General features: G+C 72.9%; 110 protein-coding genes and 2 tRNA genes (2 of these 112 running past the window's edge). 39 read left to right on the forward strand and 73 right to left on the reverse strand.

The features are described from left to right. From aroA to RV983_RS13350, 3 genes are all read left to right on the forward strand, one after another. A protein-coding gene (gene aroA, locus RV983_RS13340; protein WP_475986004.1) for a 3-phosphoshikimate 1-carboxyvinyltransferase crosses the window boundary here: on the forward strand, positions 1–758 show its 3' portion. It extends 589 nt beyond the left edge of the window; 758 of the gene's 1,347 nt are visible here — the last part of the coding sequence; its start codon lies off the left edge, out of view; the stop codon is at positions 756–758. A 4-nt stretch (positions 759–762) separates the two neighbouring features. Beyond that, positions 763–1,764, forward strand: a complete 1,002-nt coding sequence (gene rsgA, locus RV983_RS13345) for a ribosome small subunit-dependent GTPase A (RefSeq protein ID WP_475986005.1) — start codon at positions 763–765, stop codon at positions 1,762–1,764. A 65-nt stretch (positions 1,765–1,829) separates the two neighbouring features. Beyond that, entirely contained in the window at positions 1,830–2,153 is a 324-nt protein-coding gene (locus RV983_RS13350) for a DMT family transporter (RefSeq protein ID WP_475986006.1), read from the forward strand. Positions 2,154–2,184: 31 nt separating this feature from the next. Here RV983_RS13350 and RV983_RS13355 read toward each other — a convergent pair whose 3' ends face one another. Then, positions 2,185–2,823: a TetR/AcrR family transcriptional regulator gene (locus RV983_RS13355; protein WP_475986007.1), complete on the reverse strand. Its 639-nt coding sequence runs from the start codon at positions 2,821–2,823 to the stop codon at positions 2,185–2,187. Positions 2,824–2,945: 122 nt separating this feature from the next. Here RV983_RS13355 and hisN point away from each other — a divergent pair, with 122 nt between their 5' ends. Together hisN and RV983_RS13365 are read left to right on the forward strand one after the other, a co-directional pair. After that, positions 2,946–3,743 (forward strand): histidinol-phosphatase, encoded by a 798-nt coding sequence (gene hisN / locus RV983_RS13360; protein ID WP_475986008.1) that lies wholly within the window; start codon positions 2,946–2,948, stop codon positions 3,741–3,743. Positions 3,744–3,906: 163 nt separating this feature from the next. Beyond that, positions 3,907–4,305 carry a CBS domain-containing protein gene (locus tag RV983_RS13365; RefSeq protein WP_384278024.1) on the forward strand — a complete coding sequence of 133 codons (399 nt, stop codon included), beginning with the start codon at positions 3,907–3,909 and terminating at the stop codon, positions 4,303–4,305. Positions 4,306–4,386: 81 nt separating this feature from the next. On the opposite strand, the gene RV983_RS13370 is transcribed toward RV983_RS13365, so the two are convergent. Next, a complete protein-coding gene (locus tag RV983_RS13370; protein ID WP_475986009.1) occupies positions 4,387–5,847 on the reverse strand; it encodes a catalase in 1,461 nt (486 codons plus the stop codon). Between the two features lie 155 nt (positions 5,848–6,002). On the opposite strand from RV983_RS13370, the gene RV983_RS13375 reads away from it, so the two are divergent. Then, positions 6,003–6,413, forward strand: a complete 411-nt coding sequence (locus RV983_RS13375; protein ID WP_475986010.1) for a Fur family transcriptional regulator — start codon at positions 6,003–6,005, stop codon at positions 6,411–6,413. Here RV983_RS13375 and RV983_RS13380 read toward each other — a convergent pair. From RV983_RS13380 to RV983_RS13400, 5 genes are all read right to left on the reverse strand, one after another. Further along, entirely contained in the window at positions 6,383–7,648 is a 1,266-nt protein-coding gene (locus RV983_RS13380) for a HEAT repeat domain-containing protein (RefSeq protein ID WP_475986011.1), read from the reverse strand. The genes RV983_RS13375 and RV983_RS13380 overlap by 31 nt on opposite strands. 208 nt (positions 7,649–7,856) lie before the next feature. Further along, positions 7,857–7,930, reverse strand: a tRNA-Met gene (locus RV983_RS13385). A gap of 620 nt (positions 7,931–8,550) precedes the next feature. Then, a complete protein-coding gene (locus tag RV983_RS13390; protein WP_475986012.1) occupies positions 8,551–10,347 on the reverse strand; it encodes a tetratricopeptide repeat protein in 1,797 nt (598 codons plus the stop codon). 266 nt (positions 10,348–10,613) lie between these two features. Then, a tRNA-Met gene (locus RV983_RS13395) sits at positions 10,614–10,687 on the reverse strand. A gap of 41 nt (positions 10,688–10,728) precedes the next feature. Beyond that, positions 10,729–13,620, reverse strand: coding sequence for a UPF0182 family membrane protein (locus RV983_RS13400; RefSeq protein WP_475990314.1), 2,892 nt, complete (start codon positions 13,618–13,620; stop codon positions 10,729–10,731). A gap of 145 nt (positions 13,621–13,765) precedes the next feature. On the opposite strand from RV983_RS13400, the gene RV983_RS13405 reads away from it, so the two are divergent. Continuing rightward, positions 13,766–14,320, forward strand: coding sequence for a PPA1309 family protein (locus tag RV983_RS13405; protein ID WP_475986013.1), 555 nt, complete (start codon positions 13,766–13,768; stop codon positions 14,318–14,320). A gap of 52 nt (positions 14,321–14,372) precedes the next feature. Here RV983_RS13405 and RV983_RS13410 read toward each other — a convergent pair whose 3' ends face one another. From RV983_RS13410 to RV983_RS13425, 4 genes are all read right to left on the reverse strand, one after another. Beyond that, positions 14,373–15,440: a YlbL family protein gene (locus RV983_RS13410; protein WP_475986014.1), complete on the reverse strand. Its 1,068-nt coding sequence runs from the start codon at positions 15,438–15,440 to the stop codon at positions 14,373–14,375. 44 nt (positions 15,441–15,484) lie between these two features. Then, positions 15,485–15,619, reverse strand: coding sequence for a hypothetical protein (locus tag RV983_RS13415; RefSeq protein WP_475990582.1), 135 nt, complete (start codon positions 15,617–15,619; stop codon positions 15,485–15,487). A gap of 224 nt (positions 15,620–15,843) precedes the next feature. Next, the gene (locus tag RV983_RS13420) at positions 15,844–16,293 is read right to left on the reverse strand and encodes a molybdenum cofactor biosynthesis protein MoaE (RefSeq protein ID WP_475986015.1); all 450 of its coding nucleotides are present in this window, start codon (positions 16,291–16,293) and stop codon (positions 15,844–15,846) included. A gap of 95 nt (positions 16,294–16,388) precedes the next feature. Next, entirely contained in the window at positions 16,389–17,492 is a 1,104-nt protein-coding gene (locus RV983_RS13425) for an SDR family oxidoreductase (protein ID WP_475986016.1), read from the reverse strand. Between the two features lie 128 nt (positions 17,493–17,620). Here RV983_RS13425 and RV983_RS13430 point away from each other — a divergent pair, with 128 nt between their 5' ends. Beyond that, on the forward strand, positions 17,621–19,063 hold the full coding sequence (locus RV983_RS13430; RefSeq protein WP_475986017.1) for a zinc-dependent metalloprotease: 1,443 nt from the start codon (positions 17,621–17,623) through the stop codon (positions 19,061–19,063). Next, the gene (locus RV983_RS13435) at positions 19,060–19,587 is read left to right on the forward strand and encodes an NUDIX hydrolase (protein ID WP_475986018.1); all 528 of its coding nucleotides are present in this window, start codon (positions 19,060–19,062) and stop codon (positions 19,585–19,587) included. Before RV983_RS13430 ends, RV983_RS13435 begins: the two co-directional genes overlap by 4 nt. 30 nt (positions 19,588–19,617) lie before the next feature. On the opposite strand, the gene RV983_RS13440 is transcribed toward RV983_RS13435, so the two are convergent. The 4 genes from RV983_RS13440 to RV983_RS13455 all read right to left on the reverse strand — a co-directional run bounded on the left by RV983_RS13440 (position 19,618) and on the right by RV983_RS13455 (position 23,396). Continuing rightward, complete coding sequence (locus RV983_RS13440; RefSeq protein ID WP_475986019.1) at positions 19,618–20,379, reverse strand: AIM24 family protein; 762 nt, start codon at positions 20,377–20,379, stop codon at positions 19,618–19,620. A 16-nt stretch (positions 20,380–20,395) separates the two neighbouring features. Next, complete coding sequence (locus RV983_RS13445) at positions 20,396–21,079, reverse strand: AIM24 family protein (RefSeq protein WP_475986020.1); 684 nt, start codon at positions 21,077–21,079, stop codon at positions 20,396–20,398. 11 nt (positions 21,080–21,090) lie between these two features. Next, a complete protein-coding gene (locus RV983_RS13450; RefSeq protein ID WP_475986021.1) occupies positions 21,091–22,734 on the reverse strand; it encodes a TerD family protein in 1,644 nt (547 codons plus the stop codon). 86 nt (positions 22,735–22,820) lie between these two features. Next, positions 22,821–23,396, reverse strand: a complete 576-nt coding sequence (locus RV983_RS13455; RefSeq protein WP_475986022.1) for a M48 metallopeptidase family protein — start codon at positions 23,394–23,396, stop codon at positions 22,821–22,823. 242 nt (positions 23,397–23,638) lie between these two features. On the opposite strand from RV983_RS13455, the gene RV983_RS13460 reads away from it, so the two are divergent. Both RV983_RS13460 and RV983_RS13465 read left to right on the forward strand, forming a co-directional pair. Then, a complete protein-coding gene (locus RV983_RS13460; RefSeq protein WP_475986023.1) occupies positions 23,639–24,769 on the forward strand; it encodes a TOMM precursor leader peptide-binding protein in 1,131 nt (376 codons plus the stop codon). Between the two features lie 21 nt (positions 24,770–24,790). Continuing rightward, positions 24,791–26,161 carry an ABC1 kinase family protein gene (locus RV983_RS13465; protein WP_475986024.1) on the forward strand — a complete coding sequence of 457 codons (1,371 nt, stop codon included), beginning with the start codon at positions 24,791–24,793 and terminating at the stop codon, positions 26,159–26,161. Positions 26,162–26,178: 17 nt separating this feature from the next. Here the strand turns inward: RV983_RS13465 and RV983_RS13470 are convergent, their stop codons facing one another. From RV983_RS13470 to RV983_RS13490, 5 genes are all read right to left on the reverse strand, one after another. Beyond that, positions 26,179–26,376, reverse strand: a complete 198-nt coding sequence (locus tag RV983_RS13470) for a hypothetical protein (protein WP_475986025.1) — start codon at positions 26,374–26,376, stop codon at positions 26,179–26,181. Between the two features lie 83 nt (positions 26,377–26,459). Further along, the gene (locus tag RV983_RS13475; protein WP_475986026.1) at positions 26,460–26,771 is read right to left on the reverse strand and encodes a hypothetical protein; all 312 of its coding nucleotides are present in this window, start codon (positions 26,769–26,771) and stop codon (positions 26,460–26,462) included. After that, positions 26,768–27,115, reverse strand: a complete 348-nt coding sequence (locus RV983_RS13480) for a WhiB family transcriptional regulator (protein ID WP_319665065.1) — start codon at positions 27,113–27,115, stop codon at positions 26,768–26,770. Before RV983_RS13480 ends, RV983_RS13475 begins: the two co-directional genes overlap by 4 nt. A 104-nt stretch (positions 27,116–27,219) precedes the next feature. Next, positions 27,220–27,528 carry a hypothetical protein gene (locus RV983_RS13485; RefSeq protein ID WP_475986027.1) on the reverse strand — a complete coding sequence of 103 codons (309 nt, stop codon included), beginning with the start codon at positions 27,526–27,528 and terminating at the stop codon, positions 27,220–27,222. Between the two features lie 152 nt (positions 27,529–27,680). Further along, positions 27,681–29,864, reverse strand: coding sequence for an ATP-dependent DNA helicase UvrD2 (locus tag RV983_RS13490; RefSeq protein ID WP_475986028.1), 2,184 nt, complete (start codon positions 29,862–29,864; stop codon positions 27,681–27,683). Positions 29,865–30,026: 162 nt separating this feature from the next. On the opposite strand from RV983_RS13490, the gene RV983_RS13495 reads away from it, so the two are divergent. Continuing rightward, positions 30,027–30,284, forward strand: a complete 258-nt coding sequence (locus RV983_RS13495; RefSeq protein ID WP_475986029.1) for a glutaredoxin domain-containing protein — start codon at positions 30,027–30,029, stop codon at positions 30,282–30,284. Positions 30,285–30,359: 75 nt separating this feature from the next. Here the strand turns inward: RV983_RS13495 and nudC are convergent, their stop codons facing one another. The 3 genes from nudC to RV983_RS13510 are packed head-to-tail and all read right to left on the reverse strand — an operon-like array spanning position 30,360 to position 36,265. Continuing rightward, entirely contained in the window at positions 30,360–31,343 is a 984-nt protein-coding gene (gene nudC, locus RV983_RS13500) for an NAD(+) diphosphatase (RefSeq protein WP_475986030.1), read from the reverse strand. Positions 31,344–31,395: 52 nt separating this feature from the next. Then, positions 31,396–32,784 carry a M20/M25/M40 family metallo-hydrolase gene (locus RV983_RS13505; RefSeq protein ID WP_475986031.1) on the reverse strand — a complete coding sequence of 463 codons (1,389 nt, stop codon included), beginning with the start codon at positions 32,782–32,784 and terminating at the stop codon, positions 31,396–31,398. A 10-nt stretch (positions 32,785–32,794) separates the two neighbouring features. Then, entirely contained in the window at positions 32,795–36,265 is a 3,471-nt protein-coding gene (locus RV983_RS13510) for an ATP-dependent helicase (protein WP_475986032.1), read from the reverse strand. Between the two features lie 118 nt (positions 36,266–36,383). Here RV983_RS13510 and RV983_RS13515 point away from each other — a divergent pair, with 118 nt between their 5' ends. Next, positions 36,384–36,662, forward strand: a complete 279-nt coding sequence (locus RV983_RS13515; protein WP_475986033.1) for a type II toxin-antitoxin system Phd/YefM family antitoxin — start codon at positions 36,384–36,386, stop codon at positions 36,660–36,662. Further along, positions 36,659–37,069 carry a type II toxin-antitoxin system VapC family toxin gene (locus RV983_RS13520; RefSeq protein WP_475986034.1) on the forward strand — a complete coding sequence of 137 codons (411 nt, stop codon included), beginning with the start codon at positions 36,659–36,661 and terminating at the stop codon, positions 37,067–37,069. Before RV983_RS13515 ends, RV983_RS13520 begins: the two co-directional genes overlap by 4 nt. Before the next feature lie 11 nt (positions 37,070–37,080). On the opposite strand, the gene RV983_RS13525 is transcribed toward RV983_RS13520, so the two are convergent. Continuing rightward, the gene (locus RV983_RS13525) at positions 37,081–40,371 is read right to left on the reverse strand and encodes an ATP-dependent helicase (RefSeq protein ID WP_475986035.1); all 3,291 of its coding nucleotides are present in this window, start codon (positions 40,369–40,371) and stop codon (positions 37,081–37,083) included. A 222-nt stretch (positions 40,372–40,593) separates the two neighbouring features. Further along, a complete protein-coding gene (locus tag RV983_RS13530) occupies positions 40,594–40,974 on the reverse strand; it encodes an MGMT family protein (protein WP_475986036.1) in 381 nt (126 codons plus the stop codon). Positions 40,975–41,222: 248 nt separating this feature from the next. Between RV983_RS13530 and RV983_RS13535 the strand changes: the two genes are divergently transcribed. Then, the gene (locus RV983_RS13535) at positions 41,223–44,180 is read left to right on the forward strand and encodes a lysylphosphatidylglycerol synthase transmembrane domain-containing protein (RefSeq protein WP_475986037.1); all 2,958 of its coding nucleotides are present in this window, start codon (positions 41,223–41,225) and stop codon (positions 44,178–44,180) included. Positions 44,181–44,230: 50 nt separating this feature from the next. Beyond that, positions 44,231–44,830 carry an NIPSNAP family protein gene (locus RV983_RS13540; protein ID WP_475986038.1) on the forward strand — a complete coding sequence of 200 codons (600 nt, stop codon included), beginning with the start codon at positions 44,231–44,233 and terminating at the stop codon, positions 44,828–44,830. A 35-nt stretch (positions 44,831–44,865) separates the two neighbouring features. Here RV983_RS13540 and RV983_RS13545 read toward each other — a convergent pair whose 3' ends face one another. Beyond that, a complete protein-coding gene (locus tag RV983_RS13545) occupies positions 44,866–45,918 on the reverse strand; it encodes an ATP-dependent DNA ligase (RefSeq protein WP_475986039.1) in 1,053 nt (350 codons plus the stop codon). A gap of 75 nt (positions 45,919–45,993) precedes the next feature. On the opposite strand from RV983_RS13545, the gene ligD reads away from it, so the two are divergent. From ligD to RV983_RS13560, 3 genes are all read left to right on the forward strand, one after another. Further along, positions 45,994–47,034 carry a non-homologous end-joining DNA ligase gene (ligD, locus tag RV983_RS13550; RefSeq protein WP_475986040.1) on the forward strand — a complete coding sequence of 347 codons (1,041 nt, stop codon included), beginning with the start codon at positions 45,994–45,996 and terminating at the stop codon, positions 47,032–47,034. A 225-nt stretch (positions 47,035–47,259) separates the two neighbouring features. Next, a complete protein-coding gene (locus tag RV983_RS13555; protein ID WP_475986041.1) occupies positions 47,260–48,324 on the forward strand; it encodes a phosphotransferase family protein in 1,065 nt (354 codons plus the stop codon). 119 nt (positions 48,325–48,443) lie between these two features. Next, a complete protein-coding gene (locus tag RV983_RS13560) occupies positions 48,444–49,331 on the forward strand; it encodes a glycerophosphodiester phosphodiesterase (protein ID WP_475986042.1) in 888 nt (295 codons plus the stop codon). Between the two features lie 30 nt (positions 49,332–49,361). Here RV983_RS13560 and RV983_RS13565 read toward each other — a convergent pair whose 3' ends face one another. The 15 genes from RV983_RS13565 to RV983_RS13635 all read right to left on the reverse strand — a co-directional run bounded on the left by RV983_RS13565 (position 49,362) and on the right by RV983_RS13635 (position 65,550). Then, positions 49,362–49,739 (reverse strand): GntR family transcriptional regulator, encoded by a 378-nt coding sequence (locus RV983_RS13565; protein WP_475986043.1) that lies wholly within the window; start codon positions 49,737–49,739, stop codon positions 49,362–49,364. After that, positions 49,736–50,473 (reverse strand): hypothetical protein, encoded by a 738-nt coding sequence (locus RV983_RS13570; RefSeq protein WP_475986044.1) that lies wholly within the window; start codon positions 50,471–50,473, stop codon positions 49,736–49,738. The genes RV983_RS13565 and RV983_RS13570 overlap by 4 nt, the downstream gene beginning before the upstream one ends. Positions 50,474–50,685: 212 nt before the next feature. Further along, positions 50,686–51,864 (reverse strand): adenylyltransferase/sulfurtransferase MoeZ, encoded by a 1,179-nt coding sequence (gene moeZ, locus RV983_RS13575; protein ID WP_475986045.1) that lies wholly within the window; start codon positions 51,862–51,864, stop codon positions 50,686–50,688. Between the two features lie 106 nt (positions 51,865–51,970). Then, positions 51,971–52,732: a spherulation-specific family 4 protein gene (locus RV983_RS13580; protein ID WP_475986046.1), complete on the reverse strand. Its 762-nt coding sequence runs from the start codon at positions 52,730–52,732 to the stop codon at positions 51,971–51,973. Further along, positions 52,720–53,634, reverse strand: a complete 915-nt coding sequence (locus RV983_RS13585) for an NAD-dependent epimerase/dehydratase family protein (protein WP_475986047.1) — start codon at positions 53,632–53,634, stop codon at positions 52,720–52,722. The genes RV983_RS13580 and RV983_RS13585 overlap by 13 nt, the downstream gene beginning before the upstream one ends. Before the next feature lie 52 nt (positions 53,635–53,686). After that, a complete protein-coding gene (locus RV983_RS13590; RefSeq protein ID WP_475986048.1) occupies positions 53,687–54,880 on the reverse strand; it encodes a hypothetical protein in 1,194 nt (397 codons plus the stop codon). After that, positions 54,877–56,535, reverse strand: a complete 1,659-nt coding sequence (pelF, locus tag RV983_RS13595) for a GT4 family glycosyltransferase PelF (RefSeq protein WP_475986049.1) — start codon at positions 56,533–56,535, stop codon at positions 54,877–54,879. The genes RV983_RS13590 and pelF overlap by 4 nt, the downstream gene beginning before the upstream one ends. A 125-nt stretch (positions 56,536–56,660) precedes the next feature. After that, entirely contained in the window at positions 56,661–57,518 is an 858-nt protein-coding gene (locus tag RV983_RS13600; protein ID WP_475986050.1) for an alpha/beta hydrolase, read from the reverse strand. Positions 57,519–57,609: 91 nt separating this feature from the next. After that, positions 57,610–59,208 carry a dipeptide ABC transporter ATP-binding protein gene (locus tag RV983_RS13605; protein ID WP_475986051.1) on the reverse strand — a complete coding sequence of 533 codons (1,599 nt, stop codon included), beginning with the start codon at positions 59,206–59,208 and terminating at the stop codon, positions 57,610–57,612. Then, positions 59,205–60,194 (reverse strand): ABC transporter permease, encoded by a 990-nt coding sequence (locus RV983_RS13610; protein WP_475990315.1) that lies wholly within the window; start codon positions 60,192–60,194, stop codon positions 59,205–59,207. Before RV983_RS13610 ends, RV983_RS13605 begins: the two co-directional genes overlap by 4 nt. Before the next feature lie 5 nt (positions 60,195–60,199). Continuing rightward, positions 60,200–61,186, reverse strand: coding sequence for an ABC transporter permease (locus RV983_RS13615; protein WP_475986052.1), 987 nt, complete (start codon positions 61,184–61,186; stop codon positions 60,200–60,202). Further along, positions 61,152–62,867, reverse strand: coding sequence for an ABC transporter substrate-binding protein (locus RV983_RS13620; RefSeq protein WP_475986053.1), 1,716 nt, complete (start codon positions 62,865–62,867; stop codon positions 61,152–61,154). The genes RV983_RS13615 and RV983_RS13620 overlap by 35 nt, the downstream gene beginning before the upstream one ends. Before the next feature lie 158 nt (positions 62,868–63,025). After that, on the reverse strand, positions 63,026–63,211 hold the full coding sequence (locus RV983_RS13625) for an Ms4533A family Cys-rich leader peptide (RefSeq protein ID WP_475986054.1): 186 nt from the start codon (positions 63,209–63,211) through the stop codon (positions 63,026–63,028). Beyond that, positions 63,186–64,571, reverse strand: coding sequence for a DUF3152 domain-containing protein (locus RV983_RS13630; protein WP_475986055.1), 1,386 nt, complete (start codon positions 64,569–64,571; stop codon positions 63,186–63,188). The genes RV983_RS13625 and RV983_RS13630 overlap by 26 nt, the downstream gene beginning before the upstream one ends. Before the next feature lie 4 nt (positions 64,572–64,575). Beyond that, positions 64,576–65,550, reverse strand: coding sequence for an alpha/beta fold hydrolase (locus RV983_RS13635; protein ID WP_475986056.1), 975 nt, complete (start codon positions 65,548–65,550; stop codon positions 64,576–64,578). 242 nt (positions 65,551–65,792) lie between these two features. On the opposite strand from RV983_RS13635, the gene RV983_RS13640 reads away from it, so the two are divergent. The 4 genes from RV983_RS13640 to RV983_RS13655 all read left to right on the forward strand — a co-directional run bounded on the left by RV983_RS13640 (position 65,793) and on the right by RV983_RS13655 (position 67,514). Next, positions 65,793–66,029: a hypothetical protein gene (locus RV983_RS13640; protein ID WP_475986057.1), complete on the forward strand. Its 237-nt coding sequence runs from the start codon at positions 65,793–65,795 to the stop codon at positions 66,027–66,029. A gap of 100 nt (positions 66,030–66,129) precedes the next feature. Continuing rightward, a complete protein-coding gene (locus RV983_RS13645; RefSeq protein WP_475986058.1) occupies positions 66,130–66,765 on the forward strand; it encodes a TetR/AcrR family transcriptional regulator in 636 nt (211 codons plus the stop codon). A 116-nt stretch (positions 66,766–66,881) separates the two neighbouring features. Then, positions 66,882–67,112: a DUF3107 domain-containing protein gene (locus RV983_RS13650; protein WP_401580632.1), complete on the forward strand. Its 231-nt coding sequence runs from the start codon at positions 66,882–66,884 to the stop codon at positions 67,110–67,112. 123 nt (positions 67,113–67,235) lie between these two features. Further along, positions 67,236–67,514 carry a hypothetical protein gene (locus tag RV983_RS13655; protein ID WP_475986059.1) on the forward strand — a complete coding sequence of 93 codons (279 nt, stop codon included), beginning with the start codon at positions 67,236–67,238 and terminating at the stop codon, positions 67,512–67,514. A 215-nt stretch (positions 67,515–67,729) separates the two neighbouring features. Here the strand turns inward: RV983_RS13655 and RV983_RS13660 are convergent, their stop codons facing one another. After that, positions 67,730–68,464 (reverse strand): ferritin-like fold-containing protein, encoded by a 735-nt coding sequence (locus RV983_RS13660; RefSeq protein ID WP_475986060.1) that lies wholly within the window; start codon positions 68,462–68,464, stop codon positions 67,730–67,732. A gap of 407 nt (positions 68,465–68,871) precedes the next feature. Here RV983_RS13660 and RV983_RS13665 point away from each other — a divergent pair, with 407 nt between their 5' ends. Together RV983_RS13665 and RV983_RS13670 are read left to right on the forward strand one after the other, a co-directional pair. After that, positions 68,872–70,656, forward strand: a complete 1,785-nt coding sequence (locus RV983_RS13665) for a DEAD/DEAH box helicase (RefSeq protein WP_475986061.1) — start codon at positions 68,872–68,874, stop codon at positions 70,654–70,656. A 144-nt stretch (positions 70,657–70,800) separates the two neighbouring features. Then, on the forward strand, positions 70,801–71,724 hold the full coding sequence (locus RV983_RS13670) for an alpha/beta fold hydrolase (RefSeq protein WP_475986062.1): 924 nt from the start codon (positions 70,801–70,803) through the stop codon (positions 71,722–71,724). On the opposite strand, the gene RV983_RS13675 is transcribed toward RV983_RS13670, so the two are convergent. Then, on the reverse strand, positions 71,721–72,629 hold the full coding sequence (locus tag RV983_RS13675) for an NYN domain-containing protein (RefSeq protein WP_360907340.1): 909 nt from the start codon (positions 72,627–72,629) through the stop codon (positions 71,721–71,723). The two genes, RV983_RS13670 and RV983_RS13675, sit on opposite strands and share 4 nt — an antisense overlap. Before the next feature lie 223 nt (positions 72,630–72,852). Between RV983_RS13675 and RV983_RS13680 the strand changes: the two genes are divergently transcribed. Continuing rightward, positions 72,853–73,008, forward strand: a complete 156-nt coding sequence (locus tag RV983_RS13680) for a hypothetical protein (RefSeq protein ID WP_475990583.1) — start codon at positions 72,853–72,855, stop codon at positions 73,006–73,008. Positions 73,009–73,082: 74 nt separating this feature from the next. Here the strand turns inward: RV983_RS13680 and RV983_RS13685 are convergent, their stop codons facing one another. The 4 genes from RV983_RS13685 to RV983_RS13700 all read right to left on the reverse strand — a co-directional run bounded on the left by RV983_RS13685 (position 73,083) and on the right by RV983_RS13700 (position 76,066). Continuing rightward, complete coding sequence (locus RV983_RS13685) at positions 73,083–73,697, reverse strand: MarC family protein (protein ID WP_475986063.1); 615 nt, start codon at positions 73,695–73,697, stop codon at positions 73,083–73,085. Positions 73,698–73,701: 4 nt separating this feature from the next. Then, complete coding sequence (locus RV983_RS13690) at positions 73,702–74,580, reverse strand: PHP domain-containing protein (protein WP_475986064.1); 879 nt, start codon at positions 74,578–74,580, stop codon at positions 73,702–73,704. A 91-nt stretch (positions 74,581–74,671) separates the two neighbouring features. Beyond that, positions 74,672–75,310, reverse strand: coding sequence for a DUF6758 family protein (locus tag RV983_RS13695; protein WP_475986065.1), 639 nt, complete (start codon positions 75,308–75,310; stop codon positions 74,672–74,674). Between the two features lie 117 nt (positions 75,311–75,427). Further along, positions 75,428–76,066, reverse strand: coding sequence for a suppressor of fused domain protein (locus RV983_RS13700; RefSeq protein WP_475986066.1), 639 nt, complete (start codon positions 76,064–76,066; stop codon positions 75,428–75,430). Positions 76,067–76,503: 437 nt separating this feature from the next. On the opposite strand from RV983_RS13700, the gene RV983_RS13705 reads away from it, so the two are divergent. After that, the gene (locus tag RV983_RS13705) at positions 76,504–77,619 is read left to right on the forward strand and encodes a magnesium and cobalt transport protein CorA (RefSeq protein WP_475986067.1); all 1,116 of its coding nucleotides are present in this window, start codon (positions 76,504–76,506) and stop codon (positions 77,617–77,619) included. Positions 77,620–77,626: 7 nt separating this feature from the next. Here the strand turns inward: RV983_RS13705 and RV983_RS13710 are convergent, their stop codons facing one another. Further along, the gene (locus tag RV983_RS13710) at positions 77,627–78,538 is read right to left on the reverse strand and encodes a DMT family transporter (RefSeq protein WP_475990316.1); all 912 of its coding nucleotides are present in this window, start codon (positions 78,536–78,538) and stop codon (positions 77,627–77,629) included. A gap of 163 nt (positions 78,539–78,701) precedes the next feature. Between RV983_RS13710 and RV983_RS13715 the strand changes: the two genes are divergently transcribed. After that, positions 78,702–79,223: a hypothetical protein gene (locus RV983_RS13715; protein WP_475986068.1), complete on the forward strand. Its 522-nt coding sequence runs from the start codon at positions 78,702–78,704 to the stop codon at positions 79,221–79,223. Positions 79,224–79,230: 7 nt separating this feature from the next. On the opposite strand, the gene RV983_RS13720 is transcribed toward RV983_RS13715, so the two are convergent. Then, positions 79,231–79,932 carry a hypothetical protein gene (locus RV983_RS13720; RefSeq protein WP_475986069.1) on the reverse strand — a complete coding sequence of 234 codons (702 nt, stop codon included), beginning with the start codon at positions 79,930–79,932 and terminating at the stop codon, positions 79,231–79,233. A 165-nt stretch (positions 79,933–80,097) separates the two neighbouring features. Here RV983_RS13720 and RV983_RS13725 point away from each other — a divergent pair, with 165 nt between their 5' ends. The 3 genes from RV983_RS13725 to RV983_RS13735 all read left to right on the forward strand — a co-directional run bounded on the left by RV983_RS13725 (position 80,098) and on the right by RV983_RS13735 (position 83,102). Continuing rightward, positions 80,098–81,387, forward strand: a complete 1,290-nt coding sequence (locus RV983_RS13725; RefSeq protein ID WP_475986070.1) for a magnesium transporter MgtE N-terminal domain-containing protein — start codon at positions 80,098–80,100, stop codon at positions 81,385–81,387. Then, positions 81,380–81,874, forward strand: coding sequence for a DUF1003 domain-containing protein (locus RV983_RS13730; protein ID WP_475986071.1), 495 nt, complete (start codon positions 81,380–81,382; stop codon positions 81,872–81,874). The genes RV983_RS13725 and RV983_RS13730 overlap by 8 nt, the downstream gene beginning before the upstream one ends. A 70-nt stretch (positions 81,875–81,944) precedes the next feature. Beyond that, complete coding sequence (locus RV983_RS13735; protein WP_475986072.1) at positions 81,945–83,102, forward strand: Mrp/NBP35 family ATP-binding protein; 1,158 nt, start codon at positions 81,945–81,947, stop codon at positions 83,100–83,102. A gap of 65 nt (positions 83,103–83,167) precedes the next feature. On the opposite strand, the gene RV983_RS13740 is transcribed toward RV983_RS13735, so the two are convergent. The 5 genes from RV983_RS13740 to sigE all read right to left on the reverse strand — a co-directional run bounded on the left by RV983_RS13740 (position 83,168) and on the right by sigE (position 87,699). Continuing rightward, positions 83,168–83,779, reverse strand: coding sequence for a hypothetical protein (locus RV983_RS13740; RefSeq protein WP_475986073.1), 612 nt, complete (start codon positions 83,777–83,779; stop codon positions 83,168–83,170). Positions 83,780–83,858: 79 nt separating this feature from the next. Further along, complete coding sequence (locus tag RV983_RS13745) at positions 83,859–84,305, reverse strand: sec-independent translocase (RefSeq protein WP_475986074.1); 447 nt, start codon at positions 84,303–84,305, stop codon at positions 83,859–83,861. 143 nt (positions 84,306–84,448) lie between these two features. Continuing rightward, positions 84,449–85,684 (reverse strand): S1C family serine protease, encoded by a 1,236-nt coding sequence (locus RV983_RS13750; RefSeq protein WP_475986075.1) that lies wholly within the window; start codon positions 85,682–85,684, stop codon positions 84,449–84,451. 306 nt (positions 85,685–85,990) lie between these two features. Next, complete coding sequence (locus RV983_RS13755) at positions 85,991–86,923, reverse strand: anti-sigma factor family protein (RefSeq protein ID WP_475986076.1); 933 nt, start codon at positions 86,921–86,923, stop codon at positions 85,991–85,993. Beyond that, positions 86,920–87,699 (reverse strand): RNA polymerase sigma factor SigE, encoded by a 780-nt coding sequence (gene sigE, locus RV983_RS13760; RefSeq protein ID WP_475986077.1) that lies wholly within the window; start codon positions 87,697–87,699, stop codon positions 86,920–86,922. Before sigE ends, RV983_RS13755 begins: the two co-directional genes overlap by 4 nt. Positions 87,700–87,835: 136 nt before the next feature. Between sigE and RV983_RS13765 the strand changes: the two genes are divergently transcribed. Beyond that, complete coding sequence (locus RV983_RS13765) at positions 87,836–88,501, forward strand: O-methyltransferase (protein WP_475990317.1); 666 nt, start codon at positions 87,836–87,838, stop codon at positions 88,499–88,501. A gap of 144 nt (positions 88,502–88,645) precedes the next feature. Here RV983_RS13765 and RV983_RS13770 read toward each other — a convergent pair whose 3' ends face one another. Next, positions 88,646–88,813 (reverse strand): DUF3117 domain-containing protein, encoded by a 168-nt coding sequence (locus RV983_RS13770; RefSeq protein WP_018561471.1) that lies wholly within the window; start codon positions 88,811–88,813, stop codon positions 88,646–88,648. A gap of 262 nt (positions 88,814–89,075) precedes the next feature. On the opposite strand from RV983_RS13770, the gene chcB reads away from it, so the two are divergent. Beyond that, the gene (gene chcB / locus RV983_RS13775; protein WP_475986078.1) at positions 89,076–89,867 is read left to right on the forward strand and encodes a 2-cyclohexenylcarbonyl CoA isomerase; all 792 of its coding nucleotides are present in this window, start codon (positions 89,076–89,078) and stop codon (positions 89,865–89,867) included. 31 nt (positions 89,868–89,898) lie between these two features. Here chcB and RV983_RS13780 read toward each other — a convergent pair whose 3' ends face one another. Beyond that, positions 89,899–90,501, reverse strand: a complete 603-nt coding sequence (locus tag RV983_RS13780; RefSeq protein ID WP_475986079.1) for a DNA-3-methyladenine glycosylase I — start codon at positions 90,499–90,501, stop codon at positions 89,899–89,901. After that, positions 90,498–90,881, reverse strand: a complete 384-nt coding sequence (locus RV983_RS13785) for a DivIVA domain-containing protein (RefSeq protein WP_319665556.1) — start codon at positions 90,879–90,881, stop codon at positions 90,498–90,500. The genes RV983_RS13780 and RV983_RS13785 overlap by 4 nt, the downstream gene beginning before the upstream one ends. A gap of 122 nt (positions 90,882–91,003) precedes the next feature. Here RV983_RS13785 and folP point away from each other — a divergent pair, with 122 nt between their 5' ends. Beyond that, positions 91,004–91,864, forward strand: a complete 861-nt coding sequence (gene folP / locus RV983_RS13790; RefSeq protein WP_475986080.1) for a dihydropteroate synthase — start codon at positions 91,004–91,006, stop codon at positions 91,862–91,864. Between the two features lie 48 nt (positions 91,865–91,912). On the opposite strand, the gene RV983_RS13795 is transcribed toward folP, so the two are convergent. Together RV983_RS13795 and dapE are read right to left on the reverse strand one after the other, a co-directional pair. Continuing rightward, positions 91,913–92,707: an LOG family protein gene (locus RV983_RS13795; RefSeq protein ID WP_475986081.1), complete on the reverse strand. Its 795-nt coding sequence runs from the start codon at positions 92,705–92,707 to the stop codon at positions 91,913–91,915. An 89-nt stretch (positions 92,708–92,796) separates the two neighbouring features. Beyond that, on the reverse strand, positions 92,797–93,864 hold the full coding sequence (gene dapE / locus RV983_RS13800; RefSeq protein WP_475986082.1) for a succinyl-diaminopimelate desuccinylase: 1,068 nt from the start codon (positions 93,862–93,864) through the stop codon (positions 92,797–92,799). 64 nt (positions 93,865–93,928) lie between these two features. Between dapE and RV983_RS13805 the strand changes: the two genes are divergently transcribed. Both RV983_RS13805 and RV983_RS13810 read left to right on the forward strand, forming a co-directional pair. Then, a complete protein-coding gene (locus RV983_RS13805; RefSeq protein WP_475986083.1) occupies positions 93,929–94,957 on the forward strand; it encodes a VldE C-terminal domain-containing protein in 1,029 nt (342 codons plus the stop codon). 284 nt (positions 94,958–95,241) lie between these two features. Further along, entirely contained in the window at positions 95,242–95,658 is a 417-nt protein-coding gene (locus RV983_RS13810) for an ATP-binding protein (RefSeq protein ID WP_475986084.1), read from the forward strand. Between the two features lie 71 nt (positions 95,659–95,729). On the opposite strand, the gene dapC is transcribed toward RV983_RS13810, so the two are convergent. Both dapC and fdxA read right to left on the reverse strand, forming a co-directional pair. After that, positions 95,730–96,842, reverse strand: coding sequence for a succinyldiaminopimelate transaminase (gene dapC / locus RV983_RS13815; protein WP_475986085.1), 1,113 nt, complete (start codon positions 96,840–96,842; stop codon positions 95,730–95,732). 87 nt (positions 96,843–96,929) lie between these two features. Then, a complete protein-coding gene (fdxA, locus tag RV983_RS13820; RefSeq protein WP_475986086.1) occupies positions 96,930–97,250 on the reverse strand; it encodes a ferredoxin in 321 nt (106 codons plus the stop codon). 113 nt (positions 97,251–97,363) lie between these two features. On the opposite strand from fdxA, the gene RV983_RS13825 reads away from it, so the two are divergent. After that, positions 97,364–98,380: a GNAT family N-acetyltransferase gene (locus RV983_RS13825; protein WP_475990318.1), complete on the forward strand. Its 1,017-nt coding sequence runs from the start codon at positions 97,364–97,366 to the stop codon at positions 98,378–98,380. 10 nt (positions 98,381–98,390) lie between these two features. Next, complete coding sequence (locus RV983_RS13830) at positions 98,391–99,215, forward strand: transglutaminase-like and tetratricopeptide repeat-containing protein (protein ID WP_475986087.1); 825 nt, start codon at positions 98,391–98,393, stop codon at positions 99,213–99,215. A gap of 52 nt (positions 99,216–99,267) precedes the next feature. Here the strand turns inward: RV983_RS13830 and RV983_RS13835 are convergent, their stop codons facing one another. The 8 genes from RV983_RS13835 to RV983_RS13870 form a co-directional block, all read right to left on the reverse strand. After that, positions 99,268–99,876 (reverse strand): response regulator, encoded by a 609-nt coding sequence (locus tag RV983_RS13835; protein ID WP_475986088.1) that lies wholly within the window; start codon positions 99,874–99,876, stop codon positions 99,268–99,270. Beyond that, the gene (locus RV983_RS13840; RefSeq protein ID WP_475986089.1) at positions 99,800–101,047 is read right to left on the reverse strand and encodes a sensor histidine kinase; all 1,248 of its coding nucleotides are present in this window, start codon (positions 101,045–101,047) and stop codon (positions 99,800–99,802) included. Before RV983_RS13840 ends, RV983_RS13835 begins: the two co-directional genes overlap by 77 nt. Before the next feature lie 35 nt (positions 101,048–101,082). Beyond that, entirely contained in the window at positions 101,083–101,796 is a 714-nt protein-coding gene (locus tag RV983_RS13845) for an ABC transporter permease (RefSeq protein ID WP_475986090.1), read from the reverse strand. Beyond that, the gene (locus RV983_RS13850; RefSeq protein WP_475986091.1) at positions 101,793–102,728 is read right to left on the reverse strand and encodes an ABC transporter ATP-binding protein; all 936 of its coding nucleotides are present in this window, start codon (positions 102,726–102,728) and stop codon (positions 101,793–101,795) included. Before RV983_RS13850 ends, RV983_RS13845 begins: the two co-directional genes overlap by 4 nt. Before the next feature lie 139 nt (positions 102,729–102,867). Continuing rightward, a complete protein-coding gene (locus tag RV983_RS13855; RefSeq protein ID WP_475986092.1) occupies positions 102,868–104,850 on the reverse strand; it encodes a VanW family protein in 1,983 nt (660 codons plus the stop codon). Between the two features lie 214 nt (positions 104,851–105,064). Next, a complete protein-coding gene (locus RV983_RS13860; protein WP_475986093.1) occupies positions 105,065–105,421 on the reverse strand; it encodes a DUF6113 family protein in 357 nt (118 codons plus the stop codon). Then, complete coding sequence (mshB, locus tag RV983_RS13865) at positions 105,418–106,311, reverse strand: N-acetyl-1-D-myo-inositol-2-amino-2-deoxy-alpha-D-glucopyranoside deacetylase (RefSeq protein WP_475986094.1); 894 nt, start codon at positions 106,309–106,311, stop codon at positions 105,418–105,420. Before mshB ends, RV983_RS13860 begins: the two co-directional genes overlap by 4 nt. Before the next feature lie 16 nt (positions 106,312–106,327). Further along, positions 106,328–106,522: a hypothetical protein gene (locus RV983_RS13870; RefSeq protein WP_475986095.1), complete on the reverse strand. Its 195-nt coding sequence runs from the start codon at positions 106,520–106,522 to the stop codon at positions 106,328–106,330. 191 nt (positions 106,523–106,713) lie between these two features. Between RV983_RS13870 and RV983_RS13875 the strand changes: the two genes are divergently transcribed. Next, the gene (locus RV983_RS13875; protein WP_475986096.1) at positions 106,714–108,861 is read left to right on the forward strand and encodes a S9 family peptidase; all 2,148 of its coding nucleotides are present in this window, start codon (positions 106,714–106,716) and stop codon (positions 108,859–108,861) included. On the opposite strand, the gene RV983_RS13880 is transcribed toward RV983_RS13875, so the two are convergent. From RV983_RS13880 to RV983_RS13895, 4 genes are all read right to left on the reverse strand, one after another. Further along, entirely contained in the window at positions 108,858–109,883 is a 1,026-nt protein-coding gene (locus tag RV983_RS13880) for a hypothetical protein (protein ID WP_475986097.1), read from the reverse strand. The genes RV983_RS13875 and RV983_RS13880 overlap by 4 nt on opposite strands. Positions 109,884–110,148: 265 nt before the next feature. Beyond that, on the reverse strand, positions 110,149–111,198 hold the full coding sequence (locus RV983_RS13885) for an ABC transporter ATP-binding protein (protein ID WP_475986098.1): 1,050 nt from the start codon (positions 111,196–111,198) through the stop codon (positions 110,149–110,151). Continuing rightward, positions 111,182–112,210 (reverse strand): ABC transporter ATP-binding protein, encoded by a 1,029-nt coding sequence (locus tag RV983_RS13890; RefSeq protein WP_475990319.1) that lies wholly within the window; start codon positions 112,208–112,210, stop codon positions 111,182–111,184. Before RV983_RS13890 ends, RV983_RS13885 begins: the two co-directional genes overlap by 17 nt. A gap of 14 nt (positions 112,211–112,224) precedes the next feature. After that, positions 112,225–112,527: the 3' end of an ABC transporter permease gene (locus tag RV983_RS13895; RefSeq protein WP_475986099.1), read on the reverse strand. 690 nt of this gene lie beyond the right edge of the window; the window shows 303 of its 993 coding nt (coding positions 691–993); the start codon falls outside the window, past its right edge — the gene reads right to left on this strand; its stop codon occupies positions 112,225–112,227.

Consider the following 112,527-nt stretch of genomic DNA (forward strand, 5'->3'; position numbering starts at 1 on the left):
TCCGCCACACCGGTCCCACCCTGCCGTCCATGCCGCACATCCGGATGACGGTGGAGATGCTGCGGCACGCGGGCGCCAAGGTCGACACCCCCGAGAACGGCGGAGAGCCCAACGTGTGGCGGGTCGACCCGAGCGCGCTGCTCGGCGTGGACCTCACCATCGAGCCGGACCTGTCCAACGCCCAGCCGTTCCTGGCGGCCGCCTTGGTCACCGGCGGACGGGTCGTCATCCCCGACTGGCCGGCGCGCACCACACAACCGGGCGACGCGCTGCGCGAGCTGTTCACCCGGATGGGCGGTTCCTGCGAGCTGACCGACGCCGGCCTGGTCATGACCGGCTCCGGCCGCGTGCACGGCATCGACGCCGACCTGTCGGAGGTCGGCGAGCTCACCCCGGGCATCGCCGCGGTCGCCGCGCTGGCGGACTCCGAGTCGGTGCTGCGCGGGGTCGGCCACCTCCGGCTGCACGAGACCGACCGGCTGGCCGCGCTGACCAAGGAGATCAACGGGCTCGGCGGCGACGTCACCGAGACCGAGGACGGTCTGCGCATCCGCCCGCGCCCGCTGCGCGGCGGGGTCTTCCACACCTACGACGACCACCGCCTGGCCACCGCCGGCGCGGTCCTGGGCCTGGCCGTGGACGGCGTGCAGGTGGAGAACGTCGCCACCACCGGCAAGACGCTCCCCGACTTCCCCCACATGTGGACGGCCATGCTGGGCACCACGCCCGCCGCCCCCGCGTCCCCGGTGCGGGTCTGAGGTCATGCGGCGCTACGGCAAGCACCCCGACGAGGACGACGTCCGGTCCCGCCCGAACCCCAAGGGCAACCGGCCCCGCTCGACCCTCCGCCCGAAGCACGAGGACGCCGAGGAGGGCTTCGTCCTCACCGTCGACCGCGGCCGGATCACCTGCCTCGTCGGCGACCGCACCATCACCGCCATGAAGGCCCGCGAACTCGGCCGCAAGGGCATCGTGGTCGGCGACCGGGTGGGCATCGTCGGCGATCTGTCGGGCGACAAGGACACCCTGGCGCGGATCGTGCGGGTCGAGGCGCGCTCCTCCGTGCTGCGCCGCACCGCCGACGACACCGACCCCTTCGAGCGGGTGGTCGTCGCCAACGCCGACCGGCTCGCCATCGTCACCGCCCTCGCCGATCCCGAACCGCGGCCGCGGCTGATCGACCGCTGCCTGGTGGCGGCCTACGACGCCGGGCTGGAACCGCTGTTGGTACTGACCAAGTCCGATCTGGCCCCGGCCGAGACGCTGCTGGAGACGTACGCGCCGCTCGGCGTCCCCTATGTCGTCACCAGTCACGAGCACTTCGACGAGGACGCGACCGCCGCCGTGCGCGAGCACCTGGAGGGCCGCGTCACCGCCTTCGTCGGCCACAGCGGGGTCGGGAAGACCACCCTGGTCAACGCCCTGGTGGAGCGTCAGCGCGCCACCGGCCACGTCAACGCGGTCACCGGGCGCGGCCGGCACACCACGACCTCGGCGCTGGCGCTGCCGCTCAAGGGCGAGGACGGCTGGGTCATCGACACCCCGGGCGTGCGGTCCTTCGGCCTGGCGCACATCGACCCCTCGCGGGTCATCAACGCCTTCCCGGACCTCGAACCGGGCACGGAGGGCTGCCCGCGGGCCTGCAGCCACGACGAACCGGAGTGCGCGCTGGACGCCTGGGTGGCCGACGGACACGCCGAACCCGCCCGGCTCTTCTCCCTCCGCCGGCTCCTTGCGACGCGGGAGGCCAAGGAAGGGGACTGACGGGCGATTTCCGGGCATGCTGTGTGATGATCGCTCATCGACAGGACGGAACGGGAGGGCGCTCGATGGCCTGGCTCCTCGTGGTGGTCGCCGGACTCCTCGAAACCGGCTTCGCGGTCTGCCTCAAGCTCTCCCACGGGTTCACCCGTCTGTGGCCCACCATCGCCTTCTGCGTCTTCGCGCTCGGCAGCTTCGGGCTGCTGACGATGTCGCTGAAGAAGCTCGACGTCGGCGCCGCGTACGCGGTCTGGACGGGCATCGGGGCGGCGGGGACCGCGATCTACGGCATGGCGTTCCTCGGCGACGTCGTCTCGACGCTCAAGCTGATCTCGGTGGCGCTCGTCGTCCTGGGCGCCATCGGTCTCCAGCTGTCCGGCTCCGCGCACTGACCGCACGTCACGCCCCAGGCCCTGTGCGGCGTCAGGCGGCGCCCGCCCATCCGCGGCCGAGCATGCCGCGCACCAGCCGGGCCACGCGCAGGCACGCGTCCTCGTCGGTGGCCAGCGGCGCCATGACGTAGGACACGCCCACGCGCACCGCCGCCTCGCAGGCCCAGGCGAGGTCGGCGGAGTCCAGTGGGGGAAAGCTCCGCTCCATGACCGCGGCGGCGCCGGCGCGCAGTGCCGCGAGCACCTCGGTGGGGGTCAGCGGAAGGTCCTCCTTGCGCGGCCGCGCCCCGGGCTGCCGGGGCACAGGGACGCGGGTGATGGCCGCGGCCGGGACGCGGCCCCCTCGGCATCCCGTCAGGACGGCGCGCACCAGGGGGTTGCGGCGGGCCTGCTGGAGGAGCCGGCCGGTGGCCGCGGCGAAGCAGTCGCCGGGGTCGCCGCCCTGTTCAGCGGCGGCGGACAGGGCGCGCTCGACACCGGCCACAAGGTCGTCGGCCTCGCGTCGTACGAGGGCCCGCGCGAGGCCCTCCTTGCTGCCGAACTCGTTGTAGAGCGTCTGCCGCGACACTCCGGCGGTCGCCGCGACGTCCACCATCCGGATCGTCGCCCACGACTGGGCGGACAGTGCGGCCAGGGCCGCGTCCAGCAGGGATCCACGTGCTGTCGGCATGATTGCCTCCAAGCCGTCGTCCAGCGGCCGTGGGCAAAGAATTGACGCACTGTCGGTTTGTGTCAACCCCCCGCGCGTACCCTGCGTGACCTAGAGCGGCCGCGATCGATACTGTTCGCTCCATGCCGGACTTCAACGACGACCTGCGCCTCGCGCACATCCTCGCCGACGCCGCCGACGCCGCGACCATGGAGCGCTTCAAGGCCTTGGACCTGAAGGTCGAGACCAAGCCCGACATGACGCCGGTCAGCGAGGCCGACAAGCGCGCCGAGGAGCTGATCCGCAGCCAGCTCGGCCGCGCCCGGCCGCGCGACGCGGTCCTCGGCGAGGAGTACGGCTTCGAGGGCACGGGCCCGCGCCGCTGGATCGTCGACCCGATCGACGGCACCAAGAACTACGTCAGGGGCGTCCCGGTGTGGGCCACGCTCATCGCCCTCATGGTGCGCGGCGAGAACGGCGACGAGGGCGTGGTCGGCCTCGTCTCCGCGCCGGCGCTCGGCCGCCGCTGGTGGGCGGTGAAGGGCGGCGGCGCGTACACCGGGCGCAGCCTCTCCTCCGCCACGCGGCTGCGGGTGTCCCGGGTGAGCCGGCTGGAGGACGCCTCGTTCGCGTACTCCTCGCTCGGCGGCTGGGAGGAGCAGGGGCGGCTGGGCGGCTTCCTGGACCTGACCCGCTCGTGCTGGCGCACGCGTGCCTACGGTGACTTCTGGCCGTACATGATGGTCGCCGAGGGGTCGGTGGACTTCTGCGCGGAGCCCGAGCTGAGCCTGTGGGACATGGCCGCCAACGAGGTCATCATCCGGGAGGCGGGCGGTCGTTTCACCAGCCTGGACGGCGCGGACGGCCCCTACGGGGGCAATGCCGCGGCCTCGAACGGACTGCTGCACGAGCAGATGCTCGGTTTCCTGAACCGCAGCTGACCCACGCGGGGCGGCCCGGCCCGGGCCGCCCCCGTACACCACCGGTCACCCTCCGCACGCCCCTTGCTGCGCGCCGTCCCGCATGTGAACATGAGAATGCGTGAGCTTGTGAATTTGTGAAACAGTTCTCAAGACGGCCCACGACGCAGCCAAGGGGTATCCCATGCTCGTACGCGAAGCCATGAGCACGGTCGTTCTCACGATCGGCCCGGCTCACACCCTCCGCCAGGCCGCCCGGCTGATGTCCGCCCGCAAGGTGGGTGCGGCGGTCGTCCTCGATCCCGACACCTGCGGGCTCGGCATCCTCACCGAGCGCGACATCCTCAACGCCGTCGGTGCCGGACTGAGCCCCGACAGCGAACTCGCCGCCGCCCACACCACCACCGACGTCGTCTTCGCCGCCCCCCAGTGGACCCTGGAGGAGGCCGCCGCCGCCATGGTGCGCGGCGGTTTCCGTCACCTGGTGGTGATGGAGGACCGCAACGCGGTCGGCATGGTCTCCGTACGCGACATCGTCCGCTGCTGGCACCCCGCACACTCGGCGGCCGCCCTGGCCGGCTGAGCGGAAGAAGAAGTGGATCGGAGGGGTTCAGGTGCGTGGACGCACCTGAACCCCTCCGGTTCCCTTACGGCAAACGCCCCGTCAGCCGCGCAGGGCCCGGACGGCGGCTTCCAGTCGCTTTCCGTAGTCCTCGTCCGCCCGGCGGAAGTTGTCGATCGCCCGCTCGGCGATGTCGTCGCGCGACACCTTGGCGATGAAGCCGGCGAGGTTGGCGATCAGACGCTCCTTCTCGCCCTGCGACATCAGCCGGTAGAGGTCGCCCGCCTGGACGAAGTCGTTGTCCTCGGCGTGCGAGGGCGCTTCGTGGCTGCCGGTCCAGCCGGTGACCGCGGTGGACGACCACAGTGGACGGCCCGTCTGGGCCGGCCCGCCGAAGCTGTTCGGCTCGTAGTTCTTGTCGCCGCCGTGCCGGCCGTCGTAGGCGTGGCCGTCGCGGCTGTTGGTGCGCGCCTCGGCGGCGTGCGGACGGTTCACCGGCAGGTGGTCGGCGTTGATGCCGACGCGGTAGCGGTGGGCGTCGCCGTAGGCGAACAGCCGGCCCTGGAGCATCTTGTCCGGGGACGGGCCGATGCCGGGCACGAAGTGCGCCGGGGAGAAGATCGACTGCTCGACCTCGGCGAAGATGTTCCGCGGGTTGCGGTTGAGCTCCAGCCTGCCGATCTCGACCGGCGGGTAGTCCGCGTGCGGCCACACCTTGGTGAGGTCGAACGGGTTGAACCGGTAGGCCGCCGCCTGTGCCGCGGGCATGATCTGCACCTGCACGGTCCAGGTCGGGAACTCACCGCGCTCGATCGACTCGCGCAGGTCACGCTGGTGCGAGTCGGGGTCGAGCCCGGAGACCTTGACCGCCTCCTCGGTGGTCAGGTTCTTGATGCCCTGGTCGGTCTTGAAGTGGTACTTCACCCAGAAGACCTCGCCCGCCTCATTGGTCCACTGGTAGGTGTGCGAGCCGTAGCCGTTCATGTGGCGGTAGCTCGCCGGAATACCGCGGTCGCCGAACAGCCAGGTCACCTGGTGCGTCGACTCGGGCGACAGCCCCCAGAAGTCCCAGACGTTGTCCGCCTCCTGGGAACCGGTGTACGGGTCGCGCTTCTGGGTGTGGATGAAGTCCGGGAACTTGATGGCGTCCTTGATGAAGAACACCGGGGTGTTGTTGCCGACGAGGTCGTAATTGCCCTCCTCGGTATAGAACTTCAGCGCCCAGCCGCGCGGATCGCGGACCGCGTCCGCCGCGCCGAGGTTGCCGGCGACCGTGGAGAACCGCAGGAACGTCTCCGTCTGCTTGCCCACCTCGGAGAGGAACGCCGCGCGGGTGTACTCCGTCACGTCGGCGGTCACCGTGAAGGTGCCGTACGCGCCGGCGCCGCGGGCGTGCACCACACGCTCCGGGATGCGCTCACGGTTGAAGTGGGCGAGCTTCTCCAGCAGCAGCTGGTCCTGGATCAGGACCGGTCCGCCGACCCCCGCGGTCTCGCTGTTCTGGTTGTCCGCGACCGGGGCTCCCGCCTCGGTCGTCAGCGGGCCGGTCTTCTGAACCGTCACGTCCTTCTCCCTGCGTTCGTCTGTGCCGTGGCTGTCGCCGGAACCGATCCTACGATAGACAAGGTCTAAGTCAAGAAGAGCGTCAAACTCATACGGATTCGCAACACGGACTCCCGCTGTTAAGCTGGGCACACCCCACGGATAGGTGAAACGCAATGAGTGACCTGCTGGAACGACTGCGCGGACGCAGCTGGCGGATGACCGCCCAGCGGCGCGTCGTGGCCGAGGTCCTCGACGGCGAGCACGTCCACCTGACCGCCGACGAGGTGCACGCGCGGGCCGCGACCAGGCTGCCGGAGATCTCCCGCGCGACGGTCTACAACACCTTGGGCGAGCTGGTCTCGCTGGGCGAGGTCATGGAGGTCGCCACCGACGGCCGTGCCAAGCGCTACGACCCGAACGCCCACCACGCCCACCAGCACCTGGTCTGCTCACGCTGCGGCACCATCCGGGACGTCCACCCCGCCGGCGACCCGCTGACCGACCTGCCCGACAGCGAGCGCTTCGGGTTCACCGTCTCCGACGTGGAAGTGACCTACCGGGGCCTGTGCCCCGACTGCGCCTGACGCTGCGCCGAGCGGCGGAGCCGCTCCGCCGCCTTCCGCACGGCCGGCTCCGGCCGCGTCCGGCCGAACCACACGGTCTCCGGCGGCACTTCCCCGGCGACCCTGGCCAGCGCCTCGAAGGCTTCTCTGGCCACGCCGGGGTCCGCGTCCGTCGCCAGCGGCCCCAGCAGGCCCAGCAGGCCCTCACGCGGCGCCAGACGGCCCACCGCGCGCACCGCGGCCCGCCGCACCGCCGGCGACCACGGCGTCCGCGCCTCCCGGACCAGCCGCAGCAGCAGCGGCACGTCCGTACCGTCTCCGCACTCCCCCAGCCCCAGCGCCAGCCCGGCGACCAGCCGCGGCGGGCTCTGCGGCCCGCAGCGCACCAGTTGCCTGCGGTACGTCAGCGCCGGCGGCTCGCCCCTGCTGTACAGCCGCCACCGGGCCTGCGCCCGCACGATGCGCGCCGGATCCGCCAGCGGAGCCGTCAGCCGCGCCGCCGGCACGTCCTCCGGCAGTGCCGCCACCGCGAGTTCCCGCACCGCGGCGGACCGGGCCCACAGCAGCCGCCCCGCCTGGTCCGGGTCGAGTTCCAGCAGGCGCTGCGCACACAGCCTGCGGCACCTCTGGTCCGGATCGCGCAGCGCGGTACGGACCAGATCACCGCGGACGAACTCCCCCAGCTCCAGGGCCAGCTCCACCCCGAACCGCCGGGTCGGCGGTTCCCCGTCGGCGGCCAGCGCCCGCACGGCCCGCCGCGCCTCCGGGGCCGCGAGCACCTCCCGGTACGCCTCCAGCGCCCCCACGGCCCGGCGCCTGCCCCGCAGCCTGAGCAGTATCCGCACCGCCGCGGCGGCCTCGTCCGGCGCGGACCGCAGCGCCAGCGCCCCCACGGCCCGCTCCCGCACCGGGTCCACCCAGTCCGCGGTCCGCAGCGCCAGGGCGGTGGCCACCAGCGGACCGCCCGTGTGCGCCAGGCCCTCCACGGCGGCCTGCCGCGTGCGGCCGTCCCGGTCCATCGCGGCCAGCAGCAGACGCAGCGGATCGGCCTCCCCGGCCGCCAACGGCTGCACGCCCTGCACGGCCCGCGCGGCGCGGTCCAGCGACAGCCACAGCCCCGGTTCCGCCTCCCCCAGCGCCTTCAGCGCGGCCTCCCGGTCGTACGCGGCACCCTCCCCGGACCCCGCCACCACCCGCAGCTCCGCCAGCAGCTCGGCCGCCGCGCCGGCCGCGCACAGCCGCCTCCACCGCGTCACGTCCCCGAGTTCCGCCGGCCGCCGCTTACGCCGCCTGCGCAGCAACCCCGCCTCCTCGCGCCGCCGCCCTCGCCACGCGTCCAGCATCCTCCGGCGGGCCGGACCCGCGGCGAAAGGTTCGCACGCTTTTGCCCGATCCATGCCTGGGCTGTACCCGAGGCATACAAGAAGGCCCGGAAGCCATTGGCTTCCGGGCCTTCTCATTCAGTAGCGGGGACAGGATTTGAACCTGCGACCTCTGGGTTATGAGCCCAGCGAGCTACCGAGCTGCTCCACCCCGCGTCGTTGTGTCCTTAGAGTAACCCCCCACCCCTGAGCAGCGCAAATCCAATCCGGGACCGCCCTGTGCGGGTGCGCCGCGCTTCGCTGTACCGGGCTTTTCCCCTCCCGCCCTCCCTCCCCCGACCTTCGGCCGGGGGTGCCCCCAGCCCGGCGCGGCAAGGGCGGTCCGCGCTCTGTTCGTAGGGGGTCGGTGCCGCGGTCGCCGCTCGGCTCTCCCCCAACTACCGCTGGGGGAGGACCCCGCCACACCCCCCGGGCTGCCCGGGCGACGTGACGGCTGGGCAGTCGCGGGCGCCGCGCCCACGGGTGCCCGGGCACGATGCCGGCCTTATCGCCCTCCGGGGATCAGGCGCGAACCCTGCGGAGGGGGCCGGGGAGGTGGGGGCACCCCCGGCCGGAGGCTGGGGGAGAGCTGATGTCCAGGACGTTCGGCCTATGTGGTTGCGGGATTTGGGGCGGCCGGCAAGGTGCTGGAAACGCACGGACATATCCACTCCAGGACGCGCAGCCCCGGGGCCCCGGACCCGGCCCGCAGACGACTTGCGCCGGGGCACCCCGACGTCACAGGCGTGGGGGCACCCCCGGCCCGAGGGAAAGGCGCGGTGCCCCCGGAGGGGGCTTTACGCGGACAGTTCGTGCTCCAGCGCATCCGTGAGCCGCGCCGCCCGTTCCGCCACCTCCACAGGCCCGCACTCGACCGCCCGGGCACACCACGCCTGCGCGTCCGCGAGCTGCCCGTGCCGGGCGGCCAGCAGCGCCAGCCGGAGCGCCGCACGTCCGTGCCCCGCGTCGGCGGCCCGGGTCCACCACAGGGCCGCCTCCGGCTCCGCGCCCTCGCGTGCGAGGAGCAGCCCGAGGTTGAACGCCCCGTTGCGGCTGCCCCCTTCGGCCGCCTCGCGGTACCAGTGGGCGGCGTCCACGACGTCCCCGCGCCGGGCGGCACACATGCCGAGCCGGACCTGGGCGCGGCGGTGCCCCTGGCCGGCGGCGCGGGCGTACCACTCCTCGGCTTCCGCGGCCGCGTCCTCCGTGCCCTGGGCGTCCAGCAACGCGCCCAGCCGGAAGGCCCCTTCGGGGCTGCCGCCGCCCGCGGCGCACCGCAGGTGCCGCTCGGCGCCGTGCGGGTCCCCGTCCTTCTGGAGGGCGATCGCGACCTGGAGCGCGGCCTCGCTGTGCCCGCTGGCGGCCGCCCGCTCGTACCAGCGTCGCGCGCTGCCGTCGTCGCCCCGCCCGGCGTACAGGATGCCGAGGTTGAACGCGGCGTCGACGCTGCCGGCCTCCGCGGCCTTGGAGAACCACGGCTCGGCGCCCGCCGCGTCCCCGCGCTGCAGCAGCAGCACGGCGAGCGCGTTGGCCGCCTCGCGGTGGCCGGTGTACGCCGCCTTGCGGTACCACTGCTCGGCCTGGGCCGTACGCCCCTGACCGGCGCAGAGCAGGCCGAGGTTGAAGGCGCCGTTGACGTCGCCGGACTCCAGCGCGGCGCGGTACCACCGCTCGGCGGTCTGGGTCTCGCCCTCCTGCGCGTGGAGCGCGCCGAGCGCGTTCGCGGCGTTGCCGTCACCGGCGTTGGCGGCACGCCGCCACCAGGTGGCGGCCCCGTCGACGTCGCCGGCGTCGCGCAGCAGGAAACCGAGCGCGCAGGCGGCCCGCGGCTCGCCGTCCCGGGCGGCGGTGAGGTACCAGCGCTTGGCCTCCTCGTACTCGCCGCGCTCCTCCAGGAGCGTGCCGAGGCGCAGCGCGGCACGCCGGTGCCGGCGGGCGGCGGCCTGCCGGTACCACTGCTCGGCCTCGCGCTCCTCGCCGCGCTCGGCGCAGATGCGGGCCAGCCGGTACGCCGCCTCGCGGTGCCCGTGCTCGGCCGCGGCGTGGAACCAGCGCTCCGCGCCGACGTCACGGCGGTGGTCGAGCAGGTCGGCCAGCGCGTACGCGCCCAGGGTGTGCCCGGACTCGGCGGCCTGCCGCAGCCAGTACTCGGCGCCGGGCTCGTCGCCGCGCTCGCGGAAGTGCCGGCCGAGCGCGTGCGCGGCCGCCGCGGAGCCCGCGACGGCGGCGATGCGCCACCAGTCCGCGGCCTCCTCGGCATGGCCGCGCTGGTGCAGCAGCAGCCCGAGGTTGTTCGCAGCCGGGCGGTCTCCCCCGGCGGCGGCCGCGCGCAGATACGGCTCGGCCCCCTCCAGGTCGCCACGGCGCAACAGCAGCGTGCCGAGGATGCTCGCCGCGGCGGTGTCACCGTGCTCGGCGGCCCGCCGGTGGCGTGCCTCGAGTTCGGCCTCCTCGCGGGCCTCCAGGCTCTCCTCGTCCGGCAATTCGGACTCGATGAGCCGCTCCTCCTCGGCGGAACCCGTGCGCGGGCCGGGCAGCAGCTCGGCGACGGTCGGCGCGAAGGCGGCCGCCTGCGAGGGAACGAACGCGGGCATAGTCGTTCCGCCCGCGGACCCTCTGTCCGGGATCCGACGAGTTTTCAGCCGCCTTGCACCATCCCCCATGAGATCCATCGTCGCACCACCCGTACCCGCAGTACACCTGGTATGCAACAACCCTGCGGGGTTGAGACCGTCCCAGGAAGTCCTTCAGCGTTTTGTCGACTTCCCGACATCAACCCCGACGAAACCTCTGCGCGCGCAGTTCCCCCGTACAAGTGAAAGGGCCCGGAGTCTAGTTGACTCCGGACCCTCTCGAACAGTAGCGGGGACAGGATTTGAACCTGCGACCTCTGGGTTATGAGCCCAGCGAGCTACCGAGCTGCTCCACCCCGCGTCGTTGTGTCCCAACCGTACCACGACGCGGGGAGTGCCTGCTCAGCCCCTTTTCTCCGCCTGCTTCTCGGCCTCCTGCGCCCGTTGCAGCGCGGCCGCCAGATCCTTCTGCGCCTGGCCGTACGCCGCCCAGTCGCCGGCCTCCAGTGCCTTCTGGCCGGCGTCGTACGCCGTCTGGGCGTCCGCCAGGGCCTGGGCGACCGTCGCGTTGGCCGGGGGCGGCACGGTGCCGCTGCCGCCCCCGGTCTCCGGTGGCGGCGTGGTCCCGCCGGCCGCTGTCCCGAACACCGCGTTCAGCGCCTGGCCGAGGGTGTCCTCGAACTCCACCTTGCCGCCGTACCAGACGAGCACCTTCTTCAGCAGCGGGTAGTCGAAGTCGGCGCCGCGCAGGTAGACCGGCTCCACGTAGAGCAGGCCACCGTCGAGCGGGATGGTGAGCAGATTGCCGTACTCGACGGTGGAACCGCCGCCGCCGCTCAGCAGCTTGATCTTCTCCGCCACGGCGGGATCGGAGTTGAACTGGCTCTGGACCTGCTGCGGGCCGTACACCTGGGTGTTCGACAGTCTGAGGAGCCGGATCGTGCCGTAGTCCCCACTGGTGGCGTCCGCGTCGACCGCCATGAAGGCACCGAGGTTGTCACGCCGGTTGAGCGTGTAGGTCGTCGTCAGCGAGAACGTCTGGGCCTGCTGGTCCGGCATGCGCAGGCTCAGGTAGTAGGGCGGCACCGCCTTGCCCGTCTTCGTGGCCGGGTCGTTGGGGACCTGCCACACCTCGCTGCCGCTGTAGAAGGTCGACGCCTTGGTGACGTGGTAGCGCGTCAGCAGCTGGCGCTGCACCTTGAACAGGTCCTGCGGGTAGCGCAGATGGGCCATCAGGTCGGCGCTGACGGCGCTCTTCGGCTGCACCGTGTGCGGGAAGGCCTTCATCCAGGTCTTCAGCACCGGGTCCTTGTCGTCCCACTGGTAGAGCGTGACGTCACCGCTGAATGCGTCCACGGTCGCCTTGACCGAGTTGCGGATGTAGTTGACCTGGTTCTGCTGGGCCAGCACCGCGCGCTGCCCGTCGGTCAGCGAGTCCGCCGTGGTGTCGCCGAGCGTCGTACGCGACGAGTACGGGTAGCCGTTGCTCGTCGTGTAGGCGTCGACGATCCACACCACGCGGTGGTCGACGACGGCGGGGTAGGAGTCGCCGTCGATGGTCAGCCAGGGCGCGACCGCCTCGACCCGCTCCTTGGGCGTGCGGTTGTACAGGATGCGCGAGTCGTCCCCGACGGCGCCGGAGTAGAAGATCTGCGGGTCCCCGAAGGTCACCGCGTACGCGGCCCGGGTCACCGGGTTCTTCAGGCCGACGCCGCTCTTGCCCGTGTAGGTGTACGACTTCTCACCGTCGTCAGTGGTGTTGTAGTCGATCTCCGGCGTGGACTTGTCGCCGACGATGGACCACTGCTTGGTCTTCTCGCCGTAGTAGATCCGCTGTTCGTACTCTCCGAGATCACCGGTGGTCGGCAGTTCGGACTCGGTGAAGACCGGCTCGCCGCGCGTGGTCTCGTCGCCCTCGGTCGCGGTGGTGCCCTTCGCCGCGACCAGGCCGTAGCCGTGCGTGTACTTGAAATGGTCGTTGATCCAGCTGTGCTGCGGGATGCCCGCCAGGTTCAGCTCGCGCAGGCCGACCACGGTGTCCTGCTCCTTGCCGCCCGCCTTGTAGCGGTCGACATCGAGCGTGGAGGGGAAGGAGTAGTACCCGTTCGCCTTCTGGAGCTGCTGGAACGTCGGGGAGACCACGTTGGGGTCGAGGAGCCGGATGGACGCGGTGGTGTCGGCGTCCGCGCGCAGTTGCGCCCTGTCGTCGTCGTCGGCCGGGTTGGTGCCCGCGTAGTCGGACACCTTGGTGCCGGCGATGTCGTACGCCTGGCGCGTGGCGTCGATGTTCTTCTGGATGTACGGCTGCTCCTTGGCGGCCTCGTTCGGCTGCACCTGGAACTTCTGCACGATCGCCGGGTACAGGCCGCCGATCAGGATCGCCGACAGCACCATCAGGCCGAAGCCGATCAGCGGCAGCGACCATGTGCGCCGCACCAAGGTGGCGAAGAACAGCAGGGCGCAGATGATGGCGATCGCGAAGAGGATCGTCTTGGCCGGCAGATAGGCGTTGGCGTCCACATAGCGCAGCCCGGTCCAGTCGCCGGACTTGAGGTTGCCGGACTTGACCGCCAGCGAGTACCGGTCGAGCCAGTAGGCGACCGCCTTGAGGGTCACGAACAGGCCCAGCAGGACCGACAGGTGGCCGGTCGCCGCGGCGGTGGCGCGGCCGCCCGGGGAGGTGATGCGCAGCCCCCCGTAGAGGTAGTGCACCAAGGCGGACGCCAGCAGCGAGAGCACGACCGCCGCGAAGCCGAAGCTCAGCAGGAAGCGGTACCAGGGCAGCTCGAAGGCGTAGAAGGAGACGTCGACGTGGAACTGCGGGTCCACGGTGCCGAAGGGGGTGGCGTTCGTCCACAGCAGCCATGTGCGCCACTGGCTGGAGGCGGACGCTCCCGCGATCAGCCCCACCAGGGCGCAGACCGCGAGCAGCACCCACTTCTTGTAGGGCGCGATGCCCATGCGGTACCGGTCCAGGCTCTGCTGCTCCATCGACATCGCGCTGAGCGGCGGCCGCAGCCGGTGCGCCAGGTAGACATTGACGCCGACGGCCACCGCCATCAGCAGGCCGAAGACGAAGAACAGCCCGACCTTGGTCCACAGCGTCGTGGTGAAGACCGAGGAGTAGTGGACGGATCGGTACCAGAGCCAGTCGGTCCAGAAGCCGGCGAACATGACGAAGGCCATGGCCAGCACGGCCAGGACCCCCAGCGTCATGAGCAGCGTCCGGGCTCGCCGCGACGGGCGCCCCGCTCTGATCCGCGGCCCGTGCGGACTCCCGCCACGGTCCGGCATCTGGAATACCAAGGTGCGCACCTCAAGAGTCGGTCTCCGGCGGACGCCCGGCCGGCGCCCACTGATGCAACTTACTCACGGTTTACACAGTTCCCCAAGGTGCTCGATTGGGGATGCGAGTCACAGAAGAGGCAGGATGTTGAGCATGTCCAATATTGAGTCCGGCGGCGCCCCGCTCGCCGCGAATCCGCTGACCCAGGCCGTTCTGGAGATCGACAACTACGCGTCCGGCCTGGGCTGGGACCAGCCCGCCCGGCTCTTCGCGCTGGTCGACACGGACCGGCTTCGTGTACAGGAGCCGGGGCTGGCCGACGAACTCGGCCTCGCCGAGCAGACGGCGGGGGCCCTGACCCCGATCGAGCAGGACGAGCTGCCGCCCGGCACGCCGCTCGACGAGTTCCTGGCCACGATCGCGTGGCCCGATGTGGTCAGCGGCTGCGCGCTGACCGTGGAGCGGCTGATGCTGCCCCCGTCCGCCGAGCAGGCCATCCCCGAGGGCCTCGACGAGAACGCGCTGGGCGAGTGGGTCGCCGCGCATCCCGAGCGCCAGGAGGTGCGGATGACGGTGGCGGTGCTGCGCGACGGCACCCGGGAGTCGGCCGTGCGGCTGCGCTCCAAGGACTCGGCCACCGAGGTGCTGACCGGCGCCACGCTGGTGCCCGGGCTGGCCGAGGCGCTGTCGGCGACCTTCGAGGAGTAACGGCGCGGGGGGAAGCACGCGCCGGCCCCCGCCCGGTGCGGCTCGGCGCGACTCAACTCGCCGAGCAGCTCGGCAGGTCGGCGGTCTTCCCCTCGCGGAGGTCCTTGAGGGCGTCCATGGCGTCGCCGATGGTCTTGACCTTGACCAGGGTGAGGCCGCTCGGGGTGTCCTGGGCGGCCTCCGCGCAGTTGTCGGCGGGGGTGAGGAAGTACTCGGCGCCCTTCTCCCGTGCCCCGATGGTCTTCATGTCTATGCCGCCGATGGGGCCGACCTTGCCGTCGTCGTCGATCGTGCCGGTGCCCGCGACGAACTTGCCGCCGGTGAGGTCCCCGGGGGTGAGCTTGTCCACGATGCCGAGCGCGAACATCAGGCCGGCGCTCGGTCCGCCGACGTCCGCCAGCTTGATGTCGATCGTGAACGGGAGCGTGTGACCCACGCCGGCCTGGATGCCGATGATCGCGCGCCGCTTGCCGTCGTCGTCGGAGGTGCCCGTCGTGATGGTGACGTCCTGGGTGGCGTCGCCCTTGGCCCCCTCGGGGATGACGGTGAAGACCACCTTCTGCCCCGGCTGGTGCTTGGTGACCAGCGTGGCGACGTCGCCCGCCGCCTTGACCGGGGTGCCGTCCACGGCCTTGATCACGTCACCGGCGTGCAGCTTGCCCTCCGAAGGGGCGTCCTTCACGACGGTGGAGACGATCACCCGGGAGCCGACCGGAATCCCCAGCTCCTCCAGGGCGGCGACCTTTGCGCTGTCCTGGGACTGGGTGAACTCCTCGGCGTTCTCCTGATCGGCCTGCTCGGCCGTCTGCCCCTGGGGGTAGAGGGTGTCGTGCTCGACGACCTTCTGGTCGTGCGCCAGCCACCCGGCCACCGCCTCGACCAGGTTCATGGAGTAGTCCGCACTGGTCACGCGCACGGTGGTCATGTTCAGGTGCCCGTCGGCGGGATACGTCCTGTGCCCGGAGATCTGCAGCACCGGGGCGCCGTCGTGCTCGCCCAGCGTGTTGACGGTCGGCCCCGGCGACATCTCCGCGTACGGAACGCGCATCAGCAGCGCGACACAGAGCAGTGCTATCAGCGTCAGGGTCGACGCGAGCAGCGTCGCAGTGCGGCGTGGCATGGAACGACAGTACGGTACGCGACCGTCAGGCGCCCCGCGCGCCCTCAGACGCTGCCCGACTCAGAACGCTGCATGGCCTCGCGGAAGCGCTCGTAGCCCGCGAGCGAGGCGCCGTCCCCCGTCGAGCGCGTACGCGCCGCCCAGCTTCCCCAGACGGCGGCGGCGACTGCGGCCAGCACCGGAATGAGCAACCATGCGAGCGCCGCCACTGAGGCCTCCCGTATGCGCAAACGAATCGCGCAGTCGATCAAGAAACTATGAGCAGACTAATCGTTTGCTGCTATAACGTTCCGGGCGGGTCAGGGGTTACGCAACCGCAGGTAGGCCGTCCGATGGAGGGTGAACGCCAGTTCGATCGGGTGAGCCCGGGCCAGCGCCTCGGCAGCGCCCCCCGGCCCCGCGCTCAGTGCGCGCAGGCACCCACCCATTCCTCGGTGCCGTCGGAGAACTCCTGGTGCTTCCAGATCGGCACCTCGCGCTTGAGGTCGTCGATCAGCCGCCGGCACGCCGCGAAGGCCTCCGCCCGGTGCGGGCAGGAGACGGCGACGACAACCGCCAGGTCCCCGACACGGAGGTCGCCTACCCGATGGACGGCGGCCAGGGCGCGGACGGGGAAGTCGGCCGCCACCTTCTCCGCGACGCGCCGCAGCTCCGCCTCGGCCCCGGGGTGGGCGGAGTAGCCCAGAGCCGTGACCTCGGCGCCCGAGGGGCCGTCGTGGTCACGGACCGTGCCGACGAACAGGGCGGTGCCCCCGGCGGAGGCGTGACCCACCGCACGGAAGACCTCGTCTACGGACAGCTCGGTGTCGCGGACGGCGATGAGCCGGATGGGTTCCTCGTGCGCCTGTGCCATGGGACTCATGCTCCCTCATCTCCCACTATGCGGAAACTGTTTTCCACCACACTGTTTCGCTGCACCACCGCGCCGCCCGGAGGCGGGTACGGCCCTCACACCCCCCGGCGCTTGCGCGCCCGCCGCACCATGGCCGCGGTGCCGACCAGCGCGACCGTGGCGCCGGCCGCGCCCAGGGTGGCGGCGTCCTTGCGTCCCAGCCGCCGTCCGACAACGGAGTTGCGGCCCGCGACCTCCTCGAGGAGAACGGCGAGCACCTCCTCGTTCGTCCACTGCGGCCGCCAGCCCGACTCGTGCAGCCTGCTGCCGCTGACGACCCAGGGGTGCATCGTGTACGCCAGGTCCCCGGCGGGCGACGGGGTGAGCCCGAGCCGGTGCAGCCGGGAGGCCGCGCCCAGCGCTATGGCCGGCGGCAGCTCCATGCGCCGGATTCCGGAGAGCTCCTCGACCTCCTCCTGCTCCAGCCAGCCGTCGCAGCCCACCGCCATCTCGCCGTCGACCTTCTCCAGCGCCGCGTGCTCCAGCGCCGTCACCAGGTCGTCGACGTGGCAGAACTGCCAGCACGGCCGGCTGCCCGCCACCACGAGCAGCCGCGGCGACTCGAAGTACCGGGTGAGCGCGGTGTCCGTGCCGCCCACGAGGACGGCCGGCCGCACCACCGTCACATGGAGCCCGGGATGCGCACGCGGCGCCCGCCTGCCCAGCCGCTCGATCTCCAGCAGGTCGCCCACGAAGGACGCCTCCGCGGTGGCGCGCAGCGGCGCGTCCTCCGCGAGGGGGACGTCGTTGTCCGGCTGCGCGCCGTAGACCATCGCCGAGGTGCACAGCACGACCCGCCGCACACCCGCCGCGGCCGCGGCGGTGAGCACGGTCTGCGTGCCGCGCACATTGAAGGCGCTGCGCGCCTTGGGATCGGACTCCAGGTCCAGGTCGAGCGCGAGATGGACGACGACGTCCACGCCGCGCAGCCGCTCGGCGATCGCCGGATCGCGTACGTCCAGCACGCGCCATTGCGCACCGGGCACGTCACCGCGCCGTTCGTCGATCGCCACGACCTTCTTGACCTCGTCGGACTCGGCCAGCCGCATCGCCAGCCGCAGCCCGACGCCGGAGGCGGCGCCGGTCACGGCGACCACAGGGCCGGCGGCGGCCCTGCCGCCGCTCCGCTCTGGGCGAACGGTCGGTTCTGGGGAACTCACCAGGTGTCTCCCACGGTTGTTTCCGGTACGAGGTGCGCGGTCCGCAACCACGGTCCGTACGCAGCCATCCTGCCTGACGGGTGTCTAGGCTGGAGGTACAGCCCACAACACACAGAGCCGAGGAAACCGTGAGCGACATCCCATTCGGATTCGGAGTCCCTTCCGAGGAGCCCGAGGACGGGGGCGCGGACGACAGCAAGAAGCCGGGCAATTCCGGCGACGGCTCCCAGGGTCCGGCCAATCCGTTCGGCTTCGGCGGCGGCAACCCGTTCGGTGCGGGCGGTGAGAACCCCTTCGCCGCGATGTTCGGCTCGCTCAACCCCAATGACCTGGGCGCCGCGTTCCAGCAGCTGGGGCAGATGCTCTCGTACGAGGGTGGCCCGGTGAACTGGGAGATGGCCAAGGACATCGCCCGGCAGACCGTCGCCCAGGCCGCCTCCGGCGATGTGAAGGACCCCAGTGTGGGCCCGGCCGACCGTGCGAAGGTCGAGGAGGCACTGCGCCTGGCCGACCTGTGGCTGGACGGCGTGACGTCCATGCCGTCCGGGGCCGGCTCGGCAGTGGCGTGGAGCCGCGCGGAGTGGGTCGAGACGACGCTGCCGGTGTGGAAGGAACTCGTCGACCCGGTCGCCGAACGCGTCGGCAACGCCATGGGCAATGTGCTCCCCGAGGAGATGCAGGCCATGGCCGGCCCGCTGCTCGGCATGATGCGCTCCATGGGCGGCGCCATGTTCGGCACACAGATCGGGCAGGCGCTGGGCACGCTGGCGGGTGAGGTCGTGGGCTCGACCGACATCGGCCTGCCGCTCGGCCCGGCGGGCAAGGCCGCGCTGCTGCCGACCAACATCGCGACCTTCGGCGAGGGCCTGGGCGTGCCGCAGGACGAGGTGCGGCTCTACCTGGCGCTGCGCGAGGCGGCGCACCAGCGGCTCTTCGCGCACGTCCCGTGGCTGCGGGCGCATCTGTTCGGCGCGGTCGAGGGGTACGCCCGGGGCATCAAGGTCGACACCGCCAAGCTGGAGGACGCGGTCGGCCAGCTCGACCCGTCCAACCCCGAGGCGCTGCAGGACGCGTTGCAGCAGGGCATGTTCCAGCCCGAGGACACCCCGCAGCAGAAGGCCGCGCTCGCCCGGCTGGAGACGGCGCTCGCGCTCGTCGAGGGATGGGTCGACGCGGTGGTGCACGCCGCCGCGGCCCCGCACCTGCCCTCGGCAGGAGCCCTGCGCGAGACCCTGCGGCGGCGCCGGGCCTCCGGCGGTCCCGCGGAGCAGACCTTCGCCACCCTGATCGGGCTGGAGCTGCGGCCGCGCCGGCTGCGCGACGCCGCCCGGCTGTGGGCGTCGCTGACCGACGCACGCGGTGCCGACGGCCGCGACGGCCTGTGGGCGCACCCCGACATGCTGCCGACGGCCGCCGACCTCGACGACCCCGACGGCTTCGTCCACCACGAGCAGCTGGACTTCGCCGAGCTCGACAAGATGCTCGGCGAAGCCGCCCGCGGCAAGGACGCCGACCTGGCGGAGAACACCGAAACCGAGAACACCGAGCACAAGGACGACGACGAGAAGTGAGCCTGCACGACGACGCCGCGCGCGTCCTCAAGGAGTGGGACGCGCCCGACACCGCCCAGGACGACCTGCGGCTGGAGTTCCTGTCGCACCTCGACACGCATCCCGGCGGCATGTGGAAGTCGTGCTCCGCCGGGCACATCACCGGCAGCACGCTCGTGGTGGACCCGCTGGGCGGTCGCGTCCTGCTCACCCTGCACAAGAAGCTCAGGATGTGGCTGCAGATGGGCGGCCACTGCGAGCCGCAGGACACCACGCTGGCGCAGGCCGCGCTGCGCGAGGGCTTCGAGGAGTCCGGCATCGCCGGGCTGACGCTGCTGCGCCCCGAGCCGGTCAACCTCGACCGCCATCTGACGCCCTGCGCCTGGCACCTCGACGTGCAGTACGCCGCGGTGGCACCACCCGGCGCCGTCGAGGCGATCAGCGAGGAGTCGCTGGACCTCAAGTGGTTCGCCTACGACGAGATCGCCGATGTCGCCGACGGGTCGGTGCGGACGCTGCTGGCCCGCACCCGCGCGCTGATGTGAGCCGGCGCGCGGGGCGGGGCCGGGGCGGCGTCAGCGGTTGGTGAAGATGTTTCCCTGGTTCTGGCCGTGCGCGCCGTGCTGGCCGAGGCCGTACTGCGCGGCCATGCCCTGGCCGAGCTGAGCGTTCTGCGGCGGCATCAGCTCGCTGGGCTGCACCAGGACGTAGCCCTGGCCCAGGAAGTTGAGCTCCCAGCCCTCACCGGTGTTGCCGCGCCGCCGCCACACGCTGGAGGAACTGGTCTGCGCCTGCATCTGCACGCGGAGCGAGGACGACCAGGCGACCACCGCGTCGGAGTCGGCGGAGACGTACTTGTCCGGGGTGACCGGCATCAGCAGCGGGCGGCCGGAGGTCATGAGCGCGACCTTGCCGTGGCCGGAGATGTTGAGGTTGTACGCACCGCTGCCCGAGATGCCGAACTGGCTGTCCACCGAGATGACTTCCCAGTGCAGACCCGAGTCGAGCGCCAGCACATACGCGCCGTCCACGGTCAGCCCGTCGTGATCCACGTCCACGACGTGGATGTGCTGGGCAAGATTGGCGAGGTAGACGGTGCCCTGCCCGGAGCAGCGCATCAGTTCCAGGCCCTCGCCGGTGCGGTAGCGGGCGTTGCGCTGGGCGTGGCTCTGGTACTCGCCGTCGAACTCGATCAGGCCCTGGTAGGCGACCATCGCGCCCTTGCGGGCCAGGCAGTCGGTCCTGCCGTCGAGCTTGACCCGCAGCAGGTACGGGTTCTGCAGGGCGTACTGGTCCTCGGTCTGGACCTCGGTGTAGCCGAAAAGCGGGCTCTGCATGATGGATCGCTCCCCCTCAGCCCCGGACTCGGAGGCGGTCGGTGCTGTCTTCGCTGGGCTGTACGACGACGAAGCCCTGGCCGGAGAAGCCGATCTGGAAGGCCTCGCCGCTGCCCCGCCCGATCAGGGAGGAGGCCTTGAAGCTGCGCTTGGACTTGGTCTTCAGCCCGCTCGACCACGCGACGAGCGCGTCCGGGTCGACGTAGGTCTCGTCCTCGCCGCGGCCGCAGTCGACGACGACCGGGGTGCCGCGCGAGGTGATGGCCACCCAGCCGGTACCGGAGACGCCGACGTTGAACAGGCCCTGCCCGGCGAACTTGGCCAGCCCCTTGACCCGCTCCACGCCCCACTGCAGATGTGCGTCGAAGGCGAGCAGGTTGGTGCCGTTGACCGACAGGGACTCGTTGTTCAGATACAGGCAGACGACGTCGGCGCCGTAGTCGGCGAGGTACAGCAGCCCGTCGCCGGTGCACTTCATCAGTGGCGCGCCCTCCCCGGTCAGCCACTGCGACGCCATCTGGCGCACGGCGGGCGGGTTGGGCTCGTACTGGACGAAGCCCTCGTAGGCGACCATCGATCCGGTGCGCGCGAAGAGGTCCTGGCCGCTCTGCATGGCGACCTTCAGCATGCTGTTGCCGTGGTTCTCCATGCGGGCGGTGACCGGTGCCGGGGAGTACCCGGAAATCAGACTCTGGTCCATGGCGGGCTCCCTCAGACCTCGTACGGCTGGACGATGATGAAGTTGCCGGGGGCGCCGCGGAACTGGAGGTTCACGGTCTCCCCGCTGTGCCCTGGGTAGGCGTTACGGCGCAGCCGCACCTGACTGGAGAGCACCACCTGCGACGCGGCGGACCAGGCGACGATCGCGTTGCTGTCGGCATAGGTGGTGGGCGTGACCGGCAGCACCACCGGGGTGCCGTGGGTCTTGACGATGACGGTGCCGGTGCCCTGGAACTGCATCGTGAACAGGGCGCCGCCGGGAATGCCGTGGCCCTCGATACGGCGCACCTCGTGCTGCAGGGACTCGTCGAAGGCGAGCACGTTCTCCGCGGAGACGCAGATCGCGTCGCCCTGGAGCTCGATCGGGTGCAGATAGGAGGCGTCCTCGGCGAAGAACACCTGTCCGCGGCCGGTGCAGCGCATCAGCTGCATCTCCTGGCCGGTCATGTTGCCGACGATGCGGCCTGCGAACCCGGCTCCCTTGTAGCCGAATTCGACCTTCCCCTGGTACAGCACCATGCTGCCCTGACGGGCGAGCACCGGCTGGCCGCCGGCCTGGGAGAGGTCGACGCGGACGAGCTTGGAGTTCTGCTGCGTCCAGCGCTGGCCGGTGGGCACCTCGCGGTACTTCTGCATGGCGGCTGCGAGGCCGGCACCGGGGGTCTGCGGGACCTGTGGCGCGCCCGGGGCCTGGCCGTACGGCGCGGGGGCCGCCGGCGGCTGGCCGAACGGGGCCTGCGGCGGCTGACCGTAGGGAGCCTGGCCGAAGGGCGGCTGGCCGGGCGGCTGCCCGAACGGGGGCTGCCCCGGCACCTGACCGGGGTGCCCGGGGGGCGCCTGCGGCGGCGGGACCTGGCCGAACGGCGGCTGTCCCGGTGCCTGCGGCGGCGGGGTGGTCATCGGCGCCACCATGGTGGGCGCCGCATGGACCGGGGGCGCGGCCGGCGCGGGGGCCGGGGGCGCGCCGAAGGCGGGTGCGGGCAGCGGAGCCGGGGGTACGGACGCGGGAGCGGGAGCCGCAGGCGTCGCGAAGCCGGGGGCGGGCCCGGCCGGCGGGGCGAAGCCCGGCGCCGCCGTGGGCTGCTGCGGCACGGCGGGCTGCTGTTCCTCGGCGACCTCGCCGCCGAAGTTCTTCAGCAGGGCGTCCAGTCCCCCGTCGAAGCCCTGGCCGACCGCCGCGAAGCGCCAGACGTCCTTGAGGTAGATGTCCGCCAGCATGACCGCGCGCTCGGTGCTGAACTCCGCGCCGCTGAAGGCGTAGCGCGCCACTTCCTCGCCGCCCGCGACGATCCTGATGTAGCCGGGGCCGACCTGGGACATCTGGCCGGAGCCGTCGAGGGTCGCGGTGAAGCTCAGCTTGTGGATCCGCTGCGGGATGCGGTCCAGCGTGACCCGGAAGGACTCGGTGTCGCCGGCCTGCGCGCCGAGCTGCTGAATCGACTCCTCGGGCGACTTGGGCTGGTTGTAGAAGATGAAATAGCTGTCGTCCGAGAGCTGCTCCGCGGCGTCGAGACCGAAGCAGCTGATGTCGAACGACAGACCGGGGCCGCCGATCTGGACGCCGACGTACAGATCCGTCCCTGCCGTGAGATCACTGATCTTGGCCTTGTGGCCGCGCTGGAATTCCCTGGCCATTGCGAACGACCGCCCCCCATCCGTACGTACGTGCCTCTGCGTTGCGCCAGGCTATCCGCTGACTCCGACGGCGGACCATTCCCCGGCTATTCCTCGCGTGCCGTCGGAGGGTGCGGGAGGCGGGACGCCGCGACGACCCCTTCCAGGTATCCCCGCGCACGTTCCGTGCGCGGATAGGACTCCAGCACCTTCCAGAAGTCGGGTCCGTGGCCCGGCACGAGGAGGTGCGCGAGCTCATGGAGAAGAACGTAGTCGATGACGTACTCGGGCATGCCCTGAAGCCGGTGGGACAGGCGGATGCTGCCCTCGGCCGGCGTACACGAGCCCCACCGCGAGTTCTGGTTGGTCACCCAGCGCACGGCGCGCGGAACGGCACGGCCCCCGAGGAACTGGGCGGACAGCTGCGCGGCCCGGGCGGCGAGCTGCTCGTCGCCGAGCATCTTGCGGCTCTCCTGGGCGGCGAGCTTGTCGAGCATGACCGTCACCCAGCGCTTCTCCTCGGCGGCGGACATCCGCGCCGGGATGAGGACCACGGTGACGTCGCCCTCGCGGTACGCCGAGACGGTGCGGCGTCGACGGGCGCTCCGGCGCACTTCCACCGCGCTGGTCCGGGAGGCGCGCGGGGGCTGGCTGGAAAGGCTGTGGGAGGGGTCGGCGGACACGGCACGACGTTACCTGCCCAGAGTCCGTCAAGTCCCGCCCCGGGGTGTGCTCACCTGAAAAAAGACTCACGTTCACGAGCAACGGGACGACATCCCGGCGACCCCTCCGGGATTTCCCGATCAAATGATCATTATTGCCGCCTGTGGATAACTTTCGCGGCCGGTTCGCGGATTCCGGGCATGCTGGTCGCCACGGATTCACCAGGATCTCCAGCCGGAGGTCCCCGTCCACGGGGGTGGCGATGCGTCCCATGCTCAAGCCCGCCATGCGCCGCAGCTGGCGCAGTCGGGAAAGCCTGCAATTCGGGGTCGACCCGGCCCACGCCGTCGTGCTGGACTCGGTGGACGGCGCGGCCTCCGCCTTCCTGGACCTGCTCGACGGCACGCGAGGGATCGGCCCGCTGGCCCGGGAGGCCGAGTCGCTGGGGCTGGAGCCCCGCCAGGCCCGGCGGCTGCTCGGGCTGCTCGCCCAAGGGGGCGTCCTGGACGACGCGTCCTCGCACGCCGAGCTCTCGGAGGCCATGAGTCACCGCTCGGCGGCGCTGGACCGGCTCCGGCCCGATCTTGCGTCGCTGTCCGTCGTCCACACCGATCCCGGCGGAGCGGCCGCCCGGATACGGGAGCGGCGCGGCGCACGCGTGCGCGTCGTGGGGGCGGGACGCGTCGGGGCCACGATCGCGGGGGTGCTGTCGGCGGCGGGGGTGGGCCGGGTCGACGTACGCGACGACGGCCGGGTAGAGCCGTGGGACACCGCGCCGGGCGGTATCCCGGCGGATCACATCGGAGAACGCCGGGACGCTGCGGCGCGCGGTCTGGTCCGGCGAGCGGCGCCCGATCCGCGGGCCGGCGCGGCCGGCAGACGGGGGCCGTCCGCCCGGCCGGAACCGCGGCTCTCCCTGGTCGTGCTCGCGCCGAGGGACGGGCTGGCGGCCTACGCGCCCGATCCCCGCGAGGCCGAACCGCTGCTGGCGGCGAGGATCCCCCATCTGTACGCCGGGGTGCTGGAGGGCATGGGGGTCGTCGGTCCGCTGGTGGTGCCGGGCAGCACCGGCTGCGCCGGCTGCCTGGGGCTGCGGATGGCCGACGCGGACGCGGCGTGGCCCCGGGTGCTGGCGCAGCTGCGGTCCGGTCGCGGTGGGGTGCCGGCCTGCGATGTGGCGCTGGCCACGACGGTCGCGGGGGTGGCGGCGGCCCATGCCCTGGCGTTCGTCGACGGGGGCCGGCCGCCGAGCTGCGGGGCGCGCTGGGAGCTGGGGCTCGCCCGGCTGGCCGGCGAGGTGCGTCCGGTCCCCGCGGACCGCAGGTGCGGATGTGGTGCGACTCGGGAACTGGGTGCCGCCGTCCGGGAGGGGCGGGGGACAATGACGGGGTGACCGACCGGAAAGTGGGGGCACATGTCTGATCTTCCGCGTAAAGCGGTGACCCGAACCGCCAAGTTGGCCGCGCTCCCCCTGGGATTCGCGGGCCGGGCGACACTGGGGCTGGGCAAGCGGCTCGGGGGCCGCCCGGCGGAAGAGGTCTCGGCCGAACTCCAGAAGCGGACCGCCGAACAGCTCTTCGCGACGCTGGGGTCCCTCAAGGGCGGCGCGATGAAGTTCGGGCAGGCGCTGTCCGTCTTCGAGGCCGCGCTGCCCGAGGAAGTGGCCGGCCCCTACCGGGCGGCGCTGACGAAACTGCAGGACGCGGCGCCGCCGATGCCCACCCGCACGGTGCACGGGGTGCTGGCGGAACGGCTCGGCGAGGACTGGCGCGAGCTGTTCGCGGAGTTCGAGGACCAGCCCGCGGCCGCCGCCTCGATCGGCCAGGTGCACCGCGCCGTCTGGCACGACGGCCGCAAGGTCGCGGTGAAGGTGCAGTACCCCGGCGCAGGCGACGCCCTGCTGTCGGACCTGAACCAACTGGGCCGGGTGGCGCGGCTGTTCGGGCCGCTCATCCCCGGTATGGACATCAAGCCGCTGATCACGGAGCTGCGCGAGCGGATCTCCGAGGAACTGGACTACGAGTTGGAGGCCCAGGCCCAGCACGCGCACGCGACGGAGTTCGACGGCGACCCGGATGTGTTCGTGCCGGACGTGGTGCACCGCACGGAACGGGTGCTGGTCACCGAGTGGATGGACGGGGTGCCGCTGGCGGAGGTGATCTCCCGGGGCAGCCAGGAGATGCGCGACCGCGCGGGGCAACTGCTGGCGCGCTTCCTGTTCGCCGGCCCCGCCCGCACGGGCCTGCTGCACGCCGACCCGCACCCGGGCAATTTCCGGTTGCTGATGGACGACGGCCCGGCGGCGGGATGGCGGCTGGGCGTGCTGGATTTCGGCACTGTCGACCGGCTGCCGGAGGGCCTCCCGGTGCCGATAGGGACGGCCCTGCGGTTGGCACTGGCCGACGACGCCGAGTCGGTGCACGCGATGCTCCGCCAGGAGGGCTTCGTCAGGCCGACCATCGACCTCGATCCGGACGCCGTCCTGGACTATCTGCGGCCGATCATCACGCCCGCGGCAGTGGAGGAGTTCGCCTTCGCCCGCGACTGGATGCGTGCACAGGCCGCACGGATCGCCGACCCGCGCTCACCCGCGCACCAGTTGGGCAAGCAGCTCAATCTGCCGCCCTCGTACCTGCTGATCCACCGGGTGACGCTGAGCACCATCGGGGTGCTGTGCCAGCTGGCGGCGACCGTGCGGCTGCGGGACGAGCTGCTCGAGTGGCTGCCCGGGTTCGCCGGGGACGGGGAGGCTCCCTTGCCCGAGATCGAGGACGCCTCGGCCTAGGAGCTGCGGTCGGAGCGCTACCACCAGGCGGAATCCAGCCGCCCCTCGATACTGCGGAGGTTGCCGCGCGCGCAGTCGTCGCAGAAGTACACGCGACTGCCGTTCTCCACCGAGCAGGTCCAGGTGAGGGGGAGTCCCTGGGCGACCGCGCCGCAGCGGGCGCACGTCGTCGTGGGAGCAGTCCCGACCCGATCGACTTGAGTCTTCTGGTCCACTTCGTGACGATACCGCGGGGCCGGTCGAAATCGACCGGCCCCGCGGTTGTGTGTCGGTGCGGATGTGTGACCGCTTGCTACCGCTACTGCATCACGGCCATCGCGAGCGCGCGGCGGGCGCGCAGCGAGGCACGTTCGGCACGGCGCTGCAGCCGGCGCGCGGTGAGCACGCGCAGCGCCATCCGTTCGTGCTCGGCCTCGTAGAGGCGCTCTTGCATATGGGCGCGAGCCAGGGCTTCTGGCATGAGTTGCATTTCAAGGTTCCTGTTCTGGCGCGCGGTCGGCGCGTCGGCAGTGGGTGCGGGGCGTTCGCTGGTGGGCGGATTCATCGGGGCCTGTTTCATCGGGTCGCGCGTGAGGGGTCGATCGATCGTTCCGACAGCCGGGTGCTTCATGCCATGACCGCGTTCTTGCGCGGACGGCCACGGGGCCGCTTGCGGGGCACCACGACACCCTGGACGAACAGCTCTCCACCCCAGACACCCCAGGGCTCACGGCGGTCCTTCGCGCCGGCGAGGCAGGCCTCACGGACCGGGCAGGTCTGGCACAGCGACTTGGCGTACTCGACATCGGCCGGGGACTCGGCGAAGAAGACCTCCGGGTCGAAGGTCCGGCACGGGACGGGGACGCCGAGGCGCTCGATCTCGTCGTCGAGCTCGGTGAGGGGGATCAAGGTGACCTCCGGGTCAGGCGGGCGAACTGGGGTGGGTACGGACGGTGCGTGCGAGGTGATGTGCACGATCGCTTCGTTCCTCATCTGTTTGTCTTGGGGTGGGAAAACAGAAGGGCCGCGGATCCCGGTCTGGGATTCCGCGGCCCTGAAGGCGCCGGCCTGATCGTCTGTCAGGCTGGATCACTCCAGGGTTCGAGCCCGCGGAAGGCCCACTTCGGGTGCTGCTGCGTCTTCGGGATTCCGGCACCATTGGTCGCCGCAAAGGCATAGGCCTTGGTCTTGGCCTGTGCCATTACCGCTTCCGCCGGAGCCTGAGTCGGCCGCTCGCCCGCGCGCTCTCGCAGGGAGAGGGCGGGAGTGCCCAGGGCGGACACACGACCGGACAGGCTGCTGGACAGACCGGTGCCAAGGAGTGAGGCACCGAGCGGGCAGGCGGCGACGACCGTGCGATCGGTCGTGTTGTGGATGAAGTTGATCACTGGTCTCGCCTCCTCTCAGGCATCTCGTGGCTGGTCTGGACAGGTTGTGCTCGGTCAGTACATCACGGATTCCACCGCTCCGGGAAGGTCCTCCACGAAGCCGCGTCGTCCGCGCTCACGCAGGTTATGGGGATTTCCTCGGGGCGCGCAAACTATTTTTCGGAGTCTTCTGCAACAGCTTCATCACCCGTCCCGGAGCCGGTGCACAGGGCGAGAACCTCGGCGCCGAACTTGTCCAGTTTGCGGGCCCCGACTCCGGAGATAACCGACAGTTCGGCCTCCGTGGAAGGCCTCACCTCGGCGATGGCGAGCAGCGTCTTGTCCGTGAAGACGCAGTAGGCCGGCTGACCGAGCTCCTTGGCCTGCTCGACCCGCCACTCGCGCAGCCGCTCGTACAGCGCCTCGTCCATGTCGGAGGGGCAGTCCTCACAGCGCATCAGCTTGATCTCGCCCGCGTCGGAGAGCGTGCGTCCGCAGACCCGGCAGTGCACCGGCCCGCGTCGCCGCCGGCCGCCCGCGCCGCGCTCCACGCCGCCCCCGGCAGGGCGGGCGCCCGCCCGGCCCCGGGCCGCCGTGCCCGGCCGCAGTCCGTCCAGGAAGCGCGAGGGCCGCCGGCCGCCGCGGCCGCCCGGGGAACGCGACAGCGCCCAGGACAGCCCCAGGTGGAAGCGGGCACGGGTGACGCCGACGTAGAGCAGCCGCCGCTCCTCCTCCACCTGCTCGTCGGTCTTGGCGTAGGTGATCGGCATGGTGCCCTCGGTCAGACCGACCAGGAACACCGCGTCCCACTCCAGGCCCTTGGCGGCGTGCAGCGAGGCGAGCGTGACGCCCTCGACGGTGGGGGCGTGCTGTGCGCCGGCCCGCTCGTCGAGTTCGGTGACGAAGTCCGCGAGGGTGGCGTCCGCCCGGGCGCGGGCGAAGTCCTCGGCGAGCCGCACGAGCGCCGCAAGCGACTCCCAGCGGTCACGGACCGCGCCGGAGCCCGCCGGGGCCTCCGGGGACCAGCCGCGTGTGCCGAGCACCGCCCGGACGTGTGCGGGCAGGTCCGCGTCCTCCAGCGGATCGCTGGCCCGGGCCGCGCCGCGCAGCAGCATCCCCGCCTCGCGGACCTCCGGCCGCTCGAAGAAGCGCTCGGCACCGCGCAGCTGGTAGGGCACCCCGGCGTCGGCGAGGGCCTGCTCGTAGACCTCGGACTGGGCGTTGACCCGGTAGAGCACGGCGATCTCGCTGGGCCGCACTCCGTCGTCGATCAGCTCCCGGATCCGGCGCGCGGTGCCCTCGGCCTCGGCCGGCTCGTCCGCGTACTCGGTGTAGGACGGCTCGGGGCCGGCCTCGCGCTGCGAGACCAGCTCGAGGCGGTGCTGGGCGGCCTGGCCGCGGGCCTGCGACAGCAGTCCGTTGGCGAGATGCACGACCTGCGGGGTGGACCGGTAGTCGCGGACGAGCTTGACCACGGTGGCGTCCGGGTGCCGCGTGCGGAAGCCGAGCAGGAACTCGGGGGTGGCGCCGGTGAAGGAGTAGATGGTCTGCGAGGCGTCGCCGACCACGCAGACGCTGTCCCGCCCGCCGAGCCACAGGTCGAGCAGCCGCTGCTGCAGCGGGCTGACGTCCTGGTACTCGTCGACGACGAAGTGCTGGTACTGGCCGCGGACGGCCTCGGCGACGTCCGGACGGTCCTCCAGGACGCCGACCGTGAGCAAGAGCACGTCCTCGAAGTCGATGACGCCGCGGTCGCGCTTGAGCTGCTCGTACGTGGTGTAGATCCGGGCGATCTCCGCGGCGTCGCGCGGCACCTCGCGGGCGGACTTGGCGGCGGCGGCCGGATAGTCCTCCGGGACGGTCTGGGTGACCTTGGCCCACTCGATCTCGCCGGTGACGTCGCGCAGCTCGTTGCGGTCCAGCCGGATGCGGGAGCGGGCGCCGGCCTCGGCGACCAGCTGGATCTTGCGCTCGGCGAGCCGCGGCATCTCGCCGCCGATCGCGCGTGGCCAGAAGTACTGGAGCTGCCGCAGCGCGGCGGAGTGGAAGGTGCGTGCCTGCACGCCGCCCGCGCCCAGCTGCCGCAGTCGTCCGCGCATCTCACCGGCCGCCCGGGCGGTGAAGGTGACCGCGAGGACGCTGGCGGGCTGCAGGATCCCGGCCCGCACCCCGTACGCGATCCGGTGCGTGATCGCGCGGGTCTTGCCCGTGCCGGCGCCCGCCAGCACGCACACCGGGCCGTGCAGCGCGGTGGCGACCGCGCGCTGCTCGGGGTCGAGCCCGGCGAGCACGGCATCCGGGGAGTCCGGGACGGCGGAGAACTCCGGGAAGAGTGGGGTATGCGTTGGAGCAGTCACCCCGCCATGCTGCCAGGTCCGGGGAGACACCCGGGAAAGTTATCCACAGCTGAGGTCCGATCGTCGGATCGGATGCGAATGCAAGGAATGCGCGACCCTGGGGTTGGCGTTCTCAGGACGCTATCTTCACCTCGATCCCCCAGCCCTGAGGAGCGAACCCCGATGTCCGGCACCGTGACGATGTACAGCACCACGTGGTGCGGCTACTGCCGCCGCCTGAAGGGCCAGATGGACCGTGAGGGCATCGCCTTCAAGGAGATCAACATCGAGCACGACCCGGAGTCGGCGAAGTTCGTCGAGACCGTCAACGGCGGGAACCAGCTGGTCCCGACGCTGCTGATCACCCCGGAGAGCGGCGCCGAGCCGATCTCGCTGAGCAACCCGAGCCTCGCCCAGGTCAAGCAGGCCCTGGCGAGCTGAGGCCCTCGGGCCCGGCCGCGCGGCACTCCCCGCGGCCGGGCCCGTCCGCTCAGTCGGCCGTGACCACGCCGGCCGTCACGACGGAGGTCCCTGCCGCACCGGCAACGGCTTGCCGTACCAGCGCTCGACGAGCCGGGCCGCGATGGAGATGCCGTGCGGCGGCAGCACCTCGCCCGTCTCCATCGCCTTGCCGAACTCCTCGCGGGAGAACCAGCGCGCCTCGTGCAGCTCCTCGCCGTCCACCGTGATCTCCGACGACGAGGCCCAGGCCATGAAGCCCAGCATCAGGCTGGAGGGGAACGGCCACGGCTGGCTGGCCACGTACGACACCCCGGCCACCGTCACCCCCGCCTCCTCCGCGACCTCGCGGACGACGGCCTGCTCCAGGGACTCCCCCGGCTCCACGAAGCCCGCCAGGGTCGAGAACCGGCCCTCCGGCCAGTGCACCTGGCGGCCGAGCAGCGCGCGGTCCTGGTCGTCGGTGACCAGCATGATCACCGCGGGGTCGGTACGCGGGTAGTGCTCGGCCCCGCAGGCCGGGCAGCGCCGGATGTGGCCGGCCGCGGCGACCACCGTGCGCTCGCCGCAGCGGGAGCAGAAGCGATGCATCCGCTGCCAGTTCTCCAGCGCGACGGCGTGCACCATCAGCCCGGCGTCACGGTCGGAGAGCAGCGCGCCCACCTCGCGCAGCCCGGCCGGGCGGGCCACGTCGTCCATCCGGCCCGGGAGGCTGTCCTTCTGCAGCGCGAAGTAGCGCACGCCGTCCTCGTCGATGCCGAGGAAGTAGCGGTGCACCTCGCTCTCCGGCGCCTCGAAGGACGGCATCATGACCAGTTCGGTCCCGCCGTCGGGGGTGTCCTCGACCAGCACCTGGCCGCCCGAGACCACGAAGACCCGGGTCGTGGGGTGACTCCAGGCGGCCGCCAGCCACGCCTCGTCGAGACGGTGGAGGGCGGCACGGTCGATGCCCGACCAGCGGGCCAGGGGTGGCAGGGTCGCCGGGTCGGACGCCGGGCCGGTGCCCTTCCCGGTGTCAGGATTACCGGACGTACCAGGCATATCGGACAAAACTGCTGTCAACTCCCCGTAGCGCGCGGATTCTTGCGGATGCTCACAGAGTCGCGAACTCGCTCCACAGGTACGCGGAGGTCTCCACGCCCTTCAGGAGCAGGTCGAGCTCGACCTTCTCGTTCACTGAATGCCAACCGTCGGACGGCACGGAAATTCCCAGGAAGAGAACGGGGACACCGAGCACGTCCTGCAGATCGGCCGCCGGTCCCGAACCACCCTCACGAGTGAACAGGACCTCCTTGCCGAAGGCCCGCCCCATCGCGCGCGTCAGCGCGCCCAGTGCCGGGTGGTCCAGTGGCGTCAGGCACGGTCGGGTCGCGCCCCAGAAGGTGATCTCGTGCCGGATGCCGTCCGGGACGCGCGCGGCGATCCAGTCGGCGACCAGCCGCTGCACCGTGTCGGTGTCCTGCCCGGCGACCAGCCGGAAGGACAGCTTCAGCTGGGCGGCGGCCGGCACGATCGTCTTGCCGCCGGGCCCCTGGTAGCCGCCGCCGATGCCGTTGACCTCGGCGGTGGGGCGGGCCCAGACCCGCTCCAGGGTGGAGTGGCCGGCCTCACCGCTCGCCGCGTACGACCGGGCGGTGCGCAGCCAGCGCTTCTCGTCGAAGGGCAGCCGCGCGAACAGCTCCCGCTCCCGCTCGGTCAGTTCCACGACGCCGTCGTAGAAGCCGGGGATCGCGACCCTGCCGTCCGCGTCGTGCAGCCCGGCGGCCAACCGGGCGGCCTCGGTGGCCGGATTGGGGACGGCACCGCCGAAGGATCCGGAGTGGATGTCCTGGTCGGGGCCGCGCAGGTCGACCTGGCAGTCGACGAGCCCCCGCATGCCGGTGCAGACGGTCGGGGTGTCCTCGTCCCACATGCCGGTGTCGGAGACGATCACCGTGTCGCAGGCCAGCCGGCCGGCGTGGGCGCGCACCAGGTCGGCGAAGTGCGGCGAGCCGGCCTCCTCCTCGCCCTCGACCAGCAGCTTCAGGTGCACGGCGGGCGCGGTGCGGCCAGTGGCGGCGAGGTGGGCGCGGACGCCGAGCGTGTGGAAGAACACCTGGCCCTTGTCGTCCGCGGCGCCGCGCCCGTACATCCGCCCGTCGCGGACCACGGGCTCGAAGGGATCGCTGTCCCAGCCGTCCTCGCGGGCCGCGGGCTGCACGTCGTGGTGGCCGTAGACCAGCACCGCCGGGGCGTCCGGGTCGTCGGAGGGCCACTCGGCGAAGACCGCGGGCGCGCCCGCGGTCGGCCACACCTCGGCGACCGGGAACCCCGTCTCCCGCAGCTTCGCGGCCAGCCACCGGGCACTGTGCTCCACGTCCCCGGACCGCCCGGGATCGGCCGACACGGACGGGATGCGCAGCCACTCGGCGAGTTCGCCGAGAAAAGCCTCACGGTGGGTCGCGATGTACGTACGGACGGCGCTGTCCGAGGTGGTGCTCATGGCCATGAGCCTATCGGGCGACGGCCCCGGAGCCCTCGTCGCCTCCGGGCTCCCCCAGCAGCAGACGCTCCAGCGCCGCCCGGCCGGGCAGCTCGGGCGGACGGACCAGTTCGCCCGTGCGGACGTGCAGGAAGGCGGCCGTGACGTGCTCCGGCGGGACGCGCTTCAGCTCGGCCCAGGCGAGCCGGTAGACGGCGAGCTGCAGCGGATCGGCGGAGCCGGCGCGGCCGGTCTTCCAGTCGACGATCTCGTAGCGGTCGCCCTCCCGGTAGACGGCGTCGATCCGGCCGCGGATCACCCGTCCGGCCAGGCTGAGCTGGAACGGCGCCTCGACGCGGTAGGGCGTGCGCTCGGCGTAAGGGGTGTCGAGGAAGGCTTCCTTGAGCGCGGTCAGGTCGTGCTCGTCGGCGATCTCGTCGTCGCCCTCGATGCCCGGCAGGTCCTCGGGGGCGATCAGCGGCAGCTCCTCGAACCGGGACTCCACCCAGGCGTGGAAGCGCGTGCCCCGGCGCGCGCCGGGCTGCGGCCTGCGCGGCATCGGGCGGGCGAGCTCGCGGGCGAAGCCGTCGGGATCGGCGGCCAGGCGTAGTAGCTGGGACGCGGTCAGCGTCAGCGGGAGGGGCACGTCGCGCACGGCGGCGCGGGCCCGGCGCAGCTCTGCGGCGAGGGCGTCCAGGTCGCGGTCCCAGGAGGCGGCCAACCGCGCCTCCTCCGGCAGCAGCTGCGCGCGGCCGCCGTGCTCGGGCTCGGGCTCCGGCTGGGACTCGTGATCGGGCTCGGGGGTGGTGGTGTCGTCCGTCGGCCCGGGAGTGGGCCGCGGCCCGGGGACGGCGGGCCGTTCGGCGGGCCAGTCCTCCCAGTCGCCGGGCTCCTCGGCCTCGACCTCGTACGGCGGCTCCTCGGCCTCGAAGTCCTCGAAGTCCTCGAAGTCCTCGAAGTCGAAGGGCGGCTCCTCCTCCGGGGGCGGCCAGTCGGGGTCGACCGGTGCGGCGCCGGCGGGCGCCTGCCGCAAGAAGGCGTCCAGGTGGTCCAGCACGCGACGGGCGGCCTCGCGGCGGTGGCCCAGGGCCTGCGGGTCCAGGGGCAGCGGCCAGGCGGGCTCGGTGCCGCGGCTGAGGGCCGGGTTGGCGGCGTCCTCCTCCGGCGGGGCGGCCCAGTACTCGACCTCGCCGTGGCCGGCCTCGCAGTGGGCGCGCAGCGCGTCCAGGAACGCGGAGGGCCCGAAGGGGCGCTTCTGGGTGGGGCCCCACCAGTGGCCGGAGCCGAGCAGCAGGGAGCGGGGGCGGGTGAAGGTGACGTAGCCGAGCCGCAGCTCCTCCACGCGGTTGTGCTCGGCCATCGCCGTCTTGAACTCGGCCAGTCCCGCCCGCGACCACTCCTGGACGTCGGGGAGCGTGGCGGCGTCGCCGCGCAGGGCATGCGGCAGCACCTTGGCGTTGGTGTGCCACAGCTCCCGGCCGCGCTCGCTCGGGAAGCCCTTGCGCACCAGCCCCGGGACGGCGACGACGTCCCACTCCAGGCCCTTGGACTTGTGCGCGGTGAGCACCTTGACCGTGTTCTCGCCGCCGGGCAGCGAGCTGTCCAAACCCTTCTCGTACTGGGCCGCGGTGCGCAGGAAGGCGAGGAAGGCCTGCAGGGTCGCCTCGCCGTCCAGGGAGGCGAAGCCGGCGGCGACGTCCAGGAAGGCGTGCAGCGTCTCGCGGCGGCGCGCGGCCAGGGCGTGGGGGGACGCCGAGAGCTCGACCTCCAGGCCGGTGACCGCCAGCACCCGGTGCAGGACGTCCATCAGCGGGTCGGCCAGGGCGCGGCGCAGCTCCCGTATCTCGGTGGCCAGCCGCGCGAAGCGCACCCGGGCCTCGGGCGAGAAGGGCAGGCGGTCCTCGGGCTCCCCGTCGACGAAGGTCTCCAGGGCGTCGGCCAGGGAGATCACCTCGGCCGGGTCGACGCCTTCCACGGCGGCCGCCAGCCGGTCGGCGATCTCGCCGCGGCCCGGCACCAGCAGCCGCGCCCGCCGCCCGAGCAGCGCCAGGTCGCGGGCGCCGACGCGCCACCGCGGCCCGGTCAGCAGCCGTACGAGGGCGGCGTTGGCGGTCGGGTCCTGCAGCACCTCGCAGACCGCGACCAGGTCGGCGACCTCGGGGAGGTCGAGCAGTCCCGACAGGCCGACGACCTCCACGGGCACGTCGCGGGCGACGAGCGCGGCATGGATGTCGGCGAAGTGGCCGGCGGCCCGGCACAGCACCGCGATCTCGCCCGGGGCGGTGCCCGTGCGGACCAGGTGGGCGATGGAGTCGGCGATCCAGTCGATCTCCTCCTCCTGCGTGGGCAGCAGCGCGCAGCGCACGATGCCGTCCCGCTCGGCGCCGGGCGCGGGCCGCAGGGCCTCGACGCCCTCGTGGCGTTCGCGCAGCTCGGTGGCGAGCTCATTGGCGAGGTCCAGCAGGCGGCCGCCGCTGCGCCGGTTCTCCGAAAGGGACTGGCGGCGGGCCGGGGTGCCGTCGGCGTGTGCGAAGTGGCGGGGGAAGTCGTCGAGGTTGGCGACGGACGCGCCGCGCCAGCCGTAGATGGCCTGGCAGGGGTCGCCGACGGCGGTGACCGGATGGCCGGTGCCGTCGCCGAACAGCCCGGAGAGCAGCAGGCCCTGGGCGACGGAGGTGTCCTGGTACTCGTCGAGCAGCACCACCGCGTACTGCTCGCGCAGGATCCGCCCGACCTCCGGCCGGGTGCGGGCGAGCGTGGCGGACAGCGCGATCTGGTCGCCGAAGTCGAGCAGGTCGCGCTTCTTCTTCTCCGCGCGGTAGGCCGTCGCGAGACCGGTGAGGTCGGTCCGGGCGCGGGCGGTCTCGGGGAGCCGGCGCAGATCGGCGTTGGTGAGCCGGATGCCGTCGAGTTCGGCGAGCCACGCGCGGTCGTGCGCGAGCAGCCGCTCGGGCGGCACCAGGTGCTCCGCGAGCTCGCTCTCCAGCGCCAGCAGATCGCTGACCAGACCCGGGATGCCCTTGGTGAGCGCGGGGAAGGGGCCGGGCGCGGCACGCAGCACCTTGGCGGCCAGCTGGTAGCGCGTCGCGTCGGCGAGCAGCCGCGCGGCCGGCTCCAGCCCGATGCGCAGCCCGTGCTCCTTCAGCAGCTGCCCGGCGAAGGCGTGGTAGGTCGATATCTGCGGCTCGCCGGGGGCACGGTCGGGGTCGGCCGGGTCCGGGTCGGTGACGCCGGCCCGGACCAGCGCCTTGCGCACGCGTTCGGAGAGCTCCCCCGCCGCCTTGTTGGTGAACGTCAGCCCGAGTACCTGCTCCGGCGCGACCTGTCCGGTGCCGACCAGCCACACCACGCGGGCCGCCATCACCGTCGTCTTCCCCGACCCGGCGCCGGCCACGATCACCTGCGGCGCGAGCGGCGCGGTGATGCACGCCAGCTGCTCCGGGGTGAACGGGATGCCCAGCAGCTCCTTGAGCTGTTCGGGGCCGGTGATACGGGACGACACAAAGGGGAGGCTATCGGGCGCCACCGACAGCGGACGGAGCCGCCGGGACTCCTGGTCCCCACCCTTTCGGGCGTATTCCGCCCTACCAACGTAGAACATCACGTTCTACGCTGACGCCATGGAGCGCATCCCGGTACGCGAACTGAACCAGAACACCAGTGCCGTGCTCGCGCGAGTGCAGCACGGCGAAATCCTGGAGGTGACCGTGAGCGGAACCCCTGTGGCCCGCCTCGTGCCCATCACGGGCAGCCAGAACCTGCTGGACCGCATGGTCGCCGAAGGGCGCGCTATCGCACCTGCGGCCTCGGGCCCGATCCCGCTGCCTCCAGCACTCGGCGATCCGGAGATCGACACGGCGGCCGCACTCGTCTCGATGCGCGACGAGGAGCGTTGGTGATCTACCTCGACTCGGCGGCGATCGTGAAGATGGTCCGCCGGGAGCGGGGCACCGGGGAGCTGGTCGGCTGGCTGAACGACCGCTCCGATGAGCCCTTGGTGTCGTCGTCGCTCGTCGAGGTGGAGGTGCCGCGCGCCCTGCGCCGATCCGCCCCGCAGGCACTCGCCGGCGTCCCCGGCGTGATCACCAGGCTCTACCGGTTCGAGATCGACGCGACGGTCCGTGCCACGGCATCCGCCTATGACGATCCGCTGCTCAGGTCACTTGACGCCATCCATCTCGCGACGGCGCACCTTCTCGCCGGCCAGGCGGGCGCGGATCCGCTCGTGTTCGTCACTTACGACGAGCGCCTGCTGAAGGCCGCCCAGGACATCGGGCTGACCGTCGAAGCGCCGGTAAGGGCCTGAGCGGTCCGGCGTCACTCCACGATCTGCCGGCCCTCCGGGCGGGCGCTGCAGGCCGCCTTGAAGGCGCAGTTGTCGCAGTGCTGGCCGCTGGAGGGGGTGAAGCGCTCGTCCAGGACGCGGGCGGCGGCGTCGGCGAGCAGGCCGTCGGCCCATTCCCCCGTCAGCGGTTCCTGGGACTGGACGGTGGGCTGCGCGTCGCCGCCGTCCCTGCGGGCGGCGCCAAGGCGCAGTTGCACGAGTTCGGCGCCGCCGGGGGCGGGCCGGGTGTCGTGGAAGAGTTCGTCGACCGCGCCCTCGCGCACGGCGAGCTGGTAGACGGCCAGTTGTGCGTGGTGCTCCACCTCGGCGGCCGTGGGCTTGCTCTTGCCGGTCTTGAAGTCGACGACGTAGGCGTTGCCCTCGGCGTCCGTCTCGACCCGGTCCATGCTGCCGCGGATCCGGACGGAGACCTCGCCGGTCTCCAGGGTGACGTCGAAGCCGTGCTCGGAGGCGACGGGGAGCCGGCCGCGTTCCATGACGTGCCAGTGCAGGAAGCGTTCCAGGGCGGCGCGCGCGTTCTCCTTCTCCTGCTGCGACTTCCAGGGCGCGTCGAAGGCGAGGGCGTTCCAGACCGAGTCCAGCCGCTCCATCAGGACGTCCAGGTCGGCCGGGGTGCGGCCGGAGGCCACCTCGTCGGCGAGGACGTGCAGGACGTTGCCGAAGCCCTGGGCGGCGGTGGCCGGGGGCTCGGCCTTCACCTCGCGGCCGAGGAACCATTGCAGCGCGCAGGTGTTGGCCAGCTGGTCCAAGGCGCTGCCCGACAGCGCCACCGGCTGGTCGCGGTCGCGCAGCGGGACCTCGGAGCGGGTCTGCTCGTACAGTCCCCACCAGCGCTCGGGGTGCGCGGCGGGCACCAGGGGCTGGCCCGCGTCCTCCAGGGCGGCCAGCCGGGCCAGGCGCAGGGCGGCGGCCTCGCGCAGCGCCGGGGAGGCGGCCGGGTCCACGGTGGTGGCGCGCAGTTCGGCGACGAGCGGGGCGACGGCGAGCGGGCGGCGGGCACGATGGGTGACGTCGACCGGTTCGACGCCGAGCTCGCGCAGGAAGCGGGAGGGCTGGTCGCCGTCGTCGGCGGCGGCCTTCACGGCGGTGACCACCAGGCGGTCGCGGGCCCGGGTCGCGGCGACGTAGAAAAGCCGTCGCTCCTCGGTGAGCAGCGCGCCCGGTGTCAGCGGCTCGGCCAGGCCGTCCCGTCCGATGCGGTCGGCCTCCAGCAGGGAGCCGCGGCGGCGCAGGTCGGGCCAGAGCCCCTCCTGGACGCCCGCGACGACCACGAGCGGCCATTCCAGGCCCTTGGAGCGGTGCGCCGTCATCAGCCGTACGGCGTCCGGGCGGACGGCGCGGCGGGTCAGCACGTCGGCGGCGATGTCCTGGGCGGCCAGCTCCTCCAGGAAGTTCAGCGCGCCGCGGCCGCCGGTGCGCTCCTCGGCCCGCGCCGCGGTGTCGAACAGCGCGCAGACCGCGTCCAGGTCGCGGTCGGCGTTGCGGCCGCCCGCGCCGCCGCGCAGGGCGGCGCGCTCCAGCCGCCCCGGCCAGGGGGTGCCGTCCCAGAGCGCCCACAGGGCGTCCTCGGCGGTGCCGCCGTCCGCCAGCAGCCCGCGCGCGGTACGCAGCAGCCCGCCCAGGCGCTGGGCGCCGCGGGCGTACGAGGGATCGTGCGCGACGAGGCGCTCGGGTTCGGCGAGCGCCTCGGTGATCAGCTCGTCCGACGGCCGGGGCACGGCAACGCCCGAGACCCGCTCCTCCTCGCGCAGGGCGCGGCCCAGGCGCCGCAGGTCGGCGGCGTCCATGCCGCCCAGCGGGGAGCCGAGCAGGGTCAGGGCGTCATCGACGCCCAGCCACGGGGGTCCTGGGACGGCCGGGACGGCGGCCTGCGCACACACCCGCAGGCCGAGCAGCAGCGGTGCCACGGCGGGCTCGTCGCGCAGCGGCAGGTCGTCTCCGTCGATGTCGACGGGGACGCCCGCGGAGGTGAGGGCGCGGCGCAGGGAGGGCAGCGAGCGGGAACCGGCGCGGACCAGGACGGCCATGTCCGACCAGCGCAGGCCGTCCTCCAGATGGGCGCGGCGCAGCACGTCGGCGACGCCGTCGAGTTCGGCGCCGGGCGTCGGGTAGGTGCGGACGGCCAGTGCGCCGCCGTCGCGGAGCGGGGCCAGTTCGCGGTGGGCGCGGACGGCAGCGGCCGGCAGCCGGGTCAGCGGCATGCGGGCGGCGAGCAGCCGGGTGGCGGCGAGCAGCCGTTCTCCCGAGCGGCGCGCGACGGTGAGGACGCGTACGTCGGCGGGGCGGCCGTCGCGGTGCCGGAAGGTGTCGGGGAAGCCGAGGATGCCGTTCACGTCGGCGCCGCGGAAGGCGTAGACGGACTGGTCCGGGTCGCCGAAGGCCACCAGGGTCCGGCCGCCGCCGGCCAGCGCGTGCAGCAGCCGCACCTGGGCGGGGTCGGTGTCCTGGTACTCGTCGACGTACACGGCCTCGTACGCCCCGGCGAGGTGCCGGGCGACCTCGGGCCGCCCGGCGAGGAGCACCGCGCGGTGCACGAGCTCGGCGTAGTCGATGACACCCTGGAGGTCGAGGACGTCCAGGTACTCGGCGAGGAATCCGGCGGCCGCCGTCCAGTCCGGGCGGCCGCTGCGGCCCGCGAAGGCGGCCAGGGAGCGCGGTCCGAGGCCCAGTTCCCGGGTGCGGGCGAGCACCGCGCGGACCTCGTCGGCGAAACCGCGTGTGGTCAGCGCCGCCCGCAGCTCGTCGGGCCAGCGCACCCGGCCCCGGCCGGCGCGCTCGAGCTCCGGCTCGCCGGCCAGCAGCTCGCGCACGGCGAGATCCTGCTCGGGGCCGGAGAGCAGGCGCAAGGGGTCGGCGAAGAGCTCGGGGGTCTGGTGGGCCCGCACCAGGGCGTAGCAGAACGAGTGGAAGGTGGTCGCCGCCGGGGCCGCCGCGCCACCCATGCGGGCGGCCATGCGGTCGCGCAGTTCGCCGGCCGCCTTGCGGCTGAAGGTGAGCACCAGGACGCGCCCGGGGTCGGTGCCGCGCCGCACCCGTTCGGCGACGGACTCGACCAGGGTGGTCGTCTTGCCGGTGCCGGGTCCGGCGAGGACGAGCAGCGGTCCGCCGGAGTGCTCAACCACCGCACGCTGGGAGGCGTCCAGTTCAGGGGGCGTCACCGGTTGCGGCGGGGTCCGTAGCAGTCGGTAGCCGCCCGACGGCCCGACCGTCCCCCCGGAGCGCCGCGCGGCGGCGTCCGTCTGCCGAGTGGAGGAGGAGGTCACGTGGTTCGCCGGTTCCGTGTGCGTTCATGTGCTGTTGGTGTGCCGGGCCGGGAACGGCCGGGTGCCGACGCTACGCCACCGGACGGCGGCGCCGTTACGCGTCCCGCCCTTCCGGTACGGATGCGGGAGCCGCGTCGCGCCGCCCGCCGTACTTCTTACGGACGGCCGATGGCATCAACGGCGCCCGGATGGCGGAAGCTGGAGGATGTGAGCGCGCGCTGTTCAGTCCGTACCGCCAGGGCCGTCCGGGGCCGCCGTCCCGTCCCAGCGGGCCCGGCGCATGTCGAGGCGGGGTATGTGCCCCTTCGCGGCGTGCGGGGCCGGGCGCAGCGGCGTGCCCTCCTCGCGGTAGTGGGCCATGGCGTCGAGCTCGTGACCGGGCAGCAGGCCGCCGTCCGAGCGCACCACGCGCCACCACGGAACGGCGCCCCCGTACAGCGCCATCGCGCGGCCGACCTGCCGGGGGCCGCCCTCCCCCAGCCACTCGGCGACGTCGCCGTAGGTCATGACCTTCCCGGGCGGGATGCGTTCGGTGACCTCCAGGACACGCTCCGCGTAGGCCGGCAGCTCCGGGGGGCCGTCGGCCGTCTCCTCCTCGCTCATACGTCACATCGTGCCCGAGGGCACCGACAGTCGAGGCGGACGGGAGCGCGCGCGGGGGCGCCCAGGGCGGCGAATTGCCCCCTCCTGCGCCCATGCGCGGGCGGCTCGTGCCACCATCATCCGGGCGGTGACTGGTGATACGAGATCAAAAAGAGACAGACGACAACCACGACGCGAGCGGGAACGAAGCCGCTGGCGCGGTCGGCGCTGCCTCTGACGCGCCGCTGACCAGCGCAAACGCCGTCCCGGTGACACCCGCGACCGCTGAGGCCGTCGCTGTCGTCCCGCGCGCGTCGGCCGCCGCGGGCGCTCCGGCCGACGCGAGGACGGCCGAACCGGCCGTCGCCACCGCGGCCGGCGCCCCCCAGGGCCGCGACGGCCGGGACCGGCACGAACAGACACCCTCGACGGACCCCGCCGAGCCCGCAGGGAGCGGCCCGGCCCGCCCGCCGGAGGCCTCCGGCGCCGGCAGCGCGCGGGACGGGACGGCGAGCGCCGGCGGGAACGAGGCGAAGGTCACATCCTCCGCCGACCCCGACCCCGGCGACGGCGACGGCGACAGCGCACCGGCGAAGGCGGACGCGGACGCCGCCACCACCGAAGACGAAGACGACGCCGCCGCCGACGCCGACGCCGCCGAGAACTGCCCGCACACCGACCCGGTGGCCCGCGACGAGCCCCTGCTGCCCGCGCGCGTGCACCGGCCCATCGACCTCATGAGCTTCCTGTTCGGCGTCCTCGGCATCGCGCTGGTGCTGGGCATCGCCGGCTTCGCCCACGCGACGACCTCCGGCGTGGAGCAGGACATCGCCCAGGGCGCCACCCATGCGCCCGAGCCGCTGATCACCATCGCCGGGCTGCTGGCGACCGTGGCGGTGCTCATCGTGCCCGTCGCGTTCGCCGTGGAGCGGCTGATCAAGCGGGACGGGCTGCGCATCGCGGACGGTGTGCTCGCGGCCGTCCTCGCGCACGGCGTCTCCCTCGCCACCGACCTGTGGGTCTCGGACGCGGCGCCGACGGCGATCCGGGACGCGCTGACCCGCGACGCGCCGGGCGGCGGTCTGACCGACCCCGTCCACGGCTATCTCGCGCCGGTCATCGCGTACATGACCGCCGTCGGGATGGCGCGCCGCCCCCGCTGGCGGGTGGCGCTGTGGTCGGTGCTGTTCCTGGACTCCTTCGCGGTGCTGATGGGCGGCTACACCACACCGTTCTCGATCTTCGTCACCGTGCTCATCGGCTGGACGGTGGCCTACGGCACGCTCTACGGCGTCGGCTCGCCCAATGTGCGTCCCACCGGCCAGAACCTGCTGGCGGGCCTGCGCCGGGTCGGCTTCGCGCCGCTGACGGCGGTCCGGGCGGAGGACGAGTTCCCGGACTCCCCGGAGTCGGAGCGCGGCCGCCGCTACCTGGTGACGCTGGAGGACGGACCGCTGCTGGACGTCACGGTCGTGGACCGCGAGCAGCAGGCACACGGCTTCTTCTACCGCATGTGGCGCCGGCTCCAGTTGCGCGGCATCACCCAGCGCCGCAACCTCCAGTCGCTGCGCCAGGCGCTGGAGCAGGAGGCGCTGCTCGCCTACGCCGCCATCGCCGCCGGCGCGAACGCCCCCCGGCTGATCGCCACGTCCGAGCTCGGCCCGGACGCGGTGATGCTGGTCTACGAGCACATGGGCGGCCGCTCGCTGGACGTCCTGCCCGACAGGGAGATCACCGACGAGCTGCTGCGCGGCGCCTGGGAGCAGGCGAAGTCGCTCCAGTCGCGGCGTATCGCGCACCGCAGGCTGGTCGGCGAGTCCCTCCAGGTGGATCGCTCCGGCACCGTCTTCCTGACCGACCTGCGCGGCGGGGAGATCGCGGCAGGCGACCTCGTGCTGCGCATGGACGTGGCGCAGTTGCTGACCACCCTGGCGCTGCGCGTGGGCCCCGAGCGCTCGGTGGCCTCCGCCGTGGCCGTCCTGGGCCCGGACGCGGTCGCCGACTCGCTGCCCCTGCTGCAGCCCATCGCGCTGAGCCGGACCACCCGCGCCACGCTCAAGCAGCTCGCCCGGGAGCGGGCGCAGCGCGAGCGGGATGCCGTGCTCGCCGCCTTTAAGGCGCGGCGGATGGCCGGCGGGGAGTCCGGCAACAAGGCCAAGGAGACCAAGGCCGCACGGCGGGCCGAGAAGAAAGCCCTCGATGACGCGCTGGAGGAGGCCCGCGAGGAGGACCTGCTCACGCGGATCCGGCACCAGGTGCTGCTGATCCGCCCGCAGGCCCCGGTGGAGCCGGTGCGGCTGGAGCGGGTGCGGCCGCGCACCCTGGTGAGCATCATCGCCGGCGCCTTCGCCGCGTACTTCCTGCTCTCCCAGATCAGCAGCATCGACCCGGCGACCCTGCTGGCCGAGGCCAACTGGGGCTGGATCATCGTCGCGGTGCTCGCCTCCGCGGCGAGCTACGTCGCGGCGGCGATGGCACTGTCCGGCTTCGTGCCGGAGAAGCTGTCGTTCCTGCGGACGACACTGGCCCAGATCGCGGGCTCGTTCGTGAAGCTGGTCGCCCCCGCCGCCATCGGCGGCGTGGCCCTCAACACCCGTTACCTCCAGAAGTCCGGGGTGCGGCCGGGGCTGGCGGTGGCGAGCGTCGGAGCGTCGCAGCTGGTGGGCCTCGGCTCGCACATCACCTTGCTGATGGTCTTCGGCTACATCACCGGCACCGAGAAGACGCCGTCCCTGTCGCCCTCCCGGACGGTGATGGCCGGCGTGCTGACCGTCGGGGTGCTCTTCCTGATCGTCACCGCGGTCCCGTCGCTGCGGCGTTTCGCGTCGACGCGGATCAGGGCGCTGTTCGCCGGTGTGGTGCCGCGCATGCTGGACGTCCTGCAGCAGCCGCTGAAGCTCACCACGGGCATCGGCGGCACGCTGCTGCTGACGCTCTTCTTCGTGCTGTGCCTGGACGCCAGCGTCCGCACCTTCCACGGCGAGGTGAACTTCGCGGCGGTCGCCGTGATCTTCCTGGCCGGCAACGCGCTCGGCTCGGCCGCGCCGACCCCCGGCGGCCTCGGAGCGGTCGAGGGCGCGCTGATCGCGGGGCTGACAACCATCGGGCGGCTGGACTCGGCGACGGCGACCTCGGCGGTCCTGCTGTTCCGCGTGCTGACCTTCTGGCTGCCGGTGCTGCCCGGCTGGCTGGCGTTCACCCAGCTCACCAGACGCCAGGAGTTGTGAGTCCGGCCCACTGACAGCAGATGTCAGTGGGCCGCCCCTACCGTGCCGCCATGAACACCTCACAGATCGTCGAACTGCGCCAGTACACGCTGCACCCGGGCGGACTCGGCGCCCTCGTCCCGCTCTTCGAGCGGGAGTTCGTCACCGGCCAGGAAGCCGCGGGCATCCGCGTCGGCGGGCGCTTCCGCGACCTCGACGACCCGGGCCGCTTTGTGTGGATGCGGGCCTTCCCGGACATGGCGGCCAGGACTCGCGCCCTCCAGGCCTTCTACGGCGGCCCGGTCTGGCAGGCGCACCGCACCGAGGCCAACGCCACCATGGCCGACTCGGACGACGTCCTGCTGCTGCGCGGCCCCGGCTACCGCGTGCCGGACGACGCGGAGCTGGTCGTCGCGACGATCTGCCACCCCGCAGAACCGGCCGCATTCACGGCACCACCGTCCGCGCAGGCGGTGCACCGCACCGAGCACGCCGCGAACGGCTTCCCCGCGCTGCCCGTGCGCACCGGCGAGGACGTCGTCGTGTGGTTCTCCGCCTACCCCGACGCCGACGCCCACCGGGCGGCCCCCCGGCCCGCGGGGCCCGGCAGCGGTCTGCTGCGGCCGCCCCGGGAGCTGCGGCTGGTCCCGGTGCGCGGCTCGCTGGGCTGACCGGGCCGGGATCCGCGAAGCGGGGGGCGCCGGCGCTAGCCGAGGATGTCCGCCAGGTCGTAGCCCACCGGTTCCTCCAGCTGCGCGTACGTGCAGTCGGCCGGGTCGCGGTCCGGGCGCCAGCGGCGGAACTGGGCGGTGTGCCGGAAGCGGTCGCCCTGCATGTGGTCGTAGGCCACCTCCAGCACGCGTTCGGGGCGGAGCGGGACCCAGGAGAGGTCCTTGCCCGCGCTCCAGCGGCTCTGGGCGCCGGGCATCCGGCCGCCAGGCTCGGCTTCCCCCCACTCGGCCCACGGATGCCCCTCGACGCCGGGCATGCGCAGCGGCTCCAGCTCCGCCGCCAGTTCCTCGCGTCGGCGCATCGGGAAGGACGCGCTGACGCCGACGTGCTGGAGCCGGCCGGCGGCGTCGTGGAGGCCGAGCAGCAGGGAGCCGACGACGGGGCCGGACCTGTGCCAGCGGAAGCCGGCCAGGACGCAGTCCGCCGTGCGCTCGTGCTTGACCTTGATCATGACGCGTTCGTCCGGGCGGTAGCCGAGGTCCGGGGGCTTGGCGACGACGCCGTCCAGGCCGGCCCCCTCGAACTGCTCGAACCACCGCCGGGCCAGGTCGATGTCGGTCGTGGACGGCGCCACGTGGACCGGCGGCCGGACGGGGCCGAGCGCGTCCACCAGCGCCTGGCGGCGCCAGCTCTGCGGGTCCGTCATCAGCGAGCGGTCGCCGAGTGCGAGCAGGTCGAAGGCGACGAGGGAGGCAGGGGTGCGCTCGGCGAGCTGCCGCACCCGGGAGTCGGCGGGGTGGATGCGCTCCAGCAGCGCGTCGAAGTCCAGCCGGCCGTCCCGGGCGAGGACGATCTCGCCGTCGACGACGCAGCGGGGCGGCAGCGCGGCGCGGACCGCCTCGGCGACCTCGGGGAAGTAGCGGGTCAGGGACTTGCCGGTGCGGCTGCCGATCTCGACTTCGGGGCCGTCACGGAAGACGATGGCGCGGAAGCCGTCCCACTTGCCCTCGTAGAGCATGCCGGGCGGGATCGCGGGCGCCGACTTGGCGAGCATCGGCTTCACGGGCGGCATCACCGGGAGGTCCATGCGGCGATTGTCCGCCCGACAGGCGGCGCACGCCCGTCGGGCCTACCGTGTGCGCATGGGAGAGGCGGTGGCGGCATGGGCGAGGCTGTGGAGCTGACCGTCGGCGAGCGGACGGTCCGGCTCTCGAACCCCGGCAAGGTGTACTTCCCCGAGTCCGGATTCACCAAGCTGGACGTGGCCCGCTACTACCTCACCGTCGGCGACGGCATCCTGCGCGCGCTGCGCGACCGGCCGACGACGATGGAGCGCTACCCGGACGGGATCGGCGGCGAGTCGTTCTTCCAGAAGCGCGCCCCCAAGAACACCCCCGACTGGATCCCCACCGGCCGCATCCGCTTCCCCTCCGGCCGGTACGCGGACGAGATCTGCCCCACCGAGGTCGCCGGCGTCCTGTGGGCCGCCAACCTCGGCTGCATCACCTTCCACCCGTGGCCGGTCCGCCGCGGCGACCTCGACCACCCCGACGAACTGCGCATCGACCTCGACCCGCAGCCCGGCACGGACTTCGCCGACGCGGTCCTGGTCGCCCTCGAGCTGCGCGGGCTGCTGGAGGAACTGGGCCTGCACGGCTGGCCCAAGACCTCCGGCGGGCGCGGGGTGCACGTCTTCGTGCCGATCGCGCCGGAGTGGACGTTCACCGGCGTGCGGCGGGCGGCCATCGCCATCGCCCGGGAGATGGAACGGCGGATGCCGGAGCAGGTGACCAGCGCGTGGTGGAAGGAGGAGCGCGGCGAGAAGATCTTCGTCGACTACAACCAGACCGCCCGCGACCGCACCATCGCCTCCGCCTACTCCGTCCGCCCCCGGCCGGGCGCCCCGGTCTCCGCACCGCTGCGCTGGGACGAGTTGCCGGACGCCCACCCCGGCGACTTCGACCTGGCCAGCATGCCGGTGCGGTACGCCGAGGAGGGCGATGTCCACGCGGACATGGAGGGGCAGGCCTTCCGGCTGGACGCCGTGCTGGAACTGGCCGAGCGCGACGAACGCGATCACGGGCTCGAGGACATGCCGTACCCGCCGGACCACCCGAAGATGCCGGGCGAACCGCTGCGCGTACAGCCGAGCCGGGCCCGCCGCAAGGCCGCCGACGCCGCGTCCGACACACCCGACGGCTGACGCCCCCTTCCCGCCGCGGATCGACTGACGCATCATCAGGTGGCTGCCTGTTCGCAACCCAGCGGCGAACGAGCCGGCCTGACCGGCCGTCGTGCGTCCGGCCGGGTACGGAGTCACCGGTCGTGCCGCGCGTTGCGCCGGGGACGGCCGGGTCGGCTACGGCATCTTTGAGCTCGGCAGCATCGGCCGCCACACCCCCAGCTGTTCCACCGGCAAGGAGGCCCTGTGACCACGGTGCGCACGACCACCCGTGACCCCGAACTGCTGTGCCGCCGACTCGACCACTGGCTGAACGCCAAGCACCCCGGCGCCCGCTGCCGGAACGTGCGCGTGCCCGTCGCCGTCGGCCCGTCGAGCGAGACCGTCCTGTTCGACCTCGCCGTCCCGCATCCCGCCGGCACCGCCCGGCAGCGGGTCCGGCCCTGTGTGCTGCGGCTGGCGGCGGATGACCGGGAGGCGTCCGCCGTTCTCCCGTCGTCCGACCTGGCCGCCCAGTACCGCACCCTCCAGTCCGTCGCCGCGCGCACGCGCGTCCCCGTCCCCGAGCTGCTCTGGCTGGAGCCCGACCCGGAGCCGCTGGGCGCGCCGTTCTTCGTCATGGAGCGGGTCGCCGGGCGCGTCCCGCAGGACGTCATGCCGTACACCTACGGCTCCAACTGGCTCTTCGACGCCGGCGAGGAGGAACGGGCACGGCTGGAGCGCGCCACGGTGGGTGTGCTCGCGGAGATCCACTCGGTGCCGGCGGAGGGCGGGCTGCGCGAGCACGTCGACGCGCAACGCGCCCTGTACGCCCGGGTCGTCGAGGGCCGGGCCCCCTCCCCCGTGGTCGAGCGCGCCTTCGCCCGGCTGGCGGACCGCTGGCCCGCCGACCCCGGTGCGTCCGTGCTGAGCTGGGGCGACGCCCGCGTCGGCAACATCGTCTACGACGCCGACTTCACACCCGTGGCCGTACTGGACTGGGAGATGAGCGGCACCGGGCCCCGCGAACTGGACCTGGCCTGGCTCGTGCACCGGCACCGCTGCTTCCAGGATCTGGCGACCGCCTCCGGCTTCCCCGGTATGCCCGGCTTCCTGGACCGCGGCCGGGTGGCCGGGATCTACGCGGAACTGACCGGGCACACCCCCCGCGACCCGGACTTCCACGCCCTGTACGCGGCCCTGCGGCACGCCGTGGTGATGCTGGACGAGGGCTACCGGCAGGTGGCCCACGGGGAGCGGGAGATGCCGGCCGACCCGGACGACCTCATCCTGCACCGCGGATCGCTGGAGGCCATGACCGAAGGCCGCTGACACCGACGCCGGCGCGGGGCCGGCATTCATCCGTCTGCCGTGCCCCGCCGGCCGTCGCGGCGCCCCTGCCCGGCGCTCGCGAACAATCTCGTGGATCCGCGCCCTCGTGAGGAGTGCACATGCAGCGTCTGCGGCGCCGTCTCGCCGGGGCCACCATGACCGCCGTCGCCGGCTCCCTGCTGGCGTGCTCCGCCCCGCTCCCGCCCGCACACGCCGCACCCGACGGGCGGGCGCCCACGGTCTTCGCGCACCGCGGCGCCTCCCGGCAGGCCCCCGAGAACACGCTCGCCGCGGTACGCCGGGCCTACGAGCTGCACATCACCTGGATCGAGAACGACGTCCAGCGCACCCGCGACGGCGCCCTCGTCGTGATCCACGACCCGACCCTTCCCCGCACCACCGACGTCGAGCAGGTCTTCCCCGGCCGCCAACCGTGGCGCGTGCGCGACTTCACGCTCGCCGAGATCCGGCGGCTGGACGCCGGCAGCTGGTTCGGCGAGCACCAGCGCTTCAAAGGCGAACGCGTCCCCACCCTCCAGCAGTACCTGACGCTCCTCGACCGGAACCGCCAGGGCCTGCTCCTTGAGCTCAAGCAGCCCGAGCTGTACCCCGGCATCGAGCGCCAGACCCTCGACGTCCTGAACCGCGCCGGCTGGCTGGACTCCGGACACGTCCGCGACCGGCTCGTCGTCCAGAGCTTCAGCGCGGCCGCCCTCCGCACCACCCACCGGCTGCGGCCCGCGGTGCGGACCGGCTTCCTCGGCAGCCCGGCGGTCTCCCGGCTGAAGGAGTACGCCTCCTTCGCCGACATGATCAACCCCGACTACCGCAAGCTGACCCGCGACTGGGTCGCGAAGGTCCACCGCCTCAAGGGCCCGCACGGTACGCCGCTGCGCATCGACACGTGGACGGTGGACGACCCGCGCACCGCGGCCCGGCTCGTCGCTCTGGGGGCGGACGGCATCATCACCAACCGCCCGGACGTGATGCGCGCCTGGCACTGGTGAGCGGCCCCCACGAGGCGGCAGCGTGTACGACTATTCGTCAAGTGCCTCGCGTACGGCACCCAGTACCGCCGGGCCGTCCGCGCCCAGAGCCTGTGCCTCCCTGACGAACCGTCGCGTCAGATCCGCCAGCCGCGCGGGATCCGGACCTGCCGACGGCGAGGGAAGCGGGGCCACCCGTGTCCCCGCCCCGCGGTGCGTACGGATCAACGACGCCGCCTCCAGCTCGCGGTACGCCCGCGCCACCGTACCCGTCGCCAGGCCGAGGTCCGCCGCGAGCTGACGAACCGTCGGCAGACGTTCCCCTTCGGCGAGGCGTTTCGAGAGGATGAGTGCGGCGACCTGGGCGCGGATCTGTTCGTACGGCGGGACAGGGCTGGAGGTCTCGACGTGGATGACGGGGTTGCTCACCGGCGCACCCGCGCCCGGGGCGAGATCACGGTGAACAGGCACCACGACACGGCGACGAGAGCCACCAGGGCCGTCGGCCACAGCACCCAGTTCGCGATGCGGCCGGCCATGCCGTCACAGGTTGTGCTCATCAGGTCGCCGGAGGCGGTGGAGGCGACCCCGAGCAAGAGCGCCGACACCAGCAGGCCCCAAGCGGCGACGATGGCCAGCGAACGGTCACGGCGGGCTTGATCGCCGCCGGGACGGCGGACGACACGGGTCAACGACCAAAGACACGCGGCTGTCGAGACCGCGACACAGCCGAGGACCGGCAGGCCGTAGGAGGCGCCCGACCACGAATCCGCGCACGCGGGAGTCAGTGGACCACCCATGCGACCGACGCCGCCGGACCAGGCCAGGACGGTCACCACAAGCATCAGCACGACCAGCGCGCCGGCTTGGGCCAAGAGCAGCACGGTCATCCGCGGCGGCACATGGTCGCGCACCCGGCGCGGGGCCAGCCCAGCAGTCCGGATCTCACCCCGCGGACGGGGCGTCAGCGCGTCCCCGGCCAGTACACCGGCAACCACGCAAAGCCCGAAGACGGATATGGCATAGACGACGCCACCGTCCTCACCGACGTGCCGCAGGCCGTGTCCCACCGCCCGGGCGGCAAGGACTCCGATGAGCAGTCCAGCCCAGCGGGCAGAGCGATCAGCCACCGAGGCGGTGGACACCGAGTCACGTTCGAGCATGAGAATCTCCCCCCAGCACACGCCACACACCTGGACGCGCTGCTTGTATCAAGTGGCGAGTACAAGATGCAGTCTGGGGGATTCTTGTGTCAACCACTCGACACAAGAGGCCGAGTACGGCGGCGGGGCCCACCGGCACATGCGGAAGCCCACGGCAACCGAACTGATCGGAACCGTGGGCTTCCCGTGGCGATGGCCGGCCGGCAGGCCGGTCAGTAGACGGGCTTCTCCGGCTCGATCGTGTTGACCCAGCCGATGACGCCGCCGCCGACGTGGACCGCGTCGGCGAAGCCGGCGGACTTCAGGACGGCGAGGACCTCGGCCGAGCGGACGCCGGTCTTGCAGTGCAGGACGATCTTCCTGTCCTGCGGCAGGTCCTGGAGGGCGTTGCCCATCAGGAACTCGTTCTTGGGGATCAGACGGGCGCCGGGGATGGAGACGATCTCGTACTCGTTCGGCTCGCGGACATCGATGATGTCGATGTTCTCGCCCTCGTCGATCCACTCCTTGAGCTGCTTGGGAGTGATCGTCGATCCCATGGCCGCCGCCTGCGCCTCCTCGGAGACGACGCCGCAGAAGGCCTCGTAGTCGATGAGCTCGGTGACGGTGGGGTTCTCGCCGCAGACCGCGCACTCGGGGTCCTTGCGGACCTTGACCTGACGGTAGGTCATCTCCAGGGCGTCGTAGATCATCAGCCGGCCGACCAGGGGCTCGCCGGTGCCGGTGAGGACCTTGATCGCCTCGGTGACCTGGATGGAGCCGATGGACGCGCACAGCACGCCCAGCACGCCGCCCTCGGCGCAGGAGGGGACCATGCCCGGCGGCGGGGGCTCCGGGTACAGGCAGCGGTAGCAGGGGCCGTGCTCGGACCAGAAGACCGAGGCCTGGCCGTCGAAGCGGTAGATGGAGCCCCAGACGTACGGCTTGTTCAGCAGCACGCAGGCGTCGTTGACCAGGTAGCGGGTCGCGAAGTTGTCCGTGCCGTCGACGATCAGGTCGTACTGGCTGAAGATCTCCATCACGTTGTCGGCCTCGAGCCGCTCCTCGTGAAGGACCACGTTGACGTACGGGTTGATGCCCTTGACGCTGTCGCGGGCGGACTCCGCCTTGGAGCGGCCGATGTCGGCCTGGCTGTGGATGATCTGGCGCTGCAGGTTGGACTCGTCGACCTCGTCGAACTCCACGATGCCGAGCGTGCCGACACCGGCGGCGGCGAGGTACATCAGTGCCGGCGAGCCGAGCCCGCCGGCACCGACACAGAGCACCTTGGCGTTCTTCAGCCGCTTCTGCCCGTCCATCCCGACGTCGGGGATGATCAGGTGGCGGGAGTACCTGCGGACCTCGTCGACGGTGAGCTCGGCGGCCGGCTCGACCAGGGGTGGCAGCGACACGGGGACTCCGTTTGTCGATCGATCACTACGGGTGGTTCTACCCGTAACACTGCCACGCCCTTCTTCATTCCAAGACCGCCGTCCCGAGGGGCGAGACGTCTTTCGGTCACATGCTGGGCGGCGGCTGGCTCTGGAGCATCCGTGACGCTTCGGCCCAGTACGCGGGCAGCCCCTCCCAGGCCGCGTGGTCGGTGCGGTCGGTGAAGTAGACGGTGGCGGCGCCCTGCCAGCGGGCGATCCGCATGGCGTTCTCCAGGTGCGGAGCCGGGACTCCGTGCACGAGATGGCAGAAGCGCTCGGGCGGATGGGCCGCGGTCCACTCCGGCGCCTCGGACCAGCGGTACTGCGTCCAGGGTCCGGCGAACGTCACCAGCTGGTCGGCGATCTCGGCGTAGCCCTCGAAGGGGTGGCTGCCGTGCCCGAGGACGACATGGCCGCGACTGCCGCCCTCCACCGCGAGCAGGGCGCGCAGGGTGGTGATCAGCCGCCGGCAGTCCTGGAGCTCCGCGGAGGTCGTCGGGGCCCGGTCGACGTAGAAGCCCTCGACCCGGTACCAGTCCAGGAAGCGGTGCGCGTCGGCGACGAGCTGTCCGAAAGGGCGCGCCCCGTGCCGGGCGTCCAGGTAGCCGAGTACGGGTACGGCCGCGTCCCGCAGCCGTACGGCCGCCTCCGTGTACAGGGGGTCCACGCGGGCGCCGGGGCCCCGGGAGACATTGACGACCACCCAGTGCAGCGGCGCCTCGGGGCGGGCCAGTTCGGCCCACTCCGTGGGAGCGACCAGCGGGTGCGCGTACGCGGGGACGCCGAAGCCGAGCCCGTCGCAGCGACCGATCGGCCGGCGGGTTCCGGCCGAGGTCAGACCCGGCATGCCGCCTCCATCCAGACGTCGGCGAGTGATTCCTCCAGCGCGATCCTGGGCCGCCAGCCCAGGCGGTCGCGCGCGGTGCGGACGTCGGCCTGCTGCCAGGCGCCGCAGCCGTCGGGGTAGTGCGGCGGGCCGCCGCCGGCGATCTGCGGCTCCTCGACCTCGTGCAGCGCGCCGGTGTAGCCCGCCGCGGCCGCCAGGCCCGCCGCGACCTCGCGCAGCGGGATCGCGCGGCCGGTGCCGATGTTCACCGTGCCCTGCGCGGCGGACAGCGAGGCCGCGTGCACGGCGCGCGCCACGTCGCGGGCGTCCACGAAGTCGCGCTGCACGCCCAGTCCGGTGAGCTTGAGCTCGCCGTCGCCGGTCTGCATCGCCCGGCGCAGCGCCTCCGCGAGGCGGCCGATGGGCGAGGCGGCCGGTGTGCCCGGGCCGACCGGGGTGAATACGCGCAGCACCACCGCGTCCAGCCCGGACCCCAGCACCAGTTCGGACGCGGCGAGCTTGCTGACCCCGTACGGGCCGCCCGGCCGGGGCACCGCGTCCTCGGCGGTGGAACTGCCGGCGGGGGACGGGCCGTACTCCGCCGCACACCCGACCTGCACCAGGCGAGCCGAGGTGGCGCTGCGGCGCATGGCCTCGCAGACCGTGGCGACCGCGATCGTGTTGTGCCGGGTCAGTTCCCGCGCGCCGCCCCGGATCGCCCCCGCGCAGTTGACGACGACGCCGGGGTGCACCGCGTCCATGAACCGGGCGAGCGCCCCCGGGCTCCCCGACGACAGGTCGAACCGCACGTCCGCGTCGTCGCTGCGGCCCAGCGCGGTGAGCTGCACGGCGGGGTCGGCCAGCAGGCGTTCCGCCACATGACGGCCGACGAATCCGTCGGCCCCGAGCAGGAGGACTCTCATCGCGCGTGCCTCCGCCGGACGTGCCCTGGGTTCGGGGGTCGGTGGTTCATCGTCAGTTGCTCCTTGACTGCTTCTTCGTGCCTCGCGGGGCGGGGCGGGTCATCGCGGGTGCCGCCGTGAAGGTGTGGGCCGAGGCCCGGGACAGCGCGGACAGCGCGTAGGCCACCAGCACCGGGGCCGCGGCCGCGCACGCGACGGCGGCGACCGTGTCGTGGGCGAGCGACAGCCGGCCGAGCAGGACCGCGGCCAGGCCCACCGCCTCCGCGGCGCAGGCCAGGCCGCTGCCGACCGCCCCGACGTCGGGGTAGCCGTGGATCGCCAGCAGGCGGCCGGTGAACAGCAGCAGGGCCAGCGCCGCGGGCCCCACGAGGGCGGCGGGGGTGAAGGGGGCGCCGACCACGGCGCGCGCGCCGCACAGCAGGGCCGTGACTGCGGTCAGATGGAGCGCCAGGGTGCCGAGGAGCAGCGGGCGCACCGCGGCCCCGAACTCCTCCAGGCTGCGGCTGCGCAGCAGATGGCCACGGGCGCGTACGGCGAAGCGGTGCGCGCACCAGGCGGCCGGCGCGAGCGACAGCGCCAGCGCGGTCGTGACGGCCCCGGCGGCCGGCTGCCGGACGCCCTCGGCGAAGGCGGCGAAGCCCAGCAGCCAGCAGGCCCACAGGGTGCCGCCGGCGCCATTGCCGTAGGGCGCCCGCAGCGGCCCGGTGCGGAGCGCGCCGAAGAGCGCGGCCAGCAGCAGCGGTCCCGCGACGCCGACCACCGCGAGCGAGTGCAGGGCGTGCAGCGCCCAGGTGGCGGCCGCGCACACCAGTCCGGGGGCGAGGGTCAGCAGCACCGGGGGCCGCACGGGAGTCTCGGCGGCCGGTTCCGGCACGTCGGCCCGGGGCACGCGGGCGTACAGCTCATCGGCGAGGGTGAAGACGTCACGGTGACGGAACGAGCCCGCGACCCGGTCGGTGACGCCCTGCGCCTCCAGACCGGCGACGATCTCCAGCGGGTCCACCGCCTCCGCGCACAGCTGCTGGTGACGGTGCATCAGGCCACGGACGGGGTCGGCGGGACCGTGCTTGCGCGGCGGAGCGCCACCCTTGCGGGCGGCCTGCCCGGCGGGAGGCGGCGGGTCGCCCCAGGGCTCGCCGGCCGCCGGGGCCGCGGGCCGGCCGTGCCCCTGCCCTTGTTCCTGCCCTTCCTCCTGCCCTTGGTGCTGCTCCTGGTGCTGCTCCTGGTCCTGCGCTGCGCGGCTCATGCGCGGTCCCGCCTCTCGGTGCCCGCGAACGCGGGCTCACGCCGGCGCGCCCAGGTGGGGGTGGCCGTCCAGCGGCCGGGGACGTGCGCCTCGGCGGGCCGGCCGAAGGGCACGGGCCCGCCGTCCTCGTCCCGCAGGGGCCCGTCGCGGCCCGGGGCGTGGGCGACGAGGTCGAGGTAGATCTCCCGGAAGGCGGCGATGTTCTGCTCGACGGTGAAGAGCTCCAGGGCCCGTTCGCGGGCCGCCGCGCCCAGCCGCTGGCGCCGTTCCGGGTCGCGCAGCAGGGCGACGCACGCCTCGGCGAGTGCGCGGGGGTTGCGGGGCGGGACGACCAGGCCGGTGCCGCCGATGACCTCGCGGACGGCGCCGACGTCCGTCGAGACGGTGGCCCGGCCGCAGAACATGGCCTCGACGAGGGAGAGCGGGAAGCCCTCCACGATGCTGGAGAGCACCACCACGTCACCCGCCGCGTAGGCGTCCGCGAGTCCGGGGACGCCCGGCGCGCCGAGTTCCTCGAAGGTCACCGGGCTCTCGCCGACGGTCACCGCGTCGGCGGCCTCGTCCGGGAACAGCTGGGCGGCCAGGGCGCGGCAGTGGTGCAGATAGGCCGGATCGGCGTCGCCGCCCCGGATGATGCGCAACCGGGCGCCGGGTTCCTGCCTGCGGACCTCGCCGAAGGCGTGCAGCAGGGCGATCAGGTCCTTGCCGGGCTCGATCCGGCCCACCCACACCAGCGCGGGGTCGCCGCCGCCGGTCTCCACGGGCCCGGGCACGGCGCCCTGGTAGCCGGGGTGGACGGTGCGGACGCGCTCGCGGTCGGCCCCGCAGTGCTCCTGCCAGCGCCGGGCGTGGGCGTTGCCGGGGGTGACGAGGGCGGCCTTGCGGTAGGCCTCGCCGGCCAGGCGGCGGTGGAAGGCGGCGAGCAGGGCGCGTACGGGGGCGGGGAGTCCGGCGGCGCGGTGGGCGAGCAGCGTCTCGCGGAGGCGGACGCCGTACTCGGTGATCAGCAGGGGTGTTCCGAAGAACCGTTTGGCCAGGAGGGCGGGCAGCAGTGCGGTGCCGCCCGTCACCGCGTGGGCGAGGTCGGCGGTGGCCAGGGCGTCGCCGAACTCGTCGTACCAGGGGGCCGTGAGCGGGCGCAGCGCGCGCTCCAGCTGGTCGGCGACGGCCATCAGGTCACCCACTCCCGCGTCGGCCACCAGCGGGCGCGCGCCGGGCGCGCGGCAGGCGTCCTCCAGGACGCGCAGGGCGAGTTCGGAGCGGAGCAGCGAGGGGACACCGCCGTCCTCGCGGGCGAGGTCGGCCAGTCCGTAGAGCGCGGAGGCGAAACGGTCCGCCACACCATTGGCGCCGACGTCGCCGGCGAGCGTCCCGACGAGGTCGCGGTAGTGCTCCAGTACCTGGGAGCGGCGCCGGCGCGCCTTCGTCCCGGCCGCCGCCGGGCGCAGTGCCGAGCCCCACAGCGGCAGGGTGCGCACGGCGGTCACCTGCGGCGGCAGCTCCAGCAGTCCCGCGGCATCGGCACGTTCGCTGCGGCCGAGCGTGTACACCGCGAACTCGTGGGCGTCCAGCCCGCGCACGAGACGGTCGACCCAGGCACTCCCCTCGCCCCGCGCATACGGGTAACCACCCTCCGCGAGTAATGCGATACGCACGTCTGCCCCCTCTCGGCACCGGTTCTATTCGGGCGCGATGACCGTATGCCGGTGAAGTGGTGGCACGACGGACGGTTGTCCGCCGTGCCACCGAAAGGGGTGAAGTGGCGTAACTTTCGCCGGCGTCAGGCGTTTTTACCGAGTAGGCGTTCGCCGACGAAGCGGAGCGCGTCGGGTGCGACCCGGCGCCAGTAGCCGTCGTCATGTGCGCCGTGGTCGAAGGCGGCCACCGCCGGGTGCACGGCGTCCGCGAACTCCAGCGCGGCGTCGTGGAACGGGTCCTCGCGGCCGCACCACAGGCCGATGCCGTCGGCCTTGACCCGCAACTGCTCGGTGTGGCGCAGTGGTTCGTCCGCCGTCCAGTCCAGCTGACCGCGGAACACCCCGATCGCCCGGGCGTCGGTCCAGTTGCGGAACAGTGCGGGACTCAGCAGTGCCACCGCGTCGACGGCGCGGGAGCGGGCGTAGCGCAGCGCGCCGAAACCCCCCATGGATATGCCGAGCACGGCGCGCGGGGCGCTGCCGCCGAGCCATCCGGGAAGCTCGCGGAGCAGCATGCGCTGCGGGTCGATGCCGCCCGAGGCCTGCCAGTACGAGGCCTCGCCCCCGTCGACGGCGACCAGGCGGCAGGGCGGGACGCCGCCCTGGACCGCCTGGGTCAGGAACCGGGCCATCCCCAGCTCCACGAGACCGTACGCCGACGAGCCCCGGCCGTGCAGCATCAGGCACACCGGCAGCCGGTCCGCCCGCTCGGCGGGGATGCCGTGCGGGTCGACAGTCACCAACTCCGGGCGGCTGCGGGTGGCCCGTGAGGACACCCGGCGGCGGGTGACCCGTCCCTCCGGCACGTCGGGGACGACGCCGTCCGGCCCGGTCCAGCCCAGTCGGCGCCGGAACGCTGCGCTTTCCGGCAGGGCGTCCTCGGCCACCCCCACCATGCCTCCGCCCAGCGCGGCCGCGGTCGCGACCGCGCCTGTCACCATGAACGCCCGCCGCCGCACCCGTGCACTCCCCTCGCCCCCGGCCCGCGCACATCGCGCGGGCCGCGCCCATCCTGCCCCAGGGGCAGGGCCGTCACGCCACGCGGACCCGGTCCGCGCGACGCGCCGCCGCGGCGGCGGGGTCGAGGACCGGTACGGCGGCCAGCAGGCCACGGGTGTAGGGGTGTTCGGGAGCGTCGTAGATCCGGTCGGCGGGCCCGTGCTCCACGATGCGGCCCGCGCGCATGACGGCGACGCGGTCGCTGACCTGGCGGACGACGGCGAGGTCGTGGGCGATGAAGACCAGCGCGATGCCGAGTTCGCGCTGCAACTCCCCCAGCAGGGCGACGACCTGGGCCTGGGTGGTGACGTCCAGCGCCGAGACGGGCTCGTCGCAGACGATCAGCCGTGGCCCGGGCGCCAGGGCCCGTGCGATGCCGACCCGCTGCCGCTGGCCGCCGCTGAACTCGTGCGGGTAGCGGTGGTACCAGGCGGGGTCGAGCCCGACCCGTTCCAGCAGTTCCCGCACCCGGGCCACCACGGCCCTGTCGTCGAGGACCCCGGCCGTGCGCAGCGGGTCGGCGATGGACTCGCCGATGCTGCGCCGCGGGTTGAGCGAGGAGACCGGGTCCTGGAAGACCATCTGCAGCCCGGTCCTGCCGCCCTCGCGCCGGATCTCGCCGCCGGTGGGCTCCAGCAGGCCGACGAGCATGCGCCCGAGGGTGGTCTTGCCGCTGCCGGACTCTCCGACGACGCCGAGGGTCTCGCCGGCGCGCACCGTCACCGAGACGTCGTCGACGGCCGCGAACCGGGCGCCGCGCCGGCCGAACTCCCGGCGCAGGCCGGTGGCCTCCAGCAGCACCTGCCCGCTCCCCGCGTCCGCCGCCGGCGTCCGGGCGTTCTCCACCCGCGGCACGGCCGCCACCAGGTCGCGGGTGTACGCCTGTTCCGGTGCGCCGAGCACCTCGCCGACCGCGCCGCGCTCCACGGCACGCCCGTCCTTCATCACCAGGACCTGGTCGACGCTGCCCGCCACCACCCCCAGGTCGTGCGTGACGAGCAGCAGTCCCATGCCGGTCTCGCGGCGCAGTTCGTGCAGGAGGTCGAGGATCTGCGCCTGGACCGTCACGTCGAGGGCGGTCGTCGGCTCGTCGGCGATGAGCAGCCGGGGCTCGCAGGCCAGCGCCATGGCGATGAGCGCGCGCTGCCGCATGCCGCCGCTGAACTCGTGCGGGCGCGAGCGCGCGCGTCGCGGCGCGTCGGGGATGCCCACCCGGTCCAGCACCTCGACCGCCCGCTGCCGGCCCGCGCGGCCCGAGGCCTTGGGGTGGTGGACGCGGTACACCTCGGCGATCTGGTCGCCGATGGCGAAGTAGGGGTCCAGCGAGGACAGCGGGTCCTGGAAGACCATCGCGGCCAGTCCGCCGCGCAGCCGCCGCAACTCGCGCTCCTCCGCGGCCTGCACGTCGACCCCGGCGACCCGCACGGAGCCGCCGATCTCCGCGCCGGTGTCCCGGTGCAGCCCGAGCAGGGCGTAGGCGGTCGCGCTCTTGCCGCTGCCGGACTCGCCGACGACGCCGAGCGCGCCGCCCGCCTCCAGGGCGAACGAGAGCCCGTCCACGGCGCGGACCGTGCCGGACCCGGTCGGGAAGTCGATCGTGAGGTCGGCGACCTCGATCAGCGGTGACGTCATGCCAGCACCACCCGTCGGTCGGCCACCGCGTACAGCACGTCCGCGAGGGCGTTGGCGAGTACCACGAAGAATCCGGTGACCAGCACGAGGCCGACCACCACCGGCAGGTCCTCGGTGCTCACCGAGTCCACGAGGCTCTTGCCGAGCCCCGGGATGCCGAACAGCGACTCGGTGAGCACCGCGCCGCCGAACATCGTCCCCAGGTCCAGCGCGGACAGCGCGATGACCGACGGCAGGGCGCCGCGCAGCGCGTGCCGCCCGATGACGGAACGCTCACGGACGCCGTAGGCGCGCAGCGTGCGCACATGGTCCTCGGCGAGCGTCTCCAGCATGGAACTGCGCGTCAGCCGCGCATACTTGGCGCTCTCCAGGATGGCCAGGGAGAGCCAGGGCAGCAGCAGGTTCCACGCCCATTGCTCGGGGTCCTCGGTGAGCGGGACGTACGACGGGAAGGGCAGCCAGCCCAGCACCGAGACGAACAGCAGCATGAGCAGGATGCCGATGATGAAGACGGGCACGGCGTTGCCCGCGAGGGTCAGCGTGGTCAGCAGCCGCTCGCTGAGGCCGCCGTGGCGCAGGGCCGAGAGCAGCCCGCTGCCGACGCCGAGGACCAGCCACAGCACCATCGCGCCCAGGGAGAGCGAGGCGGTGGCCGGCAGGCGCTGGGCCAGCAGCGAGGTGACCTGCTCACCGCTCTGGTAGGAGAAGCCCAGGCACGGAGCGCCGCAGTGCTCGGTCCCGACGCCGGTACTGACGTCCGTACCGGCGACCAGGCCGTGCAGGAAGTGCAGGTACTGCGTGTAGGCCGGGGAGTCGAGGCCGAGTTGCGTACGGACCTGGTCGACCTGGTCGGCGGTGCACTTGGGACCGCAGGCCAGCCGCGCCGGGTCGCCCGGGAGGAGGTAGAAGAGCGCGTAGACCACGACGCTCAGGACGAGGAGGACCGCCAGCGCCGCCAGCAGCCGTTGCAGCGCGAACCGGGTCATGGCCATCAGGAGCCCGCCTTCTTCTTCCGCCGCCGCGCCAGGACGCGGACCCGGCCGGCCGCCCGCGGGTCGAGCGCGCTGCGGACCCCGTCGCCGAGCGCGGTGAACGCCAGGACGGTGACGAAGATCGCCCCCGCGGGCAGCAGCACGTACGTGGGATCGGCCTGGTACCAGGTGGTGGCCGAGGAGAGCATCTGCCCCCAGGAGGGCGTGGGCGGCTTCACACCGATGCCGAGGAAGGACAGCCCCGCCTCCGAGGCGATGTTGCTGGGCACCATGAGTGCGGCGTACGTCACCACGGGCGCGGCCAGCGACGGCAGCAGCTCGCGGCGGGCGATACGCCACGGGCCCGCCCCGCCGAGCCGGGCGGCGGCCACGTAGTCGAGGGACTTGAGGGTGAGGGTCTGGGCGCGGACGATGCGGGAGGTGCCGCCCCAGCCGAGCAGGCCGAGGACGAGGACCAGCAGCACCGGGCGCGGGAAGCCGGCGGGGACGATCGCCAGCAGCGCGATGGAGAAGACCAGGGTGGGCAGCGCGAGCATCACGTCGGTGGTCCGGCTGAGCAGGCTGTCCAGGAAGCGGTTGCCGAGGCCCGCGGCCAGGCCGACGACGACGCCGATGGCCACCGAGACGACGGTGGCGCCGACGCCGATGCCGAGCGAGATCCGGGCACCGTAGACGAGCCGCGCGAACAGGTCGCGGCCGGTGCCGGGTTCGACACCGAGCCAGTGGTGGGCGCTGACGCCCCCGAAGGAGCCGAGCGGGACGCCGCCGAGGGCGGAGTCGACGGCCGAGGCGTGGTACGCGTCCGGGTCCTGCCCCTCCAGGGCGGCCAGCAGCGGGGCCGCGAGGGCGACCAGGACGAGCAGGGCGATCACGGCGGTGCCGGCCAGGGCCGCGCGCTGGGCGCGCAGCCGTCGCCAGACCTGCCGGGCGTCACCAGGACGTCGGTGGTGGTCACTTGACCGCGACCTGCGCCACGTCGAGGACACCGGTCCAGTCGCTGATGACGATGTTCTTCGCGTCCTTGCCGTACAGGCGCTTGTAGACGGGGTACACCAGCGGCACGGTCAGCGCCTGCTCGCCGATCTTCTTGTCGAGCGCGCCCCAGCGGGTGGCGGCGGCCTGGAGGTCGGTGAGCTTGTTGATCGCGTCGATCTCCTGGTTCACGGCCGGGTCGTCGAGCTGCGCGTTGTTGTAGTTGTAGCCGTCCTTGACGATCTGCCGGCCGTCGAAGATCGGGGCCAGGAAGGGGCCGCCGGAGGGCCAGTCGGCGCCCCAGCCGGCGAGGAAGAAGCCCGGCTCGGTCTTCAGGCCGTGGATCTTCTCGCTGTAGGCGCTGGACTCCAGGCCCTCGAGCCTGACGGTGATGCCGGCCTTCTTCAGCGCGTCCTGGAGGGCGGTGGCGACCTCGGGACCCCGCTCGGCACCGCTGCTGGAGTCGTGGGTGAGGGTGACGGTCAGGCCGCCCGGGTACCCGGCCTCCTTCAGCAGCTCCTTCGCCTTGGCGGCGTTGCCGTTCGCGCCCGCGGGGAACGGGTCGTACGCGGTGTAGCCGAAGGACTTCTGCGCCGGCAGGAAGGTGGTGGCGGCCTCGGCGAGGGAGGAGCCGCCCAGGGCGTTGACGACGGTGGTGCGGTCGGTCGCGTAGGCGATGGCCTGGCGCACCTTCGGGTTGTCGAAGGGCTTCACCTTCGGGTTGAAGGCGATGTAGTCGGTGTAGCCGAAGTGGCCCGTGCCGACGCGGCTCGCCAGCTCCTTGTCGCCGGTGATCTTCGCGAGCTCGGCGGCCGTGAGGTTGGTGTCGGTGGTGACGGCGGCCGCGTCCTTGCCGGCGCCCGAGGACAGCCGCTGGTTGATCACGGCGGCGGCGAGGCCCGACTGGATGTCGACGCGGTCCGGGTAGGCCTTGCGCTCCTCGTCGGTCTTCGGGTCCCAGTGGGTGTTGCGCTCCAGGACCAGGTGCTCGCCGTCGTTCTGGTTCGTCACGACCTTGTAGGGGCCGGAGGAGAGCGGGTGGTTCTCGTACTTGGTGCCGGTGTCCTTGGCCTGCGGCACGGGGGCGAAGGAGGTCTGGGTGGCCAGGAACGGGAAGTCGCCCTCGGGCTTGTTCAGGTGGAAGACGATGGTCTTCGCGTCCGGGGTCTCGATGGAGTCCAGGCCGCCCTTGTCCTTGTACGGGCCCTGGTAGTCCTTGCCGCCGATCAGCCAGTCCCGCAGGTACGGGGCGCCGCCGGACAGCTCGGCGGCGAAGGACCGCTCGATGCCGTACTTGATGTCGGCGGTGGTGATGGCCGTGCCGTCCTCGTACTTCAGGCCGTCCTTGAGGTGGTACGTCCAGACGGTGGCGTCCGCGTTCGGCGTGCCGGTGTCCGTGGCCAGGTCCGGGACGACCTTGGCGCCCGGGGCGCCGTCCTCGCGGTTGCGCGTGGTCAGCGTGCGGAAGACCAGGCCGGGTATGTTGCCGCCGCCGGAGGTGTAGAGCCGGGCGGGGTCGAAGTCCTCCTGGGGCGACTGGTTGAGGACGTAGAGCGTGCCGCCCTTGGCGGGCTTGCCGTCGCCGGCCGCCTTGGCCCCGCCCTCCTCCGGGCCGCACGCGGCGGCGCCACCGGTGATCGCCAGGACGACGGCGGCCGCGGCGAGGCGGCGGGGTGTGAAGGACAACTTGGACATCGAGAGGACCTTTCGCGGCTGCGAGGCAAGGGGGCGGGGCAGGAGAAGGCCCGCAGGCAGCGGCGAACGGTCCTGTCGGCAGGACCGGTGAAATACGTGCGTCACGCACTGCGCCCACGGGCGGATGGCTCCGGGGGCGGTGAAGGGGAGATTTCCCGTTACGCGCCCGGCACCGTGGAAGGGCGACACGAGATGTCGGCCACGCTCTGCACGGCAACGCCGATGAGCGCCAGCTCGAAGCTGGCGTCGGCGTCTGTGGCAGGGCTGCGCTGTGGCATGCCGCAAACACTGAACGATGAATCGCCCGATGTCAAAAATCTATCCGCGGGGGTAGGGCCACGCATTCGGCTTGCAGGTCCGTCCGTCGATACTCAGGAATTTCGTCTGCTGCATCATCACCGGGGCGAGCGCCCCGTTCTTCGGGCACAGCACGTGGTTGTAGCCGAGCCGGTGACCGACCTCGTGGTTGATCAGCATCTGCCGGTAGGCGAGCATCCTCGCCGGGCCGTACGTCGTCGAACCCTGGGCCCAGCGAAAGGCGTTGATCATGGTGCGCGGAGTGGACGCCGCGTCACATGACACATTGTCAACTGTCGTGTCCAGACCGGATTTCGCGCACACCTTCGCCGTGGTCCCGGGACTCGCCAGGGTGATGACGATATCGGCGTGCCCCGATGAAACACGCTCGAAGGTGCGGGTGCCGTCGTGCGCCCAACTCCGCTTGTCGTTAAGGGTCGTGAAGACCGCGTCGGCGAAGAGCCGGCTGTCCAGCGGCAGGCCCTTCTCGACGTCGACCCGCACACGCAGCAGCTGTCCCCTGCCGGGCGCCTTCTGGTGGCCGCCCACCGTTTGGAAGGCGCCCCCCAGGCGCAGGTCCGTGCCGAGCGGGTACTGCCGGGCCATCGCCTGGTCGTAGGTGAGCGGCGCGGCCGCGACGGACGGTGAGACCGAGGGGGTCGCCCGGCCCTCGGAACGGGACGCGGAGTCCTCCCCCGCCCGGGAGGCGCCGGGGGCGCCGGCCGTCGCGGAACGCTTCCCCTCGTCGCCGTCGCGGAGCTGCCCGGCCACCACCACGGCCAGGACGGTGACCACGGCGGCTGCGGCCGTTCCGGTGAACGCGCGCCCCTTGGCGCTCTTCTTCGGCGCCTCCTCGGCGAGGCCGTACTCCTCGTCGGCTGTGCCGGGGGCCGGCTGCGCGGCGGCGTCGAACGCCGCGACGAAATCCTGTCGCGGACCGGGTATTCGCTGCGCGGCCGGACGCGGTGCCGTGCGCTGGCGCGGCAGCAGCCCGGCCGGCCGGCGGACGGCGGCGGGGCCGGCGGTATCGGCGGGGTCGTCGGTGTCGGCCCGGCCCTCGGGGTCCCGCAGGTCCTCCGGCACCAGCCCGGAGTCCGCGAGATCGGTGGGCCGCGCGCCCCGCGGGGTGCGCGGCGGGGCCCAGGAACCGGTCCGGCCCCAGGCGGAGTGCTCCCGGTGCTCCGGGTGCCCGCGCCCGGTGCCCTCCTGCCGGTCCCGGGCGGTGTCACCCGGCCGGAAGCCGTCCCAGCCGCCGGGTGACGGGGTGCCCGGCCCCGCCGGACGCGGCGGGATGGTGGTGGCCGGGCCGCCGCGCCTGCGGCGCCCGTTGCCGGAGCCGCCGGATATGCCGCCGGAGGTGTCGTCGCGGCGGCCGTCGCGGCCACCCGGTGCGCTGTGCCTGCCCATGCCGTCAGTGATCCGTCCGCGCGTCCGTGTCCGTGGTGTCCAGCAGCTCGCGGAAGGCCCGCGACACCGCGTCCGGGTGCTCCATCATCGCGACGTGCCCGCTGTCGGGGAGCAGCAGCAGCCTCGCGTCCCGGAAGGTACGCGCGGCACGGTACGCCATCCGGGGGGCGACGAGCCTGTCCCTGCCTCCGTACACCAGCAGCGTCGGCGCCAGCACGCGCTCGGCCTGCCGCCACAGATTGTGCTGGCCGCCCAGTGTGTAGGCGTCGATGATGCCGCGCGCCGAACGCGTCAGCGCGTCCCAGAAGTAAGGGAGGGCCAGCCGGCGCGCGTACTCCGTGGAGTGCGCGGAGAAGGCCTCCTCGGTCACCTTGCCCGGGTCGCCGTAACAGAGCGAGAGCAGCTGCTGGGTGCGCCGGTCCACCGTCCAGCCCCGGGTCGCCCGGGTGAAGAGCCCGGCCACGCCGGGCACCCCGAGGATGCCGGTCGGCCAGGCGCTGCGCTGCGGCGGCACCTCGGGCAGGGCGGGCGAGATCAGGGTGAGGGTGCGGACCAGGTCGGGCCGGGCCGCGGCCACCTTGGTGGCCACCGCGCCGCCCAGGGAGTTGCCGAAGAGGTGCACCGGACCGCGCCCGGAGGCCTCCAGCAGGCGCACGACCGCGCGCGCGTGCCCCCCGATCGAGTAGTTGCCGTCGTCCGGCGGCGGCGAGTAGCCGAATCCGGGCAGGTCGAGGGCCTCCCCGCGGACCCGGTCGGACAGCACGCCCATCAGCAGCGACCAGTTCAGGGACGAGCCCCCCAGGCCGTGCACGAAGAGCGCGGGGGCAAGCCCCTCGTCCTCCTCCTCGCGCGATCGGACGGTCAGCGTCAAGCCCGGCAGGGACACGACGCGCACACTCTCGCCCTCCCCGGCTCTGGGCCCCGAAGGCGGCAGAGGCACGGCGGCAAGTGCGGCTTCGGGGGACTCCGTCGAGGACATGGGGCAATGTTACGAGACGATCACGCGTACGCTTGTGTGTTCGCTCTCACACGCGCCGCACGGATTTTTTCGTCCCTCCCGTCACTCTGCGGGGGCCGTTGACGTCTCCTACGCTCGCAAGAGGGGAAGAGGGGAGGAGGGGAACAAAGGGAGGCAGACGGACACAGCGCAGAGCGCACAAGCGGCCGGGTGGTCCCGTGCGAGCCGGGGACCACCGATTCCGGACAGGAAGGGAGGTGCCCGTGTCCGACGACATCGAGACATTCAACGGTGACCTCACCGACATCACCGACCTCACCGACGACTTGGAGGACACCGAGGCGGATATCGAGGCTCCCGAGAACGACATCGCCGAGCAGCACCTCGAGCTGCTCCAGCACCGCGATGTCCCGATCACCGAACGGCCCGACGACGCCGATCCGGCGGATGTCGCGGAACAACGGCGGGTGGTGGAACTCGACGAGGACGACTACAGGTGAGTTCCACTTGGTGAGAATGTGCGTTCGCACAGCGCATGGCCCCACTACCGAAAAGTACGATGGCACCCGCAGCGCAGAACGACATCACTTGGGAGGCGGCGTGACAGCCATCGAGCAGACTGAGGCGCGCCCTCGCGGCACGCGCCTGCCGCGCCGGGCCCGGCGTAACCAGCTGCTGGGCGCGGCCCAGGAGGTGTTCGTCGCCCAGGGCTACCACGCGGCCGCGATGGACGACATCGCCGAGCGGGCGGGTGTGAGCAAGCCCGTGCTCTACCAGCACTTCCCCGGCAAGCTGGACCTCTACCTGGCCCTGCTGGACCTGCACTGCGAGGCCCTGCTGGACGCGGTCCGCACCGCCCTGGCCTCCACCACGGACAACAAGCAGCGCGTGTCCGCGACCATGGACGCCTACTTCGCGTACGTGGAGGACGAGGGCGGTGCCTTCCGGCTGGTCTTCGAGTCGGACCTGACCAACGAGCCCGCGGTGCGCGAGCGCGTCGACACGGTCTCGCTCCAGTGCGCCGAGGCGATCAGCGAAGTGATCGCCGAGGACACCGGGCTGGCCACGGAGCAGTCGATGCTGCTGGCCGTCGGCCTCGGCGGCGTCTCCCAGGTGGTGGCCCGCTACTGGCTGTCCAGCGGCAGCTCCATGCCCCGAGACACCGCGGTGCAACTGCTGACCTCACTGGCCTGGCGCGGCATCGCCGGCTTCCCGCTGCACGGCACCGAGCACTGACTGTTCGCTGAGGGCGTGCCCGTCGGCCGATCGGCGGGGCGCGGGCGCGGCTAATGTGTCCTGCGTACGGCGCGAATCACCGCGCACACCGCAGACCGTTCGGAGGGACGAAAGCCGTGGAGGTCAAGATCGGCGTGCAGCACGCGCCGCGTGAGATCAGCATCGAGAGCGGGCAGACGGCCGAGGAAGTCGAGAAGGCCGTCGCCGACGCCCTGACGGGCACCGGCAAGCTGCTCAGCCTCACCGACGAGCAGGGCAAGCGCGTGCTCGTCCCGGCCGACCGGCTGGCCTACGTGGAGATCGGCGAGCCCGCCCAGCGCCGCGTGGGCTTCGGGGCACAGCTCTAGCCGTAACGCGGCTTCCGAGCACGACGGCGGGTCACCCTCACGAGGGGGGTGTCCCGCCGTTTCGCATTGCCTCCCGGCGGGGTAGGACCCGGAGCGACCGTCACCTCAGGGAGGGGCCGCCGCATGTTGTGGGAAACGATCGCGTTCGCCGCCGCCGGGCTCGTCGTCGCCTGTGCCGCGACCAGGCTGCTCCCCCGGCGCCGCCTTCCCGCGACACCGCTCGCCCTGGTCACCGGCCCCGTGGCCGCCCTCGTCGGCGGTTCCATCGCGCGCACGGTGCTGGGCTCCGCGCTCTTCCCGCTCAACCTGACACTGTCCGTGGCCGTGGCGGCCGCGCTGCTGTCGGTGCTGGTCCGCCGCCCGCGCGCCGACCGCCGCAGCCCGGCGCCCCGCCCCGCATAGGCCCCGCACCACAGGCGCATCGCGCCCTGAAGGGGCGCGGCCGCCGCCGAAGGGGAGACCGCGCACGCCCGACCTCCCCCAGCCACCGGCAGGGCCCCCGGCACCGGCTCAACGCGCCGAAGGCGCATCGCGCCCTGAGCTACGCGACCGATGCCACGGCGGGTGGGGCACCCCACCGCCGACTTGCGCGGCCCGGAGGCGAACCGGGCCCCCGATCAGGCAGACAGCCCCAGGGCGGCCATGCGCTTGGTGTGGGCCTCGGTGATCCGAATGAACATACGGCCGACCTCGGCGAGGTCGAAGCCGTCGGCGACCCCGCCCACCAGCATCGTGGAGAGCGCGTCCCGGTCCGCGACCACCCGCTGCGCCTGCGACAGCGCCTCGCCCATCAGCCGTCGCGCCCACAGCGCGAGTCGGCCGCCCAGCCGCGGGTCGGCCTCGATCGCCGAACGGACCTTCTCCACGGCGAAGGAGGCGTGACCGGTGTCGTCGAGCACGGCGAGGACGAGCTCGCGGGTGTCGGTGTCCAGCCGGGCCGCGACCTCGCGGTAGAAGTCGGAGGCGATGGAGTCGCCCACGTAGGCCTTGACCAGGCCCTCCAGCCAGTCGGAGGGTGCGGTCTGGCGGTGGAACTCGTCCAGCGCCGCCGCGAAGGGCTCCATCGCCTGGGTCGGGGCCGCCTCGATCGCCGACAGCCGGTCGCGCAGCTGCGCGAAGTGGTGGAACTCGGCGGACGCCATCGCGGCGAGCTCCGCCTTGTCCTCCAGGGACGGCGCGAGCTTCGCGTCCTCCGCCAGTCGCTCGAACGCGGCCAGCTCCCCGTAGGCGAGCGCCCCGAGCAGATCCACCACCGCGGCGCGGTACTGCGGATCGGCGGAGGCGGCGGCCCAGTCCTGGGCGGCGATGGGGGGAGCGTCGGGGGTCTCGGCGGGGGTCTCAGGCGTCTCCATGGTGCGCACAATAGCCAACCCCACCAGCCCGGCAACCATCCCGTACGACCCCGCCACGCGGAAGTCCCCGGGGCTGTGTCCCGTATCCCGGAAATCGGACCACCTCGGCTGTGCGATTCCGGGGTACAGTGGTATGAGCCCGCCAGGTCAACCGGCGGGTAATTTGTGAACCAGCACAAATGGATGCCCGGTCGGTGGCCCGATCGGCTCCTACCGACCGCCCTCCCCGCGTCTGGGGAGGGGCCCGCTTCGCGGCGCACGCGAGGGCAGCGGTCCCGCGCACCTCGGCCGCCCATGGCCGTACAGACACCCCGCGCGGTCAGCGCAGTTCCCTGCGTTCGACCCTCCCCGCTTCACAGCACGGCGCCGCGCCCAGAAACAGAAGAGGCAGCATCCTGACCACCACCATGACCTTCCGCGACCTGGGGATTCTCCCCGAAACCGCCGAGGCCCTCGAAGCCGTCGGCATCATCACGCCCTTCCCCATCCAGGAAATGACCCTCCCGGTCGCCCTGGCGGGCAACGACGTGATCGGCCAGGCCAAGACCGGCACCGGCAAGACCCTGGGCTTCGGCCTCCCGATCCTGGAGCGGGTCGTCGTCCCGGTCGACGTCGAGGCCGGCCGCGCCCGCCCCGAGGACGTCGTCGACGGGCCGCAGGCCCTGGTGATCGTCCCCACCCGCGAGCTGTGCCAGCAGGTCACCAACGACCTGCTGACCGCCGGCAAGGTGCGCAACGTCCGCGTGCTGGCCATTTACGGCGGCCGCGCGTACGAGCCGCAGGTCGAGGCCCTGAAGAAGGGCGTCGAGGTGGTCGTCGGCACTCCGGGCCGGCTGCTGGACCTCGCCGGCCAGAAGAAGCTCAGCCTCCGCAACGTGCGCGCGCTGGTCCTCGACGAGGCCGACGAGATGCTCGACCTCGGCTTCCTCCCCGACGTCGAGAAGATCATCAACATGCTGCCGGTCAAGCGGCAGACCATGCTCTTCTCCGCGACGATGCCGGGCGCCGTGATCGGCCTGGCCCGCCGCTACATGTCGCAGCCCACGCACATCCGCGCCACCTCGCCGGACGACGAGGGCGCGACGGTCGCCAACACCACCCAGCACATCTTCCGCGCGCACTCCCTGGACAAGCCGGAGCTCGTCTCCCGCATCCTCCAGGCCGAGAGCCGCGGCCTGGCGATGATCTTCTGCCGTACCAAGCGCACCGCGGCCGACCTCGCGGAGCAGCTGGAGCAGCGCGGCTTCGCCTCGGGCGCGGTCCACGGCGACCTCGGTCAGGGTGCCCGCGAGCAGGCGCTGCGTGCCTTCCGCAACGGCAAGGTCGACGTCCTGGTCTGCACCGACGTCGCCGCCCGCGGCATCGACGTCGAGGGTGTCACGCACGTGATCAACTACCAGACGCCGGAGGACGAGAAGACCTACCTCCACCGCATCGGCCGCACCGGCCGCGCGGGCGCGTCCGGCACCGCGATCACCCTGGTCGACTGGGACGACATCCCGCGCTGGCAGCTGATCAACAAGGCGCTGGACCTGTCGTTCAACGACCCGGAGGAGACCTACTCCACCTCGTCCCACCTCTACGAGCTGCTGGGCATCCCGCAGGGCACCAAGGGCGTCCTGCCGCGTGCGGAGCGCACCCGTGCCGGGCTCGACGCGGAGGCGATCGAGGACCTGGGCGAGACCGGCGGCCGCGGCCGTGGTCGTGGCGGCCGCAAGGCGGCCGGTCCCGCGGCCGGTCCCGCGGCCGAGACCGACGAGCGGCCGGCCCGCACCCGTGCCCCGCGCCAGCGCCGCCGCACCCGCAACGGGAGTCCGGTGACGGAGGCGGCCGCGGGCGCCGAGCAGGCCGCCGAGGCCGCGCTCGACACCGCCGAGGGCGCACCGGCGACGGAGCGCCCCGCGCCGCGCCGCCGGCGCCGCACCCGTACGGTGGCGGAGTCCACGGCGACGGCCACGGCCACCGCCCCGGTGGCGGAGGAGACGGACGCCGCGGAGGCGCCCGCCGCACCGCGCCGCCGGCGCACGCGTGCTGCCGCCGGCGCCGCTGCCGAGGCTTCCGCGCAGACCGCCGGGGCCGCGGCCCCGGCCGACGTGACGGCCGCCGAGGGCGACAGCAGCGAGGCCAAGGCCTCGCGCCGCAGGCGCCGCACCCGCACGGCCAAGCCCGCGGACGCCGAGACGGCGGGCTGACGCACCCCGCCCGGCGCGCTGCCGGGAAGCGAACGACGGCGAACGGCCGGGCACCCTCCGCGGTGCCCGGCCGTTCGCCGTCGCGCGCCACAGCCGTGGGGGGCACGTAGCACGACGGAAACCCGCCGCGGATAGCCTCGGCGCATGAGCCGACCGCCGTTTCTGACGCTGCCCGAGAACGTCACTGCGCATCCGCTGTCCACCGAGCGCGGTCGCTTCGCCGTCCTGGAGTCGGTCCCGCCGGCGGGGACCGCGCGGCGCGGCACAGCGCTGCTGGTGCCCGGCTTCACCGGCAGCAAGGAGGACTTCCTCGCGCTGCTGACGCCGCTGGCCGCGGCCGGTTTCCGCGCCGTCGCCGTGGACGGCCGGGGGCAGAACGAGTCGGTGGGCCCGCGTGACGAGACGGCGTACGCGCAGGGGGAACTGGCCACCGACGTCCTCGCGCAGACCGCCGCGCTGGGTCCGGACGCCGGCCCGGTCCATCTGCTGGGGCACTCGATGGGCGGCCTGGTCGTGCGCGCCGCGGCGATCGCGGCAGGGGCCGCGGGGAAGGACCTGCCGTGGGCGTCACTGACCCTGATGAGCTCCGGGCCCGCCGCGATCGAGACGGCCCAGCAGGCGCGGACGAAGCTGCTGCTGGAGGCGCTGTCCTCGATGGACATGGAGAGCGTGTGGCGGGCGATGCGCGAGCTGGACGCCCAGGATCTGGAGGGCACGGCAGGGACGGCGAACACGACGGGCGAGGTCGAGGTCGAGGAGTTCCTGCACCAGCGGTGGCTGCGCACCGTGCCGGAGCAGCTGATGGCGACCGGCAAGCAGCTGATCGCGGAGCCGGACCGGGTCGCCGAGCTGGCCGCGGTACCGCTGCGCACCCTGGTGCTGTCCGGCGCGGTCGACCACGCGTGGCCGGTGCCGTGGATGGACGAGATGGCGGCCCGGCTCGGCGCCCGGCGGGTGGTCATCGACGGCGCGGAGCACTCGCCCAACACGGAGCGGACGGCGGAGACGGCCGTGGCACTCGCCGATTTCTGGAACGGGGAGGCCGCGAGCGGTGACGGCGAGGCCTAGAGCCGGGCCTGCAGGTGCTCCCAGAAGCCGTCGCGCAGGACGCGGCGCAGATCGGCGTGGCCGCGCAGGGAGATGTTGAGCATGCCCTCCGCCTCGACGAGCAGTTCCTGGTCGTAGGCGGGCGGCAGGTAGGGGTGGCCGGGCAGCAGCTCGGCCAGTGAGTCGCGGCCACGGGTCGCCAGCCACTGGGAGGCGACCCGGGCGCCCACGAAGTGCACGTCCTCGCGGGTGGGGATGGGGCCGGTGGGGATGGGCGCGTCGCCGTAGATGGGCGCGGTGCGCCGGGTGATGTACGGCTTGCAGAAGTCCAGGTCGAGCGTGCGCAGGCTGTCGACCTCCCACAGCAGGGGGTCGGCCTGGTTGCGCCCGTCCGCGGCCTCGATGCCCCACAGGTGGACGCGGGCGCCGTAGCCCTGGGCGGCCTCGACGGCCGAGACCAGGTCCTCGTCGCCGCCGATCAGCACGGCGTCGGAGATCGCCCGGTGCCGGGCCAGCGACTCGAGGTCGCTGCGGATCAGCGAGTCGACGCCCTTCTGCTGCCGGCTGGCGTTGAGATTGCCGAGCCGTACCTTGACGTCGGGCAGCTCGGCGATGCGTTCCTGCTCCGCGCTGTGGATGCGGCGGCGGGCCCCGTCGTACCAGTAGACCCGCAGCAGCCGGCTGTCCGGGAAGAGCTTGCGGGCTCGGTCGATGAAGGCCTCGATGATCCCCTCGGCGTCGAGTTCGAAAGCCCTGCGGTCCTCGGTGCCCGCGACGAGGCGGCCGGCGGCGGCGTACACGTACCCGGCGTCCACGAACACAGCGTGGGTCGCCGGGGTCGTGGCGACCTCGGCGAGGACCCGCTGCAGGAGCTCATTGGTGCGCTCGATGCCGGCGGCGATGGCGGAAAGGGCTTCGTCGTCCATAGAACTCACATTGTCCGGCGCCGCGGTCCGCACACACAACCGGAACCGGGGCCACTGCGGGCTGTTGTTACCTGCGGGTAGAAGGCCGTCGGAAGATTTTCCTTAGGACAGGGAAGGTTTTCGCGATGGCAACAGTTGTCGATACATGAATGACTCACGCAGGTAACGGCTGAGAAGCAGCCCCGTACTCCAATGGAGGAGTGCCCGGACGAAGGGAGAAGCCATGAAGACCATGCGCTTCGAGATCATGCGCCTCAACGACCAGGACGGTCGCGCCGTCGACTGCATGGTCGTGGACGCCGCCTCCGTCGACCAGATCGTCCAGCAGGCCGCCGCGATCGGCCAGCGCATCTACATCCGCCCGGTCGAGCTGGCCTGACGGACACCGCGGAAGGGCCCCGTACGCTGCGGCTGCGGGGCCCTCGTCGTACCCGCGGTGCGGGCGACGGACCGTCAGCCCTCGCCGCGGATGAAGCCGAAGACGCCGTTGGCGATCTGCTGCACGGCGATCGCTGAGAGCAGCATCCCCGACAGCCTGGTGACCAGCACCACACCGCCGTCCTTGATCAGACGGATGATCACCAATGAGTAACGCATCGTCAGCCAGAGCACGACGTGCATGGCGGCGATCGCGACCCACACCGACACCTGTTCCCCGAAGCCGTGTGCGCGCTGCACCGCGAGGATCACCGTCACGATCGCGCCCGGGCCGGCGAGCAGCGGCATCCCGAGCGGCACCAGCGCGACGTTGACGTCCTTGGTCTGCGTCGGCTCGTCCGCCTTGCCGGTGAGCAGGTCGAGCGCGATGAGCAGCAGGAGCAGCCCGCCGGCGATCATCAGGGCGGGCACCGAGACATGCAGGTAGTCCAGGATCTGCTGGCCGCAGATGCCGAAGACGGTGATGACGCCGAGCGCGACCGAGGCGGCCTGCCAGGCCATGCGGCGCTGGACCTTGGCGGCGCGACCGGAGGTGAGGGCGAGGAAGATCGGCGTGATGCCGGGCGGGTCCATGATCACGAAGAGCGTGACGAACACGGACCCGAACAGGGTCAGGGAGAAGAGATCCATGGGCCTAGCGGTGTGCGGAAGGGGTGAGCGGAGCCGCGCCGGTCGCCCGGCGGACGATCTCGCGGTAGACATCGGGGTCGGTGGTGTTCTCGCCGAGCCGGCAGGTCTTGCGCGTGCCGTGGTAGTCGCTGGAGCCGGTGGCCAGCAGCCCCAGCTCGGCGGCGAGGTGGCGCAGCCGGGCGCGGGTGGACTCGTCGTGGTCCATGTGGTCGACCTCAATGCCGTCCAGCCCCGCGGCGGCCAGCTCCTGGATCATGCTCTCCGGAACGACCGCCCCGCGTTTGACGGCGGCGGGGTGGGCGAAGACGACGACCCCGCCGGCGTTCTTGACCAGGCGGATCGCCGCGAAGGGGTCCAGTTCGTGCTTCTGGACGTAGGCGCGGCCGCCGGGGCCGATCCACTCGGGGGTGAACGCCTCGGAGATACTGCCCACCAGCCCCCCGTCGATCAGCGCCTGCGCGATGTGCGGGCGGCCCACGGCGCCGTCGCCCGCGATGCGGGCCACCTGTTCCCACGTCACCGGCACGCCGTGCTCGCGGAGTTTGGCCACCATGGCCTGCGCGCGGGGCGTCCGGTCGTCGCGGACGAGTTCGCGCTCGCGGTACAGCTCCGGCTCCAGCGGGTCGAAGAGGTAGGCGAGCATGTGCATGCTCACGCCGTCATGCCGGCAGGAGAGCTCGGCACCGGTGACCAGGGTCAGACCGCTGTCACCGTGGGCGTGCAGGTCGTCGAGCGCCTTGCCGGCCTCGGCGTATCCGCCCACGGTGTCGTGGTCGGTGAGGGCGACCACGTCCAGCCCGGCGGCGGCCGCGGCCCGCACCAGCCCGGCCGCGGTGTCCGTGCCGTCGGACGCCGTGGAGTGGGTGTGCAGGTCGATGCGCACGAACGTCGCTCCAAGGCTCTCGGTACTCGGCGCCGGCCGCGGACAGCGGCCTTGCGATTACCAGGATAACTGCCCGGCGAGCCTGTGAATCTCAGGAGAGCAGGCGGGGGGAAAGCGCCCCGCACGGAACGAGGTCGATCTCGGCACCGGCCTCGCGCAGATCGGTCAGTATCAGCTCGTCGTAGATGAGCAGCCCGGACTCCTCCGGCCAGACGATCGCCCACAGCCATAGGCCGAACGATTCACCGGCGAAGACGGCCCGGTCCAGCGGGGTGCCCGTCACATGCCACAGGGGGGTCGGCCGGCCCGCCGCGACCACCTTCGCCGCCGGCGGCTTGCCGACGCACATCTGCGGCCCCGGATCGGGCCCCGCGATGCCCGCGAACCGCGCGCCGAGACCCACGCCCAGTTCCTCCGCGACCAGCACCATCTCCCCCGGCCCGCCGAGCGGCCCGGGGCCGGAGCAGGCGACCGCGGTCGCCCGGCCGCCACTGCGGTCGTCCCCCGCCGACGCGACGCCGCTGAACAGCCAGCCGACCGGCAGCGGCCAGGGCATCCACACCGGGACGCGGGCCCGGCTGACGACGACGCCGAGCGCCTCGACACTGGGCGGTACGACGGGCTGCATCGGGTGCACGGCGCCGTGGTCGTCGCACTGCCAGGCGTCGGCGAAGAGGCCGGGCACGCGGACCCGTCCACCGCACTTCGGGCAACTGGGTTCGCCCCTCATACCGCCCCACGGTCCTACCACGGCGTGCCCGCGTCAAGGACGATCACCCGTCCGGGTCCGGCAGCGTGGCGCCCCGGCACGGCCCACGAGCGCAACGCACCGGCGCGGCAGGGCCCGTCAGACGGACAGCGGCACCGAGGCGCGCATCGGATCGCGCAGGTCGGTACCGGCCTCCAGCCACCGCTCCTGCAGCGGCCCCGCGCCACGCACCCGCTTCCAGGCGGCCTCGTTGGCCGTCATGGGCAGCAGCGGGAAGAAGTGGACCGGGTCCATCGGCGGATCGAGGTCGAGATCCTCGATCAGGCCGCCCGGCTCGGCGACCAGGACGGCGGAGAACCCGGCGCCGGGCCACAGGGGTTCACCGACGTCCAGGGAGTTGCCGGGGGCCACGACCACCCCCTCGACCTGGGGCGAGGCGGCCAGCACGGCGAGCGGGCGCAGCACCCGGTCGGTGTCGGCGCCGCTTGTGGTGCGCAGGGTGAGCACCAGTTCTGCCCGCGGACCGCGCACAGGGTCGGCGACACTGACCGACAGGGGCGCCGCGAAGGTCGACGGGGTGGTGCCGGCCGGGGATCCGGCCGGGTCGTTCATGGGCGCGCGGGACATACCGAGCGTCACGTAGCGCACCAGGTCCCCGTCGCGGAAGCGGAGCACCTCGATGCGCTCGGTCCCGAGGAAGGTGATCGCCGCGCGCGCGTCCGGCTCCCCGAAGGACATGCGCAGACGCGCCTCGACCAGCCCCAGTACATCGACCATGAGCCGAGCATAGAGCGCGTATGAAATGGGCAAAGGAGCGCTGTGACGCTTTGGGTGCCTGCTATGGTGAGCCGTCGGTCACGCCGGTAGAGGCGTGCCCGTTCTCCCCCAGCGGGGACAGGCCGGAGGAGGTGGGGCTGCAATGGATCCTAGTCGACCGTGCAGTACCGGCAGCTCTTCCGCCCGGCAACTCTCCTGATCCCCAGCGTTCCGTACCCGGCCACCCGGCCGTGAAACCAAGAAATTCACGGAACTCCAGAGGATTTTCGGAACACTCCGCGAGCGTCCGCGTGCCTTCTCGCCGCTCTGCTCGCACCCCTGGTCTGCCCGGGCCGCCTGCCGCCTCCGGAAGAGCTCGCTGAACTGCGCAGTGATCAACGGTGATCACCCTGCCCTGATCCGCATTTCAGTCCGGCCAGTCCGTGAAGGAGCTTGCCATGTCGATGATTCGTGACCTGCGCGCAGTCGTCCGTCCCGCCCTGCGCAAGAGCAGCACTTCGTACGACTACGGCCCGGACCGCTCCCGCAACGCCACCCCGCCCAGCGCCGTCGTGGACTGCGCGGTCTACCGCGACGGGCGCCGCAGCAGCGACCACATCACACCGCGCGAGGCGCTGGAGAAGGTGAGCGGCGACGGCGACGAGGGCTTTGTGTGGATCGGGTTGCACGAGCCGTCGGAGCGCGAGTTCTCCGAGATCGCGGACGTCTTCGGACTCCACCCGCTGGCCGTGGAGGACGCCGTCCACGCCCACCAGCGGCCCAAGCTGGAGCGGTACGACGACACGCTCTTCATGGTCTTCAAGACCATCCGCTACGTCGAGCACGCCGAACTCACCGCCACCAGCGAGGTGGTGGAGAGCGGTGAGGTCATGGTCTTCACCGGGCGGCAGTTCGTCATCACCGTGCGGCACGGCGGCCACGGCTCGCTGCGCGCGCTGCGCCACCGCCTCGAGGACGACCCCGAGCTGCTGGCCAAGGGCCCCTCGGCGGTGCTGCACGCCATCGCCGACCAGGTCGTCGACGACTACCTGGCGGTCAGCGAGGCCGTCCAGGACGACATCGACGAGGTCGAGATCGACGTCTTCTCCGCGCAGGGCAAGTCCCCGCGCGCCACGGACGCCGGGCGGATCTACCAACTCAAGCGCGAGGTGCTGGAGTTCAAGCGCGCGGTCTCCCCGCTGCTGCGGCCGATGCAGATGCTCAGCGAGCGGCCGATGCGTGTGGTGGACCCGGAGATCCAGAAGTACTTCCGGGACGTCGCCGACCACGTCGCCCGCGTCCACGAAATGGTCGTCGGCTTCGACGACCTGCTGAACTCCATCCTCCAGGCCAACCTCGCCCAGGCGGCGGTCGCGCAGAACGAGGACATGCGCAAGATCACCTCATGGGCGGCCATCATCGCCGTCCCGACCATGATCTGCGGTGTGTACGGGATGAACTTCGAGCACATGCCGGAACTGCACTGGCGGTACGGCTATCCGATGGTGCTGGTCGCCATCGGCGGCATCTGCCTCGCCATCCACCGCATCCTGCGCCGCAACGGCTGGCTGTAGGGCCGGGTCAGCCCCTCCTGCGGTCGGCGAGGATGACCAGCGCCAGCCCGGCCAGGATCACCAGGAGCGCCGGATAGGCCGCCACGGGCGGGGTCTGGCCCAGCCACAGGGCCGCGACCAGCGCGGCCCCCGGCGTCTCCAGCAGGATCGCCGTGGAGGTCGTCGAGGCACCGAGGCCGCGCACCACGCGGTTGAGGATGCTGTGCCCGAGCAGCTGCGCGGCCACGGTCAGCACGGCGAGCTTCAGCCAGGTCGTTCCGGAGTAGCCGGCGAGCGCGGAGCCGGAGGCCAGGCAGACCGCCAGCAGCGCCACGGCGGTGGTGGCATAGCAGACGAAGGTGTACGCCGTCGTGCTGACGGTCCGTCGCACCTCGGCGCCCAGCAGGACGTAGCCCGCGGCGGCGATGCCGCCGGCCAGCGCCAGCGCGTCGCCGGCCAGGGCGCGCGGTGACAGCGACAGGTCCACGCCGGTGAGGATGACCACGCCGAGGACGGCGAGGCCGGTGCCCGCCCACACCAGCGCGGGCTGCCGCTGCCCGCGCAGCCGCAGGAAGAGGGTGGTCCAGACCGGCGTCATGGTGACCATCGCCGTCGAGGAGGCCACCGAGGTCATCGACAGGCTGGGCAGCCAGAGCCCGAAGTGCAGGGCCAGGACCGCGCCCGCGGCGACCGACAGCCCCAGGGCCTTGCGGCCCATGCCGCGCAGCTCGGCGCGATGCCGCAGCAGCGCGAACGGGCTGAGGACACCCACCGCCATCGCGTTGCGCCAGAACGCGATCGCGAGCGCGGGCGCGGCCGTCGCGGCGATGAGCGGGGCCGACAGCGACACCCCGGCGACGGCCACCGCCAGCAGCGCGAAGTCCAGGGGCGCCTTGGCGTGCGGAACGGCCTCCGGGGCCTTTGCCGCCGTCGTCGTCAAAGCGGAGTTGCTGCTGGCGGGCGGCGCGGCGGACACGCGGGTTCTCCTCGGGGCGGCGGGACGGCGACCCCCTTAGCGTAAGGCCCGTACCCCACCCGAGCTCCTGTCGTCTCACGATGCGTGCGACCGGCGGCCGCGGGAGGGCAGGCAATAGGCTGGGCGCATGACGGAAACCGTGGAGCAGCCCCTGCTGGACCGGGCACTCATCGAGGAAGCCGCCAAGAAGTCGGGGCTGCTGTGGGTCGACGGTCAGGCGCTGTGGCACGCGTGGGTCGACGGCGCGGTCGTGGTGGTCGGCGGCGGCCCGGGCGAGCAGCCGCTGCCCGGGCTCCCGCCCGGCGGCACGGCGCTGGTCACCCTCCGCAGCAAGGACAAGGGCGGCCGCCTGGTCGCCTTCCCGGCCCGGGTCGAGGAACTCCCCGCGCACGAGGAGGCGTGGACCGCCGCCGTCACGGAGCTCAAGGGCAAGCGGCTCAACGCGCCGGACGCCGGGACGATGACCGGGCGCTGGGCGCGCGAGTGCCGTGTACTGCGCCTGGAGCCGGCGGGGGCGCCCACCGAGCGGCCCGGCCTGATGCCGGAGCACAGCGGCGCCGCGGTCCCGGTACCCACCACCGCCACCACCCGCCGCCCGGTCCCGGCCGGTCTGCCCAAGCTGCTGTTCCGGCGGCGCGGCCGCGCGTGAGGGCGGCCTAGGACGTCACGGACCGGCCGTAGTCGACGACCTCGTCCTCGTCGGGGGCGCGGAGTGTGAAGTCCTTGCCCCAGTCCGCCATGGTCAGCGTGCCCGCGCCGCCGGCCCGTTCGTAGCGCAGCGGATAGGGCGTGCCCTCCAGGGAGACGTCGATCGTGCCGCCGCTGCCGCCGTCCGCGGTGACCGCGATGGTGCGGACGGGGCCGACCTTGCGGTGGTCGCCGACCGCGAGGTCGCCGCGCAGCACGAAGAAGCCGTCCAGCAGCACTTCCTTGTCGGTGAAGCCGCTGAACTGGCGGTAGGCGGGATCGCCGGTGGGCACCTTGACGTACTTGTCCTTGAGCTTGGCGCCGACCTCGTCGCCGTAGAAGCCCGCGCCCGCCTTCAGGTACAGGTCCTTGCCGACCCGCAGCAGCTCGAAGGTGCTGCCCTGGGTGCTGACCTCGCCGAAGCCGCCGTTGGCGCGCAGCCGCATGTCGAGGGTGTAGGTGCGGCCCTTGCTGACGACCGTGCCGGACAGCCGGACGGTGTCGGCGGCCTCCGCCGCAATGCGGGCTCGCTTCTCGATGGTGGTGGGGGGCAGCTTGCCGACGCCGTTGGTCCCCGCGTCCGGATCACCCGCGCACCCCGTGAGAAGGGGGAGCGCCAGGAGTGCGCACACCAGGCTCGGGAAGGCGGCTGAACGGCGGCCGGGAATCACGGTGTTCTCTTCCTCCTGCGGTCGTCGCCGCCTGACCGAGCAGCGCGGCGGAGCCGAAGCTACCGAAGCGTACCCCCGGCCGGGCGAACGGCTGTGAACGCGATGCGAAGCCCCCGTGGAGCATCTCCGCGCGCCTGGCGCGACCTGCGGCGTTAGCCTGACCGCATGGCAGCCGGAACCTCCCGGGTCTTTCTCTCGCATCTGTCCGGGGTGCGGGTCTTCGACCCCAATGGGGACCAGGTCGGCCGGGTCCGGGACGTGATCGTGATGCTGCGGGTCGGCGGCCGCCCGCCGCGCGTGCCCGGCCTGGTGGTCGAAGTGGCGGGCCGGCGGCGGATCTTCCTGCCGATCACACGGGTGACGGGCGTGGAGTCCGGCCAGGTGATCACCACCGGCGTGGTCAACATGCAGCGCTTCGAGCAGCGCCCCACCGAGACACTGGTCATCGGCGAGCTGCTGGACCGGCGGGTCACGCTGGTCGACACCGGCGAGGAGGTGACCGTGCTGGACGTGTCGATGGTGCGGCTGCCGGCCCGCCGCGACTGGGAGATCGACAAGGTCTTCGTCCGCCGCGGCAAGGGGCGCGTGGGGCTTTCCTGGAGGGGTACCGGCGGGCGGCGGGGGGGAGAGACCCTGACCGTGGAGTGGTCGGCGGTCACCGGCTTCTCGCTGGACGAGCACGCGCAGGGCGCGGCGGCGCTGCTCGCCACCTTCGACCAGTTGCGCCCGGCGGACCTCGCCGGGGTGCTGCACCACCTGTCGCCCAAGCGCCGCGCCGAGGTCGCGGCCGCGCTCGACGACGACCGGCTGGCCGACGTCCTGGAGGAACTGCCCGACGTCGACCAGGTGGAGATCCTCGGCAAGCTGAAGGAGGAGCGGGCGGCCGACGTCCTGGAGGCGATGGACCCCGACGACGCCGCCGACCTGCTCGCCGAGCTGCCCGAGCGGGTGCAGGAACGCCTCCTCGGGCTCATGGAGCCCCACGAGGCCGCCGACATGCGGCGGTTGATGTCGTACGAGGAGCGCACCGCGGGCGGTCTGATGACCACCGAGCCCATCGTGCTGCGCCCGGACGCCACCGTCGCCGACGCCCTCGCACGGGTCCGCAACCCCGATCTGTCCGCCGCGCTCGCCGCCCAGGTGTACGTCTGCCGGCCGCCGGACGAGACCCCCACCGGCAAGTACCTGGGCACCGTGCACTTCCAGCGGCTGCTGCGCGACCCGCCGTTCACGCTGGTGAGCGCGCTGCTCGACAACGACCTGGAGCCGTTGCGCCCGGACACCCCGCTGCCGGCCGTCACCAGCTTCCTGGCGACGTACAACATGGTGGCCGTACCGGTGGTGGACGAGGGCGGCTCGCTGCTCGGCGCGGTGACCGTCGACGACGTACTGGACCACCTGCTGCCGGAGGACTGGCGCGAGACCGAGCTGCACGGGGTGGCCGGGGATGAGTGACGAGCGCCCCCGCGTCCGGCTCGACCAGCCGCTCGTCCGCCGGATGAGCCTGCTGCCCGCCTACGACCCCGAGGCCTTCGGACGGTTGTCGGAGAAGATCGCGCGTTTCCTGGGAACGGGCCGCTTCATCGTCTGGATGACCGTGGTCATCGTGGCCTGGGTGGCGTGGAACGCGCTCGCGCCGCCCGCCATGCGGTGGGACACCTACCCGTTCATCTTCCTCACGCTGATGCTGTCGCTCCAGGCCTCCTACGCCGCCCCGCTCATCCTCCTGGCCCAGAACCGGCAGGACGACAGGGACCGGGTCAATCTGGAGCAGGACCGCAAGGCCAACGACCGGAGCATCGCCGACACCGAGTACCTCACCCGCGAGATCGCCGCACTGCGGCTGGGACTCGGCGAGGTCGCCACCCGCGACTGGATCCGCTCGGAACTCCAGGAACTGCTGAAGGAGATGCACGAGCACGCGCGCGCCGAGGCGGACTGAGGGCCCGCGGGGCCGTGTGAACCCGACCACCGCGGGTCATGGGCGCACACGCGCGACGTACCATCGGTCCATGGCTGACGACACTCCCGCAGGCGCTGTCTCGCTCGACGCGGTGCGCGCCGCCCTCGCGACGGTGAACGACCCAGAGATCCACAAGCCGATCACCGATCTGGGCATGGTCAAGTCCGTCGACATCGCCGACGGCGGAGCGGTGCGGGTCGGCGTGTACCTGACGGTGTCGGGCTGCCCGATGCGGGACACCATCACCAGTCTGGTGACGACGGCGGTCGCCAAGGTCGCGGGCGTCACCGGGGTCAGCGTCGAACTGGACGTCATGAGCGACGAGCAGCGTCGCGAGCTGGCCTCCTCGCTGCGCGGCGGCCAGGCCGAGCGCGAGATCCCCTTCGCCCAGCCGGGCTCGCTCACCCGCGTGTACGCGGTGGCCTCCGGCAAGGGCGGCGTCGGCAAGTCCTCGGTGACGGTGAACCTCGCCGCCTCGATGGCTGCCGACGGACTGAAGGTCGGTGTGGTCGACGCCGACATCTACGGCCACAGCGTGCCCCGCATGCTGGGCGTGGACGGCCGCCCCACCCAGGTCGAGAACATGATCATGCCGCCCTCGGCGCACGGCGTGAAGGTCATCTCCATCGGCATGTTCACCCCGGGCAACGCCCCCGTGGTGTGGCGCGGCCCGATGCTCCACCGCGCGCTCCAGCAGTTCCTCGCCGACGTCTACTGGGGCGACCTGGACGTGCTGCTCCTGGACCTGCCGCCCGGCACCGGTGACATCGCCATCTCGGTGGCCCAGCTGGTCCCGAACGCCGAGATCCTGGTCGTGACGACGCCCCAGCAGGCGGCGGCCGAGGTCGCCGAGCGCGCGGGCACCATCGCCGTGCAGACCCACCAGAAGATCGTCGGCGTCATCGAGAACATGTCCGGGCTGCCCTGCCCGCACTGCGGCGAGATGGTGGACGTCTTCGGCAGCGGCGGCGGCGAGCGCGTCGCGGAGGGCCTGACCCGCACCACCGGCGCCAACGTGCCGGTGCTGGGCCAGATCCCGATCGACGTCCGGCTGCGCGAGGGCGGCGACGACGGCCGCCCGGTCGTGCTCACCGACCCGCAGTCCCCGGCCGGCTCCGCGCTCCGCGACATCGCCGGCAAGCTCGGCGGCCGCCAGCGCGGTCTCGCCGGCATGTCCCTGGGCATCACGCCGCGCAACAAGTTCTGAGCGGCACCTGCCGCTGTGTCAGGGGCGTCCTCCTCGCGAGGGCGCCCCTGCCGTCTGCCGACGGGTCAGCGCCGGTAGGCGTGGATGTCCTTGACCCGCGACAGGCCGAGCCCGTAGGCGCTCATGCCCCGCCCGAACGCGCCCAGATGCACCCCGTGCGCGGAACCGGCCATCACCCAGCCGTACTCGGACTCGCGGTAGTGGAACGGCGTGGGCTCACCGTCCACCGGCAGGGTGAGCGCCGACCAGTCGGCCCCGTCGAGGTTGTCGGCGAGATCCCACGCGATGGCCGTCTGCTGGTCCAGCCAGTCCTCGCGCAGATGGCGTTCCATCTGGGTGGGCCAGGTGCACGTCAGCAACCCGGAGCCGGCCAGCCACGCCGCGGAGGCCACCGAGGTCTCCTCCAGGTCGCCCGTGCCGTCGGCGCTGCGCCGCAGCGGGCGCTGCGCGACCGTCACGACCGTCACGAAACGGCGGTTGTCCGGCGTGGGCTCGACCTTGACGGAGGGCTCGTCGCCGTGGCCGGTCGAGCCGTGCTCCACGGTGCCGTCCGCGCTCCTGCCGACGGGGGCGAGCCAGCGGTGCCCGGTGAAGGCCTCGTCCAGCCCGTACCAGGCGAAGTCGGCGCTGAGATAGCCGTCGATCGTACGATCCGCTGGATCGGCTGTGGTCTCCATACGCGCGGCGCCTCCTCCATAAGGGCAAACAAAGGGAGAATAGCCACTCGCGCGACCTGAACGGGGCACGGGCCCCGGTTCAGGTGGCGTCGGAGTCGAACGGCGGAGCCTCGCCCGGCTCCAGCCCGTCCCGCTTCTTCAGCCGGTCCGGCGTGCCGGAGGCGCCGGAAGCGCCCGTGGAACCGCCGCCGGAACCGCTGTCCCGCCCGTGCACGGCGTCGGTGACCGCGGACATCTCCTCCTTGAAGTCGAATCCGTTGCGGATCTCCTTCAGGCCGAATTCGTCGTTGTCCAGCAGCTGCTTGCGGACGAAGTTGCGCGGGTTGAGGTCCTCGAACTCGAAGTCCTTGAACTCCGGACCCAGCTCCTTGCGGATGTCGGCCTTGGCGCTGTCGGAGAACTCGCGCACCTTGCGGATGAAGTGCGTGACGTCCTTGATGACCTTGGGCAGCTTGTCGGGCCCAAACACGAGCACGGCAAGGATCACGAGCGCGACGACCTCCAGCGCGCCTATGTCTGAAAACACCGTGCAGCTCCTCGTGGTCCTCGGCCGGCGGACGGAATCCGGCGGATCAACTCACCGTACCTGGCCGAGCCGGGAAGACGGGAGTGGCCCGGGGTCAACAGTAGGCCGCGCCGGGGTAAACCCACCCGTGGGCGACGACGGGTTCAGCCGGTGGCCGAGCCGAGGACCAGTTGGACGCTGCGCTCCTTGCCGCCCCGCTTGAGCGTGAGGCCCAGCTTGTCGCCGGGGCGGTGGCTGCGGATGCGCACGATCAGCTCCTCGCCGCTGTGCACCCGCTTGCCGTCGATGGCGGTGATCACGTCGCCCGGCTCGAGGCCGGCCTTGGCGCCGGGACCGTTGGGAGTGATGGAGTCCCCGTCGCCCTCGCCCTCGGGGCTCACCTGGGCGCCGTCGCCGTCGTACTGCAGATTGATGCTGACGCCGATCACCGGGTGGGTGGCCTTGCCGTTGTTGATCAGCTGCTCGGCGACTCGCTTCGCCTGATTGACGGGGATGGCGAAGCCCAGCCCGATGCTGCCGCCCTGGCTGCCGCTGCCGAAGGGGTCCGAGTTGCTGTCGGCGGAGCGGATGGCGCTGTTGATGCCGATGACCAGGCCCCGGGAGTCCACCAGCGGGCCGCCGGAGTTGCCCGGGTTGATCGGGGCGTCGGTCTGGATGGCGTCGACATAGCTGACGTCGCTGCCCTCCGTCTCGCCGCCCGCGGTGATGGGGCGCTGGGTGGCGCTGATGATGCCGGAGGTCACGGTGCCCTCCAGGCCGTACGGGGCGCCGATGGCGACCACCGGGTCGCCCACCTGGGCGGCGTCGGAGTTGCCCAGGGCGACCGGGCGCAGCCCCTTGACCCCGCTGACCTTGATGACCGCCAGGTCGTAGCCGGTGTCGCGGCCGACGATCTTCGCGGACCGGATCTGGCCGCCGCTGAAGGTCACCGAGATGGTGCCGCTCTTCGCGACGGTCTCCACGACGTGGTTGTTGGTGAGGATGTGGCCCTCGTCGTCCAGCACGAAGCCGGTGCCGGTGCCCTCACCGCTGTCGCCCTTGACGTGGATGTAGACGACGCCCGGCAGGACCTTGGCCGCGATCCCCGCGATGCTGTCCGGGGCCCGTTTCCCGGCGTCGGAGGTGGTCTGGGGCAGGGTCACCTGCTCCGATCCGCCGTTCTGCGCCACATAGGCGCCCAGCACGCCACCGACGCCGCCGGCGGCCAGGGTGAGGGCGACCAGGGCGGCGGCCAGCGGGCCGCGGCGGCGCGAGGCCCGGGGGGCGGCGGGCAGCGGCCCGGGGGGCGCCCAGGGGTCGTAGCGGTGCCACTGGCCGACCGAGAGCGGCGGAGGGACCGGGGAAGCGGTGTGCGGCGGCGCGGACGGCCGGGGAGGCACAGGAGGCACAGGAGGCGCCGAGGAGTCCGCCGGACGGGTGACGGGAGGGGCGGGCGCCCAGGGCCCGGGCTCACCGTACGGCGGGGTGTCGTACGGGTCGGATCCGTGCGGCGGCACGGTGTCCTCCGGAGGCTGCGGAGCCTGCGGGGACGGGGCGGCACGCGTCTCGTCCGGAGCCGGTGTCACCGGCTCCGGGCGGCTCCACCACTTCGGCCCGGCGGGCTTCCCCTGGTCCACAGTGCTCCCCTACGACGACCTGTCCTCCCTGGATTGAACCAGGAGTCGGCGCCGCCCGCAGCCGCCCGGTCAGCGGCTGACGGGGAAGGTGCCCAGCAAGGGGGTGGCCGTCGCGACGGGGACGGGCGCCGACGGCGAGGCCGGGACGCTGCCGCCGGTATCCGGGGACGTCTTGGCCGAGGTGGCCGACGCGGAGGCGGCCAGGGTGGCCGGTGTCGCGGAACCGTTCGCGGAGGGCGAGGCGGACGTCCGGCGGTCGGGCGCCAGCAGGGAACGCGCGACGGCCGCCGGGTCGACCCGGCTCACGGACGTCGGCGAGGTCAGCGCGAAGGGCCGTGTGCCGCTGCTGGGGTGCAGGAGGTCGTCGGCCGGCCTGGCCCACACGTCGGCGGCGGGCCGGGCGGACTGCTGCGAGCTCAGCGGGGTCACCGCGGCACCGGTCTCGTCCATGCCGGGCTCCGGGGCGCCGTCCAGCGGCAGCGCGCCGCCGAGGGCGATGGCCGCCATGGAGAACGCGCCGGCCGCCGCGAAGGCGAACCGCCGGCGGCCGCGGACCGCCGAGCCCGTGGCGCCGGGGGTGACCGGACGCGCCGACTCGTGGATCCGGAAGCCCCGGGAGGCCGACGCCGACAGCGGCAGCGCGAACTCCTCGCGGGCGTTGCCGAACAGGTCGCCGTTCAGCCGCTCGCCGCCGAGGCTGGCGGCCTGGATCAGCCCGCCGCCGTCGAAGGGCCCGCCCGTCCCGTCGCCGTCGCCCGCGGGCAGCTCCTGGAGGCGGGCCAGCAGGCCGGCGGAAAGGGCGGGCGGCGCGGAGGCGGCGATCGCGTCCTTCATACGGCGCTGCTCGTCGGCCGCGGCCTTGCACTCGGCGCAGGTCGCCAGGTGCGCCAGGACCCGGTCGCGGGCGTCGTCCTGGAGCTCGCCGTCGACGAAGGCGGCGAGATGGTCTCCGAGGTGCTGCTCGGCGCAGAGCAGATGCCGGCCGCGGGTGGTGCTGCTCACGTGCCCCCGCCCTCCAGGGCCGCCCGGCCCGTGGTCAGCACGGGTGCCCGGCCCGGACGGGCGGCGGGCGCCCGGTGCTCCAGCGCCTTGCGCAGGTGGGAGCGGCCGCGGTGGATGCGGCTGCGCACCGTGCCGAGCTTGACGCCGAGGGTGGCCGCGATCTCCTCGTACGACAGGCCCTCGATGTCACAGAGCACGACCGCGGCGCGGAACTCCGGGGCGAGGGTGTCCAGCGCCTGCTGGATGTCGGCGTCGAAGTGCGTGTCCGCGAAGTGCTGCGCGGGGGACGGCTCACGGCTCGGCAGGCGCTCGGCCGCGTCGTCGCCCAGGGCGTCGAAGCGGATGCGCTGGCGGCGCCGGACCATGTCCAGGAAGAGGTTGGTGGTGATGCGGTGCAGCCAGCCCTCGAAGGTGCCGGGCGTGTACGTCGACAGCGAACGGAAGACCCTGACGAAGACCTCCTGCGTGAGGTCCTCGGCGTCGTGCTGGTTGCCCGTCAGGCGGTAGGCGAGACGGTAGACCCGGGCACTGTGGGTACTGACGATCTCCTCCCACGAGGGAGGGGTCCACGTCTGAGCACCCCCGTCGGTGGCGAAGGTCGCGTTCGTCGCGGCCACTGTCGAGGACTCGTCGGAACGCGGACGGTCGTCAGCTGTATCGGTCACGGATTTCGGCTCGCCGGCCGACCTGCGGAAGCGCGAGAGCACTCCCCGGTGACCCGCCGCAGCCGCACCTCCCCTATCGGCTCTGGTGGTGTCCAGTAGAGCCCCTACCATATCCACCTCGCCCGTTAGCTCCGGATAAGTGCCGAGCCCATCAGCGCGGCCCTCGTTCTCCACCATCTGTCGAACCTCCCAACGGCTGGTCCCATCTCCGGGTTCCCGACCGCAACGGATACAGTCGCCGAGCGGGCTGCAACCGTCACGCGGACAGGAGAGGGCAATTACCGGCAATCGGCAGGCGAGCTGGGCGTTCGCGGACGCTTTCGTCGCCGAGGACGACGCGCTGATACGAGCCCGCGCGCGGGCTCGCGAGGCGGGCGTGCGCCCGGTCTCCCCGGGCACCGGTGCGACCCTGCGCCTGCTGGCCGCGGCCACCGACGCCAAAGCGGTCGTGGAGATCGGCACCGGCACCGGCGTCTCCGGCATCCACCTGCTGCACGGCATGCGCGCCGACGGGGTGCTGACCACCGTCGACACCGAGCCGGACCGCCAGCAACTGGCCCGCGGCGCCTACCGCGAGGCCGGCTTCGCCACCAACCGCGCCCGCTGCATCCTCGGCCGGGCGCTGGACGTGCTCCCCCGTCTCGCCGACGGCGGCTACGACCTGGTCTTCTGCGACGGGGACCGGATGGAGTACCCGGACTACCTGGGTGAATCGTTGCGCCTGCTCCGGCCGGGAGGCCTGGTCTGCTTCGAGGGCGCCTTCGCCCAGGGCCGCGCGATGGACGCCGCCCACCAGGAGGCCGAGGTGATCCGGCTGCGCGAGCTGATGCGGACGGTCCGCGACAATCCCGCGCTCGCCCCCGTTCTGCTGCCGACCGACGACGGACTGCTCTGCGCGGTACGCCGCGGCTGACATTTCCGGCGTCGCCCATACCGGTCCGCGCCCGCATTCCGGCGTACTCCGACCCCGCCGGCACTTCCGGACGTTCGGGAAAGAAAAACAAGCGGCCCCCGGCGCAGGTGTGCTGCCGGGGGCCCAAGGCTTGGATTGGCCGGTTCAGGCGATGGCCTTCTTCAATGCCTCGCCGAGTGCATCCGCCTCGTCCGGGGTCAGCTCGACGACAAGCCGTCCGCCGCCCTCGAGCGGAACGCGCATGATGATGCTCCGCCCCTCCTTGGTCACCTCGAGCGGGCCATCACCCGTCCGCGGCTTCATGGCCGCCATGCTCGTTCCCCTTCCTGAAACCAGCTCTTCGCACACGGTGGCCCAGGCGCCACCGGACTCGAACACATTGGTTCTCGGCCATTATCCCGCATCGGGTGACCCGATGACCAACATCGGTTCCCATCCGTTCGAGAACCCGGTCCCGCAAAACCGTCCATTTCGGTGATCGCCCACTGCCGTGCGTTTGATGGACGTCACATGTTCGCGTGCGGTGATCTCCGGCATGCTGGCCCCGAACGCGAGCCGCGACGAAGGGGATCACATGACGGACGCCGTGCTGTACGAGGTGAGCGACGGGCTCGCCACCATCACCTTGAACCGTCCCGACGCGATGAACGCGCTGAACATCGAGACCAAGGTCGCCCTGCGCGACGCCCTGCAGGCGGCGGGCGCCGACCGGGTGGTGCGGGCGGTGCTGCTGACCGCGACCGGCAAGGCGTTCTGCGTGGGACAGGACCTCAAGGAGCACGTCTCGTTCCTCGCCGAGGAGGGCGGCGGCTCCGCGATGTCCACGGTCCGCGAGCACTACAACCCGATCGTCACGGCCATCACGACCATGCCCAAGCCGGTCGTCGCCGGGATCAACGGGGTCGCGGCGGGCGCGGGGGCGGGCTTCGCCTTCGCCTGCGACTACCGCGTGGCCGCCGACACCGCGGCGTTCAACACCTCCTTCGTCGGCGTCGCCCTGACCGCCGACTCCGGCGCCTCCTGGACGCTGCCCCGGCTCATCGGCCGCAGCCGCGCCGCCGACCTGCTGTTCTTCCCGCGGACAGTGCCCGCGAAGGAGGCGTACGAGCTCGGCATCGTCAACCGGCTGGTCCCGGCAGCCGACCTGGCCGCCGAGGCCGCGGAGGTGGCCCGCCGGTTCGCCGAGGGCCCCACGCTGGCCTACGCGGCGGTCAAGGCGTCCCTGGCGTACGGCGAGGACCACGCGCTGGTCGAGACGCTGGCCAAGGAGGACGAACTGCAGACCCTCGCGGGCGCTTCCGAGGACCACCGGATCGCGGTCGAGGCATTCCTCAAGAAGGAGAAGCCCCGCTACCTGGGGCGCTGAAGGCCTCCGGCGGCCGGCTGCCCCCGAAGCCTCAGCGGCGGGCGAAGCAGTCGGCCAGGTGGTCGTCCACCAGGCCGCAGGCCTGCATCAGCGCGTAGGCGGTGGTGGGGCCGACGAAGCGGAAACCGCGCTTCTTGAGGTCCTTGGCCAGGGCGGTGGACTCCGCCGTCACGGCCGGTACGTCCGCGGTGGTGCGGGGAGCGGGCCGCGCCCCCGCACCACCGGCGTCCGGCGCGTAGGACCACACAAGGGCGTCCAGTCCGCCCTCGTACCCCTCGCGCAGTTCCAGGGTGGCCCGTGCGTTGGAGACCGCCGCGTCGATCTTGGCGCGGTTGCGGATGATGCCGGTGTCGCCGAGCAGCCGCTCGCGGTCCTCGTCGGTGAAGGCGGCCACGGCGTCCGGCGAGAAGCCCGCGAAGGCCTTGCGGAAGCCCTCGCGGCGGCGCAGGATCGTGATCCACGACAGGCCCGACTGGAAGGCCTCCAGGCACACCCGCTCTAAGAGCGGGGCCTCGCCGTGCACCGGACGGCCCCACTCGGTGTCGTGGTACTCCCGGTAGTCCGCGAAGGTCGCGGTCTCCAGTCCCCAGGGGCAGCGCGCCTTGCCGTCCGCCCCGACGACCACACCGCTCATCGCTCGCCCCCGGGCCCGCTGGGCTCGTGGGCGGCGTCCTCCGCGTCCTGGGCGGCGTCCTTGACGAGCGAGGGGCCGCCGAACGCGGTGGCGTGCGCCCCGGCGAGCGCGGCCTCCAGGTCGGCGATGTGCGCGTCGCGCTGGGCGAGTTCCGCGGCCAGCCGGTCCAGCACGTCGTCGACGTCGAGCATGCGGTAACCACGCACGGCCACCGGCAGCCGCAGCTGCTCTATGTCGGCGCGCCCCACCGGGCGCTCGCGGGGCAGCCGGTCGTCCAACCGGTCCGGCTCCACGTCGCGAAGCCCCCCGCCGTCGCCGAGCACCGCGAGGGCCACCGCGGCGACCACCGCGACCAGCGCGATGAGCAAGAACCAGAACAAGACCTCTCCCGGGGTCGGCCCGACGTGTACGGCACGATCGTGCCACGCCGCGCAGTGCGCGCGGTGCGCGGTCGGCGACTATCTTCGGTCGGCGGATCACATTTCGAGGAGACGGGCACGACATGCTGAGGCTGGGCACACGGGAATTCGGCGAGCACGAGCCCGTGATCATGGCGATCGTGAACCGGACGCCGGACTCGTTCTACGACCAGGGCGCCACGTTCAGCGACGAACCCGCCCTGGCGCGCGTGGCGCAGGCCGTGGCCGAGGGCGCCGCGATCATCGACATCGGCGGCGTCAAGGCGGGCCCCGGGGCGGAGGTGTCGGCGCAGGAGGAGATCGGGCGCACGGCCGGCTTCGTCGCCGAGGTGCGGCGGCGCCACCCCGACGTCGTCATCAGCGTGGACACCTGGCGGCACGAGGTCGGCGAGGCCGTCTGCGCGGCGGGCGCGGACCTGCTGAACGACGCGTGGGGCGGGGTCGACCCCCGGCTCGCCGAAGTCGCGGCCGCGCACGGCGTCGGCCTGGTGTGCACGCACGCGGGCGGCGCGCAGCCGCGCACCCGGCCGCACCGCGTGCGCTATGACGACGTCATGGCGGACATCTTGAAGATCACCGTGGGCCTCGCCGAACGCGCGGTCGCCCTCGGGGTGCGGCGGGACGCCGTCCTCATCGACCCCGGGCACGACTTCGGCAAGAACACCCGGCACTCCCTGGAGGCGACGCGGCGCCTGCCGGAGATGACGGCGACGGGGTGGCCGGTGCTGGTCTCCCTGTCCAACAAGGACTTCGTGGGCGAGACGCTGGACCGGCCGGTCAAGGAGCGGCTGCTGGGCACGCTGGCGACGACGGCGGTGTCGGCCTGGCTGGGCGCGCAGGTGTACCGCGTGCACGAGGTCGCCGAGACCCGGCAGGTGCTCGACATGGTCGCCTCCATCGCGGGCCGGCGCCCGCCGGCGGTGGCCCGGCGCGGACTGGCCTGACGGGCCCGCCCGCGCCGGCCGCGGCACACCCTGGGCCGCCGGCTGGTCCTAGTCCCCGCTCTCCTTGGTCACCAGGGCGACGGCCTCGTCCACGTCGTCGGTGAGGTGCAGCAACTCCAGGTCCACCGGTGACGCCTTGCCCTGGTGGACGACGGTCTCCCGGACCCAGTCGACCAGGCCCCGCCAGTAGGCGGTGCCGAACAGGACGAGGGGGAACTGCGTGACCTTGCGGGTCTGCACGAGGGTGAGGGCCTCGAAGAGCTCGTCGAGCGTGCCGAAGCCGCCGGGCAGCACGATGAAGCCGGTGGCGTACTTCACGAACATCGTCTTGCGGACGAAGAAGTAGCGGAAGTTCACGCCGATGTCGACGTAGGGGTTGAGCCCCTGCTCGAAGGGCAGCTCGATGCCGAGTCCCACCGAGACGCCGCCGGCCTCGCACGCGCCGCGGTTGGCCGCCTCCATGGCGCCGGGGCCGCCCCCGGTGATGACGGCGAAGCCGGCCTCCGCCAGGGCGCGTCCGATACGGACGCCGGTCTCGTACTCCGGTGTGCCCTCGGGTGTACGGGCGGAGCCGAAGACGCTGACGGCGCTGCCGAGTTCGGCCAGGGCGCCGAAGCCCTCCACGAACTCGGACTGGATGCGCATCACGCGCCAGGGATCGCCGTGCACCCAGTCCGACGGGCCGCGGGTGTCCAGCAGCCGCTGGTCGGTGGTGGACTTCTGCACCTGGCCCCGGCGGCGTACCACCGGGCCGGTGTGGCGCTCGGGCCAGTCATGACCTGTGGAACTGGCCTCCGCCGCCGCCGTCTCGGCCGCCGCCGCCTCCTCCGCGTCACGGTCCATGTCGCGCTCCTTTCGCTGCGTCCCTCCGGTCCGGTCAGGGTACGCACGCGCCCACCACGCGGATCAAGAACGCGCCGTTGAATTGCTCCTTACGCCAGCCAGGCGCGCAGCTTCCGTTCCGCCTCCAGGACGGCGGCGACGGCGACGTGCTCCTCGCGGGTGTGGGCGAGTTTGGGGTCGCCGGGACCGTAGTTCACCGCGGGGACGCCGAGCGCGGAGAAGCGGGCGACGTCGGTCCAGGCGTCCTTGGGCGCGGGCTCGGTGCCGATGGCCGCCACGAACGCCGCCGCGGCGGGGTGGGACAGGCCCGGCAGGGCGCCGGGGGCGCTGTCGGTGAGCAGCACGTCGAAGCCCTCGAAGACCTCGCGGACATGGGCGAAGGCCTCGGCCTCCGAACGGTCGGGGGCGAAGCGGAAGTTGACGATCACCGCGCAGAAGTCGGGGATGACGTTGCCTGCGTGACCGCCCTCGATCATGACGGCGTTGAGGCCCTCGCGGTAGGTCAGTCCGTCGATGACGGCGTGCCGGGGCTCGTAGGCGGCGAGGCGGGCCAGGACCGGCGCGGCCTTGTGGATGGCGTTCTCACCGAGCCAGCCGCGGGCGGAGTGGGCCCGGCGGCCGGAGGTCTCCACACGGACCCGCAGGGTGCCCTGGCAGCCGCCCTCGACCTTGGCGTCGGTGGGCTCCAGCAGCACCGCGAAGTCGCCCTCGAGCCAGTCGGGGTGGTGCTCGGCCAGCCGCCGCAGCCCGTTGCGCTCGGCCTCGATCTCCTCGGCGTCGTAGAAGACGAAGGTGAGGTCGCGGTTGGGCTCGGGGAGGGTGGCGGCGAGCCGCAGCTGGACAGCGACGCCGGACTTCATGTCGGTGGTGCCGCAGCCCCACAGGATGCCGTCGTCGTCCAGCCGGGAGGGCACGTTGCCGGCGATGGGCACGGTGTCCAGGTGCCCGGCGAGCACGACCCGTTCGGCGCGCCCCAGGCGCGTACGGGCGACCACGGCGTCGCCGTCGCGGTCGACGGTGAGGTGCGGCAGGGCGCGCAGTGCCTCCTCCACGGCGTCGGCCAGCGGCTTCTCTGCGAGGCTGACGGAGGGGATGTCGACGAGCTGCGCCGTCACCGCGGCGGCGTCCTGACTGAGATCGAGCACGGGCCGTTCCATGCCGCCGACCCTACCGGGGGCCGAATGCCGTGGTCGGCACAGCCGCCTTCGGTACGGTGTGCGCGTGCCGAAGCCCACGCCGACGTCCCGTCCCGCCGCGCGCGCTCCCCGGAAGCGGGGACGCGGCGCGCGAGTGGTCACCGCCGCCCTGGTGCTGCTGGGGGTCGCGGGCTACGCGGCCCACCACTTCGGCGTGATCGGGGGCGGTCCCGGGCGCGTCGAGTGCACGGTGACCGCCGAGGGCGGGACGCTGCGGCTGGAGCCGCAGCAGGCCGCCAACGCCTCCACGATCGCCGCCGTGGCCAGTTCCCGCCGGCTGCCGGAACGCGCCGTGGCGATAGCGCTGGCGACGTCGATGCAGGAGTCCGCGCTGCGCAACATCAACCACGGCGACCGCGACTCGATGGGCCTGTTCCAGCAGCGCCCCTCGCAGGGCTGGGGCACGGCGGCGCAGATCATGGACCCGGTCTACGCCTCGAACGAGTTCTTCGACGGTCTGGTGAAGATCCAGGGCTACTCGCGGCTGCCGCTCACCGTGGCCGCGCAGCGGGTGCAGAAGAGCGGCTATCCGCAGGCGTACGCCAAGCACGAGGCGGACGCGGCGCTGCTGGCCGCCGCCCTGACCGGCCGGCACGGTGCGGCGCTGACCTGCACGGCGGCGGACGGCGGACGGGCCCTCCCCGGCGGGGACCCCGCGACGGTACGGGCCCGCCTGGTACGGGAGTTCGGCCCGGACGTGGCGCCGAGGACGATGGCGGCCGCCGCTCCGGGCGCCCCGTCCGGCGCCAAGGGCGACGCCAAGAACGGCGACACCCCCGAGCGCGCCGAGGCCGGCGCCCGACGGGCCGCGGGACCGCGCACGGTGGCGGTGCCCTCCGCGCCCGCCGGCGGCGGGACGCGGGGCGGCGACACCCGGCGCGGCTGGGAGCTGGCGCAGTGGGCGGTGGCGCACGCCCATGAACTGAAGGTCGAGAAAGTCGCTTTCGCGCACCGGGAGTGGTCCGCGGCGGCCTCCGGCAAGGGCTGGACGACATCGAATAGCGCCGATTCCGGTACGTCGGCGGAAGACGTGCGCATCACCGTCGCGCAATAGTGCGGGCATTCACCCCCAGGCGGGTCGCTTGTACGCCAAACCCATCAGATGGGAAACCGTCTTTGCGCAACGTCAAAACCCCATCTGACACAGGGCCGTGACGTTTCGTCGGCGCAGCTCACGACGCCCGAATTGCTCCGCTTTACCAGCCACCGGAACTCACCGCATTACCAACTCTTTACCTAAGGCGGCCGCAACCTTCGGGGCACCTCACGCGGTAGTCACGACGTCCGCCCCGCGGACATGTCACGCCGTAACTGTCGTCTCTCCGTAAAAGGAGCACCATGTCTCTCCCCCTCACGCGTCGGATCGTCCGGGCCGCCCTGCTGGTCGGCGCGGCCGCGGCGCCTCTCATCGGTGCCGGTGCCGCGTCCGCAGCCGAGCTGCCGCAGGTCGGCGACCTGGGTGGGCTGACCAACGTGGACAAGGCCCCGGAAATCGCCGGCACGGTCACGCATGCCGCCAAGGACTCCGGTGCGGATAAGGCCGTACAGCAGACCGTGCCCGCCACGGCGCGCACGGTGGCCGGCCTGGGCAAGACGGCCCAGCCGGCCGTCAGCGGCGTCGCCACCAAGGCGGCGGGCACCATCGGCGGTGCCGCCGTGGAGGTCGGCAAGCACGCCGGCAAGACCGGTCTGCCGCTGCAGAGCCTGCCCACCACCGACCAGCTTCCCCTCAAGGGGCTTCCCCTCGGCGGCTGATCCCCCACAGCCGCACCGGAAGGGCCCGGAGAGCCTCGGCTCCCCGGGCCCTTCGGGCTGTCCGGGACGGATCAGGCGGCCAGGCGGCGTACGGCGGCGGCGACCCGCTCGTCGGTGGCCGTGAAGGCGATCCGCACGTACCGCTCGCCGGCCTCGCCGTAGAAGTCGCCCGGCGCCACGAGGATGCCGCGCTTGGACAGGTCGGCGACCGTGTCCCAGCCCGACTCGTCGCGCGTGGCCCACAGATAGAGGCTGGCCTCGCTGTGCTCGATGCGGAATCCGGCCGCCTCGAACGCCGTGCGCAGGGCGGCCCGGCGCCGCGCGTAGCGCTCGCGCTGCCCGGCCACATGGGCGTCGTCGCCGAGGGCCGCGATGGTGGCGGCCTGCACCGGGGCGGGCGTCATCATGCCGCCGTGCTTGCGGATCTGCAGCAGCTCGCCCAGCACGGCCGGGTCGCCCAGCAGGAAGGCGGACCGGTAGCCGGCCAGGTTGGAACGCTTGGACAGCGAGTGGACGGCGACGATGCCCTCGTACGAGCCGCCGCAGACATCCGGGTGCAGCACCGAGACCGGGTCCGCCTCCCAGCCCAGTTCGAGGTAGCACTCGTCGCTGAAGACCAGCACGCCGTGCTCGCGGGCCCAGGCCACCGCCCGGCGCAGCTCGTCCTTGCCGAGCACCCGCCCGGTGGGGTTGGAGGGGCTGTTGAGCCACAGCAACCGCAGGCCGGCCGGGTCGAGGCCGGTCGGCTCGTCGTAGACGACCGGCTCGGCGCCCACGAGGCGCGCGCCGACCTCGTAGGTCGGGTACGCCAGCCGCGGATACGCGACCTTGTCGCCGGAGCCCAGACCCAGCTGGGTCGGCAGCCAGGCGACCAGCTCCTTGGAGCCGACCACCGGCAGGACATGGGTGTCCCCCAGGTCCGTGGCGCCGAGCCGGCGCCCCGCCCACCCGGTGATCGCGGCACGCAGCTCGGGGGTGCCCCACACGGTGGGGTAGCCGGGGCTGTCGGAGGCCTCGCTCAGTGCGCGGCGGACGATGTGGGGGACCGGGTCGACGGGGGTGCCCACCGACAGGTCGACGATGCCTCCGGCGTGTGCGGCGGCCGTGGCCTTGTACGGTTCGAGCCGGTCCCACGGGAAGACGGGGAGTCTGGACGAGACTGGCTGCGCCACGCTGGTGCTCACTTTCCGTTACTGAAAGGCCGGAAGGCCGCTAAACACGGCGGCCCCGCACGGCGGTGTGCCGTACGGGACCGCCCACAACTGTCGGGGTCACGCGCCCTGCGGCGGCAGAGCGACGATGAAGGGGTGGTCGCGCTCGATCAGCCCCAGCTTGGAGGCACCACCGGGCGAACCGAGCTCGTCGAAGAACTCGACGTTCGCCTTGTAGTAGTCCTTCCACTCCTCCGGGGTGTCATCCTCGTAGAAGATGGCCTCCACCGGGCAGACCGGCTCACAGGCTCCGCAGTCGACGCATTCGTCCGGGTGGATGTACAAGGACCGCTGGCCCTCGTAGATGCAGTCGACCGGGCACTCCTCGATGCACGCCTTGTCCTTGACGTCGACACAAGGCTGCGCGATGACGTAGGTCACGCTGTCGTTCCTCCTCGATAGGGCTGTCTCGCGCGGGAGCGCGGCGTCGTCGATGCCCGCACCTAGTATCTCCGTTCTTGGGCGGCAGACGAACAGGAGGGGCGGTCATGAGCATGGATTTCACCGCCGGAGCCCGGGCAGACGTCCGTATAACCCCCTCTGACGTGGGTAAACGAGTGTCAGTTCGGCGGATCGCGGAGATCGTCGGCGGACGGCCCGTGTTCACCGACGCCGTAGGGGTTCTCACATCGTGGGACGAAGGGGCGCTGGTCGTCACACGCAGGAACGGAGAGGCCGTCCGCATCGCGGAACGCCTGCTGGTGGCGGCAAAGATCGTGCCCGACACGCCCACCCGGCGCGGGCCGCGGGCACCCCGCGCCACGGTCCGCGAACTGCAGGAGAGCGCCGCGCGCTGCTGGCCCGCGCCCGAGACCGCACAGCTCGGAGCCTGGACGCTACGGGCCGCCGGCGGCTTCACCCGGCGGGCCAACTCCGCGCTGCCGCTCGGCGAGCCGGGCATGTCCGACACGGCGGCTGCCGAGGCGGTCGCCCACTGGTACGGCGAACGCGGGCTGCCCGCGTACATCCAGATCACCACGGGTGACGAAGAGGGCGACAAGGCCCTCGCGCGGACACTCGACGCGCTCGGCTGGACCGCCGAGGGCCACGCCCTGCTGCGCACCGCCCCGCTGGCGCCGCTCGCCGACCTGCCGGGCGCCGAACAGGTGCGGCTCACCCGCGAGGCGGACGCCGGATGGCTCGCCCGGTACCAGCGCACCGGCGGCCCCGGCGACGCGGCACTCGCCGTGCTCACCGGCGGCCCCTCCGTGTGGCTGGCGAGCGTCCCGGGAGCCGCGGGTGAGGCACCCGCCGCCATCGGGCGGTGCGCGGTCGACGGACGCTGGGCGTCCATCGCCGCCGTCGAGACCGACCCCGGCCTGCGTCGCACCGGGCTGGCCACGGCGGTCGTCGCGGCGATGGCCCGCAAAGCCCTGGACGAGGGCGCCTCGGGGGCGTATCTGCAGGTCGAGAGCGGCAACGACGGCGCCCGCGCGCTCTGGGACCGACTGGGCTTCGTCACCCACCACGCGTACCACTACCGGCGCGGGCCGCGCCCGGCGGACGGTTAGGAGCGGCGGCATGGACGACTCCGTCAGGCGGCGCTTCACCGAGGCCGCCCGCGAACCGCGCCCGGACCTGGCGGCCCTGTGCCTGCTGATCGGCGAGGAGGCCGACCCGGGCCTCGGCGAGGCCGGAACGGACGCCGCACAGATCGAACTCGACCGGCTCGCCGGGCTCCTGCCGTACGGGCCGGCCCGGGCCGCCGACTGGGCCGCCGCCACAGCCGCCCTGCTCGGCGGCCGGCTCGGCTTCGGCGGAACCCCCGCGGACTACCAGCGGCTGGAGTCCTCGCTGCTGCACGAGGTGCTGCGGCGGCGGCGCGGGCTGCCCATCCTGCTGTCGGTGGTCTGGATCGAGGTCGCCCGGCGGGCCGGTGCCCCGGTCTACGGCGTCGCCCTCCCCGGCCACTTCGTGGTCGGGTTCGGCGACCCTGCCGGCGACTTCGTGCTCGCCGACCCCTTCAACGGCGGACGCCCCCTCGGCGACGAGGACGTACGCCTCCTCGTCGCCGGCGCCACCGGCTCCGGCCTGTCCCCCGCGATGCTCAGCCCGGCCGACCCGCTCGAGATCGTGCTGCGCGTCCTGAACAACATCCGCGCCTGGGCCGACGCCCGCCCCGAGCACCTCGCGGTCCAGCTCTGGGCCGTCGAGCTCGCCCTGCTCCTGCCCCACCACCCGGCGCGGCTGCGCCAGGAGTACGCCCAACTGCTCGTTCGGAAGGGGGACTTTGCGCGGGGCGCCGCCGAGATGGAGGCTTGCGCCGACATCCTCGACACGGTGGAGCCGGCCACGGCGGGCGCGTTGCGCCATCAGGCGCGTGCGGCGCGTGCGCTGCTCAATTGATGTCCCGGGTCCGTGACTTCACAGGGCACACGGGCGGCGGGGGAAAAACCCGTTACAACCAGCCGCGCTCACGCGCGATGCGAACCGCCTCCGTCCGGTTGCGCGCCCCCGCCTTCTGGATCGCCGTGGAGAGGTAGTTGCGGACCGTCCCCTCGGAGAGGTGAAGCCGGCGCGCGATCTCCGCGTTGAGCGAGCCGTCGGCCGCGGCTCGCAGAACGTCCCGCTCGCGCGGGGTGAGAGGGTCGGCCCCCTCGCTGAGCGCGGCCGCGGCGAGCGCGGGGTCGATGACCTTCTCGCCGCGCAGAACGGCGCGCACCGCGTCCGCGAGCCGCGCGGCGGGGGCGTCCTTGACCAGGAAGGCGTCGGCGCCGGCTTCCATGGCGCGCCGCAGGTAGCCGGGGCGCCCGAAGGTGGTGACGATGACGACGCGTACCCGCGGCAGCTCGGCCCGCAGCGCGGCCGCCGCATCGAGGCCGTTCATGGCGCCGGGCATCTCGATGTCGAGGAGCGCGACGTCCGCCTGCGCTTCGCGTGCCGCGGCGACGGCGGCCTCGCCGCGGGAGACCTGGGCGACGACCTCGATGTCATCCTCCAGCCCCAGCAGCGCGGCCAGTGCCTCGCGCACCATCGACTGGTCCTCCGCCAGCAGCACCCGGATCATGGGCGGCAGCGTAGCCCGCCGGGACGAACGCGCGGAGGGTGAACCCGCGGCCGCCCTCCGTCTCCAGTCGGCCGCCGGCCAGCAGGAGCCGTTCCTCCAGCCCTGTGAGGCCGTTGCCGCGCCCGGCGCCGCCGGGCCCGCTCCCGTCGTCGGAGACGGTCAGGCACACCGTTCCGTCGCCCTCGCGGACGGCGACGGCGCACCGCCGGGCGCCGCTGTGCCGTACGACGTTGGTGACCGCCTCGCGCAGGGCCCAGGCCAGCGCGGCCTCCGCCTCGAGGGTCAGCGGGACGGTCACCTCGGCGGGCAGGTCGTCGCGGATGCCGGCGGTCCGCAGGGCGCTGCGGGCCGCGATGAGCTCGTCGGCGAGGTTGGCCCGCCGGTAGCCGCTGACGGCCTCGCGGACGTCGACGAGGGCCTGGCGGCTGACCCGTTCGATGTCGGCGACCTGCGCGGCGGCGTCCCCGGGCCGGTCGGGCAGCATGCGCCCGGCGAGTTCGCTCTTGAGGGTGATCAGGGACAGCGAGTGCCCCAGCAGGTCGTGCAGGTCGCGGGCGAGCCGCAGCCGTTCCTCGGTGGCGGCCAGCTGCGCGACGGCCTCCCGGGCCTCGCGCAGTTCGCGGGTGGTGCGGACGAGCTGCCGCACTCCCATCATCGCGAAGCCGCCGAGCATGCACGGCACGAGGAGCGAGCCCAGCGTGATGCCGTTCACGCCGCCCGGCGCGGCGCACAGCGCGAGCACCGCGGTGACCAGGGGGATCGCCCAGCGCGCCCGGCGGCCGGACAGGACCGCGCCGCAGGCGACCGACAGGTAGACGAAGAGCACGAGGAACGCAGCGCCGAGGGTCAGCCCGAGGACCAGGGCGAGGACGCCGAGCAGCCCCAGCACCCCGTACACCCAGGGCGGCTGCTGTTCGGCGTTGGTGCGCCGGAAGACCAGGCCGAGGTAGAGCGTGACGTACACGAGGAGCCCGGTCCACCCGAGCACGGTGGCGGGCAGGTCGTGCCCGCCCTCGGCCAGGTCGCTGACCGGGGAGCCCAGGTAGAGCATCCACATCGCGACCCAGATCAGCTTCACGAAGGCCTGCCGGCGGTTCTCCGGTGCCCGGCCGATCGCCGTCGTGTCGTCGGCCGCCCCGGCCTCCGGCCGGTGTGTGGCTCCCGCGGTCACGTCCCGCTCCTTTCCTCGGCAGCCCGTTCGGGAGGTCAGGCCTTCGCGGTGTCCTTGCGGTACATCCAAGCGGCTGTGCCCGCGAAGAGCACCAGGTAGACCACGAGCACCGCCACGTCGCGCAGGTGGGGGGCATGGCCGAGCTCGACGGCCTGGCCGAGCGCGGCGTACGGGCGCGCCGGGAGCACGTCCGCGATGTGCCGCAGCCAGGCCGGGAAGACGCTGTACGGCATCCACAGGCCGCCGAGCAGTGCCATCCCGAAGTAGGCGATCATGGCGACCGGGCGGGCCACGTCCGCGCTCGCGACGTAGCCGATGGCCACGCCCAGCGCGGCGAAGACGAAGCTGCCCGCCCAGCTGGTCAGCAGGACGCCGCCCCACTGCCAGGCGTCCAGCCGCACGCCCTTGACGGCCGCGCCCGCGATCAGGACGAGGACGATCGAGGGCAGGCTGACGGTGGCCGCGGAGGCGATCTTCGCCATGACGTAGCCGCGGCCCGGCAGCGCGGTCAGCCGCAGCTGCCGGACCCAGCCCTTGTCGCGTTCGCGGGCGATGCGCTCGGAGTTGCCCATGAGCACGGCGGTCATGGCGCCGAAGGCACACATCGCGACCATGTAGTACGTCACCAGAGAGCTTTTCTGACCCGCCGTCAGGATCAGGAAGAGCAGCACCGGGTAGATCACCGAGAAGAACATGAACTTGCGGTTGCGCAGGACGCGCAGGATCTCCAGCTTGACCAGCGTCCTCATCGGGCCGCCACCTCCTCGTCCTTGGACACGGCCGCCGGCGCGGCCGATTCCGTGCCGGCTGTGATGGCCAGGAAGGCCTGTTCCAGGCCGAGCCCGGCGACTTCGAGGTGCCGGGGGTAGAGCCCGGCCGCGTAGACGGCGTGCACGGTCGCGTCGGCGTCGGTGGAGCGCAGGCGCACGGTGCGGCCGGCCACCTCGGCCGCCGTGACCCCGGGCAGGGCGAGCAGGGCCGCCTCGTCCCACGGGGTGTCGAGGTCGAAGACGATCCGCCGGACGCCGGTACGCGCCTTGATCTCCGACGCGGTGCCGTCGGCCAGCAGCCGGCCGCCCTGCAGGACGAGCACGCGGTCGGCGACCGCGTCCGCCTCCTCCAGGTAGTGGGTGGCGAACAGCACGGTGCGGCCCTGCCGCACCTGGTCGCGCATGGCGTCCCAGAAGGCCTGGCGCGCGGAGACGTCCATACCCGTGGTGGGCTCGTCCAGGACCAGCAGGTCGCTCGCCCCGGCGGTCGCCAGGGCGAAGCGCACGCGCTGCTCCTGGCCGCCGGAGAGCTTGTTGACCTTGCGGCCTGCGATCGCCTCCAGGCCGGCGCCGGCGAGCACCTCGGCGACGGGGCGCGGGCGGGGGTGCAGGTCGCAGGCGAGCCGCACGATCTCCCGTACGGTGACGTCCTCCATGAGGCCGCCGCTCTGCAGCATGGCGCCGACCAGTCCCTCAAAGATCGCGCGGCGCGGTGCGCGGCCGAAGATCTCGACGGTGCCGGAGTCGGGGGTGCGCAGACCCAGCAGCAGGTCCAAGGCGGTGGACTTGCCGGCGCCGTTGGGGCCGAGGAGGGCGACGGTCTCGCCCGGGTGGAGGGTCAGGGTCAGGTCGTCGACGGCCCGTACCGGGCCGAAGCTCTTCGTCACGTGCGTGAACGCGATGGCGGTCATGGCATCACAGTCGCCGGTGCGGGGGCCCGCCCGGCAGTACCGGGCGTCCCGTTCCATGCATGACAGATGTCATGGGTGTGGCCCCGGTACGGGAACCGGGGCCACACCCATGACGCTCATGACGGGGAGGTTCAGCCGGTCAGGAGGTGCCGTCCACGGTGACCGTCTTCTTCGACGGGTCGTCCGTCCGCAGCGCGGGCATCATCGCCGAGGCGACGTCCTGCGGGGTCACGGCGGTCTTGCTGCCGTCCCCACGGGTCACCAGCACGCCGTCGAAGGCACCGCCGTACAGCTCCTTGAGCACCTTGAGGTCGATGTACGGGCTCAGCTTGCCGTCCTTGTCCGGGACCATCGACAGGATCTGCGACAGCGAGCGCTCCGGGCTGAACGGGACGGGGGCACCGCCGCCGGCCCGCACGTACACCATGCCCGACATCGCGGTCCTGCCGAAGCCGTTGACGGCCTCGTCGAGCGCGGCCTTAGTGACCTTGGGCTCGACGGTGCCGGCCGCCAGCGTGACCAGACCGGGCTTGCCGCTGGCGAGCTGCGTGGCGTAGGCGGCGGTCACCTTGTCCACCGAGCCGTCGACGTCGATGGCCTGGTGCGGCTTGCCGACGACGGCAACGGCCTTGCCGGACACGAACGTGACCTTGCCCTCGGAGCCCGCGCCGCCGAGGCCGGCGGAGAGATTCTCCAGCTGCGCGCGGAGCTTGTCCTTGTCGGTGTCCACCACGGGGTCGACCTCGCGGGTGCCGCCGAGGAGCGAGCCGATCACCGTGAGCGGGTTGTAGTCGCGGTGCGCCACGTCGCGGACGGTCGCGTCGGTGTCGAGGACGAGACCGGCGGCCGAGGGCTTCAGCTTCCTGGTCTGGTCGCCGACCGTGACGGTGATCGCCGCGTCCTTGCGGGTGCCGAGCTGCCCGTCGAGCGCCGCCATGGCCTCGTCCTTGGACTTGCCGCCGATGTCCACGCCGTAGACGGTGGTACCGGCCGGGACGTCGGAGTGGTCCATCAGCAGGCCCGCCGTGTAGGCGATGCCGAGCAGGACCACCACGGCCACGCCGGCCAGTATCAGCTTGGAGCGTCCCTTGGCCTTGGGGGCGGGCTCGTCCTCCTCCTGGAAGTGGTACGAGTCGCCGCCGGCCGGGACCGGACGGGTCACCGCCGGGCCCGCCGGGGGCACGGCCGGAATGCCGCTGACGACCGTGTCACCGGACAACCGCTCTCCCGCGGGCGGGAAGGCGGCGGGGAAGGGCGAAGACCCCGGTGCGGCATGCGGGGCACCGGCCGGGGGGATCCGCATGTCGCCGGTGACCGGGCCCGCGGTGGGGCCGGACGGGGACGGGAAGCCGCGGAACGGCGTGCCGGGGCCGCCGGGGCCGGGATCACCGGGCCCGGACGGACCGCCGGGTCCCCCCGGGCCGGGGAACGGCCGGGGACCGGGAGCGCCGGGGCCCATGGGGCCGTCGGTGAGGTACGGGATGGGCGCGCCGCCCGGCGCACCGGGGCCGGGGCGGCCGGGACCGCGTTCCTGGCCGGCGGGCCGCATCGGCAGGTCGCCGAGCTGCATCGGCTGCGTGGCGTCCGGGGCGGCGAAGTCCTGCGTCGGCGCGGGGGACGGAGCAGCGGGCAGTGCCGGCGCCTGCGGGGCCGGGGCGGCCTTGCGCGGGGCGAACCAGTCGCTGCTCGGCTTCGCGCCGCCCTGCGCCGGGACCTCCGGCTCCGCGTCCCGGGCGGGTGCGGGGGCGGGCTCGCCGTGCCCGGGGACGGCGGTCCATCCCGTGGGCGGCTGGGCCGGCTCGGCCGCGGGGCCGGCTGCCGGGGAGGCCGGGGCCTCGCCCTCGGCGGCGCCGTCGACGGTCGTACGGACCACGACGGGCGGGATCGGCCGGGACCCGGGGATGTTGATCCGGATCCGGGTGGTCAGCGTGGTCTCGGTTCTGGGCTCGCCCGCGGCCGGGGCGGCCGGGGTCTCCCCGTCGGCAGGCGCCTCGTCCCGTGGGCCCTCCTGCGGATGCAGCGACGGAAACGGGCGGGTCCCGTACGGCGGGGTGCCCGAGGGATACGCGGCTCCGCCCCGGCCCTGGTGGCCGGGGGACGGACGGTCAGTTTCACGACTCAATGCAGGCTCTCCCGGTTCGCTTCGCCACCCGTCACGGCCTTCCGCGGGCGGCCCGGCGGCGCGCACCACCATACTGGGCACCGCCGAGGAGTCGCCTGCCGCCGGGGGGAGACCGCCCGCACCAACGGGACTTATGCGACGTCATCCACCAAATCGGACGACGTGCAGTTCGTGAGCGGTCAACGCGCGCATCCTAACGGACGGAACGTGGCGCCTATCGTGCCTCAAGTGATCCGCCGCCGGGAGGCCCGGGTTGCGCAAGCGTGGCCGACATCACGCCCGCCATCGCACCGCCCAACAAGTAGATGTACGGGCTGAGTCCATTGGCGAACAGGAAGTCGCCCTCCGGGCGTGCGGAGCTCAGGAAGATCACGGTGAGCAGCCAGACGGCCGCCGGCACCAGCGCCCCCACCCGCCCGCCGGTCAGCCGGGCGCCGCCCCAGAACAGGGCCGCGCTCCCTGCGAGCGCCAGGATCAGCCCGCCGGGGAACCAGGCCGCCTGGACCAGCGCACCGGCGACCGCGACGGCGGCGCCCAGTACGGCGAGCGCGGGATACGCGAGGCTCCTCATACCCCCACCCCCGCGAACAGGTCGTCCTCGCGGCCGTCCGCGACCCCGGGCTCGCCCTTGACCAGGCGGTAGTACTCGGCGCCGAAGAGCGGCTGCCCGAGGTCGTTGGAGAGGGCGAAGAACGGGCCGTCCACCGCGATCTGCGTGCTGTGGGCCCGCATCGCCGCCGCCTTGCGCCCCGCGTGGCGCGCCTCGGTGTCGATGCCCGCGGTCACCACGGAGTCGTCCACGACGCCCGGCATGTCGTCGGCGCTCGCGATGCCCTCGAACAGGACGTCCTTGCCTGCCGCGCGCAGCCGCGCGAAGCCCTCCTCGACCTCCGACCGCGGAATGCAGTTCCAGTAGACCTTGGCGATCGCGTGCGGGTCGCCGAGATCGGGCCGGTGGGACGGCTCGGCGGCCAGCACGGCGGCGCGCGTGGCGACCCGGTGCGCCTGGATGTGGTCGGGGTGGCCGTAGCCGCCGTCCGGGTCGTAGGTGACGAGCACCTGCGGCCGCGTCTCGCGGATCACCTCCACGAGGTAGGAGGCCGCCTGGTCGAGGTCCGCCTGCCAGAAGCAGTCGGGCCGCTCGTTCTGCGGGACGCCCATCATCCCCGAGTCGCGGTACCGGCCGGGGCCGCCGAGGAACCGGTGGTCGGTGACGCCCAGCTCCTTCATGGCGGCCTCGAGTTCGCCGATCCGGTACGTGCCGAGGGTGTCGTCCCGGTCGGCGGCCAGGTGGGCCAGTTCCGGCGGGATCACCTCGCCCTCCTCACCCAGGGTGCACGTCACGAGCGTCACGTGGGCCCCCTCGGCGGCGTACTTGGCCATGGTGGCGCCATTGTTGATCGACTCGTCGTCGGGGTGTGCGTGGACGAGGAGCAGTCGGCGGGCGGGCGTCGCGGTCATGGGGAGAGCCTACGGCTCAGAACTTGAAGTCCCCGATCATGCCCGCGACGTTATTGGTCAGGTCCTTGATCGTCGGGGCGATCGACGAACTCGCCAGATAGAAGCCGAGCAGTACGCAGACCACCGCATGTCCCGCCTTCAGCCCGGACTTCCGGACGAGCAGGAACACGACGATCAGCAGCAGCAGCACCGCCGAAATCGAGAGTGCCACAGCGGCTCACCTCCAGGGCCTCAGGGTCGCGACAGCAGTTGCCAACCGGTTGTTACCCACTCTCGGCAATGGATCATAACTTTGTGGTGGTCCGCACAGCTCGGTGCACGGGAGCACGCGGGGGCGCATGGCCGGTTCTCGCGGGTACGCGCGCCGGGTCCGCCGGCCGGCCCGGTGGGAGACTCGCCCTCATGACGCAATCGCTCTCCTTCCCGCGGCAGTACGCCCGCACGCAGCGGTTCTCGCTCGGCGCCCCGCGCGCCTTCTCCGTCTCACCGGACGGCGGGCGCATCGCCTTCCTGCGCTCCCGTTCCGGCACCGACCGCTCGCACCTGCTCTGGGTGCTGGACCTGCCCGCCGAGGGCGGCACGGGGGCGGAGCGGGTCGCGGCAGACCCGGCGGCCCTGCTCGCCGGCACGGACGAGGAGCTGTCGCCGCAGGAGCGGGCGCGGCGCGAACGCAGCCGCGAGGGCTCGGCGGGCATCGTGGCGTACGCGACGGACGACGCGGTCGGGCGTGCCGCGTTCGCCTTGTCCGGGCGGCTGTTCCTCGCGGAGCTGCTCGCGGGCACCGCCCGGGAGATCGCGGTGCCGGGCCCGGTCGCGGACCCCCGCCCCTCGCCCGACGGGCGCCGGGTGGCCTATGTGGCGGACGGCGCGCTGCGCGTGGTGGACGCGGACGGCGGCGGGGACCGTGCGCTGGCCGTGCCGGAGGGCCCCGGCGTCACGTACGGGTTGGCGGAATTCATCGCCGCCGAGGAGATGTCCCGCGGCCGCGGCCACTGGTGGGCCCCGGACGGCGGCGCCCTGCTCGCCGCGCGGGTGGACGACACCCCGGTGCGGCGGTGGTGGATCGCCGACCCCGCCAACCCGGGGCAGGAACCCGCCGAAGTCGCCTACCCGGCGGCGGGCACGCCGAACGCCGAGGTCACGCTGGTGCTGCTGACCCTGGACGGCGCCGCGACGCCCGTGGAGTGGGACCGGGAGCGCTATCCGTACCTGGCGCGGGTGCACTGGTCGGCGGCCGGCCCGCCGCTGCTGCTCGTGCAGGCCAGGGACCAGCGCGAGCAGGTCTTCCTGGCGGTCGACACGGCCACCGGCGGCACCCGCGAGGTGTACCGGGAGCGCGACGAAATCTGGCTCGATCTTTTCGGTGGGGTGCCGTCCTGGGCGAGCGGTGAGCGCCTGGTGCGGATCACCGACGAGAGCGGCGCGCGGTGCCTGGTGGTGGGTGAACAGGCCTTCACCGGACCGGAATTGCACGTACGTTCGGTGCTCGGGAGCGACGGGGACGCCTTCCTGCTGACCGCCTCGGCGGGGGTCGGCGCCAAGGACCCGGAGACCGGCGAGATCCATGTGTACCGGGCGGACGGCGGGCCCGGCGGCCCGGTCCGGCTGACCGGCACGCCGGGCGTCCACACGGCGGTGCGCTCCGGCGGGGTCACGGTGGTGACGTCCGCCTCGCTGGCGGAGCCGGGTGCGACCACGCGCGTGCTGCGCGACGGCGCGGAGGCCGCCGTGATCGCCTCGCACGCCGAGACCCCCGTGCTGACCGCCCGCCCCGTGCTCACCACCGCGGGCGAGCGGGACATCCCCGCGGCGGTCCTGCTGCCCTCCGGTCACCGGGACGGCGACGGCCCGCTGCCCGTGCTCATGGACCCCTACGGCGGCCCGCACGGCCAGATGGTGGTGCACTCCCAGCGGGCCTACCTCCACGCGCAGTGGCTCGCCGACCAGGGCTTCGCGGTGGTCGTCGCGGACGGCCGCGGCACCCCGGGGCACTCCCCCGCGTGGGAGAAGGCGATCGCCGGCGACTTCGCCGGGGTCACCCTCGACGACCAGGTCGACGCGCTGCACGCACTCGCCGCCCGCTACCCGCTGGACCTGGGCAGGGTCGCCATCCGCGGCTGGTCGTACGGCGGTTACCTCGCCGCGCTCGCGGTCCTGCGCCGTCCGGACGTCTTCCACGCGGGCGTGGCCGGCGCCCCGGTCACCGACTGGCGGCTGTACGACACCCACTACACCGAGCGCTACCTCGGCGACCCCGGACGGCAGCCCGCCGTGTACGCCGCCAACTCCCTTGTCACGGAGGCCGGGCTGTCGGCGCCGGCGGAGCGGGCGCGGCCGCTGATGGTCATCCACGGCCTCGCGGACGACAACGTGGTCGCCGCCCACACCCTGCGGCTGTCCTCCGCCCTGCTGGCCGCCGGGCGCCCGCACGAGGTCCTTCCGCTGTCCGGGGTGACCCACATGACGCCGCAGGAGCAGGTCGCCGAGAACCTGCTGCTGCTCCAGGTCGCCTTCCTCAAGCGGGCGCTGGGGCTCGCCACCACGGCCTAGCCGAACGGTGGTTCGCGCAGGTATGCCGCCCGGGCCTCCCCGGGCGGCACACCGGGCGGTGGTCCGTACGCGTCGACGACGGGCAGGACGGCGGTCTGGTCGAACAGCGGCATGCTGAGGTTGTCGGCCGCCGGCACCACCTCCGCGTCCGCGAACGGGTCGCCCTCCGGCCCCCCGTCCCAGTCCGGACGGCGGGGGATCAGCAGCAGGACCGCCACCACGGCCGCGGCCGCGGAGAAGCCGGCCGCGAAGTCGGCGCCGGACAGGGCCTGGAGCCGGAAGGTGACGAGCACCGGCACCGCCACGGCGCCCAGCAGGCACGCGACCGAGATGCCCAGCGGCCGGGAGAAGGGCGCCCGCGCCAGGGCCGCCGCCCCGGCGGCCGCGGCCAGCGCCGCGCTCGCCCAGGCCTGCCAGTCGAACGGCGCGCCCAGCTGCGAGTTGACGAGGTACCCGCCGACGGCCGTGCGGAACAGGAAGCTCGGCGGCAGCGGCACGGCGGCCGGATCTCCGTGGGTGCGGGTGAACTCCCAGATGCCCGTGATCGCCGCGGCGACCAGCAGCAGCAGTCCCGCGAGCACCCCGGCGGCGGGCCGGGGTGGAACGGGGGCGTCCGTGCCGTTGCGGCGTACCACCAGGAGCAGCAGGAACGCCCCGGCCACCTGACCGCCCGCCGTGAGCAGCAACGGCCCCTGCAGGCCCCGCAGGACGCCGCCCGAGGCGGGGGCCAGCAGGAGAGCCGCGGGGGTGCGCAGCGCCAGCGTGATCACGGCCGCGGCCCCGAGAACCCCCACGCCGCCGGGCCGGAAGGCGGCCACCGCCCCGGCCGCGTACAGCCCGAGCAGCAGCAGGTCCACGGTCGAGGTGATCAGCGGCGCCCCGCCGACCGGCACTCCGAGCCCGGTCCACACCCTGAGGGCGCCCTCCGCCCGGAACTGGGTGAGGTCCTGCCCCACCCAGACGGCCTCGGCCGCCCCCAGGGCAGCACAGATCACGCCTCCGAGCCGATACGTCTGCCGCATGGCCACCTCCCAGGCCCCTCCGGCAGCAGTGTCCTTGCGTTCCCGGGGAGATACGTGGCGCGGCCGCTCCGCGTTCAACGCGGGGCCCGGCGGTGGCCGGCCGGGGCGACGCGTGGTCACCCCGGCCGGCGGACGGCACCCGCACGGCCGTACGCGGCTCAGCCTGGCGCGTCCGTATATCGCGGGTGCGTCGGTCACATTGCCCGCGCGTAAAAGACGTTGCTCCCGTTTTCTCCGTAATCGCCCGTGGGGTACGGGAATCGGGTCACCCGTCCGCGGGATCCGGGGGCACCACGGTCTTCTCCTCCGCGAAATGGCAGGCGCTGGCGTGCGCCGCAGGGGAGTCGAGGCCGCGGAAGACGGCGGGAACGGCGAGTTCGGGGACCTCCAGGGCGCAGCGTTCCTCGGCCTTCCAGCAGCGGGTGCGAAAGCGGCATCCGGAGGGCGGGTCGGCCGGGGAGGGGACGTCGCCGGAGAGCAGGATGCGCTCGCGGTGTTCGCGGGCCTCCGGATCGGGCACGGGGACGGCGGAGAGCAGGGCCTGGGTGTAGGGGTGCGTGGGGTGCTCGTAGATCTGGGTGTCGTCGCCGGTCTCCACGATCCGCCCGAGGTACATCACGGCGACGCGGTCGGAGATGTGCCGGACGATCGACAGGTCGTGCGCGATGAAGAGGTAGGACAGGTCGAACTCGTTCTGCAGCCGCTCCATGAGGTTGATGACCTGGGCCTGCACGGAGACGTCCAGCGCCGAGACGGGTTCGTCGGCGACGATGATCTCGGGGCGCAGCGCCAGGCCGCGGGCGATGCCGATGCGCTGCCGCTGACCGCCGGAGAACTGGTGCGGGTAGCGGTTGATGTACTCCGGGTTGAGACCGACGACGTCCAGCAGCTCCTGCACCCTGCGCCTGCGGTCGCCCTTCGGGGCCACCTCGGGGTGGATGTCGTAGGGCTCGCCGATGATGTCGCCGACCGTCATGCGCGGGTTCAGCGAGGTGTACGGGTCCTGGAAGACCATCTGGATGTTGCGGCGCACCGCCTTCAGGGCGCGCCCTGACAGCCGGGTGATGTCCTCGCCCTTGTACAGGATGCGGCCCGCGGTGGCCTGCTCCAGATTGACCAGCAGCCGGGCGACGGTGGACTTGCCGCAGCCGGACTCCCCCACGATGCCGAGGGTCTCGCCCTTGCCGAGGTCGAAGTCGACGCCGTCGACGGCCTTGACGGCGCCCACCTGCTTCTTGATCACGATGCCCTGGGTGAGCGGGAAGTACTTGACCAGCCCGCGCACTTGGAGCACGGGTTCAGTGCTCGTGCCCACCGAGGCACTCCCTCCAGAAGTGGCACGCGCTGCCGCGCGTACCGCTCACCCGGTACAGCTCCGGTTCGTCCGTGCGGCACCTTTCCCGGGCCATCGGGCAGCGCGGGTGGAAGGCGCAACCGGGCGGGATGCGCAGCAGGTTGGGCGGCAGGCCCTTGATGGCGTAGAGGTCCCGGCCCTTGTGGTCCAGGCGCGGGATCGACGCCAGCAGGCCCTTGGTGTACGGGTGGGCGGGGCGCTGGTAGATCTCGTGGACGGGGGCGGTCTCCACGATGCGCCCCGCGTACATGACGGCGATGTGGTCGGCGACGTCGGCGACCACGCCGAGGTCGTGGGTGATGAGGATCAGGCCCATCCCGTACTCGCGCTGGAGTTCCGCCAGGAGCTCCATGACCTGGGCCTGGACGGTGACGTCCAGGGCGGTGGTCGGCTCGTCGGCGATGATCAGCTCGGGTTCGAGGGCGAGCGCCATGGCGATCATGACGCGCTGCCGCATGCCGCCGGAGAACTGGTGCGGGTACTGGCCCACGCGTTCCTTCGCCGCCGGGATGCGGACCCGGTCCATCAGCTCGACGGCCTTGGCGCGCGCGTCCTTGCGGGACATGCCCTGGTGCACGCGGAACATCTCGCCGAGCTGGTCGCCGACGGTCAGCACGGGGTTGAGCGAGGACAGCGCGTCCTGGAAGATCATCGCCATCCGGGCGCCGCGGACCCTGCGGCGCTCCTCGCCGCTCATCGTCAGCAGGTCCCGGCCCTGGAAGAGGATCTCGCCCCGGGTGACGTAGCCGGGCGGCGAGTCGAGGATGCCCATCACCGCCTGCGCGGTCACCGACTTGCCGCTGCCGGACTCGCCGAGCACCGCGAGCGTCTGGTGGGACCGCACGGAGTAGCTCACACCGTTGACGGCCTTGGCGACGCCGTCGCGGGTGCGGAACTCCACATGCAGGTCGCGGACGTCGAGCAGGGGCGCCCCGCCCTTCGCCGGTGCCTCGTCCCTCACCGGGCCGGCCATCACGCCTCCGTCCATCAGCTCAGCTTGGGGTCGAGGGCGTCGCGCACCGCGTCGCCGAGCATGATGAACGCCAGCACCGTCACGCTCAGCGCCCCGGCCGGCCACAGCAGCATGTGCGGGGCGTTGCGGATCTGGGTGGACGCCTGGGAGATGTCGATGCCCCAGGACACCGTGGGCGGCTTCAGGCCGACGCCGAGGTAGGACAAGGTGGCCTCCAGCGCGATGTACGTGCCGAGCGCGATGGTCGCGACGACGATGACCGGCGCCACCGCGTTGGGCGCGATGTGCCGCAGCAGGATGCGCCCGTTGCCGGCGCC

This window comes from Streptomyces sp. RLA123 (assembly GCF_056270165.1).

Excerpts from the sequence above, each read along its gene's own strand:
- RV983_RS13830 (WP_475986087.1), top strand. The coding sequence starts at position 98,391 with ATGGACGACTCCGTCAGGCGGCGCTTCACCGAGGCCGCCCGCGAACCG.
- RV983_RS13585 (WP_475986047.1), bottom strand. The coding sequence starts at position 53,634 with ATGAGAGTCCTCCTGCTCGGGGCCGACGGATTCGTCGGCCGTCATGTG.
- RV983_RS13875 (WP_475986096.1), top strand. The coding sequence starts at position 106,714 with ATGACGCAATCGCTCTCCTTCCCGCGGCAGTACGCCCGCACGCAGCGG.
- RV983_RS13545 (WP_475986039.1), bottom strand. The coding sequence starts at position 45,918 with ATGGACCTCCCGGTGATGCCGCCCGTGAAGCCGATGCTCGCCAAGTCG.
- RV983_RS13355 (WP_475986007.1), bottom strand. The coding sequence starts at position 2,823 with ATGCCGACAGCACGTGGATCCCTGCTGGACGCGGCCCTGGCCGCACTG.
- RV983_RS13680 (WP_475990583.1), top strand. The coding sequence starts at position 72,853 with ATGAAGACCATGCGCTTCGAGATCATGCGCCTCAACGACCAGGACGGT.
- RV983_RS13350 (WP_475986006.1), top strand. The coding sequence starts at position 1,830 with ATGGCCTGGCTCCTCGTGGTGGTCGCCGGACTCCTCGAAACCGGCTTC.
- RV983_RS13670 (WP_475986062.1), top strand. The coding sequence starts at position 70,801 with ATGAGCCGACCGCCGTTTCTGACGCTGCCCGAGAACGTCACTGCGCAT.
- RV983_RS13590 (WP_475986048.1), bottom strand. The coding sequence starts at position 54,880 with ATGAGCCGCGCAGCGCAGGACCAGGAGCAGCACCAGGAGCAGCACCAA.
- RV983_RS13625 (WP_475986054.1), bottom strand. The coding sequence starts at position 63,211 with ATGCGTGGCCCTACCCCCGCGGATAGATTTTTGACATCGGGCGATTCA.
- RV983_RS13725 (WP_475986070.1), top strand. The coding sequence starts at position 80,098 with ATGGCAGCCGGAACCTCCCGGGTCTTTCTCTCGCATCTGTCCGGGGTG.
- RV983_RS13445 (WP_475986020.1), bottom strand. The coding sequence starts at position 21,079 with ATGGACCAGAGTCTGATTTCCGGGTACTCCCCGGCACCGGTCACCGCC.
- RV983_RS13440 (WP_475986019.1), bottom strand. The coding sequence starts at position 20,379 with ATGCAGAGCCCGCTTTTCGGCTACACCGAGGTCCAGACCGAGGACCAG.
- RV983_RS13660 (WP_475986060.1), bottom strand. The coding sequence starts at position 68,464 with ATGGAGACGCCTGAGACCCCCGCCGAGACCCCCGACGCTCCCCCCATC.
- RV983_RS13540 (WP_475986038.1), top strand. The coding sequence starts at position 44,231 with ATGAACACCTCACAGATCGTCGAACTGCGCCAGTACACGCTGCACCCG.
- RV983_RS13700 (WP_475986066.1), bottom strand. The coding sequence starts at position 76,066 with ATGGTCGATGTACTGGGGCTGGTCGAGGCGCGTCTGCGCATGTCCTTC.
- RV983_RS13890 (WP_475990319.1), bottom strand. The coding sequence starts at position 112,210 with ATGGCCGGCCCGGTGAGGGACGAGGCACCGGCGAAGGGCGGGGCGCCC.
- RV983_RS13375 (WP_475986010.1), top strand. The coding sequence starts at position 6,003 with ATGAGTGACCTGCTGGAACGACTGCGCGGACGCAGCTGGCGGATGACC.
- RV983_RS13730 (WP_475986071.1), top strand. The coding sequence starts at position 81,380 with ATGAGTGACGAGCGCCCCCGCGTCCGGCTCGACCAGCCGCTCGTCCGC.
- RV983_RS13405 (WP_475986013.1), top strand. The coding sequence starts at position 13,766 with ATGTCCAATATTGAGTCCGGCGGCGCCCCGCTCGCCGCGAATCCGCTG.
- RV983_RS13850 (WP_475986091.1), bottom strand. The coding sequence starts at position 102,728 with ATGACCGCCATCGCGTTCACGCACGTGACGAAGAGCTTCGGCCCGGTA.
- RV983_RS13695 (WP_475986065.1), bottom strand. The coding sequence starts at position 75,310 with ATGAGGGGCGAACCCAGTTGCCCGAAGTGCGGTGGACGGGTCCGCGTG.
- RV983_RS13630 (WP_475986055.1), bottom strand. The coding sequence starts at position 64,571 with ATGGGCAGGCACAGCGCACCGGGTGGCCGCGACGGCCGCCGCGACGAC.
- mshB (WP_475986094.1), bottom strand. The coding sequence starts at position 106,311 with ATGACCGCGACGCCCGCCCGCCGACTGCTCCTCGTCCACGCACACCCC.
- RV983_RS13635 (WP_475986056.1), bottom strand. The coding sequence starts at position 65,550 with ATGTCCTCGACGGAGTCCCCCGAAGCCGCACTTGCCGCCGTGCCTCTG.
- RV983_RS13580 (WP_475986046.1), bottom strand. The coding sequence starts at position 52,732 with ATGCCGGGTCTGACCTCGGCCGGAACCCGCCGGCCGATCGGTCGCTGC.
- RV983_RS13620 (WP_475986053.1), bottom strand. The coding sequence starts at position 62,867 with ATGTCCAAGTTGTCCTTCACACCCCGCCGCCTCGCCGCGGCCGCCGTC.
- RV983_RS13460 (WP_475986023.1), top strand. The coding sequence starts at position 23,639 with ATGCGTCCCATGCTCAAGCCCGCCATGCGCCGCAGCTGGCGCAGTCGG.
- RV983_RS13610 (WP_475990315.1), bottom strand. The coding sequence starts at position 60,194 with ATGACCCGGTTCGCGCTGCAACGGCTGCTGGCGGCGCTGGCGGTCCTC.
- nudC (WP_475986030.1), bottom strand. The coding sequence starts at position 31,343 with ATGCCTGGTACGTCCGGTAATCCTGACACCGGGAAGGGCACCGGCCCG.
- RV983_RS13475 (WP_475986026.1), bottom strand. The coding sequence starts at position 26,771 with ATGAAGCACCCGGCTGTCGGAACGATCGATCGACCCCTCACGCGCGAC.
- RV983_RS13400 (WP_475990314.1), bottom strand. The coding sequence starts at position 13,620 with ATGCCGGACCGTGGCGGGAGTCCGCACGGGCCGCGGATCAGAGCGGGG.
- RV983_RS13530 (WP_475986036.1), bottom strand. The coding sequence starts at position 40,974 with ATGAGCGAGGAGGAGACGGCCGACGGCCCCCCGGAGCTGCCGGCCTAC.
- RV983_RS13560 (WP_475986042.1), top strand. The coding sequence starts at position 48,444 with ATGCAGCGTCTGCGGCGCCGTCTCGCCGGGGCCACCATGACCGCCGTC.
- RV983_RS13795 (WP_475986081.1), bottom strand. The coding sequence starts at position 92,707 with ATGGACCGTGACGCGGAGGAGGCGGCGGCGGCCGAGACGGCGGCGGCG.
- RV983_RS13600 (WP_475986050.1), bottom strand. The coding sequence starts at position 57,518 with ATGGTGACAGGCGCGGTCGCGACCGCGGCCGCGCTGGGCGGAGGCATG.
- RV983_RS13845 (WP_475986090.1), bottom strand. The coding sequence starts at position 101,796 with ATGAGGACGCTGGTCAAGCTGGAGATCCTGCGCGTCCTGCGCAACCGC.
- RV983_RS13495 (WP_475986029.1), top strand. The coding sequence starts at position 30,027 with ATGTCCGGCACCGTGACGATGTACAGCACCACGTGGTGCGGCTACTGC.
- RV983_RS13570 (WP_475986044.1), bottom strand. The coding sequence starts at position 50,473 with ATGCTCGAACGTGACTCGGTGTCCACCGCCTCGGTGGCTGATCGCTCT.
- chcB (WP_475986078.1), top strand. The coding sequence starts at position 89,076 with ATGACGGACGCCGTGCTGTACGAGGTGAGCGACGGGCTCGCCACCATC.
- RV983_RS13825 (WP_475990318.1), top strand. The coding sequence starts at position 97,364 with ATGGATTTCACCGCCGGAGCCCGGGCAGACGTCCGTATAACCCCCTCT.
- folP (WP_475986080.1), top strand. The coding sequence starts at position 91,004 with ATGCTGAGGCTGGGCACACGGGAATTCGGCGAGCACGAGCCCGTGATC.
- RV983_RS13880 (WP_475986097.1), bottom strand. The coding sequence starts at position 109,883 with ATGCGGCAGACGTATCGGCTCGGAGGCGTGATCTGTGCTGCCCTGGGG.
- hisN (WP_475986008.1), top strand. The coding sequence starts at position 2,946 with ATGCCGGACTTCAACGACGACCTGCGCCTCGCGCACATCCTCGCCGAC.
- RV983_RS13675 (WP_360907340.1), bottom strand. The coding sequence starts at position 72,629 with ATGGACGACGAAGCCCTTTCCGCCATCGCCGCCGGCATCGAGCGCACC.
- RV983_RS13665 (WP_475986061.1), top strand. The coding sequence starts at position 68,872 with ATGACCTTCCGCGACCTGGGGATTCTCCCCGAAACCGCCGAGGCCCTC.
- RV983_RS13835 (WP_475986088.1), bottom strand. The coding sequence starts at position 99,876 with ATGATCCGGGTGCTGCTGGCGGAGGACCAGTCGATGGTGCGCGAGGCA.
- ligD (WP_475986040.1), top strand. The coding sequence starts at position 45,994 with ATGGGCGAGGCTGTGGAGCTGACCGTCGGCGAGCGGACGGTCCGGCTC.
- RV983_RS13605 (WP_475986051.1), bottom strand. The coding sequence starts at position 59,208 with ATGACGTCACCGCTGATCGAGGTCGCCGACCTCACGATCGACTTCCCG.
- RV983_RS13420 (WP_475986015.1), bottom strand. The coding sequence starts at position 16,293 with ATGGCACAGGCGCACGAGGAACCCATCCGGCTCATCGCCGTCCGCGAC.
- RV983_RS13450 (WP_475986021.1), bottom strand. The coding sequence starts at position 22,734 with ATGGCCAGGGAATTCCAGCGCGGCCACAAGGCCAAGATCAGTGATCTC.
- RV983_RS13465 (WP_475986024.1), top strand. The coding sequence starts at position 24,791 with ATGTCTGATCTTCCGCGTAAAGCGGTGACCCGAACCGCCAAGTTGGCC.
- RV983_RS13715 (WP_475986068.1), top strand. The coding sequence starts at position 78,702 with ATGACGGAAACCGTGGAGCAGCCCCTGCTGGACCGGGCACTCATCGAG.
- RV983_RS13390 (WP_475986012.1), bottom strand. The coding sequence starts at position 10,347 with ATGCCCGCGTTCGTTCCCTCGCAGGCGGCCGCCTTCGCGCCGACCGTC.
- RV983_RS13365 (WP_384278024.1), top strand. The coding sequence starts at position 3,907 with ATGCTCGTACGCGAAGCCATGAGCACGGTCGTTCTCACGATCGGCCCG.
- RV983_RS13685 (WP_475986063.1), bottom strand. The coding sequence starts at position 73,697 with ATGGATCTCTTCTCCCTGACCCTGTTCGGGTCCGTGTTCGTCACGCTC.
- dapE (WP_475986082.1), bottom strand. The coding sequence starts at position 93,864 with ATGGAACGGCCCGTGCTCGATCTCAGTCAGGACGCCGCCGCGGTGACG.
- RV983_RS13505 (WP_475986031.1), bottom strand. The coding sequence starts at position 32,784 with ATGAGCACCACCTCGGACAGCGCCGTCCGTACGTACATCGCGACCCAC.
- RV983_RS13655 (WP_475986059.1), top strand. The coding sequence starts at position 67,236 with ATGTTGTGGGAAACGATCGCGTTCGCCGCCGCCGGGCTCGTCGTCGCC.
- RV983_RS13410 (WP_475986014.1), bottom strand. The coding sequence starts at position 15,440 with ATGCCACGCCGCACTGCGACGCTGCTCGCGTCGACCCTGACGCTGATA.
- rsgA (WP_475986005.1), top strand. The coding sequence starts at position 763 with ATGCGGCGCTACGGCAAGCACCCCGACGAGGACGACGTCCGGTCCCGC.
- RV983_RS13705 (WP_475986067.1), top strand. The coding sequence starts at position 76,504 with ATGTCGATGATTCGTGACCTGCGCGCAGTCGTCCGTCCCGCCCTGCGC.
- RV983_RS13780 (WP_475986079.1), bottom strand. The coding sequence starts at position 90,501 with ATGAGCGGTGTGGTCGTCGGGGCGGACGGCAAGGCGCGCTGCCCCTGG.
- sigE (WP_475986077.1), bottom strand. The coding sequence starts at position 87,699 with ATGGTAGGGGCTCTACTGGACACCACCAGAGCCGATAGGGGAGGTGCG.
- RV983_RS13810 (WP_475986084.1), top strand. The coding sequence starts at position 95,242 with ATGTCTCTCCCCCTCACGCGTCGGATCGTCCGGGCCGCCCTGCTGGTC.
- RV983_RS13860 (WP_475986093.1), bottom strand. The coding sequence starts at position 105,421 with ATGAGGAGCCTCGCGTATCCCGCGCTCGCCGTACTGGGCGCCGCCGTC.
- RV983_RS13740 (WP_475986073.1), bottom strand. The coding sequence starts at position 83,779 with ATGGAGACCACAGCCGATCCAGCGGATCGTACGATCGACGGCTATCTC.
- RV983_RS13735 (WP_475986072.1), top strand. The coding sequence starts at position 81,945 with ATGGCTGACGACACTCCCGCAGGCGCTGTCTCGCTCGACGCGGTGCGC.
- RV983_RS13515 (WP_475986033.1), top strand. The coding sequence starts at position 36,384 with ATGGAGCGCATCCCGGTACGCGAACTGAACCAGAACACCAGTGCCGTG.
- RV983_RS13770 (WP_018561471.1), bottom strand. The coding sequence starts at position 88,813 with ATGGCGGCCATGAAGCCGCGGACGGGTGATGGCCCGCTCGAGGTGACC.